Source organism: Paenibacillus sp. MBLB1832, from assembly GCF_032271945.1.
Taxonomy (GTDB): Bacteria; Bacillota; Bacilli; order Paenibacillales; family NBRC-103111; genus Paenibacillus_E; species Paenibacillus_E roseopurpureus.
This window is the reverse complement of sequence record NZ_CP130319.1, coordinates 1,654,044-1,769,386: the sequence shown is the minus strand read 5'-3', so window position 1 is coordinate 1,769,386 and position 115,343 is coordinate 1,654,044. Positions and strand designations below refer to the sequence as shown.

General features: G+C 46.4%; 86 protein-coding genes, 4 pseudogenes and 1 riboswitch (1 of these 91 only partly in view). Of the genes and pseudogenes, 16 read left to right on the top strand and 74 right to left on the bottom strand.

Going from position 1 to position 115,343, the window contains the following annotated elements; translation table 11 throughout:
• A protein-coding gene (locus MJB10_RS07910) for a glycoside hydrolase family 38 N-terminal domain-containing protein (protein WP_314803243.1) crosses the window boundary here: on the top strand, positions 1-1,354 show its 3' portion. The gene continues 1,085 nt to the left of window position 1, outside the view; only the last 1,354 of its 2,439 coding nucleotides appear in the window; the start codon falls outside the window, past its left edge; it ends in the stop codon at positions 1,352-1,354.
• Between the two features lie 167 nt (positions 1,355-1,521).
• On the opposite strand, the gene MJB10_RS07905 is transcribed toward MJB10_RS07910, so the two are convergent.
• The 3 genes and pseudogenes from MJB10_RS07905 to MJB10_RS26680 form a co-directional block, all read right to left on the bottom strand.
• A complete protein-coding gene (locus tag MJB10_RS07905; RefSeq protein WP_314803242.1) occupies positions 1,522-1,758 on the bottom strand; it encodes a hypothetical protein in 237 nt (78 codons plus the stop codon).
• Between the two features lie 178 nt (positions 1,759-1,936).
• Positions 1,937-2,203 (bottom strand): annotated as a pseudogene (locus MJB10_RS07900) (ATP-binding cassette domain-containing protein); the annotation flags it as partial.
• Between the two features lie 4 nt (positions 2,204-2,207).
• Positions 2,208-2,348: pseudogene (locus MJB10_RS26680) on the bottom strand (phosphotransferase-like protein); the annotation flags it as partial.
• Positions 2,349-2,558: 210 nt separating this feature from the next.
• Between MJB10_RS26680 and MJB10_RS07895 the strand changes: the two are divergent.
• Positions 2,559-4,817 (top strand): helix-turn-helix domain-containing protein, encoded by a 2,259-nt coding sequence (locus MJB10_RS07895; protein ID WP_314803241.1) that lies wholly within the window; start codon positions 2,559-2,561, stop codon positions 4,815-4,817.
• Positions 4,818-4,996: 179 nt separating this feature from the next.
• Here MJB10_RS07895 and MJB10_RS07890 read toward each other — a convergent pair whose 3' ends face one another.
• The 10 genes from MJB10_RS07890 to MJB10_RS07845 form a co-directional block, all read right to left on the bottom strand.
• A complete protein-coding gene (locus tag MJB10_RS07890; protein ID WP_314803240.1) occupies positions 4,997-6,979 on the bottom strand; it encodes a carbohydrate binding domain-containing protein in 1,983 nt (660 codons plus the stop codon).
• Positions 6,980-7,117: 138 nt separating this feature from the next.
• Positions 7,118-8,185, bottom strand: coding sequence for a Gfo/Idh/MocA family protein (locus MJB10_RS07885; RefSeq protein WP_314803239.1), 1,068 nt, complete (start codon positions 8,183-8,185; stop codon positions 7,118-7,120).
• A 12-nt stretch (positions 8,186-8,197) separates the two neighbouring features.
• Entirely contained in the window at positions 8,198-8,986 is a 789-nt protein-coding gene (locus MJB10_RS07880) for a sugar phosphate isomerase/epimerase family protein (protein ID WP_314803237.1), read from the bottom strand.
• A 378-nt stretch (positions 8,987-9,364) separates the two neighbouring features.
• Entirely contained in the window at positions 9,365-11,293 is a 1,929-nt protein-coding gene (locus MJB10_RS07875; RefSeq protein ID WP_314803235.1) for a carbohydrate binding domain-containing protein, read from the bottom strand.
• 20 nt (positions 11,294-11,313) lie between these two features.
• Complete coding sequence (locus MJB10_RS07870; protein ID WP_314803233.1) at positions 11,314-12,276, bottom strand: peptidylprolyl isomerase; 963 nt, start codon at positions 12,274-12,276, stop codon at positions 11,314-11,316.
• A 142-nt stretch (positions 12,277-12,418) separates the two neighbouring features.
• On the bottom strand, positions 12,419-13,285 hold the full coding sequence (locus MJB10_RS07865; protein WP_314803231.1) for a carbohydrate ABC transporter permease: 867 nt from the start codon (positions 13,283-13,285) through the stop codon (positions 12,419-12,421).
• Positions 13,286-13,350: 65 nt separating this feature from the next.
• Positions 13,351-14,919, bottom strand: a complete 1,569-nt coding sequence (locus MJB10_RS07860) for an extracellular solute-binding protein (protein ID WP_314803230.1) — start codon at positions 14,917-14,919, stop codon at positions 13,351-13,353.
• A 34-nt stretch (positions 14,920-14,953) separates the two neighbouring features.
• The gene (locus tag MJB10_RS07855; RefSeq protein ID WP_314803228.1) at positions 14,954-15,916 is read right to left on the bottom strand and encodes an ABC transporter permease; all 963 of its coding nucleotides are present in this window, start codon (positions 15,914-15,916) and stop codon (positions 14,954-14,956) included.
• A gap of 164 nt (positions 15,917-16,080) precedes the next feature.
• Entirely contained in the window at positions 16,081-17,973 is a 1,893-nt protein-coding gene (locus MJB10_RS07850) for an FAD-dependent oxidoreductase (RefSeq protein WP_314803226.1), read from the bottom strand.
• Positions 17,951-18,808: a hypothetical protein gene (locus MJB10_RS07845; protein WP_314803224.1), complete on the bottom strand. Its 858-nt coding sequence runs from the start codon at positions 18,806-18,808 to the stop codon at positions 17,951-17,953. The genes MJB10_RS07850 and MJB10_RS07845 overlap by 23 nt, the downstream gene beginning before the upstream one ends.
• Positions 18,809-19,139: 331 nt before the next feature.
• Between MJB10_RS07845 and MJB10_RS07840 the strand changes: the two genes are divergently transcribed.
• Together MJB10_RS07840 and MJB10_RS07835 are read left to right on the top strand one after the other, a co-directional pair.
• Positions 19,140-19,982 (top strand): sugar phosphate isomerase/epimerase family protein, encoded by an 843-nt coding sequence (locus MJB10_RS07840; protein ID WP_314803223.1) that lies wholly within the window; start codon positions 19,140-19,142, stop codon positions 19,980-19,982.
• Positions 19,983-20,027: 45 nt separating this feature from the next.
• A complete protein-coding gene (locus tag MJB10_RS07835; RefSeq protein ID WP_314803222.1) occupies positions 20,028-21,242 on the top strand; it encodes a DUF418 domain-containing protein in 1,215 nt (404 codons plus the stop codon).
• 111 nt (positions 21,243-21,353) lie between these two features.
• On the opposite strand, the gene MJB10_RS07830 is transcribed toward MJB10_RS07835, so the two are convergent.
• From MJB10_RS07830 to MJB10_RS07780, 11 genes are all read right to left on the bottom strand, one after another.
• The gene (locus MJB10_RS07830) at positions 21,354-22,541 is read right to left on the bottom strand and encodes an enolase C-terminal domain-like protein (protein ID WP_314803220.1); all 1,188 of its coding nucleotides are present in this window, start codon (positions 22,539-22,541) and stop codon (positions 21,354-21,356) included.
• A 30-nt stretch (positions 22,542-22,571) separates the two neighbouring features.
• A complete protein-coding gene (locus MJB10_RS07825) occupies positions 22,572-22,853 on the bottom strand; it encodes a sialate O-acetylesterase (protein ID WP_314803218.1) in 282 nt (93 codons plus the stop codon).
• Positions 22,850-23,236 carry a sugar phosphate isomerase/epimerase family protein gene (locus MJB10_RS07820; protein WP_314803217.1) on the bottom strand — a complete coding sequence of 129 codons (387 nt, stop codon included), beginning with the start codon at positions 23,234-23,236 and terminating at the stop codon, positions 22,850-22,852. The genes MJB10_RS07825 and MJB10_RS07820 overlap by 4 nt, the downstream gene beginning before the upstream one ends.
• Positions 23,237-23,242: 6 nt before the next feature.
• On the bottom strand, positions 23,243-23,395 hold the full coding sequence (locus tag MJB10_RS07815) for a hypothetical protein (protein WP_314803215.1): 153 nt from the start codon (positions 23,393-23,395) through the stop codon (positions 23,243-23,245).
• Positions 23,396-23,745: 350 nt separating this feature from the next.
• A complete protein-coding gene (locus MJB10_RS07810; RefSeq protein ID WP_314803212.1) occupies positions 23,746-25,320 on the bottom strand; it encodes a GDSL-type esterase/lipase family protein in 1,575 nt (524 codons plus the stop codon).
• Between the two features lie 48 nt (positions 25,321-25,368).
• The gene (locus tag MJB10_RS07805) at positions 25,369-27,876 is read right to left on the bottom strand and encodes a fibronectin type III domain-containing protein (protein WP_314803210.1); all 2,508 of its coding nucleotides are present in this window, start codon (positions 27,874-27,876) and stop codon (positions 25,369-25,371) included.
• Positions 27,877-28,137: 261 nt separating this feature from the next.
• Positions 28,138-28,419 (bottom strand): ATP-binding cassette domain-containing protein, encoded by a 282-nt coding sequence (locus MJB10_RS07800; RefSeq protein WP_314805523.1) that lies wholly within the window; start codon positions 28,417-28,419, stop codon positions 28,138-28,140.
• A 154-nt stretch (positions 28,420-28,573) separates the two neighbouring features.
• Positions 28,574-33,040 (bottom strand): fibronectin type III domain-containing protein, encoded by a 4,467-nt coding sequence (locus MJB10_RS07795; RefSeq protein ID WP_314803208.1) that lies wholly within the window; start codon positions 33,038-33,040, stop codon positions 28,574-28,576.
• A gap of 127 nt (positions 33,041-33,167) precedes the next feature.
• Positions 33,168-34,172: a serine hydrolase domain-containing protein gene (locus MJB10_RS07790; RefSeq protein ID WP_314803206.1), complete on the bottom strand. Its 1,005-nt coding sequence runs from the start codon at positions 34,170-34,172 to the stop codon at positions 33,168-33,170.
• Between the two features lie 121 nt (positions 34,173-34,293).
• Complete coding sequence (locus MJB10_RS07785) at positions 34,294-35,172, bottom strand: carbohydrate ABC transporter permease (RefSeq protein ID WP_314803204.1); 879 nt, start codon at positions 35,170-35,172, stop codon at positions 34,294-34,296.
• A 13-nt stretch (positions 35,173-35,185) separates the two neighbouring features.
• A complete protein-coding gene (locus MJB10_RS07780; RefSeq protein ID WP_397386580.1) occupies positions 35,186-36,139 on the bottom strand; it encodes an ABC transporter permease in 954 nt (317 codons plus the stop codon).
• Positions 36,140-36,274: 135 nt separating this feature from the next.
• On the opposite strand from MJB10_RS07780, the gene MJB10_RS07775 reads away from it, so the two are divergent.
• Positions 36,275-37,990 (top strand): sensor histidine kinase, encoded by a 1,716-nt coding sequence (locus MJB10_RS07775; protein WP_314803203.1) that lies wholly within the window; start codon positions 36,275-36,277, stop codon positions 37,988-37,990.
• A 15-nt stretch (positions 37,991-38,005) separates the two neighbouring features.
• The gene (locus tag MJB10_RS07770; protein ID WP_314803201.1) at positions 38,006-39,640 is read left to right on the top strand and encodes a response regulator transcription factor; all 1,635 of its coding nucleotides are present in this window, start codon (positions 38,006-38,008) and stop codon (positions 39,638-39,640) included.
• Positions 39,641-39,727: 87 nt separating this feature from the next.
• On the opposite strand, the gene MJB10_RS07765 is transcribed toward MJB10_RS07770, so the two are convergent.
• The 9 genes from MJB10_RS07765 to MJB10_RS07725 form a co-directional block, all read right to left on the bottom strand.
• Positions 39,728-41,425, bottom strand: a complete 1,698-nt coding sequence (locus MJB10_RS07765; RefSeq protein ID WP_314803199.1) for a type 2 periplasmic-binding domain-containing protein — start codon at positions 41,423-41,425, stop codon at positions 39,728-39,730.
• A 364-nt stretch (positions 41,426-41,789) separates the two neighbouring features.
• Complete coding sequence (locus MJB10_RS07760) at positions 41,790-42,626, bottom strand: sugar phosphate isomerase/epimerase family protein (RefSeq protein ID WP_314803197.1); 837 nt, start codon at positions 42,624-42,626, stop codon at positions 41,790-41,792.
• A gap of 19 nt (positions 42,627-42,645) precedes the next feature.
• Entirely contained in the window at positions 42,646-43,746 is a 1,101-nt protein-coding gene (locus tag MJB10_RS07755) for a peptidylprolyl isomerase (protein ID WP_314803195.1), read from the bottom strand.
• Positions 43,747-43,820: 74 nt separating this feature from the next.
• The gene (locus MJB10_RS07750; protein WP_314803194.1) at positions 43,821-46,367 is read right to left on the bottom strand and encodes a CBM96 family carbohydrate-binding protein; all 2,547 of its coding nucleotides are present in this window, start codon (positions 46,365-46,367) and stop codon (positions 43,821-43,823) included.
• Positions 46,368-46,528: 161 nt separating this feature from the next.
• A complete protein-coding gene (locus tag MJB10_RS07745) occupies positions 46,529-47,398 on the bottom strand; it encodes a carbohydrate ABC transporter permease (protein ID WP_314803192.1) in 870 nt (289 codons plus the stop codon).
• Positions 47,399-47,478: 80 nt separating this feature from the next.
• Entirely contained in the window at positions 47,479-49,035 is a 1,557-nt protein-coding gene (locus MJB10_RS07740) for an extracellular solute-binding protein (RefSeq protein WP_314803190.1), read from the bottom strand.
• A gap of 46 nt (positions 49,036-49,081) precedes the next feature.
• Complete coding sequence (locus MJB10_RS07735) at positions 49,082-50,035, bottom strand: ABC transporter permease (RefSeq protein WP_314803188.1); 954 nt, start codon at positions 50,033-50,035, stop codon at positions 49,082-49,084.
• 171 nt (positions 50,036-50,206) lie between these two features.
• Positions 50,207-52,459: a helix-turn-helix domain-containing protein gene (locus MJB10_RS07730; protein WP_314803186.1), complete on the bottom strand. Its 2,253-nt coding sequence runs from the start codon at positions 52,457-52,459 to the stop codon at positions 50,207-50,209.
• 211 nt (positions 52,460-52,670) lie between these two features.
• A complete protein-coding gene (locus MJB10_RS07725) occupies positions 52,671-53,573 on the bottom strand; it encodes an AraC family transcriptional regulator (protein WP_314803184.1) in 903 nt (300 codons plus the stop codon).
• Between the two features lie 136 nt (positions 53,574-53,709).
• Between MJB10_RS07725 and MJB10_RS07720 the strand changes: the two genes are divergently transcribed.
• Complete coding sequence (locus tag MJB10_RS07720; RefSeq protein ID WP_314803182.1) at positions 53,710-55,248, top strand: MGH1-like glycoside hydrolase domain-containing protein; 1,539 nt, start codon at positions 53,710-53,712, stop codon at positions 55,246-55,248.
• A gap of 31 nt (positions 55,249-55,279) precedes the next feature.
• The gene (locus MJB10_RS07715) at positions 55,280-56,440 is read left to right on the top strand and encodes a Gfo/Idh/MocA family protein (RefSeq protein WP_314803180.1); all 1,161 of its coding nucleotides are present in this window, start codon (positions 55,280-55,282) and stop codon (positions 56,438-56,440) included.
• 285 nt (positions 56,441-56,725) lie between these two features.
• Here the strand turns inward: MJB10_RS07715 and MJB10_RS07710 are convergent, their stop codons facing one another.
• The 12 genes and pseudogenes from MJB10_RS07710 to MJB10_RS07655 form a co-directional block, all read right to left on the bottom strand.
• Positions 56,726-57,313: an ABC transporter ATP-binding protein gene (locus MJB10_RS07710; protein WP_314803178.1), complete on the bottom strand. Its 588-nt coding sequence runs from the start codon at positions 57,311-57,313 to the stop codon at positions 56,726-56,728.
• Positions 57,288-57,809 (bottom strand): annotated as a pseudogene (sigK, locus tag MJB10_RS07705) (RNA polymerase sporulation sigma factor SigK); the annotation flags it as partial. The pseudogene sigK (MJB10_RS07705) and the gene MJB10_RS07710, both read right to left, overlap by 26 nt.
• 141 nt (positions 57,810-57,950) lie before the next feature.
• Positions 57,951-58,571 carry a carbohydrate binding domain-containing protein gene (locus MJB10_RS07700; RefSeq protein WP_314803177.1) on the bottom strand — a complete coding sequence of 207 codons (621 nt, stop codon included), beginning with the start codon at positions 58,569-58,571 and terminating at the stop codon, positions 57,951-57,953.
• Positions 58,572-58,576: 5 nt separating this feature from the next.
• Complete coding sequence (locus MJB10_RS07695) at positions 58,577-60,298, bottom strand: right-handed parallel beta-helix repeat-containing protein (RefSeq protein WP_314803175.1); 1,722 nt, start codon at positions 60,296-60,298, stop codon at positions 58,577-58,579.
• Between the two features lie 27 nt (positions 60,299-60,325).
• Positions 60,326-61,348, bottom strand: coding sequence for a peptidylprolyl isomerase (locus tag MJB10_RS07690; RefSeq protein WP_314803173.1), 1,023 nt, complete (start codon positions 61,346-61,348; stop codon positions 60,326-60,328).
• A 189-nt stretch (positions 61,349-61,537) separates the two neighbouring features.
• Positions 61,538-63,469, bottom strand: a complete 1,932-nt coding sequence (locus MJB10_RS07685) for an ADP-ribosylglycohydrolase family protein (RefSeq protein ID WP_314803171.1) — start codon at positions 63,467-63,469, stop codon at positions 61,538-61,540.
• Entirely contained in the window at positions 63,466-64,623 is a 1,158-nt protein-coding gene (locus MJB10_RS07680; RefSeq protein ID WP_314803169.1) for a glycosyltransferase WbsX family protein, read from the bottom strand. The genes MJB10_RS07685 and MJB10_RS07680 overlap by 4 nt, the downstream gene beginning before the upstream one ends.
• Before the next feature lie 21 nt (positions 64,624-64,644).
• Positions 64,645-65,481 carry a carbohydrate ABC transporter permease gene (locus tag MJB10_RS07675; protein ID WP_314803167.1) on the bottom strand — a complete coding sequence of 279 codons (837 nt, stop codon included), beginning with the start codon at positions 65,479-65,481 and terminating at the stop codon, positions 64,645-64,647.
• 2 nt (positions 65,482-65,483) lie between these two features.
• Positions 65,484-66,359 carry a carbohydrate ABC transporter permease gene (locus MJB10_RS07670; RefSeq protein ID WP_314803166.1) on the bottom strand — a complete coding sequence of 292 codons (876 nt, stop codon included), beginning with the start codon at positions 66,357-66,359 and terminating at the stop codon, positions 65,484-65,486.
• An 82-nt stretch (positions 66,360-66,441) separates the two neighbouring features.
• On the bottom strand, positions 66,442-67,770 hold the full coding sequence (locus MJB10_RS07665) for an ABC transporter substrate-binding protein (protein WP_314803164.1): 1,329 nt from the start codon (positions 67,768-67,770) through the stop codon (positions 66,442-66,444).
• Positions 67,771-67,898: 128 nt separating this feature from the next.
• Complete coding sequence (locus tag MJB10_RS07660) at positions 67,899-68,894, bottom strand: AraC family transcriptional regulator (RefSeq protein ID WP_314803162.1); 996 nt, start codon at positions 68,892-68,894, stop codon at positions 67,899-67,901.
• An 87-nt stretch (positions 68,895-68,981) separates the two neighbouring features.
• The gene (locus MJB10_RS07655; RefSeq protein ID WP_314805519.1) at positions 68,982-69,779 is read right to left on the bottom strand and encodes an AraC family transcriptional regulator; all 798 of its coding nucleotides are present in this window, start codon (positions 69,777-69,779) and stop codon (positions 68,982-68,984) included.
• A gap of 148 nt (positions 69,780-69,927) precedes the next feature.
• Between MJB10_RS07655 and MJB10_RS07650 the strand changes: the two genes are divergently transcribed.
• From MJB10_RS07650 to MJB10_RS07640, 3 genes and pseudogenes are all read left to right on the top strand, one after another.
• Complete coding sequence (locus MJB10_RS07650; RefSeq protein ID WP_314803160.1) at positions 69,928-70,176, top strand: aldo/keto reductase; 249 nt, start codon at positions 69,928-69,930, stop codon at positions 70,174-70,176.
• A 159-nt stretch (positions 70,177-70,335) separates the two neighbouring features.
• Positions 70,336-70,626, top strand: a complete 291-nt coding sequence (locus tag MJB10_RS07645; RefSeq protein ID WP_314803158.1) for an aldo/keto reductase — start codon at positions 70,336-70,338, stop codon at positions 70,624-70,626.
• Between the two features lie 163 nt (positions 70,627-70,789).
• Positions 70,790-71,007: pseudogene (locus MJB10_RS07640) on the top strand (IS3 family transposase); the annotation flags it as partial.
• 69 nt (positions 71,008-71,076) lie between these two features.
• Here the strand turns inward: MJB10_RS07640 and MJB10_RS07635 are convergent.
• From MJB10_RS07635 to sigK (MJB10_RS07565), 15 genes are all read right to left on the bottom strand, one after another.
• Positions 71,077-71,748 carry an ABC transporter ATP-binding protein gene (locus MJB10_RS07635; protein WP_314803156.1) on the bottom strand — a complete coding sequence of 224 codons (672 nt, stop codon included), beginning with the start codon at positions 71,746-71,748 and terminating at the stop codon, positions 71,077-71,079.
• Positions 71,749-71,810: 62 nt separating this feature from the next.
• Positions 71,811-72,341 (bottom strand): RNA polymerase sporulation sigma factor SigK, encoded by a 531-nt coding sequence (sigK, locus tag MJB10_RS07630; protein ID WP_314805516.1) that lies wholly within the window; start codon positions 72,339-72,341, stop codon positions 71,811-71,813.
• Between the two features lie 130 nt (positions 72,342-72,471).
• The gene (locus tag MJB10_RS07625; RefSeq protein ID WP_314803155.1) at positions 72,472-74,208 is read right to left on the bottom strand and encodes an S-layer homology domain-containing protein; all 1,737 of its coding nucleotides are present in this window, start codon (positions 74,206-74,208) and stop codon (positions 72,472-72,474) included.
• An 86-nt stretch (positions 74,209-74,294) separates the two neighbouring features.
• Positions 74,295-78,653, bottom strand: coding sequence for a carbohydrate-binding protein (locus tag MJB10_RS07620; RefSeq protein ID WP_314803153.1), 4,359 nt, complete (start codon positions 78,651-78,653; stop codon positions 74,295-74,297).
• A gap of 90 nt (positions 78,654-78,743) precedes the next feature.
• On the bottom strand, positions 78,744-80,345 hold the full coding sequence (locus MJB10_RS07615; RefSeq protein WP_314803151.1) for a hypothetical protein: 1,602 nt from the start codon (positions 80,343-80,345) through the stop codon (positions 78,744-78,746).
• An 82-nt stretch (positions 80,346-80,427) separates the two neighbouring features.
• Entirely contained in the window at positions 80,428-81,315 is an 888-nt protein-coding gene (locus MJB10_RS07610) for a carbohydrate ABC transporter permease (RefSeq protein WP_314803149.1), read from the bottom strand.
• Between the two features lie 12 nt (positions 81,316-81,327).
• On the bottom strand, positions 81,328-82,248 hold the full coding sequence (locus MJB10_RS07605; protein ID WP_314803148.1) for an ABC transporter permease: 921 nt from the start codon (positions 82,246-82,248) through the stop codon (positions 81,328-81,330).
• A gap of 86 nt (positions 82,249-82,334) precedes the next feature.
• The gene (locus MJB10_RS07600) at positions 82,335-83,990 is read right to left on the bottom strand and encodes a response regulator transcription factor (RefSeq protein WP_314803146.1); all 1,656 of its coding nucleotides are present in this window, start codon (positions 83,988-83,990) and stop codon (positions 82,335-82,337) included.
• Positions 83,965-85,770, bottom strand: coding sequence for a cache domain-containing sensor histidine kinase (locus tag MJB10_RS07595; RefSeq protein WP_314803145.1), 1,806 nt, complete (start codon positions 85,768-85,770; stop codon positions 83,965-83,967). Before MJB10_RS07595 ends, MJB10_RS07600 begins: the two co-directional genes overlap by 26 nt.
• A gap of 155 nt (positions 85,771-85,925) precedes the next feature.
• Complete coding sequence (locus MJB10_RS07590) at positions 85,926-87,458, bottom strand: glycoside hydrolase family 43 protein (protein ID WP_314803143.1); 1,533 nt, start codon at positions 87,456-87,458, stop codon at positions 85,926-85,928.
• Between the two features lie 19 nt (positions 87,459-87,477).
• Positions 87,478-88,845, bottom strand: coding sequence for a hypothetical protein (locus MJB10_RS07585; RefSeq protein WP_314803141.1), 1,368 nt, complete (start codon positions 88,843-88,845; stop codon positions 87,478-87,480).
• 18 nt (positions 88,846-88,863) lie between these two features.
• A complete protein-coding gene (locus MJB10_RS07580; RefSeq protein ID WP_314803139.1) occupies positions 88,864-89,280 on the bottom strand; it encodes a hypothetical protein in 417 nt (138 codons plus the stop codon).
• A 112-nt stretch (positions 89,281-89,392) separates the two neighbouring features.
• A complete protein-coding gene (locus MJB10_RS07575; protein WP_314803138.1) occupies positions 89,393-90,760 on the bottom strand; it encodes a hypothetical protein in 1,368 nt (455 codons plus the stop codon).
• 64 nt (positions 90,761-90,824) lie between these two features.
• Positions 90,825-92,396: a glycosyl hydrolase 53 family protein gene (locus tag MJB10_RS07570; RefSeq protein ID WP_314803136.1), complete on the bottom strand. Its 1,572-nt coding sequence runs from the start codon at positions 92,394-92,396 to the stop codon at positions 90,825-90,827.
• A gap of 1,000 nt (positions 92,397-93,396) precedes the next feature.
• Entirely contained in the window at positions 93,397-94,098 is a 702-nt protein-coding gene (gene sigK / locus MJB10_RS07565; RefSeq protein WP_314803134.1) for an RNA polymerase sporulation sigma factor SigK, read from the bottom strand.
• Positions 94,099-94,316: 218 nt separating this feature from the next.
• A riboswitch (purine riboswitch) is annotated at positions 94,317-94,415 on the top strand.
• Between the two features lie 59 nt (positions 94,416-94,474).
• On the opposite strand from sigK (MJB10_RS07565), the gene MJB10_RS07560 reads away from it, so the two are divergent.
• Positions 94,475-95,899, top strand: coding sequence for an NAD(P)/FAD-dependent oxidoreductase (locus MJB10_RS07560; RefSeq protein WP_314803132.1), 1,425 nt, complete (start codon positions 94,475-94,477; stop codon positions 95,897-95,899).
• 186 nt (positions 95,900-96,085) lie between these two features.
• Positions 96,086-96,430: a LytTR family transcriptional regulator DNA-binding domain-containing protein gene (locus tag MJB10_RS07555; RefSeq protein WP_314803130.1), complete on the top strand. Its 345-nt coding sequence runs from the start codon at positions 96,086-96,088 to the stop codon at positions 96,428-96,430.
• 55 nt (positions 96,431-96,485) lie between these two features.
• Here MJB10_RS07555 and MJB10_RS07550 read toward each other — a convergent pair whose 3' ends face one another.
• The 6 genes from MJB10_RS07550 to MJB10_RS07525 form a co-directional block, all read right to left on the bottom strand.
• Positions 96,486-96,860, bottom strand: a complete 375-nt coding sequence (locus MJB10_RS07550; protein WP_314803129.1) for a hypothetical protein — start codon at positions 96,858-96,860, stop codon at positions 96,486-96,488.
• Positions 96,861-96,998: 138 nt separating this feature from the next.
• A complete protein-coding gene (locus MJB10_RS07545; protein WP_314803127.1) occupies positions 96,999-98,264 on the bottom strand; it encodes an MFS transporter in 1,266 nt (421 codons plus the stop codon).
• Positions 98,261-98,710 carry a MarR family winged helix-turn-helix transcriptional regulator gene (locus tag MJB10_RS07540; protein WP_314803125.1) on the bottom strand — a complete coding sequence of 150 codons (450 nt, stop codon included), beginning with the start codon at positions 98,708-98,710 and terminating at the stop codon, positions 98,261-98,263. The genes MJB10_RS07545 and MJB10_RS07540 overlap by 4 nt, the downstream gene beginning before the upstream one ends.
• A gap of 311 nt (positions 98,711-99,021) precedes the next feature.
• The gene (locus tag MJB10_RS07535) at positions 99,022-100,107 is read right to left on the bottom strand and encodes a lactonase family protein (RefSeq protein WP_314803123.1); all 1,086 of its coding nucleotides are present in this window, start codon (positions 100,105-100,107) and stop codon (positions 99,022-99,024) included.
• A 24-nt stretch (positions 100,108-100,131) separates the two neighbouring features.
• Positions 100,132-100,761: a DUF2238 domain-containing protein gene (locus MJB10_RS07530; protein WP_314803121.1), complete on the bottom strand. Its 630-nt coding sequence runs from the start codon at positions 100,759-100,761 to the stop codon at positions 100,132-100,134.
• Between the two features lie 86 nt (positions 100,762-100,847).
• Positions 100,848-101,699 carry a helix-turn-helix transcriptional regulator gene (locus tag MJB10_RS07525; RefSeq protein WP_314803119.1) on the bottom strand — a complete coding sequence of 284 codons (852 nt, stop codon included), beginning with the start codon at positions 101,697-101,699 and terminating at the stop codon, positions 100,848-100,850.
• A gap of 126 nt (positions 101,700-101,825) precedes the next feature.
• Here MJB10_RS07525 and MJB10_RS07520 point away from each other — a divergent pair, with 126 nt between their 5' ends.
• The 3 genes from MJB10_RS07520 (at position 101,826) to MJB10_RS07510 (ending at position 104,823) form a co-directional block, all read left to right on the top strand.
• A complete protein-coding gene (locus MJB10_RS07520) occupies positions 101,826-102,824 on the top strand; it encodes a Gfo/Idh/MocA family protein (RefSeq protein WP_314803117.1) in 999 nt (332 codons plus the stop codon).
• Positions 102,825-102,851: 27 nt separating this feature from the next.
• Entirely contained in the window at positions 102,852-103,790 is a 939-nt protein-coding gene (locus MJB10_RS07515; protein ID WP_314803115.1) for an aldo/keto reductase, read from the top strand.
• Between the two features lie 445 nt (positions 103,791-104,235).
• Positions 104,236-104,823, top strand: a complete 588-nt coding sequence (locus tag MJB10_RS07510) for a c-type cytochrome (RefSeq protein WP_314803113.1) — start codon at positions 104,236-104,238, stop codon at positions 104,821-104,823.
• Between the two features lie 49 nt (positions 104,824-104,872).
• Here MJB10_RS07510 and MJB10_RS07505 read toward each other — a convergent pair whose 3' ends face one another.
• The 8 genes from MJB10_RS07505 to MJB10_RS07470 form a co-directional block, all read right to left on the bottom strand.
• Complete coding sequence (locus MJB10_RS07505) at positions 104,873-105,580, bottom strand: anti-sigma factor (RefSeq protein ID WP_314803111.1); 708 nt, start codon at positions 105,578-105,580, stop codon at positions 104,873-104,875.
• Positions 105,581-105,583: 3 nt separating this feature from the next.
• A complete protein-coding gene (locus tag MJB10_RS07500) occupies positions 105,584-106,150 on the bottom strand; it encodes a sigma-70 family RNA polymerase sigma factor (RefSeq protein ID WP_314803110.1) in 567 nt (188 codons plus the stop codon).
• Between the two features lie 126 nt (positions 106,151-106,276).
• Positions 106,277-107,956, bottom strand: coding sequence for a hypothetical protein (locus tag MJB10_RS07495; protein ID WP_314803109.1), 1,680 nt, complete (start codon positions 107,954-107,956; stop codon positions 106,277-106,279).
• A gap of 162 nt (positions 107,957-108,118) precedes the next feature.
• Positions 108,119-109,846 (bottom strand): glycoside hydrolase family 66 protein, encoded by a 1,728-nt coding sequence (locus MJB10_RS07490; protein WP_314803107.1) that lies wholly within the window; start codon positions 109,844-109,846, stop codon positions 108,119-108,121.
• The gene (locus MJB10_RS07485) at positions 109,843-110,664 is read right to left on the bottom strand and encodes a carbohydrate ABC transporter permease (RefSeq protein WP_314803105.1); all 822 of its coding nucleotides are present in this window, start codon (positions 110,662-110,664) and stop codon (positions 109,843-109,845) included. Before MJB10_RS07485 ends, MJB10_RS07490 begins: the two co-directional genes overlap by 4 nt.
• A 12-nt stretch (positions 110,665-110,676) precedes the next feature.
• Positions 110,677-111,582, bottom strand: a complete 906-nt coding sequence (locus MJB10_RS07480; protein ID WP_314803102.1) for a carbohydrate ABC transporter permease — start codon at positions 111,580-111,582, stop codon at positions 110,677-110,679.
• A 64-nt stretch (positions 111,583-111,646) separates the two neighbouring features.
• Positions 111,647-113,002, bottom strand: coding sequence for an ABC transporter substrate-binding protein (locus MJB10_RS07475; protein WP_314803101.1), 1,356 nt, complete (start codon positions 113,000-113,002; stop codon positions 111,647-111,649).
• Positions 113,003-113,431: 429 nt separating this feature from the next.
• Positions 113,432-115,273, bottom strand: coding sequence for a sensor histidine kinase (locus MJB10_RS07470; protein WP_314803100.1), 1,842 nt, complete (start codon positions 115,271-115,273; stop codon positions 113,432-113,434).
• Between the last annotated feature and the right edge of the window lie 70 nt (positions 115,274-115,343).

The following is a 115,343-nucleotide window of genomic DNA, read 5'->3' as shown; positions in this document are numbered from 1 at the left end:
GGAGCGGCGCCTCAACTCAACTCACACCATTCCAACTATTGGTGCAAATCATTCGCATTACACGATTATGAATGGACTCCCTTGGGATCGTGTTGATCTCATCACATTGCCGCTGCGGGAGACAGAGTCAAATGTAACGAATGTAAATTTGGGAGATGGGCAGGCCCCCTTTGAAATTCGTGATGGTCAGCTGCATGTCCGGGCTTCCGTTCCCGCGGCAGGGGCTATTGGATGTGTGGTTGAATATGAGTCAGGGGTGCGCCTCGATGAAGTGAAAGCTGAGGAGGTTACTTCGGGCATCATTGAAAATGAGCATTTGTTGCTCGAATGCGATACCCTTGGCATTAAACGATTCGTACTGAAACATAGTGGGGTAACCCTCATTGAGAATGCGGCCAATTTCCTGGTCATTCAGCCAGATACAGGAAGCTTTCAGATTGAGCATCCGAATGGCGGAGAAGTTAGCTCTACTGTGTGCCGACTACATATAAGGCAATTTGAAGCTACGCCTATTTGCCAGCGGCTGCTGCTGTCGGGTGAATTTCCAAAGCTGCCTTGGGCCGGTAATGGAAATAAACTTCACTTTGAACTTGAATTTATGCTGCTAGCTGGTAAGCCGCGTCTGGACATTGGAGTAAAGTTGAAATGGCAAGGTGAACAAAGCCGGATACGCTTTAAATTGGCAACTGCGCTATCTACTTCTGAAGCCATTTATGAAATTCCGTTCGGTACCGTACGGCGCAAACCTTACATCGAGACCAAAACAGCCAAAGGGGAATGGCCTGCTCACCGCTTCGTGGCCATAGAAGATGGCGAAAAAGGAATCGCGCTTATTAATACAGGTGTTGTAGGGGCAGAAATCGTTGCGCCCGGTACTCTTGCGGCAACCTTACTGCGAGCACCGCAATCCATCTGGGCGAATGTGCCAATTGACGCTCAATCCTCCCAGCATGGGGAGCATACATTTACGTTTGCACTAGTTCCATATAACGGCTCTTGGCATGAATCACATGTCCTTGAAATGGCACAAGAAGTGAACAACCCGCTTCAGGCCATCGCCAGCCAAAGCATCCTTCCCGCTGTTTCTCATGTGCGGCTAGAACCTTCCCATGTTGTCTTGTCGGCGATTCAAGCTGCAGCAGACCACTCCGGGGAGTTAATCGTTCGCGTTTATGAAACCGCAGGACTAGAGGGTAACTTGAAGCTATTTGTCCTTGGAGCGGAAGCCGCATGGGCTTCGGATCTACAAGAGACGAAACATGAACAAATTTCTTGTATGGACGACCATGTGACAGCGCCTATTCGTCCTTTTGAAATTAAAACGATTCGAATTGCGCGCAGGGTAACCGTTTAAGAAAAAGACTTGGACTCTAGATTGGAGTCCAAGTCCTCTTCAATTCTCGGTAGAGCTTGTCCAACTCAAGCTGACTGCCATCTCTTGGTTCAATTGTCAAACACGTTCTTTGACGGCGAGTGAAAGCCCCAAATTAACATACGATTCGGGGCTTGTTATTGCTTCGTTTATTTAAATTCGATGTTATTAGGCAGACCTGTTTTTTTATAGTACTCTTTAAACAACAGGTGATGCGGCATTGGAACCATTCTCTTTTCAGCTGTCGTGCCTGATTCGATAAATCTATATTTGTCGAACGGTATTTTTCGTAAACCTTCCTCTTCCAGGATTCCGTTCCAGCTCATCGTAGGACTGGACCATAGTCCTTCTCCGTACAGTGTTACACTTCCAGCATAATCCGTCATAACCGCTACGTATTCCTGAAGCGCCTTTGCAATAATCTTATCTTCTCTTGAAAGCCCGAAAGCATCTAAAGAATGTTTAGCTTGGAAGTTAGACGAAATCTATTTAAATTTAAGAAACCAAATAGCCCTACGATTTCTCGTAAGCCCAATATCAATTCGCTTTATTATAAATGATAATCTAATGAACTAACTGCCCATCACGAAACCTTATAATTCGCTTCGCCTGTTCCGCAACCTGCCGATCATGCGTAATCACAATAATCGTCCGTCCCTGATCATTCAACCGTGTGAAAATATCCATGATCTCCGCGCCAGTTTTCGAATCCAGCGCACCAGTCGGCTCATCCGCCAGAATAATCGGCGGATTGCCTGCCAATGTGCGCGCAATCGCAACGCACTGCTGCTGGCCACCAGACAGCTCCGAAGGAAAATGCTTCCTTCGATCTAGTACGTGAAGCTGCTAGTCCAATATGTCTATCTCCTCTTGTTTGCTCTCTTCTTATGAGTTCTTCCTTCGAGAATATTACACCTATAAATAACGTAGGCTGATCGAAAAATTGATTAACAGACTCATTAAACCTCTTGTCATTCTACTATCTCGTTTCGGAACAGAGCAGAGGCCTCATCCCATACCATCAAAGCAGATCCCTTAGGAAATACGCCATTATCATTCGGCTTTGGCGACTTGCAAATGATGTATATCGCACTGCAAAAGATGTTTGTAAGTTTACACAGTAGTTATGCTATCATTGTATTACCACTATGAAGAGATACAGGGAGAGATTCTCATGCTGCTAAAGATGAACATCAAAGGAAAATTACAGAGTCGGCTGCTCATTTCTCTATTGCTGTTATCTAGTATACCAGTAGCTCTACTAGGCTTTCTCTCGTCCTACATCAGCAACAAAATTATTACAGAACAAATAAATCAGATGCACTCGACCTACCTGAAGCAAGTTGAGATAGAAATGAACGGTGTGTTTAAAAAATTCGACGAGTTAATGCTGCAATATACATATGCAAATAATTCGCTTTTGAAGTTTACGAATGAAGAACTAACGTATAAAAATTTCAGCATGCTGCTAGAAATCTACGGAGTCCTGGCCAATCTGAGAAGTGGAATGGAGCACGTGTCCGAAATCGACTTCTTTAGTATTCCTCAACAACGTGTCTATACTTCGACCAGCATCCTATTGTCAGCTGAAGAATTTGAAGACAGGCAAGCCATTAAAGAAGCCAACAATGTATATAAATATGGAATTTGGCTGGATACCCGTCAATCGATAAACACTCGACTGCCTGCATCAGCGATTACTTATATTCGTCCAATTAATAATGGTAATTTAACTAATGCGAATGCGGCGTTTATTCTTTACTTGGATGCAGGCAGCTTGAGCAGTAAGCTAAGAGCCTCATCCCAGGATCCTGCTTCCTATTATGTTGTTAATGAATCGGGACAAATTTTACTGCATTCTGACCCTTCTGCTATTCATACTTCGCTAAGCAAGGAACTAATGAACGAAATTAGGAAAAGCCAAGATCAAAATGGTTATCAGTTTATGACGAAAAAGACTCCTGTACCTGCTTTGATTAATTCCGTCTACTCTCCTGGAAAGAGCTGGTATTACGTTTCAAGTGTACCTGTATCGGTCATTACCGCCAAAACAAGCCATCTGAGATTGCTTCTCTATAGCATTAGCGCTTTATTTATCCTGATTGCAGCACTCATCTCAATTAAAACCACATCCACACTCTATTCCCCACTTCAGCGGCTCGTGCAGACCGTATTGAAGCAAAAGAAAGTTGGGGCTGGACAGGATGAAATACATTCACTCTATACGTACATTCAGGATGTAGAGCGGGATAATGCCCACTTGCAAAAAGATGTCCAGCAGTACCAGCGTGAGAACGACAATTATTCCTTGCTTCGTCTGCTCTTAGGAAACTCTAATGATACAGAAACCTCTGTATCTCCATTCACGGAACAAAGTCTTACCCTAACTCTAGTAGAAACTGACCCTTCTTATCTCGATTCGAGCTACAATAGAAAGGATCAGTTCTTATTCTACTATGCCATTGAAAACATGGCTGGAGAGATCTTTGGAAAAGATGGACCTGCCGCAACAATCATGGTCGAACCTGGATTATTCGCTATTATAAGTCAAAGGAAAGAAATGCAGGGGCCTTTGTCAACAACCGACGCAGATAAGCTCTTACAGGCCATCCGTAATTATCTTCGCCTCAATTGCACAGGCTCCATGAGCTATTCAGAAGGCGGGTTAGCTGGCCTTCATACAGCCTATCAGCAAGCTAGACAAGCGCTCCGCTACAGCTTGGCCTTAGGCTACAATCAGGTCATGATTAGCGATGAGCTGGATGCTTCCGTAACAAGTGATGTAGAAACGCTGTCGGAGCTGGAGAGTAGTATTATGGAAGCTCTCCATCATGGAAGAATCACAGAGGCACGAGAAGCATTCAGCCAACTGATTGAACGTATTCGTGAAGTGAATATCCAAAGTGTAGGTAAGAATACCACTTATATGACCCAACTATTGGGTACGTTACTTCATACAGTCCGTAAGAGCGAGATTGCATATCAGGCCAGCTTCAATCGGAAGCAGCTTGCAGCAAGCATCAGCCAATTAGGCAGCATCGATGAAATTAGAAATTTTTGGGACGAGGAAATATTTGAGAAGCTAATCGTGGAAGCTCCTGGTTCGGAGCTCAATCAGGAACAGCTTGTTATTGATCAAGTCCTTCAATATATCCATACGCATTACGACAAAGATATTTCTCTTCTTACTTGTGCCGAGCTGGTCCAACTAAGCACCTTTCAGCTTAGCCGAGCATTTAAAAAAGTCATGAGTGTGAATTTTGTAGATTATGTAATTGAATATCGAATTCAAATTGCAAAGGACTTATTAATACAGCCTGCAATGACAATTCAGACCATCTCAGACAAACTTCGTTATACGTCGGTGAACAGCTTTATCCGTACCTTTAAAAAAGTGACGGGCATGACGCCAGGACAGTACAGGAAGGATGTTGTAAGCGGGTAGGTCCATGTACAAGATTGCAACAAACAGAAATAAGAGGAAGGACACGAGGTTTTGTCCCTCCTCTTATTTGCCTTAATACAGGTACGTAAGAAGCCCTGCTGCTCTTCTAGAGCGGCAGGGCTTCTTGTACGATCATGAACACTCTCAAATCGATCCGTTCTATGTTAAACCAGTTCTCATTATGGAATCGCGGTTACGGTTACATCATCAGCGTATGCAGCCCCGGCTCCTGTTGCCTTGTATAAATAAATGGTCGCTGTTGTATTTGTCGCTCCTGTTGTAAAGGTTACACTGTTTTCCGTATATTGAAGGGAAGTGAATGGCGTTGAGATAAAGGTGCCTCCGAAGTTTTTGGCGCCAATCGTAAAACTTTCCCCATTTACAGCAACCTTGCCTCTGCCTTTCAAGGTGTACGTCGTATTCGGCTGCACGGTAATGATTTGTTCGGCACTGCCAGGACCGCCGTTCAGCTTCAGCGCATAACTGCCGCTATTAACGTTAGAGCTTATAACGCTTGCTGTGTTCCAATTCGTCCATGGGGACAGAGTCCCGGATTCAAATCCCGGATTGACTGCAACATTACCTTTCCCGTTATATGCGCCTCGGTTCGGAGCACTGGTGCTCGATACTGGATTACCCCAATAATCTTTCCCGCCGTTGTTGCTGATGAGCACACCGGAACCAAGCGCTGGCGAGCTGTTCATCAGCTTATAGCCTTCAAGGTTGGTACGGCTAACCCCATTGCCAGGTCCCATCAATTTCGGATCCGTCGTCAACTTATGCGCATCACTTGGTTCGCCCGTTGTATGCACACCGTAAATTGTGTTGTAATCAAATGTCAGTGTTCCAAAAGATCCTAATCCAGACCAGATTCCTGCTGATTCCAGGTAAAAGATATTGTTCTTGAACGTGGCAACTCCACCGCCGCCAGCGCTTCCATCCATGGGTTTGGCCGTAGATGTGCTGTTCAGATACATGGTATTATTATAGATTTGCAAATTATCCGGACTACCTGAAAAATTGATTAAATGATTCTGATCGTTCTGACTAATATTATACCTTGCAATGGAATTCTTGTTAACCGAAGGATAACTGCAGTTGCAAAATAGAAGAAATCCACCTTCATTGTTATGACTGTAATTGTACTGAATAACAGTCCCGACTTGCCCCCAATCCAAATCATATCCTTCTGCATCGTTGGTCGTTTTGCCACCGCTCACCTCGTTGTACTGAATGATGGTATTATCGGCATTAAATGCCCAGATACCCGCGCAGAAAGCTCCAGACCGAATGTTAAAGCCATTAACGGTATTGTATTGGATCAAAGCTCCTTGCGTTTGATTCGGCACGATACCATCGCCACTAATATCGGAAAGATAGTTGTTGGATATGACAAGATTCGTCGAAGGATACCAGTTAGGGGTTGAACTACAGTGTGTTTCTACCCGGCAGCTCCAGGTCGAATACGTGTTAATCCCTGTACGATCTACCGCAGGTCCAACGGTATTGTTATCAATGAGTACATCATTGAACTTGGATTGAACGGCAGTTCCATGAACAAACAAATAGATCCCAGCACTGCCATTGTTACCGCTAGTGTTATCTCCATAAATGTCATGCACATTGTTATTTTTAATATAAATGTGGTTCAGAGTACCAGCATCCACGTTCTCCAGATAGATGCCTCTGCGCTTGCCTCCTGTCGAACGCACATTGTTTATGACCTCAAGATTGTTGATCTCCCAATACTGCTGATTGTACAAATACACGCCTGCCGTCGCACCGTTTCCATTTACTAATGGAGCAACCCCTGTGCCGTACGCATCAATAATAATAGGTGATGTACTACTGCCGGAACCTAGCGGATGCAGCATTGTGTTCCAAGTACCTCCTCGAGCCAGCAAAATCCGGTCTCCTGGACTGAAGGTTGTACTGTTTACATTTGTGAAATCTGCCCATGCGCTGCTTGAACTCAAACCATTGTTGGCGTTACTGCCGCCATTGCTGTTGACGTAATAATCAGCCGCATAGGCTTGTGCAACAGAGAAAATTATCATCAGAGCAAACATCAACACACATGCGCTTGCAAACTTTATCCATGTAAATCGCATAACAATTACACCTCCATTAATTTGGAAAATCAAGTGATGTTTCGATTGCATTAATTACATGTAACCTTACTGTGCAAGCTGTTCCTCTTCTTTTAGCAGATTCGTATAGAATTAATCCCCCCTTTATAAAAATTAGTTATCATGATGCCTGCGAAAGCAATTCCCCCGCAGGCTGCATAACCCTGATCATTAGGTTAATTGAATTTCTCTCCCTAATCGCGCAGACTCATAAATGCCTGCCAGCAGCTTAATCATGTCTACACCTTGTTCAGGCGTTACTATCGGCTGTGATCTCTTCCGTACGACGTCAATAAAATGGTTAATCTGACTGGCGTGGCCAAAGTCAGCTTGCTTCTTCAGCTGCGGAACGACCATACAGAGCGTTTCTTCGATTTCCGTAAAGAGCTTCGCATCTCCATTGCGCAAGCTAAAACCCGCTTTCGTGCCTCGAAGCTCAAGGAAATTCATTTCTTCTTCTATATTTGATGCCCAACTGAATTCAATTTGCAGTGTCGCGCCATTGTCAAATCGCACAAAACCCGTTGCCAAATCCTCCACATCAAATGTGCCTTCTGAATTCTTCTCACCGAACTGACTGTGAATGGAGTCGGATAGACTGGATTCGGCAAATTTGCAATACGTAGCGCCTGAGACAGCAACTGGCTTGGGATTCCCCATTAACCACATGGCTAAGTCTATAAAGTGTACGCCTAGATCGATAAGCGGTCCGCCACCGGATAGTTCCTTGGTAGTAAACCAACCACCTTTCCCAGGAATTCCACGACGGCGAATCCACCCGCAGCGCCCTGTATAAATGTCGCCCATATGTCCAGCATCTACATATTTACGTAAGAATGACGAAGTTGAAGTAAACCGATTATTGCGAATTGCCATAAGAATTCTATCATGACGAATAGACGCTGCCGCCATAGCTTCAGCATCTGCTGAATTCGTAGCATCAGGTTTTTCACATAATACATGTGCTCCCGCCTCTATAGCGCAAATCGCAGCCTGAGCGTGATAAGCATTGGAAGTGCAAATATCAACGATATCCAGCTGTTCATTCGCTAGCATTTCCTTGTAATCGTTATATACATGTGAGATGCCATGCTGATTAGCTATCGCTTGCGCTTTGTCCATGGCAACATCGCATAAGGCTACGATTTCGACTTCTGAATGCCCTAACCAGACAGGTAAGTGCGCACCTCGAAAAATATTACCCGTACCTATTACACCTAGCTTTAATTTACTACTCATTGGAATTGCCCCCTATCGAAATAATAATTTATTGAAATAGTCGATCGTATACCTTACACCCTTCTCCCACAGTTCATCCCTCCAGGTTTCCGAGTGAGGTTCGATACTGAGCTTTCCGGAATAACGATGCGTGTACAGAATACTCATGAAAGTGGGCCAATCCGTTTGATCCATACCAGCCGGCGGATCATCGAAACGTTGGCCTTCAATGACAACAGAACCTTTGAGATGAACATGGTAGAACCGGTGTCCCCAATCTCTCGCTTCCTTTATATAGTCTTGACCAGCTTGACGAGAGTGGGAAGGATCATATTTAATGCCAAGATCGGGAAGATGTCCATGAATTAGCCGCCATGCATGATCATCCACAACAAAGCAATTCCAATGGCAATTGTACGTAGCGATGCGAACTCCCCTACTTTTTCCGTATTCAAGTACTCGGGTAAAGTACTGTATTGCAGCCGTTGCGTTATCGTACAACGACAATTCTTCAACATAATTGCACCCGCATACAAACAAAGGACACCCCAGCTGCTGAGCGGCATCAATTAATTGATAGGAAATTTCTAATTCTTCCTCAATAATACTTCCATCTTTGTTAATTCGATCGGACCCCCATCGACCAATAGATCCCACAGAAACACCTGTCCGCTCTGATTCACGCTTATACTGTTGAATCTGATTGAAAAATTCCGTTAAATCATTATTCACATTGCAAGCAAATTCAACAAACCGAAGACCCAACTCCTGCGCCTGTTGAAATACCTCTAAACGTCTAGGTCGCAATAATCCTAACTGCATACTCTTCTTCCTCCCAATGAATAACCTTATTTTTTATTACAGTCATTTGCAAAACATTTAATAGGCATAACCTCCTCTATTCGCAAGCAGAAGCCTGACTGTGTGCCTCGCAGCTCTATAAAGTTCGTATCCTCTTCAATGTTAGGCTCCTGTGTATTGGTGTAGGAACATTTCACCAACATATTGCTTAAGTTATGCTCTTCCTCCTCAATAAGCAATCTACAGTTGTTGCAATCAAGGAGAGCAATAATTGTTTGTTGCATTTAGGCAGTTATTGAGCTCTTCTGGGTAATACAAATAGCTGCTTAATCAAAAAATCCGCTTGAGCCGATATTCGCAGCATTCAAGCGGATCCATGTGTAGTTTATTTTGTAGTAATCATGGACCAGCCGTTACGGTCACATCATCGCCGTAAGCGGCTCCGGTTCCTGTGGCTTTGTACATATAAATTGTAGCCGCCGTATTTGTAGCCCCTGTCGTAAACGTCAGACTGTTTTCTGTATATTGAAGGGAAGTGAAGGGTACCGAGACAGAGGTTCCCCCAAAGTTCTTCACACCAAGTGTGAAGCTTTCTCCATTCACAGCGACCTTGCCTCTACCCTTCAACGTGTAAGTTGTGTTAGGCTGAACTGTAATGATTTGCTCAGCGCTTCCTGGGCCACCGTTCAGCTTCAGGGCATAGCTGCCGCTATTGACGTTGGTGTTCACAACACTGGCAGTATTCCAGTTCGTCCATGGCGACAAGCTGCCGGATTCAAAACCAGGATTCCCTGCAATGTTGCCCGAGCCTCCGTACGCGCCTCGGTTCGGAGCATTTGTGCTCGATACCGAATTGCCCCAATAATCCTTGCCACCGTTGTTGCTGATCAGCACACCGGAGCCAAGGGCAGGAGATCCGCTCATAAGCTTATAGCCTTCCAGGTTTGTGCGGCTTACTCCATCGCCAGCTCCCATCAGCTTGGGATCCGTTGTCAATTTATGCGCATCAGCAGGTTCGCCTGTCGTATGAACACCATAGATCGTGTTGTAATCGAAGGTCAGCGTACCAAAGGAAGTTAATCCAGACCAAGTCCCCGCGGATTCCAAATAGAAGATATTGTTTTTAATACTAGCGGTCCCTCCGCCTGCACTTCCATCTATCGGCTTCGCCGTTGAAGTGCTATTCAGATACATGGTGTTATTGTAGATTTGCAAATTGTCCGGAGCACCTGAGAAAATAATTAACCGTGCCTGATCATTCTGACTAATATTATATCTAGCAATAGAGTTCTTATTGACCGAAGGGTAGCTGCAGTTACAGAATAAGAGGAATCCGCCCTCATTGTCATGACTATAGTTATATTGGATAATAGTACCTTTTTGACCCCAGTCCAAATCATAGCCTTCCGAGTCGTTTGTCGTTTTGGCACCGCTTACTTCGTTATATTGAATAATGGTATCATCCGCATCCCATGCCCAAATTCCGTCATTAAATTGACCCGAACGTATATTGAAACCGCTGATTGTGTTATACTCCACAATCGTCCCTACCGTCTGCATCGGAACGATGCCATCACCGCCAATATCATTCAGGTAGTTGTTTGAAATCTTGATATTGGTCATGGGATACCAATTGTAAGTTGAACTACAATGCGTTTCTACCCGGCAACCCCAAGTAGAATAGGTGGTGATCCCCGTACGATCAACCGCTGGACCTACGATATTGTTATCAATCCATACATCATTAAACTTAGACTGAACTGTGTTGCCATGCACAACAACAAAAATACCAGCACTACCATCGGAATTTTTCGTGTTATCTCCATAAATATCATGAACATTATTGTTCTTAATGTAGATGTGGTTCAGTGTACCTCCATCCAAATTCTCCACATAAATGCCTCTACGTTTGCCATTGGTGGCGCGAACATTGTTGATGACTTCTAAGTTATTGATTTCCCAATACTGCTGATTTTGCAAAAAAACGCCCGATATGGCCCCATTTGCATTCACAAATGGCGAAGCGCCGCTGCCGTAAGCATCAATGATAATGGGGGATGTGCTGTTGCCAGAGCCAAGCGGGTGAAGCATACCATTCCAACTGCCACCACGTGCAAGCAGGATCCGGTCTCCAGGGTTGAAGGTTCTGCTGTTTACGTTCGTAAAATCCGCCCAGGCAGAGCTCGAGCTCGTACCGTTATTACTGTTATTGCCACCAACACTATTTACGTAATAATCGGCTGCATACGCCTGAGCAACGCTAATCATCATCATGAGTCCAAACGCCAACATGCAAGCGGCTGCAAACTTCAAATACATATTTCGCATGTATAAGATACCTCCAAATATTATAGGATTCGCAAAAAATTAAAGTGACTCATAGTTATTGTTACTTTCGCTTTTAGAACAAAAGGCTTCAGATAAGACTCCAGCTGCGCATCCAGGTATCTTTGCAGCACATCATTTTTCGCTTCTTCGAAGGTTTTGTATCCTGCAGTCTCCCGCTTCGTACATTTGACAATCTTGTAGCTATCCTGATCTTCAATTGCTTCAAGAGCTACTTCACCCTGTTTCAAGGAGTGAACTGCATTGAAGAAGACACTTCGATATTTGTCAAATGACCGCCGATTGTCTTCATTCATGAATTCACTTGCTGTTAAACCCTCTGCTTTAGAACGTTCTGCGTATATGTGATCAAAGTTTGCACCAGCCCTCAGCTGATTCAACAGCTCTTCAGCCTTGCCTTTTGATGCATCTGTAAGATCAGGCACTATAAGTTCTTGAAACGCATAGGAATCTAATTTCAAAGCAACTTGATCTTTATTCGCTTCATAATAAGCGCCTAACTTGACATCGCTCGTATCTAGCTCGTGCTCCTGCATATATCTGCGGAGATCACGAGTGATATTCGCTATCCGGTAATCGAAGTACATTCGCTCCGAATATTGCTTAGGACCATAGATCGGTTCGTGATTATTCAATGCCGTGGCACGTCGTAGATTTTCCTTTTGCAGTTCCTGGGTAAAGGCTGCATAATCAATTGAGACTGGAATACCACGCTTCTTGGCTTCCAATTGAATGACCCGTGTGCGTACAAGCTGATTTTTTTGTTCATTCGTCATCTTGGCACCGGCACGCTCCCAAGACATTCCCGTAATCAGCTCAAACTCCTGAGTCGTAATCACTGTTCCATTAACAGACATGACTGTATCTGGCGAAGCATTCACAGGCTTCCAAAGGAAAATGCCCGAAGCTATCAACGCAAGAATAGACAAGCATACGATTATACTAAGTCTGAGCTTATAACCCATGTCTCCCACCTCCACTGTTCGCTGAATCAAATCGTTTTGACAATTGGCCAATTTGCGAATAGGGTTGCTGAATGGCGTTATTCTTATATATGAATTCACTCCCTTCTTTTTAAACTACTTTAACTGAAAGGTGCCCCCTGCATTACCCTTTCACCGCGCCAAGCGTGAGTCCCTTGACAAAATATTTTTGCAAGAAAGGGTATAAAATAACAATGGGGGCCGACGTTAACACGACAGTCGCCATCTGCGAAGATACGGGAAGCGGAATGATCTCCGTATTTGCATTCGCATAAATATCTGCTTGGCCGATGAGAACAACTTGCCGCAACAATATTTGCAGCGGCCATAAGGATGGCTTATTGACATACAGAATTGCATTGAAATATTGATTCCAGTTGCCTACGGCATAGAATAGCGTGAACGTTGCCAGTGCCGGGATCGATAACGGCAGTACAATTCGGATAAATATACCCAAATCATTGCAACCATCTATTGTCGCTGACTCAATAATACTCTCATGAATGGATTCAAAAAACTCCCGAATCACAAGCAGATTGAATGCCGAAACAGCCGTTGGAATTACGAGTGCCCATAAGGAGTTCATGAGTCCTGTTGACTTCACAACGAGATACGTCGGAATGAGGCCTCCTGAGAATAGCATGGTGAAGACGACCATGAACAGCAATACTCTTCTGGCGCTGAACCGCTGCCTCGAACACACATAGGCTAAAGTTGTCGTGAACGCCAAGTTCAGAACCGTTCCAACTACCGTTACCCAGACGGTGTTCTTCAATGCCTGAAAAAATATACCCGTATTAAAAATAAAACGATATGCGCTCAAATCAAACGAACTCGGCCAAAGTAAGAATTTTCCGGAAACTAGATCCTTCATAGGCGCGAAAGACATCGCGATGACGTTGATAATTGGAAGCACACATATTATCGTTGCGATTGTTAGGATAATGATATTAAATCCGTCGAATAGGCCATTTCCCAATTTTGATTTCATGCCTTTTCCCACCTTTTATCGTCAGGAAAGCAGCGCGATGGCGCCGCTTATCCTGTGTTACCTGCTTATTTTCTAGCTTTCCAAGCGTCGTTCATTTCCTTCGTAATGAGGTCTCCGCCTTTGGAGTTGAAATCGGCAATTGCCTTATCGAAGGAATCCACCGGAGCTTCACCCATAATAATCTTAACTTCAGCATCGTAAATTTGCTTCAACAGCTCTTTGCCCTTCTCCGCATAGGTTTTGGAGTACAAACCAGTATCCTGTTTGGACCAAGGCTTGCCTTTCAGCGCGTTATCAAAGGCTTCCATACGGTATTTCTTCGACTCATCCGTATCCGACGCGATGTAGATCCAATCCCCTTCAGCGGCATGGTCTGTCAGTTTATACTTAATAGGTCCTTCCTTTGAACCTACGTCTGTTTCCGTTTTCTTCCCATTCTCATTCTTATAGTGAACTCCTTCTACGCCCCATTTAATGAAGTTCGCGCCGTCGTCGCCAATTTGATCATCGAGCATCTTCAGTACACGCGCCAGCTTACCGGGATCTTTGGCCACATCCTTGTTAATTCCAAAGATGCCGAAGTAACCCGTATCCTTGATATAGCCGCCCTCAGAACCATCCATCGCTTTAATCGGCGGTACAGATATGACGCTCCAATTCGGATTTGCTGCTTTCGCTTTGTTAATCGTATTCGTTGGATCGTAAGCATTATAGGCCCAGGAAATTGCGCCCGTCTTACCCAAGAGAAAGTCATCCTTCACTTGTTGGTCTTTCTTAACAGCAAAGTCTTTGGCAATAAGGCCATCTTTGTATAACTTCGCAAGGAAGGTCAACGAAGGTTTCGCGTTAGGCCCAATGTCTGCGAGCACAATGCCTCCCTTGCCATCCTCTACCCATACGTTTGAACCAAAACCTGCTCCGGAACGGAAGCTTGCGGTAAGTGAACCGACACCGATTAACGCTCCGTCTGCGCCAACACCCATGGATACCCCAAAGGTATCATCCTTTCCGTTGCCGTCAGGATCCTTTTCCTTGAATGCTTTCAATACGTTATACAGCTCATCGTAATTCGTCGGCACTTTCAGCCCCAGCTTATCCATCCAATCTTTACGTAGCGTGATGGAAGGACCTGGAAGAGCTCGGAGACGTGGAACACCATAGATATGGCCATTAAGCTTCAATGTGTCGGTTACGTCCTTCGGCAGCTTCGCCAAATTGGGATAATTCTTAGCATCGTTCATATACGTCTCAATCGGCAGAAATTGTCCACTGTTAATAGCATTGAAATAGATGGCATCAAGCTGCGGGAACAGCACCAAATCCGGAATATCGCCAGAGGCCAAAGTCACGCCGAGCTTATTCGTATATTCACCGGAAGCTACCGGAATATACTCAAAATCAATGTTATAGCGATCTTCAATCGCTTTCTTCCCTGTACCCGTCTCTGGACCTGCTGTACCGTACAAGATGTTCATCGCGCGAATCTTGTACTTCTTATTGGCGTCAACGGGAGCCTGGCTCGCTTGACCTGAATCCTTCTTGTCTTTAGCGGGGGTAGAATTCCCGCCTCCACAAGCTGCGAGCATAATACTTGTAATTGTTAATGCGGACAAAATGGCAAGAGATTTTTTCATGAATGATTCAGCCTCTTTCTATCGTTTAATGTACTTAATAAACCCCTTTTTCCCCTGCTCTGCGGCTTAAATAATTTGCGCCTACAATAAGAATCATACCTACAACACCTTTGAGGAGGCCCACAGCCGTAGTAAAGCTGAAGTTGCCATTCACAACGCCAACTCGATACACATACGAATCGATGATTTCCCCCACCTCTGAGACAGAGGAGTTCAGCATAAGATAGACCTGCTCGAAGCCCACATCCAGCACGTGACCTAACCGAAGAATGAACAAGATGATAATCGTAGAGCGAATGCCAGGAAGCGTAATATGCCAAATTTGGCGGAATCGGCCGGCACCATCGATCTTCGCAGCTTCATAGAGTTCAGGATCGATTCCCGTCAGAGCTGCCAAGTAAATGATCGTTCCCCACCCGGCTTCCTTCCATATCACTTGCATAACAAGCATTTCACGAAAATTGCTTTTGTTCGATAACAGGTTAATCGGCTCCATGCCCCAGCTTTGGAGCAAATGATTGATTGAGCCATCACTTTGAAACAGCAAGTAGAAGATGCCTGCTACGACAACCCAGGATAAAAAATGGGGCAAATATATCAGCGTCTGCACAACTCGCTGAAAGGCTACAACTCGAAGCTCATTCAGCATAATTGCGATCACGATGGGAATCGTGAAAGCAAACACGATCTGGTAAAAGCTAATGATGAGCGTGTTCATGAAGTAACGGCCAATCTCCGATGAATCAAAAATCTGAATAAAGTTGTCTAAACCTACCCAGTCACTTCCCAAGAACCCCTTGGTTGGCACATATTTCTGAAAAGCGATGACAATCCCCAGCATCGGTATATACTTGTAAATAATGAAGTAGATTAGTCCTGGCAAGGCGAGGAGCCATAGATATTTCTCTTTCAGAAACAGCTGCCAGAGGCGTACTATTTTGCCTGCTGACTGCTTTCCTTTCATGGCTCTAACTGATTCAATTTGAATTTCTTTCATAGCTGGATTCCTCTCCTCTCCGTTTTAGCACCCGCTCACCCCCTAAACACATCATAGATCGAAAGCGTTCTCAGCAACAATCTTCAGTTCTTGCACACTTATATGAACTAACTTTCTTAGCGCAAGGAATGTGTATTTGCAAAGGATGTGTATCCAGACTGTAGTTAGGCGTGCATTGATGTTATAGGAATTCCCCACTTGGCTTGGGTTTGCTCGATCCAACTGCGAATTTTGGCATCCATAACGAAGGTAATCGCTTTCGTCACTTCCGTCGATCCCTTAAACGTGATGATTAAGCTTCCGTCTAGTCGATTAGCCAATTTTTGAAAGGCAACCGAGATTTGATGCCGAGCTTCCTCATGCTTATCTCCGATTCGGGTTAAGGCCACGAGCGCAAATGAAATGTATTGGAATCGGAGCTCCGTTTCGTTCAAGATGAACTCTCGGTTATTGTCGGCCAAGCACAACTCGCCAGGATCTTCCATTATTCGGATCAGCTCAGGCACACTATCCAGATCACCTAGTTTGCCAAGTAAAAATATGGCTGCATAACCACGAACCTGATTGTATTTCCGGCTCGTTTTCGGTACATAAGGATCTCTCTCAAGCACAATTTGACGAAGCACCGGAGCGGCTGACATATCGCCCATGAGCGCCAAGGTCATTGCACTTTGACGCTGCAGCTGGGGATGAGCAGCCTCCTGACTCCACTGCACCAGAGCATCTCTATACTTCGAACCTAACCGTTTAGCCGACCACATCGCCAGTCCCGGCCGATCTCCAGATAGTCCAGCCTGGATAGAGGCAGAATCCATCAACCACTTTACTAAGCGACTCTGTTCATCATCCCAGGAATACGCTTCCTTAAATGTGACTTGGTCGTTCTTGCTAAGGCACCCCGACTCCATGAGCAGCTCGACCAGCTCTTCGTAAGGAACATCCTTAAGAGAAAGCTTGTGCTTGATGGCCAGATAAGCAGCCTGGCCTGCCACTTCGCCGCTCTTCTGCATATCTCGTTTCATTCGGATACAGGAAGCCAGATCATGATCGACAGCAAGGCTGCGCCCAGCAACCATCAGGCCTTCATAACCTTGCGGAATCAAGGCTCCCAAAGGCACTGGAACGGTAAAGTTAAAGCCCCACATACTGGCAGCTACTACCCAGTCCTGTTGAATTTCACTCTCAAAGGCAATATCCTTACTGTGATTGTCGGCATTGGAATATGCGAAAAATACCGGCTTCTTAGCATACTTCTCATCCAGGAAGTCTTTAAAAGTAACCTGCTCTTCGCCTACAATGAAATTCCCTTCACGAATGCCGAGCAGTGGAGCGATCTTCAGAAGACGCTCGTTATCATCATACCGATCCTTCAGATGAGTCGGCAAGAGAGCGGAGGAAACTACAGCTTCAGAAACACTTTCCGGGTTATGTGGAATGACGTAGCCCGAGTCGGTATAATGATTCCTTACTTTACCATCGACGAGCTTAACGACGACGTTTGAATAAGGTTGAGCTTGACCGTCGAACTCGCGACCTCCACGGAAAGAGCAGCCGGCCATCCGACACACGTCAGCATTTCCAGTAGCATCAATGACTACGGAAGCAAGCGCGGCCTGTCTCCCATCAGGGGACATCCATTCGATGCCTCGCACCTGACTTCCATCCATGAGAACACCAGTAACGGTGCATGTATAGTTCAAGCTGACACCGGCTTCAATTGCAGCTTGTTCAAGGACAAGCTTTTTGACTTCGCCGTTCACCCCTGGGCAAGGCGTGTAGGCCCTCTTCTCCATCTCAGACACCTTCGTATCCAGTGTTTCCGCGAGCCCGCCTCTCGAACCAAAATAATACCCAAGAACGCTGCCGGCCGTTCCAGTGCCCCCCATACAAGCAAGCTGTTCAATCCCCAACACTCGCAGACCTCTTCGTGCAGCGCTGATAGCTGCAATGGATCCGGCTGTTCCGAGTCCTACGACAATCACATCATAGCTTGTTGGAATCATCTTCGAATAAGCAAATTGTTGGATAACGCCATTAACGAACTGTGATTTGTTCATAATCATTTTCCTCCTTCGACATTTGCCAATGAACCCCTTCGTCAATTGCCGCAAGTGGATTCAACAAGCCTAGGGAAGGCAGCCAGCTCCAGCGAAAGCCAAGCTGCTGCAACCCCTTCGGAATCTCATAGACGAACTGGTCTGCAATGGCGGCAATAGTCCAATCATGCCATTCTGGAGGACGGTTTACCCACAATTCATTATACGCTTTTCTGGCCGAAGCCCAGTCGCAATTCGGCTCAAGCTCTAGTGAAAGAATGAACTCCGAGGGAAACCTTCCCTTTCGCAACGTAAAGCTCTCCGTGTAAGGAACAGGAATATCTCCAGACGACCTGGATGGATGCACATAAGCGTTCAGCCATTTGCGAACAGGTTTATACAGATCCTCCGGCGTCGATCGACGGAGTGAGGTTGTGTCCAGAATCTCGTCTACCCGAATTGTTCTATGGCCTCCAATGTTATGCAAGACCACTTCATAGCCCCCTTGCTGGTGTGGTGTGACCTCAAGAATTATGGTGCCGAAGAGGACGTTTAATCCAAGTTTTTGAATCGTGTTGCACAGAACAGGATGAACACCTGGAAGATGCAGAGGACCATGGCCCTCAAGCAGATTCCGATTGCGTAAATCGTCAGCAAAATTGGCCACGAATGCTGTCTTTAACTGCTGGTCCAACCTTTCACCGTGATGAATCGCTTCAATATATTCCTTGCCTACACTCGTAGACCGTTCAACGACGATAGCCTTGCCTCCCGCCGCCGCTGCTGCACCTATTCCAGTGAAGGTAGCTCCGCAAACCAGCAATGGGTAGTAGTCAACTTTGGTCATGGCATTCATCTCACTCACACTCCTCATACATCTAATAGTTGAATTAAATAATGAAAGCAAAAAGGTTATTAAGAACACTGTTCATTTTATGCTGGACTTTTTACGCTGTCTATTCACATTGCTTGCAGAACTAACAAGTTTTGCGCCTTCCTCCATCTGCAAATGATGTATATAGCTAACAAGAAATGTGTATGATGCCGACATACCTCCTTGACCATTTCTGCTTTTATGAAATATGTTTTGCTAATCGTTCGTTGTGCAAAACATGTCTATTTCAATCGCCGTCTACGCCACTTAAAATAATGGTAGACTATACGAACAACAAGGGAGAACTCTTTTTATGAAAATTGCTGTCTTTACAGTCATGCTGCCGAATTACAGTCCAATTCAAGCACTGGATGTGCTGCACAAAGCCGGCTATAACGGCGTTGAATGGCGCGTAACGAAGTTGAATCCTGCGCTTACCAGGGAAACACCTTCATTCTGGGGGAATAATTTAGCAACCATAGATACGTCATCCACATCCCAACAATTAGCCGATTTACGTGAAGAAACAAGTCGCAGAGGGCTAGTCGCAACTAATCTTGGCAGCTATTTGCAGGTAGGAGATTTGGAAGGAGTGGATCGGGATATGAGGATCGCGCAAGCGCTTGGGTCCCCTTCGATTCGCGTCGGCGTACCCATGTATGATCGCACCCATACTTACGGTGAGCTTCTTGCCAAAGGGCGAGCTTATCTAAGTGGTGTGCAATCGCTCAGTCAGCATTATGGGATTAAGGGACTTATTGAAACCCACATGGGGAATATTGCTGCTAGTGCCTCTGGAGCGAGACGTCTGGTAGAGGGTTTCAACCCAGCGCATATTGGTGTTATTCACGATGCTGGCAATATGGTTTACGAAGGCTTCGAGAATTACCGAATGGGGCTCGAAATCTTAGGCGAATACCTGGGTCATGTGCATATTAAAAATGCAAGATGGGTTCTGGACAAGGATAGCAACGGAGTCAAATGGCGTGCAGAATCGGCACCACTACGTGAAGGTAGCGCTGAGCTCAAACAGCTGCTTGCAGATCTTCGAGCAGTAGGCTATGATGGGTGGCTAAGCTTTGAGGATTTCTCTGATCCTGCGCCTACGCAAGCTTCGCTAGCTACGAATTTGGCGTACTTGAAGAATTTGATCTAACCAGAGGACTTCAAATATTCCTGCTTGCTGAAAGAGGTTACCCAAATGAAGTCTAATCAACCAGCCTTATCTATCGCCATTCACGAACGCATTGAGATACTTGACGTGATTCGCGGCTTTGCACTTTTTGGCATCTTCACGATCAATATTGCTTCGTTCACACCTGGCGGACCTCCTGGCTTTGTTGCAAGTGGTGACGTACTCAATAACTGGCTTACACAGCTACTTTTGCTTTTGGTGGAATCCAAATTTTTTACTTTGTTTTCCTTCTTATTCGGACTAGGCTTTGCCATCCAAATGATTCGTGCCGAACAACGCGGCAATCGCATCATCCCGCAATTTTCTCGCAGAATGTTAGGCCTGGCTGTGATAGGCTTCCTTCACATTATTCTGCTTTGGGACGGTGATATCTTACTGTTATATGCAATGGTAGGCATACTGCTGCTTATGTTCAGGAAGTTGAAGAAATCAACCTTGTTACGATGGGCCCTACTTCTTCTTGGCTGCATGACGTTGCTTGTGACGTTTTGTTTAATCAGTGTGACAGCGCTTAGGCTGTTCACAAGCTTTGATGCCACTCTTGCGCAAGCTGATGCCTCTTTTATAGAAATGTTTCGAGAGGGTCAACAAGAAAGCATTGGTGTCATCAGCAAAGGAACTTTTTTTCAGCTTGCCAACGAGCGACTTCAGTCTTATATCGATGTATTTCCTTTGCTGCTTTCAAGAATACCCACTGTGCTAGGCATGTTCCTGCTTGGTTTATACACAGGTAAGACCGGGATTGTTCAGAACGTAGACAAGTACATGCCCTTATTTCGTAAAATAGCCAAGTGGGGACTCGGCATCGGCATACCGCTAAATGTCATTACTTTGCTATTTTTTCATTACACGCCAGCAATCACAGGTGTGCTGTTCTTGTTCTACAATCAAACACTGATGGGCCCTCTCATCTCGCTTGGCTTGGCTTCCTCCCTTGTGTTGTTATGCCGCCATTCAAGATGGGGTAGAATTCTCGCACCCCTTGCTTATCCGGGCAGAATGGCACTAACGAACTATGTATGTCAATCCGTCGTTTATTCCATCTTGTTTTATGGGTATGGCTTAGGACTTTATGGTCAAGTGCAAACTTGGCAAGCTCTACTTATCGCTATTGTGGTATATGTGTTGCAGATTGGTATTTCTAGATGGTGGCTGCAACGGTTCCGAATGGGCCCTCTGGAACGAGTATGGCGTTCTGTGACCTATTCGAGGATACAATAGTATGCAACAATGAAGCCAAGATCTATCACCAAAAAAGCTCAAGGACGCCAATTTGACGTCACTTGAGCTTTTTTTACAATAATGCGTGAGTGGGAGTTGCTCTCATAAGCCTTACCCCCGCACAACCGACCAGGGTTTGCTCATGATTGTTTCCAACCCTTCAGAAGAGAGTTCAATTCCAAGTCCAGGTTTCTCCGGTACAGCAACACAGCCTGTGTTGTCAAGTACGAACGGATTTTGAAAGTATCCAAGACCGATAACCGTTTGACCATTAACGCGAGCGTCATTCACCTCGTTGTGTTCTTGTACAAGAAAGTTAGGAATACTGGCAGCCAACTGTATGGAGGCAGCGATACTTAAAGGGCTAAGTGGACAATGGGGTGCCATTGTAGCAAAAGCAGCCTCTGCCATCCCAGCTATTTTCTTCAATTCGGTAAATCCTCCTGCATGGGCAATGTCAGGTTGCAATACGGCTGCTCCCTTTTGTATCGCCTCGTGAAACGCCCATTTCCCCATCCAGCGCTCCCCAGCAGCAATCGGAATGGTTGTCCCATCAACGACTTGCCGTAACTGATCTATGCGCTCCATTGGAATAGGTTCTTCAAGAAACAGAGGGAAATACGGCTCAAGTGCTTGAGCAAGCTTTAATCCTGAACGCGGATGTGGATTATGAATATCAATGGCAATGTCGACTGCATAACCAACAGCCTCTCGAACAGCCTCTACAATTTCGATAAATTGCTTGATCTTAAGCTGCCCTTCGATACTTTCACCCATGTCAAAATGCAACTTTAAGCATTGAAATCCCCATTCTTCAACAAGGATTTTGGCAACCTCATAATAATTGCGGGCCTCACTTTTCTGTTCCCCATGATTACTCTTCAATCCCAAACGGTATGGATCTCCCGGATCTACCGAGTGCGGCATCTTGCTGCCGCAAGCTCGATACATTTTCACCTTGTCGCGAAAACCGCCACCTAGCAAGCGGTGAATTGGGAGATTGCTGGCTTTACCTTTAATGTCCCAGAAAGCCATATCAAGACCGCTAATCGCACTCATTTTAATGGGCCCCCCGCGATAGCCACTTCCGGATGTGTACATTTTATGCCACAAATATTCAGTTCTAGTCGGGTCCTCACCAATTAATAAGGGTACAAGCCTATGCACCTCCGAGATCACTTGATCCGGATGATTTTCTAGATAAGGCTCACCTAGTCCATATATCCCCTCGTCAGTGTCCACTCTAACCCAGACCCAGCTGGGAGGAATCTTCATTATTTCTATTTGCTTTATTTTCACCGTTACCCCCCCCCTTAATACACCAGCCTGTTATGCTTCCGTTTGCATGGCGATCTCCAACCATACTTTCGCCATCCGCAATCCTAATTGTTTGGCCGATGGATTATCATAGTGCAAGAAGTCTCCCTTATGCGTGAGCCCTTCTGACTCTACCAATCGAAACGAGCTAAGCTTGGAAGAGACTTCCATAAGCGCTTCATTAATCATGTATGCATAAGGATACGAGGTAAGGTCCATGAAGGTCCCTAGCATCGAAGCAACGAAGGGGACCTTTGATTCGTAGGAATGTACTGATTTGCAAAATTTATTCAAAGCAAAGAACGAACGTATGCCAATTGCTGAGCAAGCGCTTCTTCCGATATAGCAGGATTCGAAAAATCCTCGAAGCTAAGCCAGCCGTTATAGCCGGAAGCCTTCAGGTCGGTTAACAACTGGCTCCAGTCTGCTGCACCTTCTTCAATAGGCGAGGGTTCCGCTTGCCAACGTGCTGCGCCTCCCTCTTGAACGCGTAGCCATCGTGCATTTTTGATATGCACATGGCTAAGATATTCACCGAATATTTCAATGCCCATGCGGTAATTTTCAAAGCCTTCATATACCATGTTGCCTGCATCATGAATAACGCCAATCAGGGCAGGATCGAAGCCATCGACCAATCGCCGAGCCGCAGAAGCGCTAGTTGCAATGTTACCCATATGGATTTAAATAAGTCCTTTAATACCATATTGACAACTCAAGGCTTGTACCTGCGCCACTCGCCATTCAACACCGTCATATCCGGCTCGTTGCAAGGCATCCAGCGCTTCAATCGGATTGTAATGCGGCATCATAACTGTAAAGATTGCAAATTTCATCAATAGTTCTCCTTGTCTCCATCAGTGTTGTTCACTTACATTTTAGGCTTGACTGCATCATAAAGAAACAGACATCTTTTGCAACAGCCGGTTATCCTGCAAAAGATGTCCGTCCTAGGTCAGTTTGACATGCCATTATGCAGAAGATTCTACCTAGTATTCGCCGGTATTCGGGAAAGAGGTTATTCAAAGCTCTCGCCGCTAACAGCGACCTTGCCTCTACCATTCAACAAGTAGGTTGTATTCGGCAGCGGTTTCAAATTCAAACTAAAAAACGCGCATCGATTGAAATATCGATGCGCGCTAGTAGCATAGTTTCTTTGATATATCTACTTTCCAGGACTACATACTCAATTCGCAGTCACCTTAAAGTTGTCGAAGTGGGACCCGGTTCCGTCTGTCCTGACCCCCGCTTTCCCCGCGGTATACGCAGAATCGGTCGCACTCCCCAATGGTGAGTAGTTCAGGCCATTGTCCGTTGAAATGGAAGCGGACAAAGTGGAGCCATTCATAGAAAGCTTGAGTAGGTACGGTGTGCCGCCAGTGTAAGTATAGGTGCCGGAAGCAAGCGTCGTGGAAGAGAACAATCCGGTGAATTTCTTGATGGACCATTTCTTCGTTGTTCCGTCGGTATTCAGATCCAATTGATAGAACAACGAGTTGTCGTTCGATTGTACTCGCCCGAGAATGCCCACACTGCTCTTACTGTTAGAAGGCACGACAGTTCCTTGCACCGCATAATTAGCCCAGGCATAATCGCCAATAATTGCCCGTCCAGAGTCGCCGGTGCTCTTCACGTATTCCCCATTATTCACAATCCACTGCCCTTCGCTGGTTTTCCAGCCGTCAGCATAGCGATCATTGAAATTATCGGAGAACAGATTGACCGTGTCCGCCGTCGCATTGGTGGTCACACTCAACCAATAGCTGGCCGCAGACGCATTGCCCTCGGCATCGTAGGCCTTGATTTCGAACTGATACGCGGTGTCGGCAGTTAGTCCGGTAAGTGTCACAGCATTGGTGTAGGAATGACCTGCGTAAACTGGACCTGTTGCTGTATTTTGATAAATTTCATAATGGTCCACCTTTACATTGTCTGAGGATGCGCTCCAATTTAGGGTCACACTGGTATTTGTTTTGGAAGCAGCCCACAACGGCTGCGGGGTGGATGGTGCTGTGAAATCGGAAGGCTGTAGAATATTCTGGATCTTGGCGAACCAGTTGTTCGCATGTTTGGCATATCCGTTCCAGTTGAAGTGCACTTGGTCCTGCCAACCATCTCCATATCCGAAATCATCCGGGTAAATCGTGCCTGCATTAAAGTTGTCAACAAGGTAAATCTTCTTACCCTGTGAAGCCTTCTTGTACACAATATCCGGGATTCCAGCATTATAGACAGCCGCACGGTCATTATACGCAAAATAGCCGTCGTTCGGAATGGTGCTTACGACTATGTAAGCATTGGGACGATTGGCTATGATCCGGTCGATCAGATCGTTCAGACGTGACCAGCAGGTGGCATAATCGTAGTTCTGATTGACGTCGTTCGTCCCGGCTTGAAGCAGCACCATGTCCGGCTGATAGGTATTTAACCATCCCTCAATGGTGGTGCCCCAGTCCGGCTTCGAGATCAGCTCATCGATTCGCCAGCCGACCATGCCCTGATGATTCTTATCAGGCAGTGTAGACGGGCCTCCACTTGCAGAACCAACGAAGTCGAAGTTGATTCCGGCATTGATAAGCTTGGTGTACAAATCAACCCGATAACCCCCGACAAAGTTGCCGTATCCCTCCGTCAAAGAGTCTCCTAACGGCATAATCTTGAGTGGAGTGGTGTCTGCCGATGCCCTTTCACTACCAATGACCGAAAAGCCGACCAAAAGGGTTGTTACGGATAGTGCTGCGATGGATTTTCTCCAATTCATAGAAAAAGGCTCCTTTCATAATAGGGGAATAGGTTAAATAGGCTCAGCTTATTGTGCCGTTACACTGGCATTGTCGAAGAAGGATTGCGTATTGAGCGTTCCAACACCAACCTTGCCTGAGTTAAACGCTGTGTCTTGAACCTTATTGAACAAGGAGGTGGCGGTACCATTCTTATTGCCAGTCACGGTGATCAATCCGCCGTTCTCGTAGGTGACGGCAATTTCCGTATAGATTGAATTGGGGATTGGGTAGCTGCCCGAGTAAGAGGCAATTACCGTATCGGTTCCCCCGATTCGTTTGCCGAGCTCCACCGAATTGGCCGTTCCTCCGCCGAATCGGACGAAGTAGGTGTTGTTGATGTCCGTGTAATTGAAATAAACGAAGGTTTTACCATAGTTATCTCCCGAGTCGGTCTTGAGCTGCACCTTATAGGTGTATTTGTTGGAGGCTGTCGGAGCGGAATATGATTGGTCTTTATAGAAGGCAAACTCCCGGCCGCTCCAATTGGAGAGCTCCAGTTGTGCGAAAGCAAGTGTCACGTTCGTTGCATTGCTGGTCGTCCATCCGTTCAAGCTATTAAAATCGGTTGTCCAGCTGTTCACCACCGGCTGCTCGTTCACCACCACGCTAGCATTGTCGAAGAACGATTGGGTGTTGGCAGTGCCCAGTCCGATTTTACCAGAGGTAAAAGTGGTATCCTGTACACGGTCGAACAATGTAGTCATCGTGCTGCCCTTCGTTCCCGTGATTGTGATATAGCCGCCGTTCTCGTACTTAACCGCGATCTCCGTCATCTGATTATTGGGAATGGGGTAGCTGCCCGGATAAGTGGCAAGCTTGGTCTCTGTTCCGCCGGAGGTTTTAAATAATTCTACTGTGTTAGATGATCCGCCGCCCAACTGAACGAAATAATTGTTGCTGCTGTCCGTGAAGTTGACATATACCCGCGTTTTGCCGTAGTTGTCGCCGGAATCAGATTTCAATTGGACGCGGTATACGTAGTTATTGCCGGCACTCGGTGCGCTGAAGATTTTGCCTGAGTAGAATGCATATTCCTTTCCGCCCCAATTGGAGGATTCCAATAAGCCGTACTGTAGGAATACATTAGACGAGTTGCTGAGTGTCCAGCCTGTAAGATTGCTGAAATCCGTGTTGTACCCGTCGTATGTACTGATTGTAACGCCATTGCTTGATCCTGAGGTGTTGAGTCCAGTATCCTTCGCCTTCACGGTAAAGGTGTATGAGGTGTTGGGTGATAATCCCTTGACGGTGTAAGAGGTGGCACCATAGGTGGAACCAACCTTCGTACTTCCTTGATAAATGTCATATTCCATCACCCTCACATTGTCGGAAGAGGAGGTCCAGTTGAGGGTCACCGTGGAGGTCGACTTGCCTGTTACGCGAAGGCTGCTTGGTGTGGATGGAGCTGTAGAATCCGTAGCACTGAATGTAGATGGCGCTAGTGGAGCACGGGGGGTTCCGCCTCCGCCAATGCTGTTCGGACCATTGTTGTCAATCAGCTTCATGGCCGTAATTAGCTTATTGTTGTCATCCCACCAGTCTTTCGCACCGCCGGACGCTCCCGAACCTTGTTGGGCGTCGTAGCCTGTTACTTCGGAAAATTCCTTGTATGCCTCTAAATCCATATCCCATGCATAGGAGTCCCAACCGGTATCGTCCGCAAGATAGGCGCCATAATCCTGAAGGGCATGGAACAGTTTCTTAGCTGCATCCGTTTTCAAACCAAGACTTGCTTCCGTGACCGAAGGCGCAATGGCTACTAGCGATCCCATCTCCAGCTTCGGATTGGAACCAAAATATTGCGTTGGCGCACCGGCGTCTGCTCGGTCAGCCGGCCAGCGGTAGCCCGGAGTCGGGTCGGAAGCATTGTAGTACAAATAAGTGCCCCAAATATTGAATTTTAAAGCATGGTGCAGCGGTTCGGGCGACCAAAGCTCGCCGTGGCGGATCGATCCGCCGAAGCCCGAGAGCCCGGAGCCGAAATGGGTACCGTAATAACCCGTGCTGGTCAGCTGTGTATCGTTGGTCGGGTTTCGGTATCCCCAAACATCCCCTCCGGCTACATCGCGGCACATCGGCTCCAACTGCACGATCGTGTTCCCGTCGGGCTGCAGGATCGAGGATACATTATTCGGTGTCTCATAGTTTCCGTTGGCCACTCTCGCATCTGGGACAATCACATCGTTAGGCAGATACATGGTACCTTGGGGATCCTTCGACCCCGTGCAGCGGTATTTCCAATCGTTCGGAGCATAAATGGTCTTGACCGGGTCCGTGCTCTTGGCTTTGAATTTATACTCCCAATCCACGGCCATATAATTGGTTGCACCTGCCGGAAGATTGATGTCTGTATAGACTGCATTGGAACCGATGGGCATATTCCAAATGCTGTCAGGTGTAAAAGGCCACAGCCAAGGATCACGGGACGTTGCGGCGCTGGCTGGAGTGACGACGACCGTAAAGGCGGATGCTATTAATACAGCTGTGGACATGACAGAACCTAGACGACGCAATCTGGAACGACTTTCATACATGAACATTCCTCCTTGAATATGTTTTTGGTTTTTTACAAACGGAGTTGAGTGACGACGGCCTTCCGTTTATTTGAACTCGAGATCACCTCCTTACAAAATATACATCTTTTAAAAAAGAATGCGCTTTCTATTTTTATTAATTAAAAGATGCCATCTTTGGTTATGACAACTTTTAATGGGGATATTGCAATAAATATACTGGATACTTCTACCATTATATATAATAAATTTCGGATTTTTATATAATAAAATGGTGTTTCTTTAAGTCGGAATGAGTTTCGCATACTCCTCTTCCTCTAGCATACGGACCAGATTCGAATAGACAGTTCCTTCCTCCATCAATGTATCATAAGGCTCCTGAAATACGATGTTGATCTTCTTCATCCAGGCGCTGTTATGATAATCCTTGAGCGGTTTGCCATTTACAAGAATCTGTCCTTTCGACGGTTCATAGAAGCCCATTAGAAGTTGTGCTATCGTTGACTTTCCGCCGCTTTCGCTGCCTGTTCCACCTCCAACTCTGTCGCATCGGGGCGTCCAAATCGAATATTTGAAATTCCTATAATTTCCAATTATAAAGTTTAATTGATGGGGCGACGATAGTAATTTTTGGTGTTTGATAACACAAATCGGTGGTTATTGAACAAGAAGAACCGACTCCAAAGTGAAGGCCGATTCTTCTTCTATTCATATTGGATTATGCCCCTCTGTCATGGGGAACCGTTACTTGTACGCTAACATTTGTGGTATAACCCGCCATGTCTGTGACGGTATAGATAATGGTATAGATTCTGCCTGTTCCGCTGCCATCGCGTGCAGCAAGGAGCTGGAAGTCCGTGTCGCCGGTTCCATAATTAGCTCCTACGATATCCGTGGACGGATTCATGCTGCTCTCATTGGCGGTAATGGATGTAAGGACATAGGATTTGATTCCGGACGCAGCATCCGTCGGGTTGACCTTGACACCCACGGATATAAGTTTATTATTGGGGGACCATAGCACCGGTTTATCCACAGTCACAGCAGCAGTGGGGAGCGTACGGTCCAATTGAATCGTGTTGGATTGAACGGCTTCCATATTGCCCGAAGTGTCCGTGCTGTAGTAATCCACTTGATAGACACCATCTGCCAAGCCGGCCAGTACGTTCCCGCCGGAATAAGAAGTCCATGCACCACCGTTTATTCGGTATGTAGTGCTAGTGACAGACACGTTATCCGTGGCCGACAGGGTCATTGTCACATTAGATACATACCAACCGTTCGTTCCATTCGGTGCGGCAGGATCAATTTGAACCGTGGTGACCGGCGGAGTTGTATCCTTCGTACCAACCGCAAGCTCAATACTGGCTGCGGATGCATTGCCTGCAGCATCCCTCGCAAGCACTGTAAAATGATATAGAGTTCCTTCACTCAGCCCGCTGATGGTCGCTTTCGGTTCGGTTGCAGTTGCTGTGAGCGCCCCGTCACGATAAACCTCATACGTTACAGTACCGTTATCATCCGTCGATGCGTCCCACGCCAAGTCTATGGACTTGCCAGTTTGAGCCGTCGATACCAGATGAGCCGGTACGGTAGGAGGCGTCACATCAGCGAACCCGCCGATGGTGAAGTTGTCGAAGAAGGCATAGTTATATTGGGCGCCGAAGCCTACGTACCCGTCTGGGTATGTGTTGTCCTTCACGCCACTTATTAACACCGTTTCTAAACCATTCTTGATGCCAGTCACCGTAATGGTTCCGGTGGCAACCTTAACTTTCAGTGTTGCACCATTCTTTACATCGTACCCTGACCGATAGGAACCGAGAACGGTTTCGCTTCCGTTAACGAGCTTCTTCAGGACGACGGGATCTGTAGCCTGACCTCCCCCTTCGAGTACATACGTATTCTTGCTATCCTTATACCCGAAGAGTAGTCTGGTCACATTGTACTGCCCTGTCCCCCATGCACTAACGTCCACCTGGATGCTGTAGCTGTTGGCATACAGGCTGCCCTTATAAATGGCTTCTGCCGCTCCTCCCCAATTGCCAAGCTGTAAGGAGTTATATTGTACAGTGGAGCTGCTGTCCAAGATCCAGGAAGCGATATTCCCACTGTTAAAATTATTGGCATACGGCTGGTTCACCGGTACACTGTCGGTCGTAACACTCGCTGTGTTGCTGGCTTCAGATACATTGCCCGCATCGTCCAGTGCTTTCACCGTAAAGGTATAGTTTGTGGCTGGTGACAGCCCTGTCACTTTGTATGTCTTTTGGCTTCCGTTGACGCTGGCCAAGTATTGGCCGTTACGGTAAATCGAGTAGCCGCTTACACCCACCTCATCGGTTGAAGCCGTCCAAGTCAGATCAGCCGTGGTCAACCCTTGGTTTGCAACGGTCAGATATGACGGAGCGGTTGGAGGCGTCGTATCTTGGACAGGCGTTAGGATCGAGACGGAAATATTGTCAAAGTACGCGTAGTTCCACTGCGCGCCACCCCCTATAGTCCCCTCGGTCAAGCTCTTATCCACCACCCGATCAAAGAGAGTGGTATACGTATCACCCATTTTGCCAATGACGGTAATGGATCCCTGGTTGTAACGGATCTCTATGGTAGCGCCTAGCTGCAGAAGGTACGCATTGTAGGTGCCGAGAACGGTCTCTGTGCCGCCAACCACCTTTTTCAACTGAACGGAACTTGAGGCCCCGCCTCCTGCTTCTATTAAGTACGTATTCTGATCATTGGTGTAGTTAAAAAACATTCTCAGGAAATTAGACTTATCGCTGCCGTTGCCGCTGACGTCTGCCTTATAGACGTAGCTGCCTGAGAATTTACCAGCTGCGTAATAGGCGCTTGATGCACCGTTCCAGTTGCCGGTCTGAAGCTTTTTATTGGAGACAGAGGCTGAATTCAACACCCATCCGATTGCTTGACCATCGTCAAAATTAATCGCGTATTGCTGATTGACCAGGATGTCAGTGGTTCGGATCGTAAGTGGAGCAGTTGCGGCTGATACATTGCCTGCTCCATCCTTCGCCTTGATAGTGAAGCTGTATGTGGTGGCCGGTGTCAACGACCCTGCAGTGAAGGTTGTATTGAGGGTCGTGCCGATCAAAGTGCCATCACGGTATATCTGATACTCTGCGATTCCGCTGACATCCGTCGTACCTCTCCAGTTCAAAATGATAGAGTTGTAGGTTTGGGAAGGCGATGTCAAATTAACAGGCACAGGAGGAGGTGTCACGTCCGGGTCCGTATTCGGGCTATCCATAAGCACCGAAACATCATCGGCAAGCGATTCCGTATTGAGGGCAGCAACGCCCACTTTGCCAGACGTGAAGGTGGTATCCGTCACGGGATTGATTAATGTGGTACGGGTCGATCCTCTAACGCCAGTGACACTGATGATGCCGCCTGATTCATACTTAATCTCGATGGTCGGCCAATCCCAATTGTTTATCGGGAAGGATACTGCTGATGTAGCTAGCGTTTTCGTAACTCCGGCAGTACGCTTGTTTAAGGTAATTGTGTTGGTGCTGCCCCCGCCGATCTCCACATAGTAGGTGTTGTCAGTGTCCTGGTAATTGAAATAGGCCCGGCTTTTACCGTTATTATCCGCAGCTATTGATTGGAATTTGATACTGTATTTATAATAGCCACCCTGGATGGCAAACAACCTGTTGTCATAGATCGCCGTAGCGGAGCCGCCCCAGTTCGTCATCTTCAGATGGCCGTATTCCAAGGTGCTGTTGCTGCTAAGTGACCAACCTTGGGCCGTATTATCATTGAAGTTATTGAAATATCCGTCGAAGGTTCGTACGGTGATTTCATTACTGTATGTCGAAGGATTCAAGCCTGTATCCAGTGCTTTCACTTTGAATGTGTATTCGGTATTCTTGGCAAGTCCTTTTACCGTAAAGCTAGTTTTACCGTAGGTTTCGCCCACCTTTTTGCCATTATTGTAAATGTCGTACTCCATGATGGCATTGTTATCGGTGGAAGGCGCCCATGAGAGGGTAACCGAATTCGTGGTTTTATCGGATAAGACCAAGCTGCCCGGAGCAGTAGGAGCAATTTCGTCCGTCGGTCCGAAATTAGGGTCGGCCAGCGATACACGCGGAGTACCGCCGCCGCCAACGCTGGTCGGGCTATTATTATTGATAATGGCCAATGCTTTGATCAGCGCCACATTGTCCTTGTACCAATCCCCTGCCGATCCGGTTGAACCTGATCCGGCATCGAACCCGTAACCAAATTTCTCTTGGAATTCACCATAGGCATTCTTATCCATATCCCAACCGTAAGAGTCCCAGCCCGTATCGTCCGCTATATAAGCACCATAGTCCTGCAGAGCCTTAAATAATTTTAATCCCGCTTGTGTCTTCAACCCAAGCTGTTCAGCCGTTGTGGAAGGTGGGATCGCTAGCAGCGCGCCCATTTTGAAACGCGGGTCTGTCCCATGGTATTGCGTTGGAGCGCCGCTATCTGCACGATCCGCAGGCCAGCGGTAGCCCGGCGTGGTATCTTTCGCGTTATAGTACAGATAATTGCCCCATACGTTAAATTTAATCGCATGTTTAATGGAATTGCTGCCGGTCAGTTCGCCAAAGCGGATAGATCCGCCGAAACCGGAAAGGCCTGAGCCCCAATGGGTGCCGTTGATGCCTTTTTGGAATATATCCTGATCTGGTGTATATCGATACCCGTATACTGGCCCTCCCTCCACATTCCGGCACATGGGCTCCAGCTGTACCAACGTATGACCGTCCGGTTGCAGAATGCCGGTGACAGCGTTTGGTGTGTAGTAGATGCCGCCTGTCGTGATCGCATCGTCAACAATTGCATCATCCGGCACATACATGGTTCCTTGTGGATCGTTAGTACCCGCACAGCGGTTAGTCCAGCTGTTCGGTGCATAGATGGTCCGGATCGGATCTGTCGCCTTCGCCTTGAACTTCAGTTCAACGTCGGCTGCCATGTACATATTCGGTGACACGGGAAAGTATCCCTGAGCTTGATAATCGGCATTGGAGCCTATGGGCGTGTTCCAGATGCTATCTTGGGAGAACGGTTCAAGCCAAGGATCACGGTCAGCGTAGGCAATACCGGAGCCTGCCAGCAAAATGCCGGCTAGGGCGAGTATGGGAGCTGTAAAACGAAATATCTTCTTACGTTTCTTGTCATTCATGTTATCAATTATGCCTCCTCAGTTCTTGTAGGGTCATCAAGCTACTCCTGCTGTTATCTAGCTGACGGAAACAGGCGCTTTGGGACACCACCTCCTACTTGAAGTAATATGGCAAAATCATGAAAAATCACCCCAGGGACAAAATCTGGTTCATCAAGCGTTTGTAATTCCGGCCGTCAGAATTGACCCGCTGGCTGCCCGTACAAATCACAATCACGGAGTCCAAACCGGGATCCACAGCGAACATGCAGCCGCTGAAACCGTTGTGTCCGACAGCGTTCGGTGTATGCAAATCGGCAAAACAGCGGTGAACGTCGATGTTGGTAGTCCTGTGAAGATCACGTTCGGTTTTCTTCCAGAAAACAGGGGTCCTGCCGAACACGCCGCCTGTCACTTCCCGGAACATCAGGTCCACGGTGGATTCCGCGTAAATCTTCTTGCCTTCCCACTCTCCCCCTTGGAGAAGCATCTGTCCAAACCGGAGCAGCTCCTCTGGGTTACTGTACAATCCGCTGTCTCCCGTTATGCCCAGGCCCATCTTGTCCGCATCTGTTTCCATAGTGTCAGGGTGAAGAGGCACGATAGCCGAACGGGTAAGGGCTTCGGAGAAGGTGGTACATTCCATGCCAAGAGGTTCAAACAGCATCATACGGGCGAACATCTCCAGGGAGCAGCCAGATACCCGCTCCAGCACGTCCATCAGAATGGAATATCCAAAGGAAAAATAAACATTGCGTTCACCCATCGGATAACCCAGCCGGTCAATGGCGTAAATGGCGTTCAGATATTCCCTCTCAGTGCCGCTTTTCGGCCATGTTATGGACGTATTTTCATCGAACCCCGCCGTATGGACAAGCAGATGCAGGAGCTCTACCTCGCTGAATCGGAACTCGGGGATAAACCGCTGAACCGGATCATGCAAGGTGATTTCACCCAGCTCCAGCAGCTTCATTAGCAGGGCTGCTGTAATTGGCTTCGTTACCGATCCAACATTGAACAGTGAATCGTTGTTCAATGTTTGCCCGCTGACCTCCCCTGCGACATAACGGACCGTGGGAACTCCTCTTCTGTCTGCTGCGACAGAGATGCCGGTGGCCAAACCCACTTTCACCCACTCCTCGAACGTGTTCATAACTCTGGCCTGCCGAAGGCTGATCATAGAGTAACCTTTCCTTCCTTATAAAATCTCCAACCGAAAAAATGAGCCTAGTCCACTGGAATCGCAATAGCCAATCGGCATAGGCCATTCATTTTTATTCTTTGACTGCCCCGAGAACGATCCCTTTAACGAAATGACGCTGGAGAAACGGATACACAATCAAGACCGGCACCGCCGCAATGAAGATCTGTGCGGCCTTGATCGACCTTTGTGTCAACTTCTCCATATCGTTGGCGCTTTGGATAAGCTTGCTCAAATCCTTTTCTACTACGATGGTTTGGAGATAGGTCGCCAATGGGTAATTGCTGGGCTTCGTTACGTAGATCAAACCGTCAAACCAGCTATTCCAATGGCCCACGATCGTGAATAGCGACAGGGTGGCGATGGCAGGCATGGATATCGGAAGATATACGTTCCACATTGTTTGAAGATGGTTTGCCCCGTCAATCAAGGAAGCTTCCTCCAGCTCCTTCGGAACATTCCGATAAAAATTCATGAGCATAATCATGTTGAACACTGAGACGGCTCCAGGAAGCACCAATGCCCAAATGGAATTCATTAGATGCAGCTTAGTTATCAGGATATACGAGGGAATAATCCCCCCGTTGAAGAGCATCGTAAAGACGAAGAACCACATAAAGATGGAACGGAAGCGGAACACATTCCTTTCCTTGGACAAGGGATAAGCGCCCACAAGAATGACTAGCATGCCAACCGTGGTTCCCAGTACGACTCGTTCCACCGACACGAGTATGGAGTTGATGAACGCTGGGTTTGCCACTGTTTTGCGGTACGCATCCAGGTTAAAGTCGATTGGCCACAGGTTGACTAAATTGCCGCTGACCGCCGCCTTCCCGCTGAAGGATACAGCCAGCACGTGGATCATGGGCAGGATGCACATGATGGACAGGATGGCGAGGAGCAGCGTATTGCATATGGCGAAAATCCGGTAAGATTTTGATTTATAGTACATGGTGCAACCCTCCTTAAAATATCCGGTAATTACCGTAGCGGTAGGCCAACCGGTAACTGATGACGATGAAGACGGTGGAAATGACTGACTTGAACAACCCGAAGGCAACCCCAAAGCTGAATTGACCGTTCACCAGGCCCATCCGGTACACATACGTGTCGATGATGTCGCCTTTGCTGTATACTAGCGAGCTGTATAGGTTGAAGATCTGGTCAAAGCCAGCATTTAGAATATTGCCGAGGGACAACGTACCCAAAACCATCATAAGGGGAAGCAGACTGGGAACGGTAACATAAAAGGTTTGCTGCAACCGGGATGCCCCGTCGACCTCCGCTGCCTCGTACAGAGAGGGATTGATGCCGGCGAGGGCTGCCAGATAGATAATAGTGGCGAAGCCGAATTCCTTCCACACGTTGCTCACTACGACCGTAAACCGGAACCAATTGCCATCCCCCAAAAAGAAAATCGGCGATACACCGAATTGGCCCAGTATCCGATTGACCAATCCGCCGCTTGGCGAAAGCAAATCAACCAAGATGCCCCCGAGAATAACCCAGGAAAGAAAGTGCGGAAGATAGACTAGGGTCTGAACCCAACGCTTGAAAGCCATGTGGCGGACTTCATTGAGCAAAAGAGCAAAAATGAACGGGGCGACCAATTCAGCAACGATTTTCATACCAGATATCAAAAAGGTATTCCAGATGACTTGCTTCACATCCTTGAAGGCCCATAGACTCCGAAAGTTATCTAGTCCGATCCAGGACGACCCGGTTATCCCTTTCCAAGGCTCGTAATTTTGGAAGGCAATAACGACTCCATACATCGGAGTATAAGCAAAAATCAGGGTCAGAATAACAGCAGGCGCCACCATGAGATATAACAGCCAATTGCGCTGATAAACGCTTGTTTTTTTCTTGCTTATGCTTCCTGTAGTATCCCGCAGCCGGGAGGCAATACTTCCATCCATTTAGGTTCTCTCCTCTTTAATGTTCTTGACATTTATGTTCTTTATGTTTTCATTATAGAAACAGGGTTACGAAAGTTATAGAATAACATTTAGTGATTGATAGTGTTTTTTGGACTATTTAAGGGGGCGGTTGCCATGGAAAGAAAACTTCGTCTCAACACATTTGGAAAAATGTTGATACTTCTGATTGTGCTGCTAATCCCCATTCTCCTTCTATTCACATACACCAATCTGGTTAGCAACCGTGTGGTTAAGGATGTGCTGCAGGAATCCAATCGCAACCGGTTGATGTTCTTCACCCAGCAGCTTAATGCGGAAGTCAGTCAGCTTGCAGTGCTGGGAAACCTGACGGGCCGTGACCCCTCCGTTCAATCACTTGATTTTAAGAGCACTTTTTCGCCCCTTGAGGTCAACAGCCTATATACTACCATTGTTCAGAAGCTCCAGCTCCAATCCATTTCCAGCAAATGGGACAACGACATTCGTATCTACTACCCCCATTCGAACCTGTTGGTTACAGCCCAACCTAATTACACGTCCGGCAGCGAACCCTTCACTCCGGTACCCGGGAACAAGTGGATCTATCAGACCCCGCCCAACGGAGCGCCTCGGTTTATACGGCAGAGTTACGAGCCCTATTATGTCGATACCAATCCGATCAATGCTCTTCACATCACCCAGGTCACCTTTCCGGCGGAAAGCTTGCAGACGGTGCTAGAGCAGTATAATAAAACCGGCAACCGCGGGGAGGTATTCCTATATCAGGATGGACAACTCCCCATATTTTCCCGCAAAGGCTCTTCCGCGGAGTTGGGTCAGCTCCTAGAGATTGTGAGCAAGAGCAAGGATAAATCGTTCACCAACGAAGTCATCAATCTTAATAAAGCCCAGTATCTAATTAATGCAGCACCGATCTCAAGCCTGGAGTGGATTGCCGTTCAGGTTATTCCCATTGCCGAAGTCATTTCCCCTCTAAATGCGAGCCGAAATCTTTTCTATTTCACTGCAGCTTTGACGGTTGCACTCGGGATCATAGCCTTATTGCTGCTCTACCGCAACGTGCAGATCCCAATCAGGGAACTGATTCATGCCGTTCAACGACTGCGCAAAGGAAACTATGGGATACGGGTCCCCGTCCGGTCGGGCATGGACTTCGAGTATCTGTTTCTCAGCTTCAACGAAATGGCCAGTGAAATCCAAGTGCTAATTGAAAATGTCTATGCAGAGAAGCTGCGGTCCCGGGAAGCCACCCTCAAGCAGCTTCAGGCGCAGATTAATCCCCATTTTCTCTACAACTGCTTGTATTACATCATGAATGTGGCGTCGCTTGGGGAAGTGGATGCTGTCATGGCCATGTCTTTAAACTTAGGAGAATACTACCGCTATACAACCCGAGTGGAAAAAACCTCCGCGACATTAAAGGATGAGATTAAACTTGTACACAATTACCTCGCGATTCAGAACCTTCGGATGAAGCGGCTGCACTACAATGTCTTCATCGAAGCGGACATGGAAGGGCTGGAGGTGCCGCGTCTGCTGGTGCAGCCCCTCGTGGAGAATGCGGTCATCCATGGCCTTGAGCCTAAGGTTGGAGATGGATATATCACCTTACATGGAAGGCGCAACGGGAGCTTTTGGCAAATTGCTGTGGAAGATAACGGGGTGGGTATGTCGATCGGGGCCATATCTCGTTTGTCGGAACGACTGCAAAATGAGCTAGAAGGCGATATGGGATGTGGACTTTGGAATGTCCATCAGCGTTTGCGGATTCAATACGGTGACCAGGCCGGCTTACGAATAGAGGCACGGCATAAAGGCGGCATGCGTTTCGTGCTGCAATGGCCGGCATAGAAGGAGTGTAAAATCATGCATCATATTATGATAGTTGACGATGAACATACCGTCGTGGACGGGCTTGCCTACCGTATTCCTTGGGAGGAGGCGGGAATCGGAACTGTCCACAAGGCCTATTCTGGATATGAAGCTCTTGCCATCGCATCCAAGGAATCCGTGGATATCGTGCTGACGGACATTCGGATGCCCGGTATGGACGGACTGGACTTGATCCGGCACATCCGTTTCCTAAAGCCCCGTGCCAAAATTATATTGTTATCCGGCCACGCGGAATTTGAATATGCCCAATCCGCCATCCAGCTGGGAGCAGATCACTATATGATCAAGCCGGTCCGGGACGAAGAGCTGCTCGAGACGCTGATCAGGCTCTCGCAAGAACTTAGTCAGGAATGGGAAGAAATCGCATCGCATCGCCGAGCACTGGCCTCCTTGCAGGAACACACGCCCGCCATTAGAGCCGCCTTGCTGGAAGACCTTCTACATGGCCGCAAATTCAGCGGGAATGCTCTCCAAGAGAAGCTGAAGGACTTAGGGCTTCCCTTCCATTCGGGAGGCGAAGTTTGCGTCATGCTGATTCGATTAGAGGAGCCCTTTCATACCTATGACAGACAATCTCTTTCCTTGATGGAATATGCCATAGGAAATATTGCAGAAGAAATTATGCGGGATACTTGCCAGTTATGGCTCGGAAAGGAATCCCACGATTATCTTGTTCTACTTGTCAAAGGGCATTCCTCCAATAAGCCTGCGGACCATACAGGTACCGGCTCCAAGCCCAATCTGGAGCTCATGGCGGGTACCCTTCAGGAGAACGTCAAGAAGTATCTGCATGGAGATGTATCCATCGCCTTGAGCTCTTGGGGTCTCTTCCCCCACCATTTGCCTGAGTGTTATCAGAAGGTGCTGCTTGAGATGAGAAGGAACGTAAGCAGTGTTGGCGGCCTCCTGATAGCAACCCATCCGGAGTACCCGAAACCTGAACAGGAAACCAAGGGTATGCAATCATTGTATGAGCCCCCTACACTGTTGAACTTGCTGGAAGCAGGACGATGGGATGCCGCTATGGAACGGCTTGACGATATCTTCACCGAACTTGAAGCCCATTGGCAGCACTCCCAGGAGCATTGGCTTGAGGTGGGTTCCACGTTGCTCTCCACTTACTTGAATTTGGCCCATAAAAACGGCAAGCGGCTCCATGAACTGTCAGGAGATACCTTTAACCCTCTACTGGAGCAGGACAAAATCCGATCGATTAAGCAGTTGCGGCAAGCTTCAGTCGAACAGCTCCAACGGTTGCGGCAGGATATGGAACAGGAAACCCGATCGGCGCGCAGCAGCCTGGTTGCCCAAATCCAGCTATATGTGGAGCAGCATTTATCTGAGGACGTTTCCCTTCAAGCCATAGCCGACCAAGTTTTCCTTAATCCCGGTTATCTCTCTAAAATCTTTAAGCTGGAAACCGGTGAGAACATCAGTGACTACCTGTACCGTCTCCGTATGGACCGAGCCGTAGTCATGCTTCAACAAACGCCTATGAAGATCTATCAGATCAGTGAGAAGCTCGGTTATCAGAATACCCCTTATTTCATCAAGGTGTTCAAAAAATACTTCGGTGTCACTCCCCAGGAATACCGGGACCGTCAATAGTGATTGTGTATAAGGCACCCAACAGCGCAAAGAGCTATCCCCCGAGCGGCACGTTAGCTTGGAGGATAGCTCTTTATTCGTTCTATTTTATTTATTGGCAATATTGGCTTGGTACCATTCATTAACTTCCTTCGCATATTGTTCGTAACCAGCCGCCTTGTAATCACTGATGAACTTGTCATAGGAGTCTACGGGCTGTTTACCGTATATAATATTGATCCATGTTTCGGTCTTCATTTTGTCAAGCATACTACCCTTGGATTGACGGGTCGATGTTGCAGGAACTCCGGCTGCCAAGTCAGTCTGCGGATAACCCTTCGCTTTGGCGTCAAGAATGATTTTCGCAGCAGCGATGCTAGGATCATCTAGACCACCCATAAATTTCACTTCAAGCGGAGTTTCCGGCTTGCCACCGGACGTGAATTTGGTCATGATCTTGATCCAAGAATCTGGCAGGTTAAAATCCTTCGGAATGGAATAGCGCACAACGTCCAGATAGTTCGGAACCTTGGCCTTGTCGTTTGTCGGCTTACCGTCCACAACAGCCCAGTCATAGTTTTCCGCCAAGCCATACTCGTACTTGGAGCCCTTCTTCGGGTTCAGGTAATTCTCATAGAACCAGTTCAAGTACACAGGGACGGCTTCGGGATGCTTAGACACCTTGCTGACCATGATAACACGGCCATTGGTAGCGTTATTGGTACCGTAAGAGGTTTTGCCATCCGGGCCAACAGGAAGCGGATAAGGCTTGAATTCAGCAGTCGGCACGTTCTTCTTCAGATCCGGGAACGGCCAGACAGACAGCCAGTGGTTGCCTACGATCATACCTGCTTTGCCTGCGTTGAACAGCTCTCCTGCCTTCATCTCATCGAATACGCCGGCATCCTGCGGAATATAGCCTTTGCTGACCCAGCCCGAAAGCTTTGTCAACGCCTGCTTGGCAGCAGGGGTGATGATTGTCTCCATCAGCTTGCCGTCCGAACCTTTGCTCCAGCCGCCATGCACGCCGTAAGCGCCGAACACGAAGCCGTAGTCACCCATCCAGCGACCGATCGTTGAATCCTTAAGTGCTGCGGAGAGGCCGAAGGTATCCGCTTTGCCGTTGCCATCAGGGTCCTGCTTGGTGAAGGCTTCTAGTACAGCATCCATCTCATCAATGGTCGTCGGTGCTTTCAAATTTAGCTTTTTTAGCCAATCCTCACGGATCCACAGCACATCGTCCCCAGCGTTTACTGTATTAAGCATCGGGAATCCGTATTTCTTCCCGTTAATCGTGGATAAGTTCCATGATTCTGGATGAGCCGCCACGGCTTCCTTCCAAGTCGGGCCTGCATATTTATCGAATAGATCACCGACCTCACGGTATTTCCCTGAATCTACCATCTGCTTCATCAGAGTGGTATCGTCCACCATGACGATTTCAGGCATTTCTTCGTTGGCTGTAAACGACAACCGAAGCTTTTCTTTGTAAGCGTCGCCCGTTGATGCAGTCCAGAGATACTTCATTTGGATCCCAGTATCAGCCGCTATCGTCTTGTCCAATACGTTATTCTCGATGGACTCACCTTGCTTGAACTTGTTGTCGCCTTCCACCCATTTGACAGCTGTCAAGGTGATTGGCGGATCGAACTTGCCGTTGAACGTAGTAGGTGTGCTAGTAGCCGCAGAGGAAGGGCTGCTTGTTGAAGATGTATCACTGCCCTTACTGCAAGCAGCTAGCACCGTACCCGTGCTTATTGCAAGAGCTAGCAAGGAAATCACTTGTTTCTTTACCGTTTTTTTCAATTTCTTACCCCCCAGAAAATTAGTTTGGCTGATGGATTGCCCCAATCCTATTAAGAGAAGCGCAATGCCTGATTTCATCGTATCGCAAGGGGAGCAGGTTGAAAATAACAGTTTAAGGTGATTGTATACTACTTTTTGGTCGAAAATAAAGCCCTTTCATTTTAAAGACATCCCCATATATAGCCAAAAAATGATATATACCACCAAAAAGAATAACTACAAGCCATCCTTATAGGCAAAACATTGTAACGCCTAGTTTGAAGGCAACAATATGGACAAAAAGAGCAGCCTAAGCTGCCCTTTCCGTACCTGGGTTTGCGACATTCCGGTAACTGTGTCAACAAGGATCATGTGCCTGCTTCGACTAATTCCTTAAATAGGCCGCAATCGATGCCAACCTCTCTTCGGTCACAGCCTGGTCGGAGAAATCTTCCAGACTGAGCCAACCGTCATATCCAATATTTTTCAAGTCAACCAGCAACTGCTTCAAATCAGCTGCTCCCTCCTGAATGGGCGCCGGCTCCGCTTTCCAGCGAACACCCTCAACTGATGGTTCGCAAACCCACCTAGCATTCTTGATATGGACATGAGCCAGATATTCACCAAGAATCTCAAGTCCCATCTTGTAATTCTCATAGCCTTCAAAAACCATATTCCCGGCATCATGAATGACTCCAATACAGCTAGGATCCATTCCCTCTACAAGACGTCTTGCCCCAGAGGCGCTGGTTGCGATATTGCCCATGTGTATCTCGATTAGCCCCTTAATTCCATACTTCCGACTTAGGGACTGTACGCCCTCCAGATAGGAGCGTCCTTCAGCTAGCAGCTCCTGGTATTTGCGGCTCCGGTCATAGGCGGGTACTCCCACTCGGATAGACGGAGCACCAAGTGCGATTGCAATAAGCATATCCCGTTCCACAGCAGACAAATCCCCCGTCGGAAGGTAACTTCCTAGATTGGGCACCGTAAGTCCTCTGCGCTCCGTCTCGGACCGGAGTCCTTCCAAGAACTGCATGTCCGAATCTACATCCACTGTAGATCTGTTATTTCCCCAAAAGGAAGGCTCTTCCGCAGCCAAAGCAGGATTGACTTTGGCCACTCTCCATTCCACACCGTCGTATCCGCTTCTTTTTAAAATATCCAATGATTGCTCCAAGGTACAGTGAGGCAGCATTACAGTAAAAAGTGCAAGTTTCATTTTCTATTTCCTCCATGGTTTATTCCATTTTCACGTTCTCATAGACTTGCTCCTGAATTTGGGTTTCCGCATGGGAACGCATATCCTGAATCAGCAGCTCGAATTTTTCATCAAGCAGCCTGTTTTTAATCTGCTCCTTCACTAGGTGGAAGGCTTGCACATCCCCCGTACTTTTTTGGGTCAATCGAAAGACGACAATTTCTCCCGAAATCATCAATACCGGGCTAAGACCACCTTGTTCCAGTTTGTCCGCCCAATCCAGCAGCTCGGGATATTCCACCTGATCGGAGCGTCTATTCTTAGGCTCAAAGGTAAGCTCCTGGTGTTTGATGCGCAGATTGCTTATGCCGTTGGCATTCTCATTCCATTTGGCAGCTGCTCCCGCAAGATCTTCCCCCTTGCTTGCTTGGAGGTACAGGTTGTTCATAGCCGATTCAGCCTCCGCCTTTAACCCAAGTTCGATGCCTCCATCTTTTCCAAGAAAGGGAATGGAATAACGATCCATTCTAATCAATCCAGGAAGTCTGAACCCCTCCGAACCTTGTGATTGGTAGCTGACTTCCGCCTCCTTGTCCGTTACGACAAGCAGGGATTGTGATAGAACTTGCTTCAATTGGATAAGCATATTGCTGCGCAGATAAGAAGCGTATGTCTTTTCATCATATTGCATGAGTCCGTAAATCGGCTTGCCTTGTTTGACCGCCTCTGCACGCCTCTTATTTTCTTTAATTAGTTTTTGATGTAGGTCATCGGTGCTGCTTATATAATCTATCCCATATTGGACAGCCAACTGCTGCTCCAACTTCTCCCGTACCAAGTCATCCAGAGCAAGCTTTCGGATATACGCCAGTGGATTCTCATTTCCGAATCGCCTATCCCAAAAGTCACGGTTTACTTCAGCCTGATAAGTGCGCTTGAAGTATTGAACGGTATCATTTCGCAAGTAAGACATTCGGGTCTCCAAGTCTTCCGCGGTAATCCCGGTATCGTTGACTTTCGCCACGATGGCGTATTTATCCATCCCTGTATGGGAGAGAGTTACCCATGCAGATATAACGCCCACAGCCGCCATACCTACAATCCATGGTACCATTTTCCACTTCATCTTCCTAGGTGGCATGGCAGTTCCCCCTCAGCATCTTTGTACCCGTGTATGGGGATAACGTGACCCGTTATCCCCATACACTAAACATATTACGGCTTTACAATTAACTCGGGTCTGTAGGCTGCAGTTGCATATTCTTTAGTGGCATACCTTATCCAGCTCTCCGAACCACTGGTCTTGGACACCAGCCTCAGAGAAAGCTGCTTATCCGAGCTATTAGCTAGCTCATTGTTCAGCTGGGTGGTGACGTCGAACTCAACCCAAGTGCCTGCAGCAGGCTTAGTCCAAGTGGCAATGGCGCTCGTTGTGGAGCTTGGCTTATTGTTCCAAGTTATTCCGTTTTCTTGCCAGCTGTCGCTGGACACATAATAGGCATCTGTCTGGATCGCGCTTGTTCCAGTCTCCACTGCATACAGTCGAACCTTCGCATAGGAAACCTGGGACAGATTCACATTGCTCAGATCGAATTTCATGTAGGACTCCCGGTCCCATCCAGGAAGGTCCAGCTTGGTCTCTAGCTTATCAGCTGAGCCGTAGTTGGTATTTCCATAGGTGCCTTGTCCGGATTGGTCGTCCCGGACAAAGGCATCTGCCACAGGTAAATAAGAGGCGTTAATTTTGAGAACAGGTCTTTGTATCTTGTTCAGGCTTTCACTCGATGCGTACTCTACTTGCGATGCGGGGCCAGAGGCAGTGGCAGTAGCGGGATATACCCGAATTGAAACCACTTTGCCGGTAGACATGGCAGCCTGAACCTGGGAAGTTACATCAATCGTAAGCGGAGTGCCTGATGTTATCGTATAGGTTCCCAGAATGGTACCGGATGCTGGTCTGCTGTTCCAGGTAATACCCGATTCAGTCCAGTTGTTGTCTGAAATAAGCGCAACCGTGTTTTGGATTCCTATCGAATCGGTTCTTGTCGGATACAAGGTTATGAATGCTTCTTTCACCGTGCCTGTGAAGTTATTAAAATCAAATTTCAGAAAACCTTCCCGATTCCAGCCGATTGCGTCCTTCTTAGTCAGAACCGTTAAGGAGGTGCTTCCCGCCTGGTTCGTATCTGCAGAGGTGCCGTCTCTTACAGAGGAATCATCTATGGCTACAAAGGAAAGATTAGCTGGCGTACCTGAGGTTTGAGGATAATACTCAAACGCCCCGATGTCCGGGTTGCCGGAATAGAGCGGTTGTCCCCAGAAGTCCTTGCCACCGTTGGCGGTTACCGCAACACCATTGTTAATTAGAGGTGAACTGCTCTGAAGCTTATAGCCGGCCAGCTTGTTCGGATCATCAAAATTGATCCAGGTCCCCCCAGAACCGGGATTCACTAGTTTGGGATCAGTTGTAATTAGATTAGGATCGTTCGGATAGCTGCTCGAACCATTTCCGTTAAAAACACTGTTATTTCTGTAAGTGAAATCCCCATCACCGAATTGGGACCAGTTCCCGGTGTTGTAGAACAGGTTATTGGTGAATTTGACGTTCGTCGCCGTACCCGCGTAGTCTCCGTCTACCATTACCTTGAGAGATCGGTTTGAATAGACGGTATTATTATACAGCTGTGCTCCGGTTGAGGGTCCCGAGAAGGTAATGGATATGCCGGATATCTCTCCGTCGTTTTGGCTGATATTGTAGCGGAAGACCGGATCAATATTGTAGTTAATACTTGAGCTTCCATCGTTGAAGATGCCGATAAATCCACCCTTATTGTCATGGGTGTAGTTGTATTGAAAAAGCGTTCTTCTGCTTTTGTAGTCCCCATCTAGTGCTTGACCGTCATTATTGCCGATTAGCTTATTATTGTTAAATACTTCATTATATTGAAACAAGGAATCGTCACTTGCGAACGGCCACAATGCAATAGTCGGACCGAATGCCCGTGCTGAGCCACCGTTAACCACATTATACTCTATCAATGCATTGGAAGCGCCAATTGGCAATATGGAATCGCCGCCAACATCCTCCAGGTAATTGTTGCGAATCACCACATTGGTTGCAAGATTGACGTCTCTGTACTTGGATTCCACATAGATGCCGTTCTTATCCGTTGTCTTAATCACATTCCGCTCAACCAGAATGTCATTAAATTTCGTTGCAACGGTATTTACCGGCACAAAGAAATGGATGCCAGCCGTTCCCGCCTGACCTTTCACATTACGGACCGTACAATCAACAATGTAAATATGGTCCGCTATTCCGAAATTGTCAGCCACTACACGGATCCCGTAACGGATTGCTGGGGAGGTTGCATCATTCGTTACCTCCAGATTCCGAATCTCCATATATTCCTGATTGAACAGCGAAACCGTGGCCCCAATGATACCATCACCATTAAGGATGGGTTTATTTCCGGAGTCTCCATACATATCGATTACGATCGGACTCCCGCTTGAACCCGAGCCTTTGGGTGCGAGTTGACCGCTCCAGATTCCGTTACGTTTGAACAGAATCCGATCGCCGGGTTGAAAGGCATCTCCCGTATTATTGGGGCCGGCGTTCACACGGCCAAGCGTTTTCCACGCGGTAGATATACTCATGCCGTCATTGTTATCCAGACCGTTAACCGAGTCCACATAATAGCTGGTGTTTGCTGCCAATGCCGTATCTGCCTGGACGGTGAATATTCCTAATGTTGACACCAAGAAAGCAAAAACAAGAAATAAAGAGCTCCAACGTTTCCCTATAACCATCACTTCTTCATTCCCTTCTCGCAAATTGTAAGAGGGTGCTGCCATTCTTAAATTAGAACCCTCTCGAACCATTGAATTGCGATTTCCACCCCCTTTCATCCCAAAAGAGCTTACCCTTTCACCGCCCCAAGTGTTATGCCCTTGACAAAGTACTTCTGAAGGAACGGGTATGCCATGACAATGGGCAGCGAAGCCAGGACAACAGTCGCCATTTGGGTAGTAACCGGTTGTGGAAGAGCTTCTCCGTTGGCCAGATTGGAATAAATATCCGATTGGCCTGCCAGAACGATTTGTCTAAGCAGAATTTGCAGAGGCCATAAGCCTGGTTTGTTTAGATACATGACAGCTGCAAAGAATTGGTTCCAGTTTCCCACGGCATAGAACAATGTAAATGTTGCCAATGCTGGTTTTGACAAAGGCAGTATGATTCGGAAAAAGATCCCCATATCGTTACAACCGTCGATGGTAGCCGATTCAATGATGCTCTCGTGAATAGATTCAAAAAACTCTCTCATGACCAGTAGATTAAAGGCTGAGACTGCAGATGGAATGACCAGGGCCCATAAAGTGTTGATCAGCCCCGTTTCCTTGACGATCAAGTAACTGGGAATAATTCCGCTGTTAAACAACATGGTGATGAGTACCATGCCAAGCACGAACCGTCTGCCGCTGAATTTAGGTCGGGAACAAACATAGGCCATCATTGATGTCACAGCCAGATTGATGAATGTACCAACCACAGTGATCCATACGGTATTCTTAAGAGAGGTAAAGAATACACCCGTTTTAAGAATATAACGATAGGCTTGCGTATCGAATTCCGAAGGCCACAGTAAAAATTTACCGGACACGATATCCTTCAAGGATGCAAAGGATACGGCTGCTACATTAATCAATGGCAAGATGCAGGCAAGTGCAAAAACAAACAGCACTACAATAATTAAAGCGTCCACAAGCACGCTCTGTCTCTTTACAGTCATGGGCTCCACTCCTAATCAAGAAGGGATGACCTAAGCCTTATGCTTTATAAGGAATGATCATCCCGACTCTAAACTTGAAATTACTTGCCGTCCTTGCGATTCTTCCAAGCATCATTGAATTCCTTCATGATGTCATTGCCACCGCGGGACTTCCAGCTTTCAAAGATCTGATCGATATAATCCACTGGTTTCTCACCCATGATGACCTTAATCATCTCATCTGTCACATATTTCTTAAGCTCTGCACCCTTCTCAGCATTTGCTTTGGAATATAGACCTTCTTCCTGTCTCAGCCACGGTTTGCCTTCCATGGCTACCTTGAAAGAATCCTTCTTCAATTTCTTCACTTCATCGGTATCTGCACTGCCAAAAATCCAATCGCCTTCTGCCAACGGATCAGTCAGATGGTACTTGTTGGGTCCATCTACATTGTTCGCATCGAGTGCAACCTTATTACCATTGTCCACTTTGTAGTGAACACCTTCAACGCCCCACTTGATAAAGCTTGCACCCTCATCACCCATCTGGTCATTGAGAATTTGTAGAGCCTTCTTCAACTTGCCTTCATCCTTCAGCAGATCCTTATTAAGCAGGAATGCACCAAAGTAGCCATAGGACTTCACGTAGCCCTGGTATCCATCTGGAGCCTTAAGTGGAGCAACAGGGGCAACAGCCCATTTCGGTTCTACGGCTCTTGCTTTCTTCAGACGGTCATTATTATAAGCCGTATAGCTCCATCCATGCGTTGAGCCAGCCTTGCCGAGAAGGAAATCGTCCTCCGATTGGGCATCTTTGCGCACAGCGAAGTCCTGAGGAATCAAGCCTTCCTTGTATAGCTTGGCGATATAACCATAAGCCGCTTTGGTGTTCGGAGCGAAGTCGGAAGGAATAATTCCTCCCTTGCCGTCTTCCACCCAGCCTAGGTTAGGACCAGCTTTGAAAGAGGCCATATTAACGCCAATATTGATGTCCGTACCGTTCAAGGAAGCTGTAGCGCCGAAAGTATCGTTCTTTCCATTGCCGTCCGGATCCTTCTCTTTGAATGCCTTCAGCACCTCGAACAGCTCATCGTAGTTGGTTGGTGTTTTCAAACCCAGCTTGTCCATCCAATCCTTCCGTAGCACTTGGGTTTGACCAGGTACGCCTCTGAAGCGTGGAATGCCGTAAACCTCTCCCTTCACCTTAAGGATACTCTGGAGATCTGGGGAAATTTTGCTGAAATTTGGATAGTTGGCCTTGTCATTGATGTATTTGGTCAGTGGCATAAACTGGCCGCCGTCTATAGCGGTGTTCCATTGATTATCCAGGAAAGGAATCAGCACGATATCCGGTACGTCGCCGGAAGCAAGCGTCACGCCCAGCTTATTGTTATATTCACCGCTTACAACCGGAATATATTCTAAATCAATGTTGTACCGCTCTTCGATCGCTTTTTTTCCGGCGCCGTTATCTGGTGGTGCAGCACCGTACAAGATATTCATCGCACGAATTTTGTATTTTTTCTCTACCGCTTTGGTAGTCGAGGATGGGCTGCTGGAGCTGCCCGATGCTTTTTCCCCATCTTTGCTGCTTCCGCATGCAGCCAATGTAGATATGAGCAATACTGCTACTACTGAAGTGCTTAAAACTTTCTTCATTGAAAATCCCCCTAGTTATCATTTAATTGAATTGCCGTACGTTCGTTTAGTAAACGCCTCGTTCCCCAAATAGCTTTGCCAAATAATTCGCAGAGACAATAAGAACCATTCCGACAACCCCCTTCAGAAGCCCAACGGCCGTCGTGAAGCTAAAATTACCATTGACAACACCGACACGGTAAACATACGTATCCAGAACCTCGCCAACTGCTGACACAGTCGGGTTCAACATCAGATACACTTGTTCAAATCCTACGTCAAGGACACTTCCTAGCCGGAGAATGAACAGGACAATGATCGTGCTTTTAATGCCAGGGAGGGTAATATGCCAAATCTGTCTCCACCGGCCTGCACCGTCGATTTTCGCTGCCTCATACAACTCCGGGTCGATGCCAGTCAAGGCGGCCAAATAAATAATGGTCCCCCATCCAGCCTCCTTCCAAATCACTTGTAACACAAGCATTCCGCGGAAGGTATCCTTGTTAGAAAGAATTTCGATGGGTTGGAACCCCAAGCCTGTCAATAGGTTGTTTATGGAGCCATCCTGTTTAAACAGCATATAGAAGATACCTGCCACCACAACCCAAGACAGAAAGTGAGGTAAATATATGGTGGTCTGAATCAACCGCTGCAGCCACTTAGACCGAATTTCATTCAATAGAACCGCGATAACAACGGGAACCGTAAATGCAAACACGATTTGATAAAAGCTAATGATCAATGTATTGGATAGATAAATGCCCACATCAGGACTATCAAAGATTTGGGCAAAGTTTTTCCAGCCAACCCATTCACTGTGCAGGAACCCTTTCATAGGGGTGAAATGTTGGAACGCAATGACAACCCCCAGCATGGGAATGTACTTATAAACGAGAAAGTAGATCAGCCCGGGCAGTAGGAGAAGCCAAAGATACCGCTCTTTGTAAAAGGTCTTCCAACGACTTTGTTTGTTGAGTGTGACTAGATTAGAACGGATCGTAGTGCTAAGCTCTGAATCCATTTGTTCGTTCACCTCCTTCCGTGACCTCAGCATAGGGTACCAGAAGTGATTTAAGCAATACCCACCTTTTGACCTAAGCAAGAACAGATTGATACGCAAAAAAAGGGTGTGTATGTCCCTTTATTTAAAAAAGAGACACACCGCATGAACGGAGCGTCCCTTTTATTGACCTTATTCTTCCGAATCTTCTCTATCCTCGCCGCCAGGATCTCTTCGATAGCTTCCCGGCGTTCTGCCAGTCACCTTTTTGAATACCCGGATAAAACCCTTTACATTCGCATATCGCAGCATCTCTGCTATGTCCTGTACCAGTAACTTCGGATCGGCCAACAGTTCCTTTGCTATCTGGATCCGGTAGTCAATTACATAATCCACAAAGTTGATGCCAGTGACCTTTTTGAACAGCCTGCTTAGGTGGAAAGGGTTTACGCCTGCCATCTCCGCACACCCTTGCAAGGAAATATCCTGATCATAATGGGATTGGATGTAGGCGGTCACCTTGCCAATCAACTGTATGTCCGATTGGCTTCCTTTATTGGGCTCAGTCTGAAGCTTGTCAAACAGCTGCCTATTGAAGAAATCCTCAAATTGCTGCAGGCTCCGCTGTTTGGCAAGCTCTGCTATCAACGATTTAATTTCCTGCTGAGTAAGAACTTTTCCATTTTCTGATCGAACATGCCGAATCAAGTTGAACAGAAGCTGGGAGAAGAAGCCAATCATTTCTTCTACGGACATCGTATAGTCCTCCCGCAGTATAGAAACCAAGGCGGAGAAGCGGTCCCTGGCCAAGACTGCATTCATCTCCTCTACCGAGCGGATCAGATCGTTTTCATATTCGGTTAACGTCGAGGTCTGGATGGATATGGCGGGATCCAACTGATTGAAGATAATGACCCTGTTGCCGCCAAGAGCGAATCGATAGCGCATGCCTTGTCTTGCTTCTACATAAGCTTCATGCAGCCCCTCAGCTCCTGAGGCAGAATAACTGGCGGAGATTACACAATTGAGCTTCAAATATTGCAGTATCGACCTTAACACTGCTTCTCCCCGCTCCTGCAGAACCTTATGATCCGATGTATCCTTTAACTGATGCACAATGACAAACTGGCCGGGTTGAATCATGAGTATTTTGACAAACCCAAAGGCTCCGAGCAGCTCCGAGGCAATATTTTCGACTGCAAAGTAATATAAATATTGGTCCTTGGTACTGAATTTCTCTTCCAACTCCCGTTGGTCCAGCTCCAACAAGTATAAGGCAAGCTCTTGATCGACATAGCCGACTTCATCAAGAGGCAGTTTGCTGTTGCCGCCAAGCAAAATCTGAAAGAGCACGTAATTCCGAATTTCATCCGAATATTGTTCAATTGTCTTTTGTAGGGTTTGGTTATTTTCCTCCATCACTTCAATATAGTTTGTAATGGACTGAACTTCGTTCAAGGAGGAGACTTCCTCCGGATCATGCCGTCTTAATCGCTTGGCCAGATGCCCCAGTGGAGAATAAAGCCTTTTGGTCGTAAGGAATGCGACGATCAGCGCCACGAGCACAAGACCCAAGCTGCCTGCCAAAATAAAGTTCCGCATCCGAAGAGGCTCCTTGGCAATGGCCGATTCCGGAATGGAGGAAACAAAGAACCAGTCATGGTACGGGGAGTAATTAATTGACAAGTAGGAGGGAGTGCCCTCAAAGGACATTCGCAGCTGGAGATCGCCTGAATTCCTGACGCTCCTCAACATATTCAGAAAGGCCTCCTGCTTATAGGAAGAACCAATACGAGTCGTTTCTGAATGGAGTACGACAAAGCCATCCCCATTTACGATGAACAACTGGTTTGTTGGATCTGCCGTTTTCATCCGATTGCTTAGAGATACTGCATCCAGATAAATAATAAAAGCGCCAACCTTGCGGTTCGATACATCCCGAATAGGCCGAATCAAGGTGATCGCAGGGGTATTGATGCGGTTGTTGATGGAAATCCTAGTCGACATCCATGTACCTAATTCGGGGGTGTGCCGGATGTTATCCAAAAGCTCGCTGTCCTGAAAATCATCGATTGTCATGATATTTCCCGCTGATGAGGAGACGACCTTCCCATAGGGTATATTATAAAAGTCGACTTCCAGGACATGGTTCATCCCGCTCTTAAGATTGGTAAGCGTTTGAACCAGTTCCCTGACTTCCAGGTGGTTCTTGTAGTTTAAGTCAATCTCGGCGAACCTGCGAAGTGACATATTATCATAGGTGTATTGCAGCATAAGCTCATCGAATTTGCGGAATACCCCATCCATTTCATCCCTTGATTTCTCCAGGAGTATGGCGTTCATTTGGTTATTGTGGTTACCAATGATTTTCGTTGCGTAGGAAGCGCTCACAATACCCATAATCGCTACTGGCAGACTGGAGAGCAGCAGAATTGAGATAAACATCTTGGTTTTTATGCTCCTGGCGAAGAACGCTGGATTTCGTTTTTTTGTATAGTGCCATAGGCTAGTCATCATCGCATTCTCCCTCGGATTGAGCTGTTTCAAGTATTTGCGCCACTCTATCATACACTTGAATGGCTGTGGTGTGAATTCCCCTATTTTGACTGAGAGTTCCCTTTTCTTGATGATCCTACACACATTTCTTTTCAAGCAATTATAGGGAGTTGTTATGTCCAGACTTCCGGAAGGCGTGCGGTGTCATGCCATGATGTTTCTTAAATGTTTTGATAAAATAGCTGACGTTTTCAAAGCCTGTTTTTAAGGCAATGTCCAACACGGACAGATCAGAATACTTCAAATATTGAGAGGCTATTCTGATCCGGTGACGGGTTAGATACATAACAGGCGTATCACCTGTAAAATGCTTGAAAAATTTAAAAAAGCGCTCCAAACTGAGGCCCGACACTTCCGCAACTTCTTCTATGTAGATTCGATTGTCGTAATGACGCTCCATATACTCGATTGATTTTTGGAGCTTCTCTATATGGGGGTTCAGATTGTTGCTAGACTGAGAGGACGTCGTGAACGCCTTGTTTGAAATAATCTCCGCGAGAATTAAGTACAAGCTGGCTTTGATTTGAATTTCAAAACCAGTCGGCTTCTGACGATAAACTTCGATAATCCGTTTGACATTGGCAACGACTTCCGCTTGCCAGCCTGGCACATTCCGGATCAGTGATGGAAACTTGTATTGTCCTACGAGAAAAGGATCCACATATTTCGTCTGACAAGCATCTGATTGAGCGCTGTTCAGCAGTCCCATGCTGAAAATGATCCCAAACAAACGACAATTGATATTATCCATGCAATAGCTGCTGTGAATTTCATTGGGATGAATGATGATGACATCGCCTTCTTGTACGAAAAGGGGCTTCCCGTCAATCTCCATCATCATGCTTCCTTCGGTGATGATGCTGAATTCAAACTCCTTGTGCCAATGAAGGTACACGAATCTACCCGTATTTCTGACTTCTGTTGAATCGCTGTAAGCAACCCTTAGTGGAAAATCAATAATCCCTTCATCCTTCTCGAAAATCAGGCCTTCATCAACGATCATACTATACCTCCCATAATCTATAATAGTGTTATTTTTCGTTATAATAATGGAAGATATTTCGATAATATCACTATTATAATTATATAGGAGACTTAAAAGGATCACAATTTTAAATACAAAGAAAGGAGCTGATTTGATGTCGGAACCCCTTACATTTATATCAAATCCCCGTCATATTGAAGTTTACGAAATGTACGTGTCTAATCCACTTGTTCAGGAGAACAGCTTCCTAAACGTCGAGAGGGAAGACAAAGAGCTTCCTGTCTTTGATCAAGTGAAGACTATTCTTCCCCAACCCTTTTGGAACGGACAGGATGAGGCCATTCAGTGTTATTGGAAGGCATGGGAGTTAGCCTTTGGGAACCTTCGAAAGCCTACTCCGGAGAATGGGTTTGTGTCTAACTTTATAGATACAGCATTCAATGACTGTCTCTTCATGTGGGATTCTAGCTTTATTCTGCTGTTTGCCCGTTATGGCTCACGTGCCTTTAATTTCCAACGTACGCTGGATAATCTGTACGCGAAGCAGCATAAGGATGGTTTTATCTGCCGTGAGATCGATGAGAGAGCTGGTTTGGATCGGTACCATCGCTTCGACCCCTCCAGCACAGGGCCAAATATTCTCCCTATGGCGGAATGGGAATATTACCTGAATTTCGGGGACAAGGAACGATTGTCCAAGGTGTTTCCCATTCTTGTTGCGTATCACCGCTGGCTTCGCGAGTACCGAACATGGCCGGATGGCACCTACTGGTCATCCGGTTGGGGCTGCGGCATGGACAACCAGCCAAGGCTGGAGCGCATTTATGATGAACGCTGGTCCCACGGGCATATGGTTTGGACGGACACCTGCTTCCAGCAGATCTTAAGCGCCAAGCTCCTGCTGCAGATGAGCTGGGAGGTAGGCCGGACAGAAGAAATCCCTGACTTTGAGGATGAAATCAACAGCCTTTCCAGTTATATGAACCGCCATTTATGGGACGAGAACACCGCCTTCTATTATGACCGTTGGAAGGACGGGCGCCTGAACTACGTTAAATCTATCGGGGCTTACTGGTCCCTGCTTGCGGACGTAGTCCCGTCAAACAGCATGGAGCGTTTCATCGGACATCTAACTAATGAGAAGGAATTCAACCGGCCTCATCCGATTCCCACCCTCTCCGCTGACGATCCAGGCTACCATGAGGGCGGCGATTATTGGCGTGGCGGGGTTTGGGCGCCAACCAACTATATGGTATTAAAGGGACTTCAAAAGTCTGATTACAATGCCCTTGCCCATAACATTGCGGTGCGTCACCTTGAGCATGTCGTTAAAGTGTTCCTCGAGTCAGGCACCCTATGGGAAAACTACGCGCCCGAGCTGGTTTCAAGGGGGTTCCACTCCAAAGGTGACTTCGTGGGTTGGACGGGACTCTCCCCCATTGCCGTCCTGTTTGAATTCGTATTTGGCCTTAAGCCCGATGTGCCTAACGCCAAGTTGGTATGGGATGTAAGACTTCTGCAGGCCCACGGTGTTTCCCAATATCCATTCGGCATAGATGGCATCATGGAGCTTCGGTGCGAAGAACGCGAATGCTTGAATCAGAAGCCAGTCATTACGGCTTCCTCAACGATCCCATTAACGCTTGTGGTCAAGTGGGAGAATGGCGAAGAGTATGTGGAGCTGGGTAAGTAAACTGGAACGACACTAGAGGAGGAATCATACGATGGAATTCGTACGCATCGGAATTATAGGACTTGGCAACATGGGCTCGTCCCACTGCATTCAGATTCATATAGAGCACAAGGTTCCCGGACTTAAACTAGCAGCCGTTTGTGATATCAGCGAAGAGCGGAGGGAATGGGCCGGCCGTGAATTTCCTGGGGTGCCGGTCTTCGAGCATGCGACTGACATGTACCAAAGCGGGTTGATCGATGCTGTTCTCGTGGCTGTGCCACACTATGACCACCCAAGTCTCTCCATCGAAGCCTTCTCCCACGGTCTTCATGTTCTGGTTGAGAAGCCTGCCGGGGTATATACAAAGCAAGTACTTATGATGAATGCTGCCGCAGCCAAGTCGGACAAAGTATTCTGTATCATGTACAACCAAAGAACCAACCCCGTCTATCAAAAGCTGAGGGAGTTGGTTCAAGACGGCGAGCTTGGTGAATTAAAGCGTGTGGTCTGGATTGTCACAGACTGGTATCGACCACAGGCTTACCACGATTCTGGATCGTGGCGATCCACTTGGAAGGGAGAAGGCGGCGGTACACTGATTAACCAGAACCCCCACAACCTGGATCTCCTTCAATGGATACTTGGCATGCCGAAGCGGTTACGTTCCTTTGTAAGTTTCGGCAAGTATTACAATATCGAGGTTGAGGACGATGTGACTGCCTATCTCGAATATGCAAACGGCGCAAGTGGTGTGTACATTACCTCTACGGGAGAATCCCCAGGTACAAACCGTTTGGAGCTTTCCGGTGATCGCGGCAAAATCGTAGTCGAGAACAACAAAATCACCTTTCACCGCAACCGCATCCCCGAGCGGGAGCATAACCGATCCAACACTGAACCGTTCAAGCGGCCGGAGGCCTGGGTTTGTGACATTCCGGTTGTCGGGACAAACGAGGATCATGTAGGGATTATGAAAAGCTTTACGCAAGCTATCTTAAAGGGTACGCCGCTGCTTTCCCCAGGGGAAGAGGGAATTCATGGTCTAACCATCTCCAACGCCATTCACTATTCCACATGGACGAACGATTGGGTGGATCTAGAACAATTTAACCATGATCATTTCCATGAGCTTCTGCTCGAACGGATTCAACATTCAAAGGTAGAAAAGAAATTATCCCAAAAGGTCGTTGACGTCACGGGAACCTACTGATTAATCATACGGCAACATTTTAAGATCCCGCGAAAAAGCTCTCCAAGCACGGTCAAAGACCTTCTGGAGAGCTTTTTTGTTATCGGTTTAGGCGACAGACAGTCTTCGTAGCAGGCCTTTAACACGAAGTGGCACGACATTAAAGCGGAAGATCTTTTCTCCTAAATGTTGCTATCGATAATGGCCTCAGAATCATACAAAGATTATATCATTCTTCATTATCAAAAGATCAAAAGCCTTACGTTTTTATCGTAAGGCCGATCCTTGTCACAAATATTGTTCATTTCAATTAACTAAACTTCCATCTCTAAACCTAACAATCCGCTTCGCCTGCTCAGCAACCTGCCGGTCATGCGTAATCACAATAATCGTTCTGCCTTGCTCATTTAGCCTTCTGAAAATATCCAAAATCTCCCCACCCGTCTTCGAATCTAATGCTCCGGTCGGCTCATCCGCCAAGATAATCGGAGGATCGCCTGCCAAAGTACGTGCAATTGCAACGCGCTGCTGCTGCCCGCCAGACAGCTCCGAAGGAAAGTGTTTCCTTCGATCCAGCAGGTTATAATTTTGAAAAACAAACCCGATCTTCCGATTGCGAATCTCTGCCAATTGTGAATCCTTAAGGGTGTGAATCTGCTTTCCATCGAGAACATACATGCCTTTGTCCGAAACGTCCAAACATCCGATGATATTCATCAGCGTGGACTTACCGGAGCCCGAAGGCCCCATGATCGCTACGTATTCGCCTTGCGCAATGTCTAACGAGATATCGTCCAATGCCCAGATCGTCTCTCCGCCCATGAAGTAAAACTTACTCACATAGAATACGATGCGCCAACCTAACGACTTACCGCTTCGCCTTATAAAACTCATGATACAACTTCATCAAAGCTCGCTTCTCAATCCGCGGCACATAGGAACGGCTAATCCCCAGCTCCTTCGCGATCTCTCGCTGCGTCCGCTCTTCCCCACCTAATTCAAGTCCAAACCGACCAACCACAACTTCCTTCTCGCGATCGTCTAAAATCTCTAAGTTCCGAAAGATTTTGCTCTTCTCAATCTTGAGTTGCACCGCATCCACCACATCGTCCGCTTCGCTGCCGAGGATGTCAATTAAAGTAATCTCGTTCCCCTCTTTGTCCGTTCCGGTCGGATCATGAAAAGACACATCTTTCCGTGTTTTCTTCAAGGAGCGCAGATGCTTCAAGATCTCATTCTCGATACAACGTGCTGCAAATGCCGCCAGCTTGGTCCCTTTGTTCGGGGGAAAGGATTCGATAGCTTTGATCAAACCGATTGTCCCAATGGAGATTAAATCTTCCAAATCTTCTCCGGGATTGTCGAATTTTTTGAGGTTGTGAACACAAAGCGATGTAGATAGGCAAGTAAAAAAGCCTCGGTATCGAGACTTTTTCGCTTTATGATTAACAAAAGTAACCCACACTAGTCGATCTCTAGTCAGTGGGTTACTTAATACCTAGAAGAGAAATTTTACTCTAAAGAATTTTCATCACGGTACTGGTATCACTTCAATATCATCGCCGTAGGAGACATTCGTTCCACCCGACTTCCAAATATAGATGTCTGCGCTCGAACTGGCAGTGCCGGTTTTAAAGAGGATCGCAGTTTGCACATAGGTAGTGCCAGTGATACCTTGAGCAATTTCCGTGCCTCCGTAATTTTTCACACCGAGGTAAACGGTGTCACTAGACGCCCCATTACTCAGCCACCCTAGCAATACATAGGTTGTATTGGCTTTAAGCCCAGTAAGATGCTGCTGGACTCCCGAATTCGAAGAAGCGGTACGAACTCCGTATGAGCCGGAATGTGAATTCGAAGCGACGACAGACGCTCCACCCAGGTTGGACCAGCTCCCAAGATTTGCGGAATCAAAGCCTGGGTTCAGCACGATATTGAGATAGGGGGTTACTTGCACATCATCCCCATATGACGCTCCAGAGCCGCCGCTCTTCCAAACGTAGATATCAGCGGACGTAGCTACGCTACCCGTTGTAAATAGAACATATCCCTTGCTGTATGATGTTCCCGACACGCCGGATGCTGTATCGTTACCGCCGTAATTTTTCACACCTACATATACAGTGTCGATGCTGTTGGTATTCTTCAACATCGCACTTACGATATACTTCGTGTTAGGCGTAAGACCTGTAACATGTTGCTGGATGCCTGAATTAGATGAAGCGGTCTGCACCGCCCACGATCCGCTATTCGCGTTCGAATTGGTGGTGGTAGCTCCCCCAGGTTCGTCCAGGAGTTAAGGTTCCCACTCTCGAAACCAGTATTGGTAACGCCAAAGCCGGCTCCATTGTATGCCCCAATGTTAGGAGCGGCTAAGCTCGATACACTATTACCAAAGAAGTCTAACCCGCCGTTGCTGGAAACGACCGCACCACTGCCGAGAGCAGGCGAGCCGACTTTTAATTTAAACCCTTCCGCATTCTGTCTTCCATCCCCACCCGTACTTGGGAGGATAAACAACGGATCGTTGGTTACAGCACTTGTTCCTGCTGAAGAAATCCCACCGGAAAATGCATTATTAGAACACGTTCCCGCATTCGTACATGGACTCCCCCCACTTGCTACGATTATATTATTTTGAAACAACCCGGAATCACGAGTCTGCGCATACAATGTCTGGTTCGGCTCATAGAAGGTATTGTTATAAATATCCATCTTAAAATGAGGAGGAGTCGATGGGTTCTGGCTTCCATCCCATTTTATGTTGGCGCCACCGGTATTCTGCGTAATGTTAAACCTGGTTACCCCTCCCGAATAGTTATTTCCATTTCCGGTCGTATTGCTGCTACAACAGACTAGTATAAATCCGTAGGGATTATCGTGTACATAGTTATATTGATGATTACATGTGCCTCTCCCCCCCCAATCGCAGTCGAAAGCCAACCCGTCGCCACTGCCGGAGAACGTCATTCTTGCTACCTCGTTGTACTGCGTCCAAATATTTTTGCTCGTAAATGTCCAGATACCGTCTGTATATTCACCGGATGGTGTTGTAATATCATAAGCGCGATTATATTCAATAATCGGTGTGTCGGAAGCACCGACCAGAATAGGATCAAATTTCAAATCGTGAATGTAGTTATTGCTTACCTTCACGTTCGTGTTGTATGTCCATCCCGTCATGTTCGGATTCGTTTGACTTTGAGAACCACTACCGGTTACGACGACCCCCATCGTATCTGAATTGTAAATCGTGTTGTTATCGATGAGAAGCTGATCGTAATTGTTATTCGTATTTGGCGTATCGGAACTTACAAAGATGGCACCGCTACTCCAATGATCCGACGTTCCTCTTATATCGTGGATCACGTTATTTTTGATGGAGATATTGCGGAATGTGCCTGTCGTTCCACCCGTCGCTTTGATTTGAATGCCTCTTACATAAGGTAAAGAGGAACCGGAGTTCATGATTTCCAAGTTTTGAATCGTTAAATAAGAAATATTCTGCAGGTAGATGGCTCCATCCTGGTTTCCATTTCCGTTAAGGATCGGTAGACTACCACTCCCATACGCGTCAACCACGATGGGAGATCCGCTTGCCCCAGAACCAGTAAACATTAGTTGTCCTGTACATGTCGTTCCGCGTTTAAATAGAAGTTGATCCCCGGACTGGAACGTTTGACTATTGACACTCGTCAGATTGTTCCACGGGCTTCCCAAACTTCCGTTCCCATTTATTCCACCCGAACAGTCTACGTAATAGGAAGTGTTTATTGCCCGCACGGTAGGTTGAAGTACTGTAGAGCTTAGAACGGTGGTTACAAGCAAGGCTGAAAGCATCATAATTTTCATAAAAATTCGAACTAGATTCCTGTGCATCGTCATCCCTCCATTTTTAGATTAAATTTACATCTGAGGCGTCCACTCACCAAATTCTTGTTTTACGACCACTTCAGCTCGATCTGTTGCTTCATTCACCTCCTTAGCGAGTGCTTCTTTGGCTAGTTGTTGAAAGATCACCTGCTTAGCTGTCTCAAACGGTACATAAGCCCCTTCGATTCGATTCTCAACCTTTAACAGGTAAAATCCCGTTCGATCTTGGAGAGGCCCGACCCACTCACCGGAAAAAGCGGATCTGGCTTGTGCAACCAAAGACGGCCAGTTCATACTGTCGCGCTTGACTGTAAGCGCGTTCATTTCAATGGATTCAATAGAAACATCAGGAATTGAACCGGCATCCTGTTGCTTGATAGATCTCAACTTGTTGAAATAGTCTTCTTGTTCTTTCAGACTTGTTGCACCGGCATGAACGGACCAAAGCGACCCTCGAATGATCGGCACTTCACGGAAATTTGCGTCCTTCATGGATTCATACCGTTCTCGAAGCTTCTCTTCCGATATATCCAAACCGGAGATCAGTTGTCGTTTCAAGTCGGAAACTAGATTCGATTGGATATAATGAGCGTAATCCCTTTCGTTAAATTGAATCGGGCCATAAAGGATTTGTCCCTTCTCATGGGCATCACGACGTTGTCCGTTAACGATTTGCAAATTCGTCATGAATGTTTTGTAATCCGCAGCTTGAATAAGCCCGTGCTTCTTCGCCAAGAGAAAAGGTATCTTCAGATTGATTGCCAACCGCAATGCCTTCTGCTTTGCAATTTGAATTGGGGTTTCATTATTAATCATGGAATTCCAAAAATCCGGTCTGTCTTGTACGCCAAACTTTTTACCCAAATTATCAATAACTTCCGTTTTTACCTGGTCAAAAGCAAGCTGCAATTCCCCTGCTGCGATTGGTTCTCCGTTCACCGTTGCCAAGGTTGCATAGGGGGAGAAGTCACTTGTACCGTGCAACCTGACGATATAAACGATTAAGCAAATAACTGCAGCAACGATTGGAACGATAAACCATCCATGCTTCTTCACAGTTCCTCCCCCTTGTCTTGTAAAAAATTAAAGGCGTCATTCGATCATCAAATGGCTAAAACCTCTGCTTCATAAGCTTTATCCAAATTGACATCGTTGTTAAAATGGTACCGCCCTTCCGGCAAGGCGTCAGCCAGTTCGCTGCCCGTCAGCGCGGAGCCTCGGGGCTCGGGCGTTTGCACACATAATTTAAACCAAACTAGCCAAATCTACAAACCAATGATTCTTCGTCGTTTCTTGAAAATGTGAAAAGCTGCCTTGGTATCCTGCACTGTCACCCTGAAACCCATAGCTAAACTCAAATTGGCTATCAGTGCGAATTATTTTTAGAATCAGAAGATTCGTTCCTGCTCGTAGTTTTACAGACGTACGATGATTATACGGCATCCACATTGTATGCTCTTTAGCTTCACAGACTAACTCTCCATTCAACCAGCATTTGAAAGCGTCATTGTTACCAATTAGTAGAGACGCTTCTCTCTCGGTTGGTACAAGGAGATTATGAAATAAATATACACATGACTGCCCCTGATGCCCGAATAATTCGTTTAAAGGAAGCTTGTCTTCATGAAAGTTGACATGAATTCCCTCTTCACTTTCCCAGCTATGAAAGGTCTCATCCATATAAGCCTTATCTACATTTATGAAGTTATTAAAATGATATCTGCCTTCTGGCATTCGGTTTAAGTAAGGATTATCACTATGCTCATGAGTATCGAATGTATCCCAAAAGGGCCCGATAACCTTAACTCTTGATGCACCTGTGAGTCCGAAGCAAGTTTCCGCTACTACTTCCTCTCCCCCTTGCGTCATCCAATAGAGGTCTATCATATTTTTTTGTGGAATAAAGGTTGCATCTTTCGAAATCTCGAAGCTTATTGGAAAGTGAATGGAACTGTTAGCAGGTACGATTATCTCAACCTTTGTTAGGCTAGCTTTAAGATGTTTGGCGGATTGAACTTGAAGAATACCACTCTGCTCTTGCTTTGTCCGATTGTGCAATGACACCGTAACAAGGGTATTCTCTGCATATCCGATTGATGGCAACCCCTCATACTTGATCTCTATCTCATATGGCGAGATAGCTTCAGGCTCGGGGAGCGAAGCCTTGACATGGTCAGGTATCTCTGTGATTTCTATATTTAGAAGTCCATCCCTCATCAGGGATAATCCAGCTGCGCAAGTGTCGATGGCAAGATCTTCAATTAACAAAGATCGTCTCGTAACATCTATTCCTATCACATATTCCGTACCCATTTTATCTAGCCAAATAGCAGGGATTCGATCCGCACCAAGTAATTGCCCCAAAATGGCTCCAGCTGTAGCCGCCGTGCAATCCGTATCATAACCGCTGTTAACAGCGATAAGCATCGTTTCGGTAAAATCGCCTTTGCCATATAATAAAGCTAATACGGTAAGTCCAATATTTTGCACACTGTAGGAGGCATCCGGCGAGCTAAAATGGTTCAACATACGTCGCCTAGTCTTCTTCCATCCTAGTCCTTCTTGAAACTCCTGGATAACAAACTGAATACACCGATATAGTTCGTTATCTTTAGGAATTTGTTTTAAGCCGAATTCAATTAATTGTTCCATATCACCTAAAATGAAAGCTTGAGATTCAATTACAGCCAAAAATTGTTCTGCATAAATGGAGAGGAGATCATGATCAAGAGCTCCATCTTTATAAGCATATTCGGAAGCTAACTCTGGAGTAGCAGGACATATAAATCCCCAAATCTCAGAACGAATTGGACACCCCATTGAATTTTTAAAAAAATGATTATTGAATGTACCTGATAGTGGGGGCAAGATGCCTAATCGATAATTTTTCACAAAATATCCATACTCATTAAAAGGATACCAACAATATCTCATCCAAGCTTCAGCCAAGTCTTTACTGGTAATTCGGGATCCCTTCTTCTCGAGCACCTGCAGCCACAACAATTGTAAGTCTAAATCATCATTAGGTGGTATTTCCTCAGGAAACACATTATCCAATGTAAAATCCATTAGTTCTTTATTATTCTCCATCAACGCTCCGATGGTTCCCCCAATGCATTTACCGATCCACCCGCCGTGGACTTTATTTAGGTAGGTTTGATAGCTTATACTTATCATAAGGCTTTTTCCTCGGCAGTTATATTCTCACCAAATGTTCTCCTGATAGCTTCCAAGTAACCCAATCCGTGTACTGTATCAGGTTCCAAATAGCTGCCTTCCGTCCATTCGTTCCATGAATTAACTGTAATAATGGCCGGCAGGGTTTGGCTTTGTTCCAAAAAGGTTTTCGATGCTTGGAGTGATTTCTCGAACTCTTCTGGCGTATTACCGATCAACACTGGCATGTAGGGGTAATCCAAATGATCATAAACATCCGATTGTACCGTGCGTGGACTAGAATCCCATCCCATTGATACATTCGGGAAATACGGCACTTCGAACTGCTTACGAAAATTCCCCCAATCCGCAGATGCTTTCTGCGCATATTCTGAGTACTTAACAGCTGGGAACGTATCCAATGCAACATTATGAATCCATACATAAGAGGTAACACTATCCATTCCTAAAGAATTGATAATATCGTTAGGACTTTTCAAAGCTCTTTCACTCGGTAAATTTTTTATATTAACAACGATAGCATTTAGGTGGAGTTCTCCTAAGCCCGCATCTCTAACTTTCGTGCGAAAATAGGCCAAAGCCTCGATCGTTTGTTCCAATCCCCCTAAGCCATCAATGAAGGTTTGTAAATCATAGAATGAAAAGTAAAGACCACCTTTCACACGCCAATAACTTGGATGTTTGAAATATTGTTCGATAAGATAATCGACAACCTTTTCGAATTCCTTCCTTGTAACTGCTCCTGGCTCTAATATATGAGTGCCTGCACTCCTCTTGAGGGGGAATAAGTTAACCCAGTCATGATTCGCCCACATGAGTGAAAATTTTAATCTATTATTATTTGTAGCCTGCATAAACCCTTTCTCAAGTGCTGCGTTCAGGAAAGGACCTCCACTGTACCAATACCAGTCATAAATAAATACGTCAATAGCATGGTCAGCCGCAGCTGTAATTTGTTTTTCCGCAACCGCTGGATCCGACTCGTCTAAATAACCCCAGAGTGGGATCTTAGGCTGCTGATGCCCTTCGAACCTGGGTGTAGCAGCTTTTACTAATTCCCATTCCGTCCACCCCTTGCCATGCCAACTCTCATTACGTGAATCAACATGATAATTCGGGAAGTAATATACAGCAACTTCTATTTCTTTCTTCATTTTTACGCCTCCATCCGATGTTTAACCTTTTACTGCTCCTTGAATCAAGCCCTGCAAGAAATACTTCTGTGTGAAGAAAAACAAAATAACTAGTGGTAAGCTGGATAAGACACATAGGGCGAATATTGGTCCCCAATCCGTTGTGTGTTCTCCCCGAAATACATTAACTAAAGCAACTAACGTCAATTTGTGCTTATCGTTGATAAAGAGGACAGGACCAATTAAATCATTCCAATACCACATGATCGTCATGGCAACAACTGTGCCTGTTGCAGGCATAAGCAAAGGAAAAATAATTTTCCAAAACATTCGGAACTGGCTGCAGCCATCCATGATAGCCGCTTCTTCCAACTCACGTGGAATTGATTTTGTGAAGCCCACATAAATTAATAGAGCAAAGGGAATAGAGCCAGCAGCATAAGTAAGAACCAGCCATGTCATCGTGTCCATAAGATGAGTCCAGACTGCTAGTTTATAAAGTGTCACCATACTGGTTTGAAAAGGGATTAGGAAACCTGAAACAAAGAAGTAAAGTATCCACTGGTACATTCCTTTGCCTTCCCTACTGATGACGTATCCAGCCATGGAAGAGAAAATAACAATAAGTACAAGTGTAAGCAAGCAAATGTATACGGTATTTCCAAATGCCTCGATAATATTTACTCGTTTAAAAACCTCAGCATAATTCCCTAAATAGACAGAACTTGGCCAACTAATTGGATTGAAAAGCTCTTGTTTTTTCTTAAAACTGGAAAGGACTAGATTAATAAAAGGATAAACGATAAGTAAAGAGCCGCCAATTAACAGGAATTCTATAAGTAAGTTAAACCTCGCACGAGTTCTGTAAGTGGATTCCATGTTTAATATTCCACCTCTCTCTTTCTCGTAAAGTTCAACTGAAGGAGCGTAATAATAACGATCATTATCATAAACAAAACCCCACCTGCTGCTGCATAGCCATAGGTTAAATTTGACAGGAATTTATATAACGTTAAAGCAAGAGTTGTTGTTGAGTAGCCAGGACCTCCATTTGTTAAGACAAATGGAAGATCAAACATCTTTAAACCTCCTACTAAACTCATAAAGGTTGAAATTGTGATCGAAGGCATTAACAGAGGTAATGTAATATGCCAAAATTCATACCATCCGGATGCTCCATCCATCCGTGCAGCTTCTTTAAGATCCTGAGGAATGGACTGTAGCCCAGCTAAATAAATAACTGCTCCGTAGCCAACACTTTGAAATACCATGATACTGACCATAGACAGGAGTGCAGTATCAACGGTTCCTAGCCAATCCTTGACGAATACACCGAGCCCAGCCTGAGTTAGGAGTGCATTTAAAATACCGTCATACTGGAGAATATTCCCCCAAACAAGGGATACGACAATTAGACTAATAACAGAAGGTAAGTAATATACCGTTCTAAGAATATGTTTCGACTTTAATGGTCGATTTAATCCGAGCGCCAATAAGAGCGAGAGCGGTGTGCTGACACCAATTCCCACAAATACGATATACAACGTGTTTAATGTCGCCTGACGTATCTGGCTGTCTTGCAAAATGTCCATATAGTTTTTCATGCCAATAAAAACTGGAGTATTGACACCATCCCATTGGGTGAATGAATAGAACACCCCCCCAAGAAATGGATAATATACAAAAATACTAAACAGACATAAGGCTGGTATAATAAACAAAAATCGCATTGAAAACAAACCTCTAAACTTATCCATAAGGAGCTCCCTCTCTTCCCAATAAATGCCCACCCCGATCTCGGAATGGGCATTTGTTGGAAGTTCTGATGTTCTTTTCTCGTTACGGCGTTGGGACTGTTACCTTATCCTTCTGTAAATTTTTATCTGCTTCTTCAAGCTCACTCCCTAATTTTTTGCCTCCTATGATTTGAGTCGGCAATGATCCATAAACAATATCATAAGAAGATTTGGGCATGTATGTTCCTGGGAACATTGCAGTTTTGTTCGATTTCAATGCCTCTTTCACTTCATTCATAGCAGGAAGATCAAATGGCACATCTAAATTTTTCAATGCTGGTAACGTATTATTTTTATAGAATGCAGCCAAAACGGTTCCATCCGTAAGCACCGACACAAGATCCTTGGCCCTTTGCATATTAGATGTCTTGGCATTAATAGCTATACTGTTATCATTGGCTGTTACAATGACAGACTGTCCTTGGTCATTTGGAATACTCATATAACCAATTTCTGCCTCTGAATTAGCACCTTTTACTCCGCTTGGAACCCAGCTGCCGTTGATGAAAAACGCTGCCTTCCCATCCGCGAACTCCTTCTGCGCTTGGTCGAAACCAATACTTAGAGCATTTTTATTAAAATATCCCTTCTCGGACAATTGCGTCCATTTTGCAACAAACCCTTGAAATTCGGAACCGTTTATTTTAGTCTTTCCATTGTATAAATCAGTTTCGATGCCAGGATTATTGATTGACGATGCCGCGATTGGAGCAGTTGCCCAGTTGACAGTCCACGCATCCTTAAAGCCCGCTTCAATTGGCGTTAAGCCCTTGGCTTTTATCGCTTCGCATACTGCCAAGAACTCACTCCATGTCTTTGGCAAATTCACTCCTAGATCTTTAAGTACTTTTTTATTATAAAAAGCTCCTGCAACCGTTACTCCGGCAGTAATACCATATACTTTACCTTGATACATATTAATGGGTTTCACTGATTCTAACATTTGAGATGCAACGGGAATATCAGACAGATCTGCTAAATAATTAGCCTTTGCATATTTATTAAGAGAGGTGCTGAACATGTACATCACATCTGGCGCGCTGACAGAAGCAAAGGAGGCAGAGAGTTTATTGTCGTAATTATCTCCTGGTGTACTTTCTAATTCAACCTTTGCGTTTGGGTATTTCTCTTTATACTTCTTTTGCACTGCGTCGACAAAAGCTTTCTTCTCAGGATGCGTTCCATCGGGATCGTTTAAAAACCAAGAAGAATAGCGAATGGTAAATGCTTCACTTTTAGTATCCTTCTCCTCCTTTGTCACTTCTGCTTTATTGGTCTCTTTTGGTGCGTTCGTGTTCGATTTACTTGCGCATCCTGTCAAAGTAACCATGATAACAAGACTAGAGATTAAACATTGCTTAAAGTACTTCATTGATGTTACCCCCTATTCATTATTTACCTTACATCTTTATTGTAAGCGTTTTTAGTTTTAGAATCTTTAGACTAAACGCTTCTATATTTGTGAATTTCGCTAATGCGATTATAGTGATAGTAGTGAAGTCAAATGTCTTTCTTTAAAGTGGTGACGTAATGTTTGGGAGACAATCCTTCTAATTTCTTGAATAAATTACTGAAATAATGAATGTCCTGAAAACCTACCATAAAAGAAATTTCACTAACGGAGTGATTGCCTTCCAGAAGCAACTTCTTAGCCATGTCCATTCGTATATGGGTTAACATCTCGACTGGTGTTTTCCCTGTTACTTGTTTAAATAACAGCCTTAAGTAGCTAGGAGAAATAAAAACTGCTGTAGCAATTTCACTCTGATCAATCTGACGATGATAATGGTTATGCATATATTGAATTGCTTGCATGACTTTTGCGCGTTGAGGATGTTGACGTTGGATACCTTGATCAATTACATTTTCCCTTACAATTAGGGTTAAGATTTGCAACAAAATTGCACGCATTTCCATGTGATAACCATAATTTTTGTGCGTGTATGCATGCAATAATTCCTTAAACAAATCTAAATAGACCATAGCATTAGTGATTGCGGTTACATAAGGAAATTCCACTTCCGCATATGTCATTTTTCTACGAGAAATCAACTCTTCTTCGACTGGAATAAATTCCGAGTGGTAATAATCATATTTACTTAAATAAATCTCGTCAGCCGAAAAGTCGAGTTCTTCACCCATATATATAAAGTCGAAATGGACTGCATAATATTCAAATCTTTCACCCTTAGGTACAAAACAGCTATGTTTAACATTTGGCTTCATAATATGAATATCATTTTTTTTCAAAATGTACTCTTTATCCTCAATTTGATACAAACACATACCCTCTTTTACAAAGATAATCTCATGATCATATATGATTCGCAGAGGTACTTTGTAATCATCGAGTCCTGAAAACTCCTGTACATATCGGATATAAGGAGCAATGTTAAGAAAATCGATCGTATAATTTTTTCCTATGTCCGTCATATTGCCACTTCCTTTAGCTGCAGTTGATAAATACGTACGTGCATTAATTATACCTATCTCCATCAAAGAATTACAGGATATAAACTGTTTTCTCTACGTTGATATGGTCAATCGCCCATATAGGCCTGTAGCATGTCGCCCTTCTCTACATCATAGCTTACGGTGCATCTTCCGATAGTTTCCCGGCGAAAGCTCCTCCATTTCCTTGAATATTTTATTAAAAAAGCTTAAGTCCTCTAAACCTACCTTTTGCGATATCGTCACAATCTTATCATCCGTTTCGACCAACAGCTCCTTAGCAATGGTTAATCGCACCTCTTTTCGATACTCCAAGAAGGTCTTGCCGATGTACAGCTTAAATTTATTCTTAAAGGAAGATACGCTCATTCCACATAATTGGCTTACTTGCTCAAGGCTCAGCGGCTGAGCATGATGCAGATCAATGTAGTGGCTAATATGCTTGATAACCTCTGCGTCGCTTCCCCACTGGGTAAGAGGTTTATGTGCTTTTAGCTCGTAAATACGGCTTAAGTACACAAACAAATCAATCATACTTGTCTTTATCAGTATCCGGTAACCAGTAAGCTTGTGGGTAAATTCCTTGGTTAAACGGTCCATCAAAAGCTTCATTTCAATCCGTTGCTGTGAATTTAAATGCATGTAGACATGATAAACATTCGATTCCCGCAGGAACGGCTTCACATAAAAGAAGTCCACGAAAGAGGCTACAGTTGATAGCGTTTGGAACTCCTTTTCCAATAAATCGGGCAGGAACAAAATATTATACCCTTCCAAACTTCCCCCTCCAGGTACACGGTAAGCGTGCTCCACCTCAGGCTGTTTCAGGAATACCTCCCCTTCCTGAACGATACAGTTCTCATTCATATATTGGTGCTCAGCTTGTCCCCCAGTTATATACACCAGTTTAATGAAATCATGATGATGCAGCTCATATAATTGTCATTTAAACCCTCCGTGAGCTATGGTTATCCTTTTCTCCAAATGAATTATCTGAATCCCTAAGAAAAACGGCCCAATAAACTTTACAATTACTATTGTAAGTATAATCTAAAATTTCGACTTATGGAGGTCTAAAATGAGATATCGCACCTTTGTCAAAACAGGTTGGCAAGTATCAGAGATCGGCTTCGGTACCATGCAGCTAGGCGGCTGCACCGGACCAACCGAAGACCATGAGTCCATTCGGACGTTGTTAACTGCATGGGAAAACGGCATCAATTTCGTCGACACGGCCAGCGCATATGGAGACGGTAGAGCGGAAGAAGTGATTGGCAAAGCCCTAAAAAAGTGGACGGGGGCACCCATTTACATTGCATCCAAATAAAGCCAGTATCATGGCCGGATCCTGCAGATTCTAATCCCAACATGTCAGGTAGATACCCAAAAGAGTACATTCGAGCGCAATGCGAGTCGAGCTTGCGCCGATTGGATGTAGAAGCGATAGATCTATATCAACTGACTGCATGGCTGGTTCCCGAGGGGGATGGAACATCTGGAATGGCTAGATACTCTGCAGGATCTGCAGCGGGAAGGTAAAATTCGCGAAATTGGCGTCTCGATCCGGGATTATCGTCCCGAAGATGGCATTCCAATTGCCAAGTCCGGGTGGATCGCTACGGAGCAAGTCGTTTACAACCTGTTCGAGCAGCGCCCCGCCCAAGAGCTGTTCCCTGTATGCGCAACTCATGGCGTTGGAATTATAGCAAGGGTAATAAAAAAAGTCACCGGGAAGTCGCAAGTCAATCTGGCAGAGGTCGCATACGCTTCTGTTTAACTAATTCCCACGTCAGTTGTGTGATTCCAGGCATGAAGTCCCTATATGAACTGGAAGCCAACCTAAAAGTCTCCGATGGTGTTTACCTATCTGACGAGCTTCTTGAACGTCTTCAGCCCTTTAATTGGCCGCGGAATTATTGGGGGAACGACGACCATGTCATAAAGGATCCCATTATTCACATCCAGACTTTCAAAAAATGGTTAAGAAGATGAAACTAAAACAATCCATGTCTAGGCGGGGAAACTGCTGGGACAATGCCCCTCAGGAATCCTTTTTCGGTCATTTTAAAGATCAGGCCTCCATCAAGCCCTGTTTGAATGGAATTTAAAAAAGATGACCCCTGTTCAATACAGAGATCATCTACTTCAATCTGCCTAGACTTTTTTAAAATGTCCTTTACAAGGGGTACAGTTTAATTTGCACGGGTTTTATTTCTTCATTCCAAACTCAATACACCAACCGCCCATCCCGAAACCGTACAATCCGCTTCGCTTGCTCAGCAACCTGTCGATCATGCGTTATCACAATAATCGTCCGCCCCTGCTCATTCAATCGCCTGAAAATATCCATGATCTCCGCGCCCGTCTTCGAATCCAGCGCACCTGTAGGCTCATCTGCTAAAATTATCGGCGGATCGCCTGCCAACGTGCGCGCAATCGCAACACGCTGCTGCTGCCCGCCAGAAAGCTCCGAAGGAAAATGCTTCCTTCGATCTAGCAAATCCACAGCTTCTAGCGATTGCAATACTAGCGGCTCCCGCTGCTTCCTCGATAGTCCGCGATAAATGAGAGGAAGCTCCACATTCTCATACGCACTTAACCTCGGCAGCAGGTTGAAGCTCTGAAAAACAAACCCGATCTTCCGATTCCGAATCTCGGACAACTGCGAATCTTTCATAGCATGAATCTGCTTACCATCAAGGACATACTGGCCTTCGTCTGACACATCCAAACACCCGATAATATTCATCAGGGTGGATTTGCCAGAGCCTGAAGGCCCCATGATGGCTACGTATTCGCCTTGCGCGATGTCTAACGAGATATCGTCCAGCGCTCGAATCGTCTCCCCGCCCATGAAGTAAAACTTACTCACATGTTCCATTTGAATTAAGGCTGTCATAGATTTCGCCCCCATTATTTGAAGCCAAATAAATGAAGAATACGATGCAGCGACCTAACGACTTACCGTTTTGCTTTATAAAACTCATGATACAGCTTCATGAGAGCCCGCTTCTCGATCCGGGACACATAGGAGCGGCTGATACCCAGCTCCTTCGCAATCTCCCGCTGCGTCCGCTCTTCCCCACCCAATTCCAGTCCAAACCGCCCAACAACGACTTCCTTCTCCCGGTCGTCCAATATTTCCAGATTGCGATAAATCTTCGACTTCTCAATCTTCAACTGCACCGCATCCACCACATCGTCCGCTTCACTGCCGAGGATGTCGATCAAAGTAATTTCATTCCCCTCTTTGTCCGTTCCAATGGGATCATGCAGAGACACATCTTTGCGCGTTTTCTTTAAGGATCGCAGATGCATCAAGATCTCATTCTCAATACAACGCGCCGCAAATGTCGCCAGCTTGGTCCCTTTGTTTGGGGAAAAGGATTCGATAGCTTTGATCAATCCGATCGTCCCAATGGAGATCAAATCTTCCAAATCTTCCCCCGTATTGTCGAATTTTTTGAGGATGTGGACACGAAGCAAGGTAATTTCTGATTACTATCTAAACATGTAAACCAGCAGCTTGACGTATGGTATAGTGAAGCCTTCATTTTTCAACTTCGATTAGGAAAGCAACCCATCTTAGCTGAAGACGGGCTACTTTAGAAAATGCATCTCACTACCAAATCTTCTGGTATATCCGGTATAGGAATACGGCCGCTTCTGCTCTTGTGGTCGCTTCTTTCGGATACAAGTGCGTTCCGCTTCCTTCAACAATTCCTGCTCTGACAAGATTCCCAATTGGTTTAGACGCATAATTGGCCAATTCCTGACTGTCCATAAATCTGCTCAATACAGCCTCATTATCCGAGTCCGTTAATCGGCCTTGTAGGATAAGTGCACGTGCAGTGAGAGTCATCATATCCTCTCTGCTTATGAAATGCGATGAGTGGAACTGCATATTCTCATCACCCTGTGCTATGCCCAACGATTTCAAGATGGACACTGCCTCAGCATAATAAGCTTCCGATGGTACGTCTACGAATGATGTCGGGGAGTTCCCTGTCAAGCCGAGAGTCTTCGTCAGAAGCACGGCAAAATCTGCTCGAGTGATCGAAGCACCTGGACTGTAGGCTGACTCGGAAGTACCTTGAACAATGCCCTTCGCGGCCAATGCCTCTACATATTCCTTAGCCCATTCATAACCTGCTAAGTCGGAGAATATCTTCCGGTCGTAACCGATCGCATAGGAGCTGAAATGCGTTGTTGTGAAGCGTACCTTGCCGTCGGAAGAATCGTACCGTCCAGAGGGAACCTTCGTGAAGTTGCCGCTTCCATCGATGTACCACACCACGAGTTGATCTGGAAGCTTAAGTTCCTCAGGCGTTGGGGTATAGGGGATGCTTACCGTTACCGGAGCATCGTTATTTTTCCATTCATAAGGTTGGCCGTTAAGAAGGAGCTTGAGATCGATTATCGCTTTATTTCCAATTTTCTGAGCAATTGAGGCCTCAAGCTTGCTTTTATCCACCTCGGAAATGACAAGTTTAACTTCTGAAGCCTTCACAAGGTCATTCGCTGGAATTGCATTAGCCCGCAATTCCACATCTGCCACACGTGATTGAATTTGAAGCCTTTGAGTTCTCGAGCCGCTCTGTAGAACCGATACTGGAAGAACTTGAGCATAGCTCTTTGTTCCTTCGACTGAAGTTCCACTGGTTACTGTCGGATTCAAAACAACTGGAGTCGGAATTGCTGATGGGACTCCACTCGATGTTGGTGTAGGCGTTGCAGAGGTTGGCGTCGTAGATGTGGAAGTTGGTGAAGGCGAAGGAGGTAACACCACTCCGCCGGTCGGAGGTGCTGCGATGGCAGTAGAGGTTGGTGCTGGGGTAGGAGTAGGTGCAGACGTAGGTGTAGACTCCCCCGCATTAATCGTTACCGTAGTCGACACCAACGGCGATACAGTTGTACTTGCAAGATCAGTCGCTTTGACCATCTTCAGGCTGTTCCATGTTATCAGAGCTTTTCCGCTCACCCCGTCTTTTACTCGAAACGTCATGTTGAACAATGCTAATGTTCCATTATTGCCGGCTTGATTCCCCGTCTTCGTATACGCATAGACAATTTCATTATCTTTAAGGATGGGACCGACTGCGAATCCCGCTCCTCCACTTACTTTCGAAACCGCATTCACGAACTCAAGCTTGCTTCGATCGTAAGTAAGCTTAACCTCGAATCCGTACAGATCGCTTACCGGCGCCGAACCCGTAATCGTGAAAGTACTGGACGGAGATACCTCCTGACGGTCAACCGTGAGGGTTTCGCCTGCGGCCTCTCCAAAAACACATGTCGGAATTAAGGAACAAATCATAACAGCGATCAAGAATAACAAGAAATGTGCTTTCTTTTTCATAGAGTTTTTCCCATCCTTTCATCGATCACAGTATTCATCCCTATGAAACAGGTGGACCCTGTTACCAGAGCCCACCTGCCCTTACATCACTGCACAATGCTTGATGCTACCAAGGATAAATCTACGATATCAATAACACTATCACCGTTAACATCACATAGCTTGATGCCCTCCCAACCAGGGCTAACACTCGTTATTCCATAATTGGCGGAGACTAATGCAAGATCTCCAATCCCAGTCCTACTGTCCCCGTTGACATCTGTGCGCTTGCGTACATTGACTTTGGCAGCAAATGCATTTTGTGCCTGATTGAGTGTGACTGCTGCTTCGGTAAGCTGTTGTTGTGACACGGCAGCCGTATTCCATACGGCGCTCGCCGCCGCTATCGCTTGCTGCAATGTTGCTTTGGACCCGATCGGGTACTGTCCGATCAAGATGCCTTCCACAGCAGAGTTATAAGCCGCCTGTGCGCTCGCAAGGGTATTCCCGAGTAACGTTCTATCGACTGTTACCACTGCATACTGGAAGGTTTGAACCGCCGTTTGAAGAGAGGTAACTGCTGCCTCTACCTGCGACTTTGAGGATTCCGGATTATTAAACACAGCTTGTGCAGATTGTATGGCGCTCATAAGCCCTAATCGGGATCCCGAAGCATACTGCCCGTTCACGTTCCCCTCCGTGCTTCCATTATATAGGGATAGAGCGGTTTGAAGTTCAGCTGCCAAAGCAGACTTATCTACAAAAATCACTTGAACAGGCAGTGTGCTGGTAAAGGACAACATCTCCCTACCCAAGCCATCGGCCAAGATCGAGGAGGACTTGATGACGGCGGAAGCGGATTGTACCACACTCTTCGCTTTCCAATTAAGCTGAACCAAGTCCCCATCAGCCGTAATTGCGCCACTCGAACCCAAGCTTGCCAATAAGAAGTTGATCTGTCCAGGTGTTGAGGTGTTCAATGCTGCAATCGTGTACCCCGATTTCAAAGAGGTGGCGCCAGTAAATTCCAATACAGTGGGATCGTAAGTCAATAGAAGCTGCTGGGCATACACGTTGCTGTAGACACTCTGTGTTACATTGGCGACCCCGTATTTGACGGTAAAGCTGGCTCCGCCATTCACACTGTTCGGACCGGTCATTATATCGCTCATTGCCGAGGGAGTTGCGGTTACGGTCCACAACTGAGTAGACCCGTCCTCCGCTTGCACAGTGTAGCTCACCGGACTCGTAAAATCTACAGCCACGCCAGGACCAGGAGTAACCGTAGCGTAGGCGGAAGTCGTCACGGACGGCATCATGGCTAATACATTCGTACCAAGTGGAACTTTGAAGGAAACCGTATGATTGGTTACATCAATGACGCTGCTGCCCATCTGATACGGAACGGTGAAGGATGTAATGTCCTTGCTGCTGCTTGCCTTCAGCTTCAGTACCGTAACGGATGCACGGTCCAGTGTTAACCTGATTTTGCCGTCAACGACAGGCACGGTTCCTGCCGGTCCCCAAGTCGGGTTCTTATCGCCCAAGTAGGTACCTTTCCAGACCCATTTTTCATTCGAAGCGTCTGGCAGATAATTGTTGAAGGTAAGCTCAACTTCGTTGGTATTGTTGAATTTATTCACCAGGTATACCGTCATTTCTTTGGAATCCGGCGAATACGTAGAATAAGCCTTTACATCGTTAACGTCTGTATATTTCGAATGATCGGAGTAGACCAGTTGATCCTTCAGCGTGGTCGCCCATACCTGCAAGGATCGTCCCATAGGCAAGATTTCGTTATTTGGCCCAATAGCGATCATATCTCTAAGGTTAGTTGCGCTGTCGCCAAACCAACGAGTGATCCATAAATGCATGTATTCCACTTCTCGTATTTCCATTAAGTTATATATTTTTTCGAAATTATTCAATGCTGCTGACATGTCGTTAGCTTTCGGTGTATTGGGCGTGTAGGAGCTAAACTCCGTTACTTCCAGCTTGATGCGCTGACGGTCAGCGACAGTAATCTTGCCTTGAGCCACAAGACTATCCATTGCGGTTAAAATACTGTCTTTACTCGGATTGTTTGGATCTCTCGGCACCCAAACCCAGTTCTGGATATATTGATGTGCCACGATAAAGTCAATATCGTTCACACAAATCGGCAGAGCCGCGCCGAGCCAAGCTGTCCAGTTGGAGAGCCCGCCACTGAGCCCAATCTTGATATTCGGATCAACCGCCTTAAGCGCTTGCGAGAATTCAACGACCACATTGGCATACTGCACCGGATCCCACTTGGCAATGCCTTGTGAATCATTCTTCAAGTCGGTTTCATTGCCGATCTCAAAGTATTTAATCGGTCGGTTGTTAAGCTTGGCATACTTGACCAATTCAACCGCAGCTTCCTTCGCTTTGGCCATTCCAAGATTATAGCCGTTAGCCGGTGTGGTAAACACGCCCGCATCGATGCCGACAATATAGAAGGGCTCAGCTCCAATGGTCTTGGTTATCTGGAAAAATTCATTAACGTCCATGATGTTTTTCAAGGTGCCGTCGGAATTATAATTGGTAGCTTGGTTGAACGGAAATGCGCTTGGGTTGAACACCAATGACTTCGGACTTAGAGGTGCATTAGGAACTGTCGGATAGGGCGCTTGTGTCCACAGGTAGCTGTCACCGGAGTCGCCTTCGGCATAGCGTAGTGATTTCACACCAAGTTCCTGAAGCGCTTCTGTCAAAGGTCTTGCACGGCTCGGATTATAGATGTCAGAATCCAAGTAGTGATCGATGTTGATCCCAATCGGGTTGAACGGAAGATTCTTCACGATCCGAGTAGGATCAATCGTGATATTCCGGACGATGCCATCGCCAACTGCAGGATTTACCGTTAAAGTGAACAAAGTCGAGTAATCGGTTCCTGCAATCGTTCCGATTGCCGTCTTCACACCTGCTGTCAATGTATCCAAAACTTGTGGCTGCCAGCTCATACTGTAGCTTCGGGTCGTCCCGTCGCTCATCGTGGCTGTTACTGTAGTTGCAGGCAATGCGTATGTCCCATTGTTTGCGAATTGCGTAACGGTTGCCGTGTTAGCGGTCCCGTTCGTATTCTGTACACTGACTATTGTTGCTCCATTGCCGATATTGGAGCCGACCAGGTTGACGGTATAGAAATCGGCATTCGCTTTTCCTGCAGCGTTCGCGCTGAACAGAACATAAAGATCATGAACACCATATACAGCCTGGGTCAAAGGGATTGAATCCCCCCACTCCGCCGTCCAGCTCACAGTGGTTTTCGTCTCGAAGGATGCAATGGTTGGGCCGTTCGTTCGGTCATCCAGCTTAAGCGTTACCTTCGCGCCGTAGCCTGTTGGAGACGCATACTTGGCGACAACGGAAGTAAAGCCCTCATCGAAGTTGACAGCAGCATATCGAACCCAAGCGCCATTGTTGGAGTAAACTTTGGTACTAGAGAGCGAAACACCCGAGTAGTCAGTTCCCGATACCGGCGATGCACCCAGATCTGCCCTAGCATCAAGACTGATGGTCGTATCCCGATAGAAGGTTAAGGAATAGAAGTCTGCTGCCGCTTGGCCTGCGCTATTCGCCGAGAATCGAATGAATACATCATGTACTCCCTTATAACCGCCCTTGGCAATCTGTTGAATCGGGTGCTCGAATGTACTGCCGGCTGTTGTGGTCTTTGTTTCAAATTCAGTAAGGAGAGTGCCACCTGTCAAGCTGTCCAAATATACGGAGACCTTGGCGCCACTGCCTGCTGGAGCCGAGTAATTGGCCGACAAGCCTGCAACACCATTACCAAGGTCAACATCCTTGAATCTCACCCAACTGTTATCGGAAATGGATGAATACGTACCATTCGCCACGGTTCCTTGCTGGTCGAACACCTGCTGGGGGAACGTAAGGCTAACTGTGTTGCTCTGGTAGAAGGTGATGCCGTACAGGTCAATCGATCCTGTCAGGCCTGCTGTCGTAGACTCGAAGCTGATGAACACATCATGGACTCCCGTAACATCAGCAAGCGGTGCCAAGCTACTTATCGACTTCGTCCAAGCGGTAGAAGCCTTCACTGTCAAGTTTCCGATTTCGGTCCCTGTTGTGCTATCTAAGCGAACCCGAAGGAGGGCGCCATCATTTAACGCTGCGCCGAAGGTTGCCGCAAACTTGGTATAACGATTATCGAAGTTTACACTGGAGAACTTGATCCATCCCGTATTGTACGTATAAACTTTCGGATAAACGCCATTCACAGGAGTACCCGCATTGTTCACCTTGTTATTACGGGCTGCTATGTCTGCGGGTGTGTTGAACGTTATTGACCCAGGTGTCGTTTGGATAATCGTTCCTGAAGCGCTTACAGGGTTAAGATATAAAAAGGATTGTGCCACCAAAGTAATGATCGCAAGCCAAGCGAAAACAAAGGTAAACCTCAGTCGATTATACCTTTTCATAATGAGCCCCCATTCATCATAATTTGGATTTTCAATTTAGAAGGAGCAGGCCATTAAAGATGCAAGACCTGCTCCTCCCTCATTACATGCTTACTTCTGCCACTGCTTCAGGTAGAGACGATTCGCAGCTTCCGTAGCGTCGTTCCCCCATTCCTTCTTCCAAGACTCGATGAACTTATCGAAGTCCGCCAGTGACTTACTACCAACAATAACGCTGGCGAACATGAGGCCCCACTCCTCGGTTTTCGCCTTACCTTTGGCATCCAGATTTTCACCAGACGGTGAAATAAGTGGACCGTTTACACGTGAGAATGCCCATTCTGTATTCGCTTTAGAATACTGGCCTGATGCATCCTCAGCATATTTCTTCAAGTTATCGAGGTAATATGGAGTTTTCGTTGATTTCACAAGATCCCAATTCGAACCAGGGGCACCTTTAAATAACCAGGCGAAGCCTTCCTTCACGTTACCATCCGTATTATTGAGTTCTTTCTTCACGACAGGAATATTATCCACCAAATCGTAGGTTTTACCTAGAACACCATAGCTGCGAAGCATGAACGAGTCTTTATCGCTCATGATCTTATCGACTACCCCCATTGCAGCATGAAGCTTATCCGGGTCCTTCTCTAGCTGCTTGCCGAAGCTGACCCCGATGTTGGTGATCCCTTCGTAGGTGTTAACTGCCGGTTTCACACTGTCTTTCCATTTCGGGAATGGCACCCATTCGAACTTGGCCTTCGCATTTTTGCCCGACAGCAAGTCATAAGGAGAGCCCGGCGTGTACGGTGCCTTAATGACCGTGTCCAACCTATTAAATTGGCTAATGACGGTATTACCGTTGATCCAATCATTATTGAAAGCGGCATTATCCATCGTAATCCACTCTGGGTTAATATAACCAGCCTTGTACCAGCGGGCAAGCAGCTCCAGCGCATCACGCATTTCTGGCATCATTGGTCCGTAGACGATCTTGCCATCCTTCATTTGCCACGTGTCATAGGATGTACCGAAGGCCGCGATGAAAGCATAGAAGGACTGGCGAATCAGATCTTTTCCCCGTGCGCTCAATGGATATTTGTTCGGATATTTCTGCTTGTACGCTTTCAAGAAGGTCTCCCAATCCTCCAACGTTTTCGGCATCGGGAGTCCGAATTCCTCAAGCAAATCCTGACGAACCACTAGGCCGTAAGGATATGTCAGTTCTTTACCGCCCATTGAGAATGATGCAAGTTTCCCGTCTACCGAGAATCGGTCGAACACCTTCTGCTTCTCAATGCCAAAGTCTTGATATTGCTTCAGTGCTGCTGCATAGGACAATGGCATGTACTTCTTAAGCTCATCTTCTGTGAACTTGGCTGTACCGTTCTTGCGGATTTCCTCGTTACTGCTAGCATCGAACACGTCCGGCATATCATTGGAAGCATAGTACAGGTTCAACTTTTCCGCGTAATTGGCATCTGGAACCGACATTATTTCTAATTTTTGACCGAGCTTCCCTTCCAATTGCTTGATGGCCTCGGATTCCGGATTTGGCTGAACCCGCGAGGTGAAGATTTTGATCGAGTACTGCTTGGGCGGTGCGCTTGTCGCCGCATCCTTCTTGGTCGTAGTCGATGACGAGGAGCAGCCTGCGAGCGAGACCGCTAGAATAGACGCTGTGATCGCTGTAAGAATGCGTCTTTTTTGCATGAATAAACCCCTCCATAATGATTGATGAATTATATATAAAGACATTCGTCCTTATATCGAGCAATGGGAAACTCCGAATTTTTCAGCCTTTAACAGCCCCAACCATGATTCCCTTGACAAAATACTTCTGCAAGAAGGGATATACGCAGACAATCGGAAGAATGACAACCATAAGGATGGCCGCTTTTATAGATTCCGGTGTATATTGCTGCCCTGCCAATTCCGCAACATCTGACGGGTTCGCACCCGACATCTGGTTAGCGTCATTCAGTACCTCTCGAAGCACAATCTGCAGAACCTTAATCTTATTATTGGTAATATACATGAGCGCATCAAACCAAGCATTCCAGTTTCCTACCAACGTCCATAAGGTTACGGTAGCGATGACAGGAGCAGACAGTGGAAAAATGATGCGGACGAATATGTACATATCATGGGCTCCATCCATCCTTGCACTCTCTTCCAATTCATCCGGGATGGAATAATAGAAGTTCCGTATAATTATGATGTTCCACGCACTGACAAGGCCGGGCAGAACGAGCGACCAGATCGTATTGGTCAAGTGCAGATTTTTCACTAGCAGATACGTCGGCACCAGGCCACCACTGAAAAACATCGTGAATACGACAATCCACATCCAAAATTTACGTCCGAGCAAGTACACTTTCGCGAGTGGATAGGCCATCATCGTGGTTACACCAACCGTTAGAATGGTGCCGAGCACCGTGCGGACGATTGTCCAATAATAGGCCTTGTAAATGGTTGAGCCCATAAAAATTCTTCGGAACGAATCTAAAGTAGGATGAGTGGTGTAGAGGTGCAAACCAATCAATTGGGCATCCTCAGGACGGCTAAATGACAGGACAACCTGCTGCCAGAACGGATAGATAATCGTCATACAGACCAGGCACATGACGGCTATATTCCCGATATTAAAAAGCTGCTCGGCAAAACTTTTATGTACTCTCATGTATACCTCCTGCTACCATATGGAATGGTCTGTTGTTTTGCGGACTATATAGTTGGTAGAGATTACTAGAATCATTGCAACGATACCCTTAAACAGGCCTACCGCCGTACCGAAGCTATATTGAAAGTTGGCCAGACCCATCCGGTATACATAGGTGTCGACAACATCGGCCACCCCATACACCAATGGATTATACAAGTTCATAATCTGGTCAAAGCCCCCATCCAATACATGCCCAAGCTGCAGGATAAACAAGATGCTGATAATCGGAAGCAGGCTTGGTAGAGTAATATGAACCATCATTTTGAACCGGCCAGCCCCATCCATTCTTGCCGCTTCATACAACTCACCGCTGATCCCCGCAATTGCCGCCAGATAGATAACACTTCCATATCCAAATTCCTTCCATATTTCAGAGGATACAAGAATCGTTAGAAACGTATTCGGTTGTGCTAGCAAAACCTGTGTCTTCCAGCCAAACATATTCGCTACATAACCATATAAACCGTAGCTAGGCGATAATAGTTGAAAGATGAGTCCAGAGATAACAACCCAGGAGAGAAAATGAGGCAAATAAGAGATGGTTTGAACCGCGTGTTTGAACGCATTGCCGGCAAGTTCATTCATCAGCAAAGCAAACATGATCGGAGCCGGGAAGGCGAATACGAGCTTTAGCAGACTTATTCGCAGCGTATTGTAAACGACCTGATGAATGGAATCGGATTGAAAAATTTGGTTAAAGTATTTCATTCCTGCCCAAGGACTGCCCAGGATACCATCCATCGGATTGAACTCTTTGAAGGCCAGCACGACACCATACATCGGGACATATTTGAAGATGATAAAGTATACAAGGCCTGGCAGTAAGAGCATAAACAAGTATTTTTGTCTGTTTAGCTTAAGTAGAGTGTGAGTCACTAATGTTGTGTTCATTGGCGGTTCCTCCTATTTCTTATGGTTCAATCTTATCAGGAGGAACGACCAATCTGAATGATCTTACTGTATATTTCATGATGCAATCATTTTAATTTGCCGCTTGAGTAGTCTTTGGGGCTTAGACCCGTCACCTTTTTAAACATTCTGCTGAAATGCTCCGTACTCCCGTATCCCACCGCCTCAGCAATCTCGTAGATCTTGAGTTTGCCCTCTAACAACAACTCTTTAGCACGCTCAATCCGGTAATGGTTCAAGTATTCCGAGAAGTTAACCTGCAGTTCCTTCTGCACCAGTCTTCCCAGATAGGCGCTGTTTACCCCGAGTTGCTCGGATGCCGTTTGAAGCGTAATTTCCTCTTTGTAATGGGCTTGGACAAATTTCATTAACAGACGGACATGACTGTTACCTGTCGCCATTTCCTCGGAAATACGTCTTAATATATCAAGAAACCGGGCATTCAGCTCGGGGATCGCTTCCCGGTCGTAAAGGAATTCATTGAAACTCTCCAACAGGCTGCGGCATTTTGAACGTAAGCCATTCTTCTCCAGAAACTCACTTAGAATAAAGGAGTATTTCTCATAGAGCCTGAGCGCTTCCCTGAAGTTCTCCGGTGTGACTTCTTCCGGGCGAACCATTAACGAGTCCGCTGTCTTTATGAGCAACTGAGGGTGTGAAGCATGCAGGGCATTTCGCAGCATATCGACTCGTTCAAAGCGGTTGGGACTTGTATTGCTGGACATATTTCTCCGTTGCATCACATCTTGGTCCGTGATGAGCTTGCCCTTCCCCAGAATATAGCGAAACTGACTTGCCTCGAGCGCTTGTACATAGAGCTTCGAAACCGGGTAATGATCTTCCTTGTCCAAACTCAAGCCACCGGATATACGAATTCGAAAATATTGCTCGAGTGCCTCGGCAATCTGAGTGAAGAGGCTCTCCCAATATTCATAGGAATTATTTCCATCTGATTCCAAGCAGGCCAATACAACGAATTCTCCCGATCCGTTATAGAAGAGATCTGCCCGAACATTTCGATCGAGTAACTCCTCTACTACATTCATAGCAGCAAAAGATAGCAGCTGCTCATCCCCTCTCCATCTCATATCGAGTACATTCTGGAAATTGTCCACAACCAGGTATAATAAGGCATGCATACCAGACACATATCGGATCTCAAGATAACTCTTGCACTGCTGGAGAAACTGTTCCTCGGGCAAATGCCCGAGGCATAAGCCACGGAGCAGTTGGTCCCTGATGTATACGCGATTGCGTCTCAGCTCGTTATCCATCTCCTTGAGACGCAAGATCTCCGATTCCGACAATTCGTCCCGCTTCCCGATATTATCCAGCGCCTCCCGTTCCTGATCGAGTTGACTTGCCAGTGCAATGAGCAGTTGGGAGAGAGTCTGACGGTCGAGTTCGGTCTTCAGAATGTATTCCGAAGCACCTAGTCGCATGGCTTCCCGAACCATGTCGAAGTCATTGTAAGAACTTAACACAATGGTTTTGGCATCCAGTCCAAGCTTCTTCATTTCCCGGATCAGCTGCAAGCCATCCATATTCGGCATCTTGATATCCGAGATAACAATATCAGCGCCACGTCGCTTGAGTGCCTCAAGAGCTTGAACTCCGTCATATGCCTTCGCAACAATCTCAAAGCCCAATTGTGTCCACGGAAGTAGCTGGGCGACAGACTCTACAACCATGCGGTTATCATCCGTGATGATGATTTTCTTCATGCTCGAATTCCTCCATATTGATCTGATAAGGTAACCGAACTTCTACTCTTGTTCCTTCCCCTTCTTTACTCATTAAGGACACGCCATAGGCAGGGCCGTAATGCAGCTGCAGCCGTTGATCAACATTTTTAACCCCGATTTTATTAAGTCGATTCGAAAGCGAGTCGCCGCCATATAAGATTTCCTTCCACTTGTCTTCACTCATGCCCAATCCGTTATCTTGCACAAACAAAATAAGATCCTGAGCATCCTTGCGTGCTCCAATCGTGATTTGCGGAACTCCCGTGGCTGAATGGATACCGTGAAACAGGGCATTCTCCACCAGTGGTTGAAGAAGCATGTTGGGGACGTAACCCTCCATCAGCTCATCATCGCATTGAAAGGAAACTTGCAACTCGTCCATATACTGCATCTGGTGTATACGAATGTAATCCTTCAAGTGCATCAACTCGGTGCGCAAGCGGACCAGCCTCGCTGAACTTCCTAACGTGCGCTGAAATAAACGAGCTAGCAAGTGCAAAACTTCCGCAACCTCGTCTGCCCCCTTGGTCATTGCGAATAACCGAACAGATCCCAAGGTGTTGTTGACAAAATGGGGATTGATCTGATATTGCAGCATGTGATACTCGATTTCCCCTCGCCGCTTCTCCTCGGCAACAAGCTGAATCACCTGTTCCTTCAGCCTCACGGCCATATAGTTAAACGATTTAGCGAGTAAGTTGAATTCTTGAGTAAAGTTAGACTCAAGCTGCACATCAAAATTTCCCGACTGGATTTGTCTCATCGCACTAACCATACGGCGGACAGGATCGGAAAGCTTATGCGCGAATGACACCGAGAACAGCAACAGTAAGACAAGCAATATAGAACTCATCCAAATGGTGGATTTAGCTATGGTTCGGATTTTCGCCGTGTAGACATCCTGTGGAATAGCCTGAACAATTTGAAGCCCCCACCGGTCTAAACGGTAGTAGCCGACAATGAATTTTCTATCCTCATATTCATGCAGGAAACTCCCCCGCACCGATTGCTGCGGCAAATCCGAGAGTAGGTTCAGGGAAGGAAGGAGTCTTTCGTCTTCCTCTCCATCTGACCGGGAATAAATGTGATCGTTGCTATCGGTAATCCATGCTGACCCTGCTATTGGGTTATTCGTTGTGCGGAAGATATCTGCAAAGTTTTTTTCAGGAACGAAGATAAACACTCCCGCTGAAGTGGAATCGCTGACCTGTTGGTCCTTAAACAATCTTCTGCCAAACACATAATAGTTCTCCTTGCTTCCATTCTCCTCATTGACGGTTTGCAAGAAGCTCATCTGTATCCCGCCTCTTAAAGCCATAGCTTCCGAATAATTCACGGATTTCCCAAAGCTCCTGAGGGTATTTCCATTGAGCTCTTTGTAATTGTATACTAATTCGTTATTTTTATAGAAGGCAATTGACGCTATCGAATCTTCGTAAAGAAATAAACCGTTTAACATGGACTCCAACTTACGGTTAGCCACCCACGTTGCCAGCGAAGTCGGAGAGAACGTATTATCGAAAATGACGGCCTTAAGCTCATTATAGGAAACAAAGAAGTCCATATATCTCCTATATGTTCTCACTTGAAAGTCCAGATTCTTGCCCATCTGCTCCAATGCAGTCTCCATCGAATGGCCGGCGTTCTGCTCGGCGGCTTGAACGGATACTCGATACGAGTAGGTACTCATAATGAACATAGGTACTAACGAAATGACTATAAGCAGCGCTAATAGCTTGGAATGAAATGATCGAAGCACAGCAATCCCCCCACACTCTGATATATCTTATACGATGATAATAGCGCTTCCAATATTCATTTGTCATTACTTCATAGGCAAATACAAAAAGAAGGCGCCCAGCGTTACCCTGAAGCGGCCTTCTTACATTTAAATTACACTTCCATGGCTTGGATTCATTCAGCTTCTAGTTGTCCGCCGGGACCGTCGTGCCTATACTCAAAACACTCAATGTCTACGTGCCCTTCCTGCCCTTCATAAGTGAACAATGCAACGCGGGCGCCTTTCCAGTACCCATTCTGAACCTGGGCATTTCTCCAGAAATGCTGATAGTTCCACCCATCCAGACTATAGTAGAACGTAATCTGAGAACATAGTTGAATGGTAATTCGGAACCAAACCTCTGTTTGTATCAGCTCCGGTCCTTGAACCGCCTCTCCTGCAAGGATGCCAACGATTCCCTTCTTCCTTCCCTTGTTCTCCACATACAACTGATGCGTCTCAGGTCCGCCCATTAATGCCACTCCAGCTCGTTGATTGAATCCCATGGAGGCTGTATCGAGCTTAATCGTTATCACTCCGGATGTGCCCATGATCTTCTGAGTCAGAACATTACGAGCTCGAAGCAGGTCGATGCCAGGTTGTGTACGAAGCCTCAGATAACCTGGGCGCTCCGTTAAGGACCACGATCTGTCATCAGGATTATGGTTCCATTGCCACTGGAGTCCAAGCTGCGGGCTATCGAAGTTGTCCGATGTCTGAGGGGCGCAGATTGGATGGCTTGATCCGACCTCAGGCTTCTTCCAAACCGTAACTGGCTTGCCCGGGAAGCGATCGTTCTTGCTATAACCGATAAGCGGCCAGTCTTCGATCCATGTAACCGGCTGCAAGTGGACAATTCTACCCAACGCCCCCGTATGGGAAAAGTGCAGAAACCAGCCTTCCCCGTTCTCCAGCTCCACGTAACCTCCCTGGTGTGGGCCATTCACCCATGTGTCCTGCTGAGACAGCACAACCTGTCTCTCGTAAGGGCCATACAGGTTTCTCGAACGCGCGGCGGTCTGCCAGCCATAGGGAACAGTTCCCTCGGGAATGATTAAATAATAATAGCCATTGCGCTTATAAATTTTCGTTCCTTCGGCGCATTCGCCCTCGTAGATCGTAACGCCATCATCGAGTAGCGACTTCCCATCCGGCGTCATCCGATGGAGAATGATGGGTCCTGCCCCACATTGGCTGCGGCCCAGATAGGCTTGGCCGTCATCATCCCAGAAGGGACATGGGTCCTCCCACCGATAAGCCCTTGCCACTTCATGCAGCGGGGCCCATGGTCCAGCGGGGTTGACAGCGGTGCTCATATACAAACCTTCATCAGGTGTACAGAAATAGACGTAGAACAGCCCGTCATGAAACCGAATCGATGGAGCCCAGCTGCCTTTTCCGTACTTTTCCATGGAATCGTATTTGGAATCCATCTCGAGCCGGTCATAGACCTGCCCAATGATTGTCCAATTCACCAGATCCTTCGAATGCAACACTGGCATGCCCATGAAATGAAACTCCGAGCATACCATATAGAAATCCTCGCCAACGCGGACCACATCAGGATCGGAATAATCAGCCATCAGAACGGGGTTCCTATAGTAACCGTTGCCCATGTCCCCCCAAACGCCAACACGCTCAAGAACATCCAAACGATAATCCTGCATGCACAGTCCTCCTCCTGAGTTAATATATATCCAAATCCACTTCAATCATCCCCGGTCCCGGCACGATCTGCAGCGTCGCGGCATCGTTCATTTTCACACTTGCATATGCCTTGACCTTGATCCGCTTATTCGCAACCGAGTTTTCAATCCACTCCAAGGTTCCCTCATGATTGAATATACATCCGATCACGCTGATGAAGGTCGGCCGATAGTCTTCCATTGCCCCGTTTCCATGGATGGTAATGGGACTGTTTCTGAAGCTGCAATGAAGCAACGTAATCCTATCAATAGGCGTATTGGCTGAGAGGAATGGTACTTTATGGTCGTGAAGCACCCGAATATTCTCGAAGACAAGCTGCTCCTGCCCTGGGACCGGTGATCCCGGATAATACGAACGACTGAAGCGATCGTTGTCAAAATGTATGGAGAAGCCGATTCTGGCTTTCCGCAAATAGATATCGCGGAACGTCACATTCCGAACACCGGCGGTATAAGTGACATCTTCCTGAATCATAGCCCACTGAATCCCGTCTAATTCAACGATTCCTTGTTTATGTACGGGTTGGGTATACGATACGTAGACTGCGGCATCGGGGCACGCCTTCACTCGGTATAACCGGCCTTTGGAGACAACGGTGTCGGACTTCTGCACCTTCATCTCCGGCTCCCAATCCCTCCATGCCCCCGCCAGAATTCGACAAAAATAACCTACACCATCGTTATTCGTGAAGGAGCGGGCCAAATCGTGACAATTCTCCACCACCCCGTCTTCAATCCATCCCAGCTCTGGGTTCCCCACATCATAGTCGTGGGCATTAAGCGCAACCGCATCGTCATAGGTTTCGAAAATCCCATTGATTATGTGGAACCGCTTGCCTCTGCCCAGATGGACGCCATCTTTATCCCCCTTGATGATGACATCCCGAATGTGAAGGTCCTCGAAGGTACAGATTTGAATGCCATATTGCATCTTGCCCAGATCCATACAGCGGAATCGTTCAATGCGCAGGTCCTTGACATAAAAGAAAGCGAGCTGGCCATGCAAGCCAAATACATCGCTGAAGGTTCGAACATCCATTCCATTCACATGAATATGGAGATTCTCGATCGTTATATGCTCATCGTAGATTTTAGTCAGTGCGCCTTTATTTAGAATCACATGGGAGAAAGGCCCTTCTTCATCTGTCTTATGCACAAAAACTTGATTCCCGAACACAAGGGTGGTATAGCTACCGATATAAACCGTACGGGCCAGCTTGTAGGTGCCCGGCCGACTGACGGTAATGGTGCCTCCCTCGTCAAGCGCTTGCTGCAGCGCCTCTGCATTTTTGAGTCCGGTCGCTTCCGGACTGAATCCGTAAGTCGCAGCGTCGATAAATGTCTGCATAAAACTTCACCTCACCTTCTACTTCTTTCGAATAACAATAGCAGATTGGGCTGATTCCAAACCAGGCAGAGCGTCAAGCGTAATCCGGTACAACTGCTCCGTCTTCCAGTTAGCAATCATGCGGTGTTCGGATTCCTCTAACTTTCTTACATCGATACTTGGTGACCATATGCTAGAATCATAGGTTAATTCGTATAGGGAACCGTTTGAAGATCGCAGTTCAATTTGTTGTCTACATAGCTTGGGCTCGACGGGGACCATGAAGTGCAACTGCACTTTGCCAGGACGATGATGAAGACGGAATTCATCCCGCAGTATAACCTCGGCGTTCCCCCCTCGCTTAAGACCTATTGTTCGGTACCAATGGTCCAGTTCCGCTTCCTTAGGATATGCAGCTGCAAGATTCATCCGGAGCATAGCCTCTTCCGGCTTCATCTCGCAGGTAACGTCATGTGCCCTGTAAGTTTCCCCTTGCAGTTGCATACAGTTGTTTATAGATGGAACATTGTGGTAGGCCGACTGAAACGTCCATATGGTGTAACGCTTGTCACTGAAGGTAAGAGCCGAATAGGTGCCTACACCCGGGTCGATTCAAGAGAGGCTCTCCATCTGCATATACGATAAAATGACCGACGTCATTGTGGTTATGACTCTCGTCGTTATGTCCGCCCTTCGCCGCTATGAAGAGACCGTCCGTTGAATCTTCATGCTCCCGTACGATCATCACCTGTATATCTTTCAGCCACACCTCCTTGCTATACGGAGTATCTGTATAACGTGAATGAAGGATCTCCTTATACAAGAAAAGCGCATATAACACACGAAATGGGCTACTGAAAGGCGTAACCGTCGCACTCGGACCTTGAGCCCGCAGAGCTTCGGAAGCCAGCGCCATTAATCTGCGGTCTCCTATTCTTTGACCAAAGCCATAAGCAGTATCAACAAGAACGTCTACCCGTGAACCGCTATCTGCAAAATTTACAGCATAATGATCACTAATCACCATTTTGTATCTGAATCGGCCCATCTCTTGAATCTTGGGATCGTTGTAAATCGATAATCGCCCACCCGACGTGTGAAAGATCATTTCCAATGCGTCAAACAACGAGCCAGCCGCACGTCCCCAATAGGAGGGGCCCTCGTCACAACCACCATCTTCACCATAAGACTCTATGAAACGATTCATACTGCGGATTACCTTCAATATCCCTTGCACGCGCCGGGTGACATCTGGCTCTGACAATAGAAAGACTGCCAAGCAGTTGGAGTTGCACCATACATTCCAATTATTCACCTTCTTGTTTGGATCCTTAAATCCCATCCAATGAAAATCATCACGGGTCAGATAAACATCAAGGATGCGGCGTTTGAGTTCAATGTGAATACGATGAATAATTTCAGGTGTGTACGCATTCAAACGATCTGCAAGTAAATAAACATACCAGGCTAGGTGTGCGCCTGTTTCAGCTGCAAACAAATCAATATAAGGCTCACGAACATCCGGAAGATGCAGAGAAGGATTCAGATGCCCATTATGAGCAGGCGATCCCCAGAAGGATTCCTCGCAAATCGCCCATATTAGATTAATGATATCCTCCATGAAGCGTCCCTGATCCTCCATACATTCCGCTATGACAAGACTACTTAGCGCGCTTCGTCTATTAAAGTGAGATTGTTCGTAATCGGTACGGTTACCATTTCTCTTAAAATCCATAAAACGTACAGCCGAAGATATCGGCCAGGAATACCCCTTCCACCGCTCCGCCTCGGATATCCAAAAATCTGTTAACTCTTTAGGGAGCTGTTTCCACTTCTCCCTCTCTTGAATTTTGGGGAACGGGCTAAAGGTCATGCCAGACCCGAAAACTTGCTTAATATCTGTTTCATTGAACGAATCCATTAGCATCATCTTCACCACTTCTGTCTTAATTGGAAAAATTACGACGAACCCCCGGTTCAACATCCAGGGGCTCACATGCTTATTGTCTGTACAACTCTACCTGATCAAACGATAGCCACTGACCCGTGGCTGCCACTGAATATACGCCAACCTCGCATTGGCCGTTCGTTACTCCAATATTCGGTATGGTGATTTGTGTCCAAGCCCCGCTACTTGGAATTGTTGCAAACAGCGACGAAGCTGATCCAAAATTTTTGGCCAATAACTTCGCCGTACTCTGGCCTCCCCCAGATCTAACCCATGCCTTAAGAGTGTAAGTACCGTTCTGAAGATTTTTTACAATTTGAAACGTGTACACCTCATAAGGATTCGCATTCCAATGGGTAGCGCGGTATGTACCCAGAAATCCGCCGGTTTCCGTATAATCAGCTGCCGAGTACTGCGCATTTGGACTCCAGGTACTCCACCCCGTCACCGATTGCGTGGCAGCGCCGTCTGTTTCAAAGCTAGGATTTGTCAGTAAGTTGACCGCAATTCCTGAGCCGATCTTAACAGGCGTCTGAAACAAAGTGATTGAAGAAACGGCGTTCCCCGTTAAACTATCCCAGAAAGCTGAGTTATCCCACGCGCTCTTATGACTGGCGGTTGAGATATAGTCTGTCGGCCAAACGAGCATGCCTACCCCCTTACTTCCGGGTGCCTTAGCGATGATGTCCATCATTCTCTGGAGATAATCGTATTGGCCCTGCGTCGTATGTGCATATCCCGTTTCAGTCGGTATGTGATTGGTTGTCGTATCATAGTTCGTTTCCGTCCATGGATAGGCGGTCTCGGCGATTACGATTTTTTTATCGAAGTGATTAGCAAGATAGGTTAGATTATCATTCAAGTTCGCGAGATTGCCTTGCCAGTTTTGGTAGAAGGAGAGCGCAATGATATCAAAGTCAAGGTTGTTAGCGACGAGGCCACCATAGAACGATTGATTGTCTGTTGTGTTGTTAGCGGCGGAATGGATCATTATCTTTATGGATGGGTCGAAATCGCGAGTTGCTGCCACACCTTGCTTAAGTAGCGCGATGAAATTACTGTAGTTGGTGCTCTTCTGTCCGACTGGAAGGAGAAAGCCGTCTCGGAAGCGACCGTCGATTTCATTGCCAATCTTCACGACGCTTGGCCTCGTTCCTTGAGCATCCAAAGCCTGCAGCACTTGGGTCGTGTATTCGTAGACCTTGGTCTTGAGCGAAGCGATGTCCGAGGGCCATCCGGAAGGCAGCGAGTTGGAATAGTCATCCGAATAGAAGAAGTTGATCGATATGTGTAATCCGGCATTTTTCGCACGCATGGCAAGTGCTTTCACATCAGTCAACCCTCTGGCCCCGCTGCTCGTAAACAGGTCAAACTGGGCATAATTCGCTCCACTATCCGCCATCGTCAGGAAAGGATCCTTGGCTACACCGTTCTCCTTGTATACAAACCCGGCATTCTCTTGTTCGCTAACATGGGACATCGTGCCTCCCTTCATAAAGCTGCTGAAATCCTCCCCAGCTGCTTCCGCTGTCAGAGGACAATAGTGCCAGATCGTCAGTAGTAACGTGAACAATGAAACGGATCGAACAACCGATCTCAACCAAGCTTTGAGTGGTTTACGCATGCTTTTCCCTCCGTCGTTCAAACTTGTCCAAGGCTCCCTTGTCATTCCAATATCCGGCATCGAGTCTACCGATTAAAGGAATTCGAACATTGTCCTAACCGCTGTCCGTTCTTTCAATCCCGCAGTGTGTCCATTCATCGGTTCCCCCTAATGGCTTATACCTGTATTTAACCATTTCATCACGATGATGTGAATGATCGTACTTTTGATTTCATGATGTAAATGTACTTCTTTATAAAAAAGAGAGTCCTCTAATCGAGACTCTCCTCAGGGCCCTTCTCGCTCCATATTCCCAGACCACATCCGCAATTTCGTATACCTTGAGCGCACCATTCGTAAACAGTTCAATAGCACGTATAATCTATTCCCGATTCAAATATTCGGAGAAAACAACCCCAAGCTCCTCCTAAAACAACAGTCCCAAATAACCGCTGCTTACGCCGACCGTTCAACCTCAGATTGTAACATGATTTCCACCTTGTACACCCGATTATTCCCACATCAAATTAGGATAGCATCCCAGTTAAAACAGGTTTTAAGGCCAACATTTTTGTAATCAATTCAACCGCGACTCAGTTGAACGGCGAAGAAGAAGCGTTTTAGCTTCATTTCTTTCTATTTCCGGTACGGCAAGATGACGAGCTAGACAGGATGGAAGGAGCGAAAATGACTGTGCTTGGAATCGGGGGCCCCCTTCGCAGATCGTCAGGTATTGTGCCAGCGATCCTGTAGCAAGCAAAAAGGAATATGAACAAGGCTTAGAGTTGTCTACTTCCGAGTAAGAAAGCTTAGAGTCGCATCTAACACCCCTTACTAAGGCAAGCCATATTCGGAGGAAAACGGTCCTTATAAGGCTTATCTCGAATCGTCCTCATGAGATTTACATTCTATTACGAGCAGCTTGGTGATAAGATTGTCATACTCGCCGTATAGTTCCCAGGCGAAAATTAAAACTGCCATCATCCTCGTACTACTCGGATGTGGCAGTTTTTCGTTGAACTCACCGCTTCGCCTTATAAAACTCATGATACAACTTCATGAGCGCCCGCTTCTCAATCCGTGACACATACGAGCGGCTGATCCCCAATTCCTTCGCAATCTCCCGCTGCGTCCGCTCTTCCCCACCTAACTCCAACCCAAACCGACCAACCACAACTTCCTTCTCACGGTCATCCAAAATATCCAAATTCTTATAGATCTTACTCTTCTCGATCTTCAGCTGTACCGCATCTACGACATCGTCCGCCTCGCTGCCGAGGATGTCGATGAGCGTAATCTCATTCCCCTCTTTGTCCGTTCCGATTGGGTCATGCAGGGACACATCTTTTCTTGTCTTCTTCAACGAACGCAAATGCATCAATATCTCATTCTCAATACAACGCGCCGCAAACGTAGCCAGTTTCGTCCCTTTGTTTGGGGAAAAAGATTCGATAGCTTTGATCAATCCGATCGTCCCGATAGAGATCAAATCTTCCAAATCTTCCCCTGTATTATCGAATTTTTTGACTATATGGGCAACTAACCTTAAATTATGCTCAATCAGCTTGTTTCTGGAGTGCTCATTACCTTCAGCCATTTGCCGCAAGTGTCGTTCTTCTTCTTCCTCTGTAAGTGGCTGTGGAAACGCATTGTTTTTAACATAGGAGACAAGTAAAGTGAGCTGCTTTATTAATACAGCGATTGCGCTAAAGAATCCAGGCATTCCAGCTACCCCCTTCAGTGTGTGCGGATCTTAGCTGTTCGGAAACCTCCGCTTTGCGATTAGTATTAGTGTATGTGGGTTCCTGCCTAGAAGTGCCTGTACGTGTAGAAACAAAATAAACGGCTGTGGTGCAACCCTCTGATCCTATTATTTCACGAACAATACCTCATTGACATCCAATAACGTTCGTATTATGATAACTAAGGCGATAACAACCAGCCACATCATAATGAATCGTTCGTATATCCTCGAGGATTGGCTTGAGGGTCTCTAGAGGGAGCCATAACTTCCTAGCTACGACGGGTGCTTTTTTCAGCATACCGTGTGGCTAGGTTTTTTTGCGTCCAATATGACGTTTCCAAAGGAGATTGTTACCGTGAAAGCTTATGATTTTATCGTTGTAGGTGCAGGACCTGCAGGCATTTTTGCCTGCTATGAGATGACATTGCTCCACCCTCAAGCACGTATTCTCCTCGTCGACAAAGGCCACGATATATACAAACGCAGTTGTCCGATTCTTGAAAATAAAATCAAGCTGTGCCCCCCTCCAGCAGGCAAAAAAGACTATGCTGGCTGTCTTCCAGCTTGCTCGATCACTTCGGGCTTCGGCGGTGCAGGCGCTTATAGCGACGGTAAATTCAACATCACGACCGAATTCGGCGGTTGGATGACGGACTATTTGTCTCCGAGCAAAGTTATGGAGCTCATTCGTTATGTCGATCACATCAATCTGCAGCATGGCGCGACAGACTCGATTACCGATCCTACGACGGAAGCGGTCAAAGGTATCGAGCAGCGCTCTTACGCGGCGGGCTTGAAGTTGCTTAGAGCTCAAGTACGTCATCTCGGTACCGAGCAGAATTTGTCCATTCTGAAATCGATCTATGAGTATTTGAAAACACGCATCGATATGCAATTCAAAACGGAAGTCGAAGATATCCTTACTGTGAAACAAGGCGACAAGCATATCATCCAAGGTATTCTTTTAAAAGACGGCACTGAACTTCGCAGCAACCACGTGATGCTTGCTCCTGGGCGTGACGGATCTGCCTGGTTGACTCAGGTGCTCAAGAAGCGCCGTTTGAAAATGTCCAACAACCAAGTAGACGTTGGTGTACGCGTTGAAACGTCGGATGTCGTCATGCGTGAGATCAACGAGCATTTATATGAAGGCAAATTCGTTTATAACACGTCGGTCGGTACTCGCGTGCGCACATTCTGCTCCAATCCATCTGGGCATGTTGTCGTTGAGAATCACAGCGGCATCATGGCCGCGAATGGTCACTCTTATAAGGATCCTGCACTTGGCTCGAGCAATACGAATTTCGCCCTGCTCGTCTCCCATAAGTTTACAGAGCCGTTCGATAAACCGAATGAGTACGCGCGGGAGATATGTAAGCACGCCAATGATTTATCTAGCGGAGGCGTTATTGTGCAGAAATTCGGCGACATTATGCGCGGTCGCAGATCTACGGCAGATCGGATACGTGAAGGTTTCTTAGAGCCCACATTAGCAGAAGCCGTTCCTGGCGATCTTGGACTCGTGCTACCCTACAACACCATGAAAAGCCTCATTGAAATGATTCATGCGCTAGAAAAAGTAACACCAGGGATCGCGTCTGAACATACGCTTTTCTACGGCGTTGAGGCCAAATTCTACTCCGCTCGCCCGAAGCTCACTGAGCATTTTGAAACCGAAATCAAGGGCTTATACTGCGGCGGTGATGGTGCAGGCATTACTAGAGGACTAGCGCAAGCAGGGGCAGCAGGTGTTTGGGTTGCGCGCCATATTTCGCTCTAATTATTTCCGAGGAAATACTTGTACACTCGTCAATTTCTGAATTTATACCGACATTTTCTTCCATCTGGGATAGAAATTTGTCGGTTTTTTTAATGGGATAAACCCTTTTCATTCCATCCATAGTATGGTAAGATAATACCGTCACAAAGAATGTAAGCGTTATCATTTTAGAAGGGGGCAGACAAAATGAGTATAGCGCTCGAAGTTCAGAACACGAATACCTATGAGGATTTCATACTAGAGAAGGATATCATGTATTTCCGCGTTGGCGAACACGGACTTGTCTCTTTTCACGGGAAGAACTACCATGTCAAAAAGCGATTGAATACGGAGCAAATCCAAACGATGACCTCAAACAGCTTCTTCTTCAAAGTTAACACAGACTGCTACGTCAACACACGCAAGATTCAAAACATCCAAGATGGCAAAGTCTACTTCGAAGTTAGAGGAGCTGAATCCAAATTCACCTCCATTACGAAGCTTCGTCAACACCGTCTGAAAGAGCTCGTTCAGCAGCAGAAGGCGGAATAAAGCAACAAACAAAGGAGCCAGCGATCCAATCGCTAGCTCCTTTGTTCTTATCAATTTATGAAATTTTGGCAAGTGATTCTTGTTGATGCTCACGAATTAGAAAGCGGATGTAACCGACGGTCGTATCTTTCACTCTCTTGGCTTCTTCAAGCGTTGCAAAGCTATATTCCGCATGGTCTGTACTGCCATACTTCATCAGCTCATCGTGATTCATGCCAAGTGTAGAAAAATTATGTACGAGTTCATAAGGGGTCTTCTGATCCACATGTTTCACGAAAATATCTTTGGAAAAGAAAGAGCCTTGTTTCTCCACCTTAAAGGTGACACGAAACGGCTTATCCTTATCCGAGACAAAACATTTAATGGTCACGTCGATTTCCATCGTTTTATAATCGGCTGTGTGCACCGGTTCCTGCTTTGGTTTATGCATCCATCTTTTCAATAGTCCCAGCACAAGACTCCTCCTCAGGCACGTTGACTTATCCTCATATTGTATCCAAACCCTCGTAAATTGACAACCCAGATTATGGATTCTTTAGAATATTAAGAAGAGCTTAGGTACGAATACCTAGTCATTTCCTTGACTGCCAACCAACTTAGGACTTAAGGAGGACTTATATTTCCAAGTGATTAATAAACATAAGGCCCCCGTTAACATTCCGCACACAATAAAGGCGCCATTCGCCCCGAAATGATCCGCAATAAAGCCTGAGAACAAACTGCCGATCGGCGTCGAACCTGCAAAAACAAGGGCATAAACACTCATTACCCTTGCGCGAAACTCGTCTTTGGCATTCATTTGAAGGGCGGAATTGCTGTTCGTTGCGAGCATAATATTGAAGAAACCCGTACAAGCAAGCAGGACACCACAGATCCACACTGAACTCGTTAGCCCATTTAAAATTAAACAAACCCCAACCATACAGCTGGCAATCATGCTGACTTTCAGTTTTGGCCCCTTTTTACTGCGAAAAGACATCGTTAACGCCCCTGCCAGCGAACCCACCCCTAAGCAGGACATCAGGGAACCATACGTCGTTTCGCTCATATGCAGCACATTTTTGGTGAAAACTGGAATGAGAATGTTGAAGTTAAAAGCGAGCGTCCCAATGACCGCAACCAGCAGAACGGTTGGCGACAAAAGCGGATCTTTGGCGATATAAACGATGCCGTCTTTAATCTCTTTGAAAATACCTTCCTTAGAACGCGCTTTACGCACATACGGAGCCGTTTCAATATGAGCCAAGCCGTAGAGCACAGCGACGAAGCTAAAGCCATTTAGCAGAAAGCACCACCCCGCCCCAAGCCAAGCCATCATTACAGCGCCGATCGAAGGCCCGATAATTCTGGCCATATTAAATGTTGTGGAATTCAGTGCAACAGCATTCATTAGATCGTCTTTGCCCACGATTTCTACATTAAAAGACTGCCTAGTCGGCATATCCAGCGTGTTATTCAACCCTAGCAACAGTGCTAATACTAAAATATATTCATAACGAACAGTGTCCGTTAACACTAGAGCAGCCAAGGCAAAGGCAAGAATCATGGAAACAGTCTGGGTGACGATCAAGATCTGTTTCTTTGGATATTTGTCCACGATGATGCCAGCAAATAAGGAGAACAGCAGGATGGGAAGAAACTGACACGCAGCGACGATCCCCAGTTTCAGCGACGAACCCGTAATGGTGAGCACGAGCCAGGATTGCCCGATATTTTGCATCCAAGTCCCGATAAGCGATACGCATTGCCCGAACCACATATACCGATAATTGCGGTGCGTGAGCGCATGGAAATGACGATCAATGAACACAGACCCCGCAGCCCTCATATTCATACGTCAACCTCCTCCTCTGCAAAGTGCGCCGCATTATGTCCCATTTTTTCTAAAATAACGAGCGCCAGCCCCTTCTCCTCCTCGGATAAGCCGAACGTTAGCCGTTCACGCCAGTCCGTGAGTACTTTACGTACATCCTCTTTGATCTCTATAGCTTTCTCTGTGAGATGGATCTCATTGCAACGCTTATCTTTTTCACTGACTGTGCGTGTGATATAGCCTTGCGCCTCGAGCTTCTTCAGCGCTTTCGCCGTTGTCCCTTTGTCAATTTTCAAATAGTCCGCTAACTCTTCTTGGGTCAAACCGTCTTCCCGGTATAGCGCATTCAGAAAAATGTGCTGGCCCCTTCCGATCTCAAATTGCTTCAAGTGTTCACCTATGTACATCTGACCATACCGATATATCAGGGAAACCCAGCGCGGAATCGAATTTCGCGTTTCAATCATGGCCTTCCCTCCTCCAAAATAGTAAATACAAGCCAATTCGTTGCACTTGCCACTAATTTAGTGTACGTCTAAACCGTTGCATTTGCAACGGTTATTTTTGGGGGTGGGTGAGGGGTTTGGCCAGATAAATCAACAAAAAGCCCCATCGTCTTCATGTAATAGACGACATGGCATGGTACTCAACTGTTGCGCCTAGTTGCTAGACTGAAATGATGAAATTCATCACTACAGAAGCAGATCTCAGACATACATGCGCTGAAATGATGAAAATCATAATTCCAGCTTCAGGAGCCAGTTGGCTCCTCAGCTCTTTATAGAAACTTCACACATACAGGTCGCGAAATCGCGACGGTATGTCCCGTTTCATGCAGCATCCCCGTTTCCGCATCACGGCGGAAAACGACGATGCTGTCCGACGCTTGATTCGCCGCGAGCACATACGCGCCGTCTGGCGACAGCGCGAAGTTCCGCGGCGTCTGCCCCAGCGTTGACTGCCAACCCCGAACCGACAGCTGCGCGCTGCCCGGATCGACTGCATAAACCGCGACACTATCGTGCCCGCGGTTCGATGCGTACAAGAAGCGGCCATCCTCAGAGAGGTGGATGTCCGCGCAGTAATTCTCGCCGCTGAAGCCCTCCGGCAGCGTCGAAACGGTCTGGACCGCGGTCAACACGCCCGCGTCCGCCTCATAGGACAGCACGCTGACCGTGCAATCCAGCTCATTCACCGCGTACACTACCGTGTTGTCCGCGTTAAAAACCAAGTGCCGCGGGCCTGCGCCTGGCACCATAGCTGCTGCGCCATGCGCCAGCAGCTCGCCGCGCGTCGCGTCCCAGCGGTACACCACCAGCTGATCGAGACCGAGATCAGCTGCTACGACATACCGATTGTCCCGTGACGGGACAATCGAATGCGCATGCGGCGCCTCTTGGCGATCCGCTTGCGGGCCAAGTGCTCCCTCATGTTTGAGCAGTTGACTCGGAGAGCCTAGTCCGCCATCCGCATCAATCGGATAGACAGTCACACTGCCGCTCGTATAGTTCGCTACAAAAGCGCAGCGATTCGTCGCATCCAAGCTAATATAGCAAGGCGCGGAACCGTTCGTCGGCTGCTGATTGATTTTGCTTAGACGACCTGTATCCGTATCAATCGCATAAGCGGCAACCGAACCGCCATCGCGCCCATCATACGTATCCGTTTCACTCACGGCATAAAGTCGTGTACGGTCTTTGTTCAGAGCGAGATACGAGGCGTTAGGCAAATCGGTGTACGTTTCGACCAGCGTTAGTTCCCCATTTTGAACATTAAAAGTGTAGCAAGCAATGCCGTTCGGATGTTGATCATCCGTGTATGAACCCGTGTAAACGTACGTTAACTGATTTTCCCCATTGGACATGCGAACCTCTGCCTCCCTATGTCTTCATTGCTTTCTCACGATATGCTTGCGCTTCCAAATCGCCGTCAAACCCATCGCAATCATCGCGCCATACATCGCTACCGCCATATCATGCTGAGCATCCCACGGATCCCCTTGTGCACCTACAAATAAAATGCCCAACTCTGGAGCGACGAGGAACGCCACCCACATTTCGATGAGCTCGTAAAAAGCACCCATAGCCAAAACGATAACACACGTCATCGCATAAATCCATTTGCTTCCAAGCGTTGTCCACGCCCCTAATGCCTCACGTATTGGATACGCGCATAATAGTCCGAAACTGAAGTGCACAAGTCGATCATAATTATCTCGCTCCGTGCCAAACAGTTGACGCATCCACGTATCAAAACCCGTTGTGTTATACGAAGTATAGGCGCCATAGGCATGCAGCAGCAGGAAAACTGCCAATAAAGCATATGAGGTGTTCGTAAAAGTAAACAGTCGATACGTGCCGACTAACCCCGCCAGCGCAGCCCAGATTAATAAATTTTCCAGTACCCAGTCGTAGCGGCTATAGGGTGCAATCGCTAAGCATCCCCACACAACTAGCCACAGCACGATTATGCTCTGTAACTGCCCATTTTTCTTCCACGGTTTCGGATTTGTCCGCATTCGCACAGCCCCCTTCTCATATCTACAGGATTAGCATACTGTGCGAATCAAACTCCTCAAAGTACTAACTTAATCTAGTACCATACTTAATTGAACATGCCCTGGCCGTATAAGCTGCGAAACTCGCTAGGCGTCATCCCTTCATGCTCATGAAACCGTTGGTTGAAATAGCTTGGCGACGTATAGCCCGCTTCAACCGCGATGTCTTTAATCGGCCAATTTTCCTTCTCAATCAAACGCTGCTTCGCGAACTGGATGCGGCATAAGGTAATAAACGAAAGAGGCGTCATCGAAGTGGCTTTACGAAATAATTTGCAGAAATAGTACGTGGAAACGCCCATTGTCTCCGCCCACTCCTCGAGCACGAACGGCTCACAAGCTCTTCGCTGCATCTCGGGAAGCAAGGCCAGCATCCGATCCACGGACTCCATCCCCCGATTGACGGTCAAAGGTGCCGCATAACTCATGAATTCACTCAAAATCATGTAAACCAATGTGCTCAGCTCGGTCGTTCGCAGGATTTGATACGTTTCTGCTTCAAGCAGCAGTTCGTGGAATGCTTTCTCCAGACCCGCGCTGCGTTTCAACGTCCACAGATTGCGCAGAAATCCTTTTTCCAATAGAAACTCCTTCAAGTGATCACCGTAGAAATGAACCCAGCGGATGTTCCACGGATCATCTTTGGAGCTGTAGTACCGTTGTTTTTGATACGGGAAAAATAGAAATCCATCGCCTTTTTGCAAAGTATAAGTCTGCCCCTCGATTTCAACATAGCCTTTGCCTGAGAGGATAAAATGCAAACTATAGGTCGACCACATGCCCTCTGGACGCTCTACCTCATGTTGGGGCTGATTCTGGTACCAGCCGACAGATTCAGGAAAAATGAAATAGTTCGAGTTTTGAAGGGTGGGGAGCATCACATGCCTGTTTGGATTCACGGGTCCCTCCTAATGACAATATTCCGATAGTTGATTACAAAATATTATTATATTCATTTTAGTTCAGTCAATTTATAATGGCAATATAACGTCACTACTTTATCAATTCAAAGGAGATATGTTGTTATGACCAAACTTCGTTGGGGGATTCTAGGCTGTGCTAATATCGCGCTTCGCGCCTGTATTCCTGGCATTAAACAGTCTCAAACTGGTATTGTAAGCGCCATCGCGAGCCGCAATTTGGAGAAATCACAAGAGGCGGCAGATCGGCTAGAGATTCCGAAAGCTTATGGCAGTTATGAAGAATTAATCGCTGATCCTGATATTGATGCCATTTACATCCCCCTCCCGAATCATCTGCACAAAGAATGGACGATTCGCGCAGCGGAGGCTGGGAAGCATGTGCTGTGCGAGAAGCCAGCCGCATTGACGGCTGGGGAAGTGCAAGAAATGATTACAGCCTGTGAAGAGGCAGGCGTTCTCTTCGCAGAGGCATTCATGTATCGCCATCACCCTCGTTACGAGCGTATAAAAGCTATTATGCAATCCGGTGAAATCGGCGATATTCGCGGCATTCACGGTGCATTTACATTTAGCAATCCAGATGATCATAAAAATGTCCGTTATGTCCGCGAATGGGGCGGCGGTTCGGTCTACGATGTTGGCTGTTATCCGCTGAGTGCGGCTAGATTGCTGCTTGAAAGAGAGCCAGAAGCTGTGACGACACACGCTTTCTTCTCCCCAGAGCATGACAACGTCGATATGATGATGTCTGGCCTCGTTGAATTCAGTGGCAACGTTGCGTTAACCTTCGATTGCGGGATGTGGGCTTCGTTCCGTAACACGTTGGAAATTCTTGGTTCCAAGGGGCGCATCGTGATTCCTTCTGCTTTTGTCACACCGACGGAAGAATCAGGTCATTTCCGCGTCTATGTAGGGAATGAAGAGCGCGAAGAGCAAGTACCTTTCCTGAATCAATATGCCCTGCAAGTTGATGATTTGGCGTATGCCGCTTGGGGCGAAAAGAGTCTTCGCTTCCCACCGCAAGATGCCATTTCCAATCTGAAAGTGATTGATGCTTGTCTTGTATCTGCGGAAACTCGCACGCGTGTTGTCATTCAATAATCGTAAATGAAGGGCAGGGAGAAGGCTATGCAGCATATTCAGATCAAAGGCTTACATAAACCGGTATCTAAATTGGTAATGGGTTCTGATTTTTTCACATTAAGCAACGGCGCTGATGTTAGCGAAATTCTTCATCATTATGTGGCCATTGGCGGCAACGCCATCGACTCCGCCCATATTTATTGCGGCGGGCAAAGTGAGCAGGCCATTGGTATTTGGCTGGATGAGACAGGAAAGCGTGAAGAGATGGTGCTCTTCACGAAAGGCGCGCATCATGATCAGAACGGCCCTCGCGTCAATCCCGAGGCTATTCGTCATGATTTGCTGACAAGCTTAGAGCGACTGCGTACCGACTACATTGACTTGTACGGCCTTCATCGCGATGACCCTGCGACCCCTGTCGGCATCATCGTTGAAGCGTTGAATGAGCATCTGGAAGCTGGGCGCATCCGCGCCTTCGGCGGATCAAACTGGACGCATCAACGCTTGCAGGAAGCGAATGACTATGCGGCACAGCACGGCCTCGTCGGCTTCAGCTTCAGCTCCCCGAACCTTAGCCTCGCGAAGCCTAACGAGCCCTTCTGGCCAGGCTGCGTCTCGGCCGATGCGGAAGCCCTGAGCTGGTACGAAGCGCACCAGTTCCCGCTGCTGTCGTGGTCGTCGCAGGCGCGCGGCTTCTTCACGGGGCGGTACTCGCCCGAGGTCCGCGACAACGCCGATCTTGTTCGCGTCTTCTACAGCGACGCCAACTGGACGCGACTGCAGCGTGCGCAGAAGCTTGCCGAAGAGAAAGGCGTCAGCGCGATCCAGATCGCGCTGGCGTATGTGCTGAGCCAGCCGTTCCCGGCGTGCGCGCTGATTGGACCGCGCAGCGAAACTGAGATGCGCTCGTGCCTCGCTGGCGCGCAGCTCGTGCTCAGCGCAGAGGAGCTGGCGTGGCTTGATTTGACAGAAGCTGCGGTGTAGCTGCTGTGCGAAAATTCGAGCGTTTTAAGCAGAAATCTGGCAAATAAGCTCTCAGTCAACCGTTAGAGTTGAAAACGGTACATATCGGACTAAATAAGCGCTGTGACAACCGTTAAAAAAACGCCTTATGGCGTCCACTTAGAATCAGATCCTACAAGAGAGCCACTAAGATCGCCAATTAGTCGATTTCTTCGACTAATTCCTGACACAAGGCCACATTTGTTGGCAAGTAAGTCGATTTTAACGACTAATTCCAGCACGGGACCCTTTCTGCTGGCGAGTTAATCGATATTTTCTACTAACTCCAGAATAAATATGGATAGCTGATATTTCAACGAAAGGGGACACCAATGTCGGTGTCCCCCATTTTTCTTTTCAATCAAACAAAACCGAATTCCATTTGCATCCGTTACCTTTAATAGCATACATAACAAGGAGCTGGTACATGTTGAACAAATGGATACAAGCAACCCTTTGCGGGATGCTTCTCTTCGCTGCATCCGGCTGCAGCGGGAAAGAAGCTAGCCCGGCAGCAAGCACGCCGGCTGCCGCAACAAGCACGCCGTCGGCGGCAGCGACGGCAACAGCTGCGCCGACTCCGCAGGTGTCGGCGACTACAGCCCCAGCGGCAACGGCTTTGCCTGCCGCCACGGCCAGCCCTGCGGCTGCCAGTGCAACGCCGCAGCCCCAAGCTTCGGCGACACCATCGCCGAAGCCAACGCCTACACCGGCGCCAGCGAGCGCGACGCCAGCGCCAACGCCTACACCTGCGGTCTCCGTCAAGCCGCAGGAAACAGCAGTCAGCAGCAACGCGAAAGCCGAGCTGCTCTACAAAAACAACTGCCTTGTTTGCCATGGCGAAGGCTTAGCCGGCGATTATGGCCCCGATCTGACTAAGGTGGGGGCACGTAAAACCAAAGAGCAGATCGTCAACCAAATCATGAATGGCAGGGTCGAAATGCCGCCGTTCAAAGACAAGTTGAAACCCGAAGACATCGATGCGTTAGCCAATTGGCTGGCTAGCAAGAAATGAAAAAAATGCAGGCCCCTTTCTCAAGAAAGGAAGCCTGCATTTTTTCATTTCAAGTCGATCCCAGTACCTTTTTCCCTCGCGGTTGTGTGCCGTTCGGATCTGGCTCTAACGTGACACCAATGGAGTCGATTTTCAACTCCTTGACATTCACATCATAGGCCAGCACACCTACACCCTTTTTATCCACATGCAGCGTACCGCAGTTATACTTCTTCCCATTATGGTTCAGCCACACTTGGTAGGTCCAGTCCCCTTGCGTTTCTTTCAACCCAGACAGATTGACCACAACTTTATTCATATCCCCATGCTTGACGACCCAAGCAGTTCCTGAAGCCGATGGCATAGCAGTGTCTGCTGATGTCAACTCAAACGTATTGACGACTTCTGCGGGCAAATCCACCGATTCCTGTGTCGTTTCTTTAGTACTCGTGAATGGATTGTAGTTCCATACAGTGCCTACAACAATACCAAGAATGATCACTGCCGTTAAGCCATACATCCATGTGAAAGAGCGACGCTTCCGCCTAGGTTCCTTGGCAATCGCGTTCATCACCTGACTCTTCAAATCCGATGGCACCTCGACTTCTTCCATCTGAAAAGGAAGCGAAAGCCAGACGGATTGCAATTCTGGCAGTTCTTCTCTGCATGAATCACAAGTGCGCAGATGCCGTTCGAAAGAAGCACGTTCCCATTCCGTGCATTCGCCTGTTAAATAATTGATGAGATAGCTGCAGTCGACAGGTTCTAGCTCTTTCATGGGTCATCCTCCCCTCAGTGATGTCAAATGCTTGCGAAGTATTTTTAAACATTGATGCAAACGGCTTTTAACCGTACCCACAGGTTCATTCTTATGAGATGCAATCTCGCTTAATGAGTAACCTTCCCAATACATCATTTCGATCAGTTCAATTTGATTCGTTGATAAATGCACATACGCTTGCTGAATTTGTTCAGCCGTCCATTTGCGGGAAATAACCGTCTCTGGATTCGCTTCTCCCGAAACAAGCTTTTGCTCCCACTCACGGGGCTCAAATCGAACAACTTGGCCCAGTTTACGATTCTTGCGTACGTAATCAATCGTTATGTTGCGTGTGATTGTGATCATCCAGTTGACGAAGCTGCCCTTGCTGGCATCATAACCTGTGACAGTTGTCCACAGTCGCGTAAACACTAATTGTACGATTTCTCTCGCTTCCTGCTCATTCTTCATGGCTTTCATGGCAAACGAGTACACTAGCTTAGCATAACGATCGTAGAGCTCTTCTAAAGCAGATTGCTCTTTCGCCATAACCAGCTTCATGAGCTCTCCATCAGTTCGATTTCGCATAGCCTGGCTCTCCCCGAGTCGATTAAAGTCTATTTCCCTCTAACCATACCATATTTCCATCAAAAATAGACAGAAAAACTCCAACCTTTCTGTATGAAACAGAAGGTTGAAGTTCACCGTTACAGCCTATCTGCTTTCCGTTTTGGCAGGATCTAGCACGAACCAAACTTTCCCTACATTTTGTCCCGTTGTGTCTCCAGGGTTCTTATCTTTAATCCAATAGTACAAAGGCCAGCCTTTATACGTCGTTTGCTTCGTACCGTCGTTACGAGTGAATTCACCAAAATCGCTAGCGTTCAAATCACTCGACACCGTCAAATTCGCATCATAGAAAACGGGCCAGTTCACGATACATTGACCAACACACGAATTCATATCCCCTTTATCCTTTGTAAACAGGTAGAGTGCCATTCCTTTGGAATCGACTAGATACGTGCCAAGTTGATCCGATTTGCTCGTTTTCACCGAGCTGTTTACTGCTTTCGTGCCGCTAAAGCTTGCAGGATCGACAACAAACCAGACCGTACCTACATTTTGACCTGTCGTATCTCCCATTTTCTTATCATCTACCCAATAGTATAAAGGAAACCCCTTATAGGTGGTTTGTTTCTTCCCATCAGCGCGAACCATCGTTCCAAAATCTGCCGAATTCACGCCTGTAGGTGCAGCAATGTGATCCGCATAGAAAATCGGCCATTTATCTAAGCATTTTCCAGAACAGTTGCTAACGCCTTTCGTATCTTTGTCGAAATAGTATAACGTCATGCCATTCGCATCTGTCAAAAAGTTGCCAAGATCGGCTTTCGTCCCAACGGCAACGCCAGCCGCCGGCTTAATAACGTACCATACTTTACCAACTGCATCACCAAACGTATCACCTGCTGCTTTATCCGTAGCAAAATAATATAAAGGCCAGCCTTTGTAAGTAATTTGCTGCTTGCCATCTTTACGTACAAATAGGCTAAAATCAGCGGCTTGGAAGCCCGCAGGCACTACAAATTGATTATCAGCATAAATCGGCCATTTCGCTAGGCATGCATCCACACAGGAATTCAGATCTGCGGCATCCTTTGTAAAATAGTAAAGTGTCATCCCTTTGGAATCCGTCAGATAGCTTCCCAAGGCATCATTTTGCTTTAATTGCAGCGATTTGTAGGAAAGTTCCGCTTGTTTATCCGCTGCAAGCACGCCTTTTTCGGTTAGAACAGCTGCCAATGTTCGATCGCTGCCCTTTGATTTTGTATGTAGCGCTTCAATCGTCGCCGTTGCTATGTTCATATTTACGATATGCTGGATCGCCGCAATTTTGGATAAGCCCTTTTCCTCTGCAAAAGCGATCGTCTTATCGAACTCGAAGTCTACGCCTTGCTTATAGCCGAGAGCTTCTAGTAATACCTTGTAATACGCCTGGGATGTGATGCCAGATAACGGATCAAATTGGTCCGCACCTGTTCCTTGCCAGCCAAGCTCGGGATGCGCTTTGAGATAACCAAGTACCGATTGACCCTCGCGATAAACAAGACCAGCATCCTTAAAATTATCCGTCCCGCTGTACGCTAGTGCCTCCGACTCCAGACCTTTTAATCGTAGAAACATAATTGCTGCTTGAAATCTCGTCGTGGACTTCGCTAAATATTCTGAAGTAAGCCCGCTTCCGTCACCATGCAGAATGCCCAGATCGCCTGCGATATCGGTCTCTGACTTCACTTGCAATGGCTCCGCTGCGAACGCGGTCAAAGCGCTCATGCCCAAGACAACGCCAAGAGCGACGCTTGCGGAAATAACCAATTTTTTCAATTTGCTCATACGGGTATATACGCCTCCTAAAGTAAGTTGATGATCCATCAACTTCTGGTGAAATGCTTTTCCTATTAAGGTAACGCAGCTTACCTGATATCGGTTTGCACTTTATAAATAAAAAAACTGTCCACAGATAGATTTAATCTACACGTAGACAGTTTTTATAAGTTACACTTCCATCTCCACCACCAGAACATCCCATATTTGCAATTGCGGGATTGTCACCGTCAATACATTCCCTTTGTCCCCTGGATGCACGGCATATTCTAATATCTGAGGACGACCTAGATTGCTGTCTGGGGACGCCATGAAAACTGATCTCGCCTTTCCATCTAGCACTATGCTTACCTTCATGTCCTTTTGAATAAGGGGCCGTTTCTTCCCTTCATTCCATAAATCATCATTATTCGTTAAATTAATGAAATGAATTGTCTTATACTTCGCATTTTCTTTCATGATCGTCCAAACTTTCCCCGCTTCACCGTAGGAACTACGGTCAATACCTTCGAATACATATTCGAAATTGTCGCCATCCGTATGTGTCATCGAAACGTCACGCATGGAATCATCATGAAGCACATTGGTATACCGGATGATAAAATCATAGTAATCTCGAATCTGCCTAATGAAGGCTGGATCCTCCAGCGTCGTATGATCCACATAATAGCCTTGTGTCAGCACACCTTGCTTCTCCCCATGGAGAAGATGAGAGCCCCCGCTAGCCGCAATGACGGCTGTTAAAAGTAACGCTGATAGGTTAGCCTGCGCCATCGTCTCAGTTGTAGCTTCCTTAAATGGCTTGAGATAAGCCGCCAGAATGACGGGCTTGCCCTGACTGACTAGCTTCGCACGGGAGATAATCCCTTGGAGGTGATGGTAACGCTCGTAGGGATGCCACACTTCTACATAGATCGCATTTTGATCCGCCAAGCCAACTGTATCTACCGGCCAATTCCCTACATTGTTGAATATGAGGCAAATATCATCCTTGCTCTGCTCGAGTTCCTTTCTCGTATTATCAATTAATACCGGGAAATGCTCCTGCAACCGCTCCATTTTCTCGATACCGTTCAGCCTTGATATCGCTGTTTTCGGGAATCCGTACGTATCCATATGAATACCATCAAAGTCGAGCTGTTCGATGGCTTTCACATACTCCCCAATAATATGCTGGTGCCACGGCGATGCTGGTGAGGTATTCATGATGTAGAAGATATCGATAAACGTTAGCACTTTCCCTGCGCTATCATACAGTGCCCAATCAGGATGCTTCTCATAAAATCCTTTATTCGCCGCATACACAGCGCCATAGGCCATGGCTTTCATGCCGTATTGATGGCAAAGCGCAATCTTCTCCTTAACAACACCTATACTGAGATCTCGTCCCATTAAATCGCGGAATTCATCTTGTGGCGGGATGAGATCGTCATGTTTATACATCCAATCGTAAAATTGCACCACATTCAGATGCAGTTTGTTGATATAGGCCACATCTGTCGTATCCCCCGCTTCCGAAGTATAGAAATCACTTAGAAATCCATAGCGGATGGATTTGCGCCAATCGGAAACCACATCAAATGACGTCGATTGCTCATCAGTCAGATTGCCTTGCTCATAGAGGCTTACATCTACCCCATAACCATTACATTCTGCATCTTTAGGCGTAATACTCAGTTCAACATTCGTAACTTCAGAAGGTTTTGCCACCACGTCACACGCATACACTTCTAATTGATGTTGTAAAAATGACACACTCGTGTCCAAACGGAGCTTCACTGATCCAGCTGTAGGATTGGCAATCTCTATGACGATGGTGATGCTCTCATTTCGAATAAACTGTGCTTTCTTCGGGTAGACATCCTGAATATATGGCTGCATCTGCTTCATTGTATTCATCCTTTCACCGCTCCTGCGGTTATACCCTTAATAAAATACTTTTGGAAAACCAGAAATGTAATGACCGCTGGCGATACACCAATAACCGCTGCGGCTGCCATCAAGTTCCATTGAGCACCATAGCTTTGGAAAAACATATTGATTGCCAGAGGTACGGTTCTCATAGATTGACTTTGCAGAAAAAATACAGCCTGCCCATAGTTATTCCAGATCGATAGTCCCGAAATTATGACTACCGACGCAGTAACAGGCTTTAGGAAATGGAAAGTGATCCGCCAAAATGCGGAGAAGTACGTACATCCGTCCATGATTGCAGACTCTTCAATTTCGCGCGGCAGCGCCTTGATGAAGCTGGTATACAGAAAGATGGCCAGAGGAAGTGAATTCGTTGCCAATAGTAAAATCATCGCCCAATGCGAGTTGATGCCATGAATATTTTTCATCAATGTGTATAGGGGTACTGTAATAATAATGGCAGGAATCATCATACACAGCAGCAACGTCGAATAGATTGCCGAGTTCCATTTGTTTTTAAATCTAGCGATGGAGTAGCCCGCCGTACTAGATACGAGAACGATCGTGAGCACCGCTCCCACCGTAATAATGAGAGAATTAATGATCGCGTTGCCTAGCTTCGATGATTTCCATGCGGAGCTAAAATTTTGGAAATGGAAGTCTGGCAGGAGATTGAACCCGTCAAACATCGTGCGCGATGGTGGATTCAAGGCCAAATATAATAGTACATAGAAGGGAATAATCGACAGCAATGCCATGATGAATACGATTACATACTTGCTAATATGGTTGGTTAATTTCATAGGACTGCCCTCTCACATTTCGTACTCTTTCGATTTGGTTACTCGAAGAAACACATAAACAGGTATGATAATTATGGCGAACAAAATGAGAGCCACTGCTGTTGAATAGCCCGTAAAGCTGCCATATAACATTCGCAGGATATAAATACTTAGAGATTCCGTGCTATAGCCTGGTCCACCGTCCGTGAGCGCTAAGATTACATCAAATACGGAGAGGGAGCCTATGATATTGGTCACGATATTGATTTTGATCGAAGGGTACAACATGGGAATCGTAATATACCGCAATGATGCAAAGTAGCTTGCACCGTCTATTTTACCTTGTTCGTAGATTTCCTTAGGGATCGACTGAAGTCCAGCTAAGTAGACAACCATCGTAATACCAACGTACTGCCAGACGTTTACCAAAACGAGAACCTTCAATGCCGAAGAACTGTCCCCCAGCCAGTCGCCACTCAAAAAAACAAGATGAAGCTGATTCAACATATGATACAGAAAGCCCCGTTCTGGTTGAAGAATGAAATACCAGATATACCCCATAATGAGCGGACTAATGACGGCAGGCAAATAAACAATCGTTCGAACGATGCTCTTACCTTTGAATTGACGATCTAACAATAAAGCATATAAAAAACCAAAAAGATTCAGCAGCGGAGCGCTCCCCAATGCGAAAAGAACGGTATTCTTCACATCATTCATGGCGCGATCATCATGAAAAAATGTGACAAAGTTATCCAATCCAATGAAGGAGGCTGCCTTGATGCCATTAGAATCAGTTAAACTGATCCCGATTCCCTGCGTGAGGGGATATATGAAGAAGAAAGCAAACAGCAGAATGGCCGGCAGTGACATGAATTTATGCAAATGAGTGCTAATTCTACGAAGCAGCATAAGTGTGTTCTCTCCTATCTGAATCATGTAGGAAGAATCCACCTTGGCTTTCTGTGAATTCTTCCCACATTACCTGACTTTGTTTGAGGTGCTATTTTTTATTCGTCGCGTTCCAAGCTTTATCCCAAGTCGCTGTATACTCTTTGGCGAAGTCAATGGAGGTCTTATATTTGCCTGCCAACAATTCTTGCACCATTCTTCCTGCATCATCACCAGAGAAGCCAGAAGGTGTATCTGTAAATGCAATGTTCACACCTGTTTTCAAAGCAGCTGATGCTTGATCCTTCAGTGGACCCCAATCAGCGCTCACGTCTGTGAAGGAAGAAGGCGTTTTCAAGAATTCACTGTACGTTTTTAGATTTTCAGGCTTGAAGAGGAAGTCTAAGAACAGCTTAGCCTCTTGTTTGTGCTTGGAATCTGACGTGATCGCATATCTGGAATCGTCAGCCGAAATAACTACTGGCTTCGTTCCGTCAATCAATGCGGGGAATGGGCTAAAGCCGATATCGTCCTTCAGATTTGGATTGATTTTAAGTAGATCGCCAAGTACCCACATGCCTTGAGAGATTAAAGCTGTTTTACCTGCAGCAAACGATTCCTTCTGATTGTCATACGTTGCTGTCAGCGCATCTTTGTTAATCAGTCCATCGCTTTTCAATTTGAGCATTCTTGCTGCAAAAGTATCCATGCTGCCGTTTGGCGCATCAAATGCTAATTTCTCTTTCTCATTGTTGATGAATGCTAGGCGAGCAGGATTCACACCGTACTTCTGCTTCACAACGCCATGCGCCATAAACTCAATCAAATGACCAAGTGTCCATGAGTCTTTTCCAGCTAAGAACATCGGTGTGATATCTGGTTTCTTGGCTTTGATTGCTTTGAGATTAGCTTCAAAATCTGCCCATGTTAGCGCTTCCTTCAAACCAAGCTCGCCAAACAATTTCTTGTTATAGAAAATACCTGCCATCGTAACGTTGGTCGCAACTCTGAACTGCTTACCTGTCTTCACATCCGTGGACAGTTCTTTCACAGATGGCAACACTCTAGACCAGAATGCCTCACCCGACAGATCCAAATATTTACCCTGGTCGATATAATCTTGCTCAACAACCGTCGTGATATCAGGCACATCGCCAGAAGCGAATTTCACTTTAATAACATTGCTCGCATCCTTCTGGTATTCCTGTTCAACTTCGATCCCTGGATTGGCTGCGTTAAACTTCTTAATCAGATCATTCATGAGTTCAACGGTTTCTACTTTACCCGTGAAAAACTTCAGCTTCACCTTTTCTTTCGCTGGCGCGGGCGTCGCTGCTGGTGCTGCTGTCGCTGCGGCCGTGCTAGCTCCTGGAGTGCTACTAGGTGTTGAACCTCCATTGCTGCATGCCCCTAAGGTAGATACAAGTAATGCACTACATGCAGCCAACGACAATGATTTCTTAATCACGCTGCTTCCTCCCTTTTCTACTTGCTATTGTTTGGTTGCTACAGCTTTATCTTACTTCGATCAGAGCGACGTTGAATACACCATTTTTTCATGATCATGGTACGTTTTTTTATGCTCCCCTCCATCCTTTCCTATTAAAATGTGAACCACAACACCATGCACACGCCTATTCGATCACAAAAAAACGAACCTATATAAACTTTCCAGTACAGGACCTGCGGCTACTGGGGACTGGTCGAACCTGAACATTGTATTAACTCGTCAAAACCCTAGCACTTCCGTATGGTCTGAAGATGATGCTCTCTCCATCCACTATCGCATCATGACGACTGGTGAAACCTGGTATTACGGCAATGTCGAGTAATCGAGCAGATTAAGGCAAAAACAAATACCCTCCCAAACCGTTGTACGGCTTGGGAGGGTATTCCTTCAACTTTCCATTATGCTGGACAGATTATTCGTTGCCTCAAATCTAGGCAATGTAATGGTGACACATGTACCTCTATCAGGGATACTATCAATACTGAGCCCGTAGACAACGCCATATTTCATTTTGATCCGTTTATTTACGTTAATGAGTCCAATACCTGTCCCGGACTTGCGGCTGTCCACATCCTGCACATTTAACTGCTCCACTTTGACTCTCAACTTTTCCAATATCGTTGCATCCATCCCCTTGCCGTCATCTTCGATGTAAAAGTAGAGCAGATCATCTTCTACCTTGCTTCGGATGGTAATGTTCGTCATGCCTCTTTTCCTTTCGCAGCCATGAATCACCGCATTTTCTACAGCTGGCTGCAACAAAAAGGAAGGAATCTGATATTCGAACAATGATTCGTCTATGGAAATACTATACATCAGTCGACCTTCAAAGCGACTTTTTTGAATACTGAGGTACGCATGAAGCAAGTTCATCTCCTGTCCAACTGTAATTTCGGTATCCCATGTTGCCATGCTCCTCAAGAGGCTACTTAGCTTATTAATATGATCCACTGCTTTCTCTTGTTTACCGCTTTGCATAAGCAGACTGATCATGTTTAAGGTGTTAAATATAAAATGAGGACGGATTTGATTAAATAACGCTGTGATTTGGGCTTCTTTCTGCAGGAAATTCGCTTCATAGACTTCGCCAACGAGTCGCGTATTTTGCTCAAACATGTCTTTGATTCTAAGGATCATCTTATTAAAAGAGGAACTCAAATAGCCGATTTCATCATTGCGGTGTTCAGGAAAAGTAATGGACAAATTTCCACGATTGATTTCTTTGGTCAACTTCACAATATCTAGCAATGGATTTAAAAATCTTTTGATAAAGAAAATAAGAACCAAGATTGCGAGCAATGAGGAGAACAAGGCCATTAAATACGCTTTATTCCGCGTTTGGGAGGCGTTCTTGTTGAGTTCTGATACTGAATTTATCGCGACAATCGTCCAATTGGAACGTGGGATCGACACGGCATTCAGTAAATACGATTCCTTGCCTTGTTTGATTTTTGTATTAGAGACGCCATGACTGAGAATAGCGCTGTAGAAATCCTGTTCATTCCCCTCTGAAAAATTAGAGAATATCAGATTTCGGTTGCCATCGATAATAAAGAGCCCGCCTTTTTCCCCCATCCGAACTTTGTTACATATCGACTCAATTCCGCTATAATTTGCATCTACTTTAATGACACCGATGATTCTTTCCGTATCCTTCGTACTACGCAACTGACTGACGATGGAAAATACTTTTCGCTTCGGGTTCTTGATTATTTGCTGCAGGTGGGTTGGGATGAAAATGGATTCACGCGTAGAGTAGGCACTTCTGTACCAGTCAAAATTTGTATAGTCGACAGTCGTGTTGAGATTTATCTGTTCTTTGCCGCTTGCATAAATGCTATCCGTTAACACAAACACATTGATAATATCATTTCTAGGAATGATCATAATTTCATCAAGAAAGCTCTCAATGGTTCTCGTTTTAATTAACGTATCAATTTCCGAACCTTCTGTATTTTTTTCTAAAGCAGCCATAACCTCGCGATTCCGATAAGGGGCTACGGACAACCGGGATAAATCATCTAAATACGAGTCAATATTTAACGATACTTGTTCCATGATCTGTTGTACACTATCCGCTGAGCGTTTCTCAAAATCACCTGTATATTGGATATAAGAAAGCAGTGATACCACGATGACCGAACAAAGGATAAGCATGCCCGTCATAATGAGTAATTTAGACTTAATACTCCAATCCTTATACTTTCTTGGCCTAATAAATGGGATCATGAAGAGCACCTCAGTGTCTTAGTAGGTAAATGTTAATCCATACGTACAATCCTTGTTGTTCTATCAATAT

Coding starts and splice junctions, on each gene's coding strand:
- MJB10_RS07485 (WP_314803105.1), bottom strand. CDS start 110,664: ATGAAATTAACCAACCATATTAGCAAGTATGTAATCGTATTCATCATG.
- MJB10_RS07810 (WP_314803212.1), bottom strand. CDS start 25,320: ATGAATTGGAGAAAATCCATCGCAGCACTATCCGTAACAACCCTTTTG.
- MJB10_RS07545 (WP_314803127.1), bottom strand. CDS start 98,264: ATGAATATGAGGGCTGCGGGGTCTGTGTTCATTGATCGTCATTTCCAT.
- MJB10_RS07795 (WP_314803208.1), bottom strand. CDS start 33,040: ATGAATGACAAGAAACGTAAGAAGATATTTCGTTTTACAGCTCCCATA.
- MJB10_RS07580 (WP_314803139.1), bottom strand. CDS start 89,280: ATGAAGCCGGAAGAGGCTATGCTCCGGATGAATCTTGCAGCTGCATAT.
- MJB10_RS07700 (WP_314803177.1), bottom strand. CDS start 58,571: ATGTTGAAGAATACCAACAGCATCGACACTGTATATGTAGGTGTGAAA.
- MJB10_RS07530 (WP_314803121.1), bottom strand. CDS start 100,761: ATGCGGACAAATCCGAAACCGTGGAAGAAAAATGGGCAGTTACAGAGC.
- MJB10_RS07550 (WP_314803129.1), bottom strand. CDS start 96,860: ATGCATAAACCAAAGCAGGAACCGGTGCACACAGCCGATTATAAAACG.
- MJB10_RS07495 (WP_314803109.1), bottom strand. CDS start 107,956: ATGAGCAAATTGAAAAAATTGGTTATTTCCGCAAGCGTCGCTCTTGGC.
- MJB10_RS07835 (WP_314803222.1), top strand. CDS start 20,028: ATGAAGTCTAATCAACCAGCCTTATCTATCGCCATTCACGAACGCATT.
- MJB10_RS07790 (WP_314803206.1), bottom strand. CDS start 34,172: ATGAACACGTTCGAGGAGTGGGTGAAAGTGGGTTTGGCCACCGGCATC.
- MJB10_RS07540 (WP_314803125.1), bottom strand. CDS start 98,710: ATGATTGAAACGCGAAATTCGATTCCGCGCTGGGTTTCCCTGATATAT.
- MJB10_RS07625 (WP_314803155.1), bottom strand. CDS start 74,208: ATGAAAAAGAAAGCACATTTCTTGTTATTCTTGATCGCTGTTATGATT.
- MJB10_RS07885 (WP_314803239.1), bottom strand. CDS start 8,185: ATGAGTAGTAAATTAAAGCTAGGTGTAATAGGTACGGGTAATATTTTT.
- MJB10_RS07735 (WP_314803188.1), bottom strand. CDS start 50,035: ATGGATTCAGAGCTTAGCACTACGATCCGTTCTAATCTAGTCACACTC.
- MJB10_RS07665 (WP_314803164.1), bottom strand. CDS start 67,770: ATGAAGTACTTTAAGCAATGTTTAATCTCTAGTCTTGTTATCATGGTT.
- MJB10_RS07620 (WP_314803153.1), bottom strand. CDS start 78,653: ATGAAAAGGTATAATCGACTGAGGTTTACCTTTGTTTTCGCTTGGCTT.
- MJB10_RS07650 (WP_314803160.1), top strand. CDS start 69,928: ATGAGATATCGCACCTTTGTCAAAACAGGTTGGCAAGTATCAGAGATC.
- MJB10_RS07860 (WP_314803230.1), bottom strand. CDS start 14,919: ATGAAAAAATCTCTTGCCATTTTGTCCGCATTAACAATTACAAGTATT.
- MJB10_RS07745 (WP_314803192.1), bottom strand. CDS start 47,398: ATGACTGTAAAGAGACAGAGCGTGCTTGTGGACGCTTTAATTATTGTA.
- MJB10_RS07520 (WP_314803117.1), top strand. CDS start 101,826: ATGACCAAACTTCGTTGGGGGATTCTAGGCTGTGCTAATATCGCGCTT.
- MJB10_RS07845 (WP_314803224.1), bottom strand. CDS start 18,808: ATGAATGCCATGACCAAAGTTGACTACTACCCATTGCTGGTTTGCGGA.
- MJB10_RS07635 (WP_314803156.1), bottom strand. CDS start 71,748: ATGACAGCCTTAATTCAAATGGAACATGTGAGTAAGTTTTACTTCATG.
- MJB10_RS07890 (WP_314803240.1), bottom strand. CDS start 6,979: ATGCAATCGAAACATCACTTGATTTTCCAAATTAATGGAGGTGTAATT.
- MJB10_RS07805 (WP_314803210.1), bottom strand. CDS start 27,876: ATGTATGAAAGTCGTTCCAGATTGCGTCGTCTAGGTTCTGTCATGTCC.
- MJB10_RS07605 (WP_314803148.1), bottom strand. CDS start 82,248: ATGAACACAACATTAGTGACTCACACTCTACTTAAGCTAAACAGACAA.
- MJB10_RS07615 (WP_314803151.1), bottom strand. CDS start 80,345: ATGCAAAAAAGACGCATTCTTACAGCGATCACAGCGTCTATTCTAGCG.
- MJB10_RS07490 (WP_314803107.1), bottom strand. CDS start 109,846: ATGAATACAATGAAGCAGATGCAGCCATATATTCAGGATGTCTACCCG.
- MJB10_RS07820 (WP_314803217.1), bottom strand. CDS start 23,236: ATGGGTAACATTGCAACTAGCGCTTCTGCGGCTCGGCGATTGGTCGAT.
- MJB10_RS07715 (WP_314803180.1), top strand. CDS start 55,280: ATGGAATTCGTACGCATCGGAATTATAGGACTTGGCAACATGGGCTCG.
- MJB10_RS07770 (WP_314803201.1), top strand. CDS start 38,006: ATGCATCATATTATGATAGTTGACGATGAACATACCGTCGTGGACGGG.
- MJB10_RS07880 (WP_314803237.1), bottom strand. CDS start 8,986: ATGCAGTTAGGATTATTGCGACCTAGACGTTTAGAGGTATTTCAACAG.
- MJB10_RS07500 (WP_314803110.1), bottom strand. CDS start 106,150: ATGCGAAATCGAACTGATGGAGAGCTCATGAAGCTGGTTATGGCGAAA.
- MJB10_RS07730 (WP_314803186.1), bottom strand. CDS start 52,459: ATGTTTATCTCAATTCTGCTGCTCTCCAGTCTGCCAGTAGCGATTATG.
- MJB10_RS07855 (WP_314803228.1), bottom strand. CDS start 15,916: ATGAAAGAAATTCAAATTGAATCAGTTAGAGCCATGAAAGGAAAGCAG.
- MJB10_RS07510 (WP_314803113.1), top strand. CDS start 104,236: ATGTTGAACAAATGGATACAAGCAACCCTTTGCGGGATGCTTCTCTTC.
- MJB10_RS07660 (WP_314803162.1), bottom strand. CDS start 68,894: ATGGAGATAGGTATAATTAATGCACGTACGTATTTATCAACTGCAGCT.
- MJB10_RS07695 (WP_314803175.1), bottom strand. CDS start 60,298: ATGCACAGGAATCTAGTTCGAATTTTTATGAAAATTATGATGCTTTCA.
- MJB10_RS07645 (WP_314803158.1), top strand. CDS start 70,336: ATGGAACATCTGGAATGGCTAGATACTCTGCAGGATCTGCAGCGGGAA.
- MJB10_RS07760 (WP_314803197.1), bottom strand. CDS start 42,626: ATGAAACTTGCACTTTTTACTGTAATGCTGCCTCACTGTACCTTGGAG.
- MJB10_RS07600 (WP_314803146.1), bottom strand. CDS start 83,990: ATGAAGAAAATCATCATCACGGATGATAACCGCATGGTTGTAGAGTCT.
- MJB10_RS07585 (WP_314803141.1), bottom strand. CDS start 88,845: ATGCAGACATTTATCGACGCTGCGACTTACGGATTCAGTCCGGAAGCG.
- MJB10_RS07720 (WP_314803182.1), top strand. CDS start 53,710: ATGTCGGAACCCCTTACATTTATATCAAATCCCCGTCATATTGAAGTT.
- MJB10_RS07815 (WP_314803215.1), bottom strand. CDS start 23,395: ATGAAATTTGCAATCTTTACAGTTATGATGCCGCATTACAATCCGATT.
- MJB10_RS07710 (WP_314803178.1), bottom strand. CDS start 57,313: ATGAGTTTTATAAGGCGAAGCGGTAAGTCGTTAGGTTGGCGCATCGTA.
- MJB10_RS07905 (WP_314803242.1), bottom strand. CDS start 1,758: ATGACGGATTATGCTGGAAGTGTAACACTGTACGGAGAAGGACTATGG.
- MJB10_RS07840 (WP_314803223.1), top strand. CDS start 19,140: ATGAAAATTGCTGTCTTTACAGTCATGCTGCCGAATTACAGTCCAATT.
- MJB10_RS07685 (WP_314803171.1), bottom strand. CDS start 63,469: ATGATAAGTATAAGCTATCAAACCTACCTAAATAAAGTCCACGGCGGG.
- MJB10_RS07775 (WP_314803203.1), top strand. CDS start 36,275: ATGGAAAGAAAACTTCGTCTCAACACATTTGGAAAAATGTTGATACTT.
- MJB10_RS07515 (WP_314803115.1), top strand. CDS start 102,852: ATGCAGCATATTCAGATCAAAGGCTTACATAAACCGGTATCTAAATTG.
- MJB10_RS07570 (WP_314803136.1), bottom strand. CDS start 92,396: ATGCGTAAACCACTCAAAGCTTGGTTGAGATCGGTTGTTCGATCCGTT.
- MJB10_RS07865 (WP_314803231.1), bottom strand. CDS start 13,285: ATGAAATCAAAATTGGGAAATGGCCTATTCGACGGATTTAATATCATT.
- MJB10_RS07480 (WP_314803102.1), bottom strand. CDS start 111,582: ATGATTCAGATAGGAGAGAACACACTTATGCTGCTTCGTAGAATTAGC.
- MJB10_RS07680 (WP_314803169.1), bottom strand. CDS start 64,623: ATGAAGAAAGAAATAGAAGTTGCTGTATATTACTTCCCGAATTATCAT.
- MJB10_RS07850 (WP_314803226.1), bottom strand. CDS start 17,973: ATGAACAAATCACAGTTCGTTAATGGCGTTATCCAACAATTTGCTTAT.
- MJB10_RS07875 (WP_314803235.1), bottom strand. CDS start 11,293: ATGCGAAATATGTATTTGAAGTTTGCAGCCGCTTGCATGTTGGCGTTT.
- MJB10_RS07785 (WP_314803204.1), bottom strand. CDS start 35,172: ATGTACTATAAATCAAAATCTTACCGGATTTTCGCCATATGCAATACG.
- MJB10_RS07610 (WP_314803149.1), bottom strand. CDS start 81,315: ATGAGAGTACATAAAAGTTTTGCCGAGCAGCTTTTTAATATCGGGAAT.
- MJB10_RS07755 (WP_314803195.1), bottom strand. CDS start 43,746: ATGCCACCTAGGAAGATGAAGTGGAAAATGGTACCATGGATTGTAGGT.
- MJB10_RS07870 (WP_314803233.1), bottom strand. CDS start 12,276: ATGGGTTATAAGCTCAGACTTAGTATAATCGTATGCTTGTCTATTCTT.
- MJB10_RS07740 (WP_314803190.1), bottom strand. CDS start 49,035: ATGAAGAAAGTTTTAAGCACTTCAGTAGTAGCAGTATTGCTCATATCT.
- MJB10_RS07535 (WP_314803123.1), bottom strand. CDS start 100,107: ATGTCCAATGGGGAAAATCAGTTAACGTACGTTTACACGGGTTCATAC.
- MJB10_RS07725 (WP_314803184.1), bottom strand. CDS start 53,573: ATGATCGTTGATGAAGGCCTGATTTTCGAGAAGGATGAAGGGATTATT.
- MJB10_RS07555 (WP_314803130.1), top strand. CDS start 96,086: ATGAGTATAGCGCTCGAAGTTCAGAACACGAATACCTATGAGGATTTC.
- MJB10_RS07780 (WP_397386580.1), bottom strand. CDS start 36,139: ATGGATGGAAGTATTGCCTCCCGGCTGCGGGATACTACAGGAAGCATA.
- MJB10_RS07675 (WP_314803167.1), bottom strand. CDS start 65,481: ATGGAATCCACTTACAGAACTCGTGCGAGGTTTAACTTACTTATAGAA.
- MJB10_RS07470 (WP_314803100.1), bottom strand. CDS start 115,273: ATGATCCCATTTATTAGGCCAAGAAAGTATAAGGATTGGAGTATTAAG.
- sigK (WP_314803134.1), bottom strand. CDS start 94,098: ATGCCTGGATTCTTTAGCGCAATCGCTGTATTAATAAAGCAGCTCACT.
- MJB10_RS07670 (WP_314803166.1), bottom strand. CDS start 66,359: ATGGATAAGTTTAGAGGTTTGTTTTCAATGCGATTTTTGTTTATTATA.
- MJB10_RS07590 (WP_314803143.1), bottom strand. CDS start 87,458: ATGCAGGATTATCGTTTGGATGTTCTTGAGCGTGTTGGCGTTTGGGGG.
- MJB10_RS07895 (WP_314803241.1), top strand. CDS start 2,559: ATGAACATCAAAGGAAAATTACAGAGTCGGCTGCTCATTTCTCTATTG.
- MJB10_RS07505 (WP_314803111.1), bottom strand. CDS start 105,580: ATGAAAGAGCTAGAACCTGTCGACTGCAGCTATCTCATCAATTATTTA.